The organism is Ruegeria sp. HKCCA5839 (assembly GCF_013035585.1).
Lineage (GTDB): Bacteria > Pseudomonadota > Alphaproteobacteria > Rhodobacterales > Rhodobacteraceae > Ruegeria.
On sequence record NZ_WQIE01000006.1, the window covers coordinates 1 to 111,239 of the forward strand.

Consider the following 111,239-nt stretch of genomic DNA (forward strand, 5'->3'; position numbering starts at 1 on the left):
AACCCGTCGCCGTCGCAGGCATCAGCAAAGACGACATGCGCACACAGGTCGGGGCGTAACCCCGTGGAAGCTCTGCGCGCCATTCTGGGGTCGGCTGCGACTTCTGACAAGATCATCGCTCTTTCCGAGGGCGATGATCCACGCGTTGTCAAAGGTGCCGTTCTTGCCGCCAAAGAAGGGCTGGGCAAAACCATTCTGGTGGGCGATCAGGCCAAGGTTAAGGCCCTGCTGGATACCCATGAAGGATATGATTCAGACCGGATCACCATCCACGACCCAGTTACATCGCCGCTGCGGTCCGAGCTTGCAGAGCTTCTGGTTGAGCTACGCAAACACAAGGGCATGACCCTTGAGGTGGCGCAGGAACAAGTCACCAACCGATTGGTCTATGCCGCGCTTCTGGTGCGGCATGGAGTTGCGGATGGCACCGTTGGTGGTGCGGTGGAAACCACATCTGACACAGTGCGCACGGCGTTGCAGATCATCGGCACCGCGCCGGGAGCAATAATGGTGTCGTCATTCTTTCTGATGCTGTTCTGCCAGGATCATCACCCGGTCAAAGGCGCTTATATCTTTGCTGATTGTGGCCTGGTCGTGGATCCCAACGCGAATGAAATGGCCGAAATCGCGCGCGCCTCGGCCCATTCCTACACGGCATTGACCGGCGATACCGCCCGGGTTGCGATGCTGTCTTTCTCGACCATGGGCAGCGCGAAACATCCCGAGGTGGAAAAGGTCGTCGAAGCGACAAAAATCGCCCGCGCGGCGGACCCATCGCTGCTGATTGACGGTGAAATGCAGTTCGACGCGGCCTTTGTACCCGAAGTTGCCGCGAAAAAGGCACCGGATTCACCGGTCAGCGGCCAGGCGAATGTGTTCGTCTTCCCAAATCTGAATGCCGGCAACCTCGGCTACAAGATCGCGCAACGGATCGGTGGGGCCGAGGCCATTGGGCCCGTCCTGCAAGGGCTTGCCAAGCCTGCAAACGATCTGTCGCGAGGCTGCTCTGCCGAGGATGTCCTGCACATGATTGCGGTGACCATCGTTCAGGCGCAGCAATTGAATTCAGGAAATTAGCCTAGAGCCTTAGAATAACAGACAACAAGCATTCCGGTTTTCCGCAATTTATGGGAATAATTGGGTCACAAGCGACAGGGGCACATATGAACCAGCCAGTAATTGACACCTCTCCCAAAGTTTCCGACGAGGTTCGCAAGACGACCTGCTACATGTGCGCATGCCGCTGTGGCATCAACGTCCACATGAAAGACGGAAAGGTTGCCTATATCGAAGGCAACCGGGACCATCCGGTCAACAAAGGTGTGCTGTGCGCCAAAGGCAGCGCCGGGATCATGCAGGTCAACGCCCCGTCCCGCCTGCGTAAACCGCTGCGCCGGGTCGGCCCTCGCGGATCGGGCGAGTTCCGCGAGATCGAGTGGGAAGAAGCCATCAGCACCGCTGTTGGTTGGATGCATGAACTGCACGAAACCGCACCGCAAAAGCTGGCCTTTTTCACCGGTCGTGACCAAAGTCAAAGCTTCACCAGCTTCTGGGCGCAAAATTTCGGCACCCCGAACTATGCAGCCCATGGTGGCTTCTGCTCGGTCAACATGGCCGCGGGTGGCATCTATACGATGGGCGGCGCGTTTTGGGAGTTTGGTCAGCCTGATTGGGACCACACCAAACTGTTCATGCTGTTCGGCGTGGCCGAAGACCACGACAGCAACCCGATCAAGATGGGCATCGGCAAAATCAAGGCGCGTGGTGCGCGGGTGATTGGCGTGAACCCTATCCGCTCGGGCTATAACGCTGTGGCTGATGACTGGGTCGGTATCACGCCCGGCACGGACGGGTTGTTCATCCTGTCTCTGATCCATGTGCTGATGAAGGCGGGCAAGATCGACCTCGACTATCTCAGCCGCTACACCAACGCTCCGGTTCTGGTGAATGCCGCAGAAGGGCCGGAAAAGGGTCTGTTCCTGCGCGATGCAGACGGCAAACCGCTGGTGATCGACCGCGCCACGGGTGAACCGACCGCATTCGACAAACCCGGTGTGCGCCCTGACCTGTCGGCGACCTATGACAAAGACGGTGTCACCCACCGCCCTGTTTTCCATCTGATGGCCGAGAAATACCTCAGCGACGAGCACGCACCCGAAGCTGTGGCCGAGCGCTGTGGCATCCCTGCCGAGCGCATCCGCGCCATCGCCGCCGAAATCGCCCGCGTCGCCTTTGACGAAGCCATCGAACTGGACCATGAATGGACAGATTTCCGCGGCGAAAAACACAGCAAGATGATCGGGCGTCCGGTCAGCTTCCACTCGATGCGCGGCGTGTCGGCCCATGCCAACGGATTCCAGACCTGCCGCGCTCTGCATGTGTTGCAAATCCTGTTGGGCTCGGTCGAAGTGCCCGGCGGCTTCCGCTTCAAACCGCCCTATCCCAAACCGGTCGAAGCGCACCCCACCCCGCATGGAGACCGCCGTCCCGGCCGCCCGCTGAACGGGCCGCATCTGGGCTTCCCACGCGGTCCCGATGATCTGTTGCTGGACGACGACAACAACCCCATTCGCATCGACAAGGCCTTCACCTGGGAAAACCCGATGTCTGCCCACGGGCTGATGCATATGGTGATCTCGAACGCGGCGGCTGGTGATCCCTACAAGATCGATACGCTGTTCATGTATATGGCGAACATGTCGTGGAACTCGTCGATGAACACCAAGGGCGTGATGGAGATGCTGACCGCCAAGGATGATGACGGCAACTATGTGATCCCGAACATCATCTACTCGGATGCGTATTCGTCGGAAATGGTCGCCTATGCCGACCTGATCCTGCCTGACACCACCTATCTCGAACGGCATGACTGCATCTCGCTGCTCGATCGTCCGATCTGCGAAGCCGACGCGGCTGCTGACGCTATCCGTTGGCCGGTGATCGAACCCGACCGCGACGTGCGCGGGTTCCAATCGGTGCTGATCGAACTGGCCAACCGGATGAGCCTGCCCGGCTTTGTCGACGAAGACGGCAACCCGAAATGGAAAGACTATGCCGACTATATCGTCAACCATGAACGCCGCCCGGGCATCGGCCCGCTGGCAGGGTTCCGGGGTGAAAACGGCGACAAGGAAGGCCGGGGCGAGGTCAATCCCGACCAACTCGACCGCTATATCGAAAATGGCGGCTTCTATGTGGCCCATATTCCCGAAGGCGCGGATTACTACAAACCCTGGAACACGGCCTATCAGGATTGGGCCGTGGGCATGGGCATTTATGACAGCCCGCAGCCCTATTTGTTCCAGCTTTACTCCGAACCGATGCGCAAATTCCAGCTGGCCGCCGAGGGTCATGGCGACCGCCAGCCCCCCGAACATCTGCGCCAGCGGATCAAGGACAAGATGGACCCGCTGCCGATCTGGTATGAAACCGACCAGCAGGGCAACGAAGGCTTCACGGTCAACGCGCTGACCCAACGCCCGATGGCGATGTATCACAGCTGGGGCACCCAGAACGCCTGGCTGCGGCAACTGCACGGACGCAACCCGCTTTATGTGCCGACCAAACTGATGCGCGAACACGGGTTGAAAGATGGCGACTGGGCCAAAGTGACCTCACCGCATGGTGAAATCACCGTCCCGGTCATGGAGATGGCGGCGCTGAACGACAACACAGTCTGGACCTGGAACGCCATCGGCAAGCGCAAAGGTGCCTGGGCTCTGCAAGAAGACGCGCCCGAGGCCACCAAGGGCTTCCTGCTGAACCACCTGATCCACGAGCTTCTGCCGTCCAAGGGCGATGGCATGCGCTGGGCCAATTCCGACCCGATCACCGGCCAGGCCGCCTGGTTCGACCTCAAGGTCAAAATCGAAAAAGCCGCTGCTCCGGCGGATGTGGAAAGCCAACCCGAATTTGGCCCGATCAAGTCCCCGGTCGGTACTGGGCCCAAGGATCTGGCTTGGAAGGTGGGCAAATGACCCTGATCTGCCTTTCTCCTGTTCAAAAATACCTCGGGGAGCGCGAGGGGCTGGCCCCTCGCTCCGGCCCCGCTCACCATAGCGGAGACTTCCTGACATGACCCAACTTCCCCAATCCACCGAGCGCAAGATGGGTCTGGTCATCGACCTGGACACCTGCGTCGGCTGCCATGCTTGTGTGATTTCCTGCAAAGGCTGGAACACTGAAAACTACGGCGCACCACTGTCGGATCAGGATGCTTATGGCGGGAACCCGTCAGGCACCTTCCTCAACCGTGTGCACTCCTACGAAGTGCAGCCCGCCGACGGTCATGCCCAACTGATCCACTTCCCCAAATCCTGCCTGCATTGCGAGGACGCGCCCTGCGTCACCGTCTGCCCCACCGGGGCCAGTTACAAGCGGGTCGAGGACGGGATCGTTCTGGTCAATGAAAGCGACTGCATCGGCTGTGGCCTCTGCGCTTGGTCCTGCCCGTATGGTGCACGCGAACTGGACATGGCCGAAGGGGTGATGAAGAAATGCACCCTTTGTGTCGACCGAATCTACAACGAAAACCTGCCCGAGGTCGACCGTGTGCCGTCCTGCGTGCGCACCTGCCCCGCGGGCGCGCGCCACTTTGGTGATCTGGGCGATCCCGACAGCGATGTCAGCAAGCTGGTGGCTGAACGGGAGGGTATGGACCTGATGCCCGAGATGGGCACCAAACCGGTCAACAAATACCTGCCGCCACGCCCCAAGGACACGGTTGAAGACCAGATCGACATCCTGGCCCCGCTTCTTGCGCCCGTCGCGGAAGAACCCAAAGGCTTCCTGGGCTGGCTCGACAAGACGCTGGAGAAAATCTGATGCATCCCGCACCTTCCGTTATCATCTTCACCACCCTGTCTGGTCTGGGCTTTGGTCTGCTGTTCTTTCTGGGCCTCGGACAGCCCGCCGTGACCGGTTTTGTAGCCTTTGTCTTCTACGTCATCGCCTATGCGCTGGCTGTCGGCGGCCTTCTGGCCTCGACCTTTCACCTCGGCCATCCCGAACGAGCCTGGAAAGCATTCACCCAATGGAAATCCAGCTGGCTCAGCCGCGAAGGCGTCTGTGCCGTGGTGGCATTGGTGGTCATGGGCCTCTATGCGCTGGGCGCCGTGTTCCTGGGCAGTCACTGGACCCTGCTGGGCTGGATCGGTGCGCTTTTCAGCCTGGCTACCGTGTTCACCACCTCGATGATCTACACCCAGCTCAAGACCATTCCGCGTTGGAACATGGAGCTGACGCCCGCGATGTTCCTATCCTTCAGCCTGGCCGGTGGAGCGCTGCTGTCTGGCGCCGAAGCCTTGGCGCCCTGGTTGCTTGCCATCGCCGGAGCGATCCAGCTGGCCTATTGGGCCAAGGGTGACGGCGCCTTCGCACGATCCGGCACCACCTTAGGCACAGCGACCGGACTGGGGCTGCGTGGCGACGTGCGTGCCTTTGAGCCACCTCATACCGGAACCAACTATCTGCTGCGCGAATTTGTTCACGTGGTCGGGCGCAAGCATGCGCAGAAACTGCGCATGATCGCTTTTGCGCTCGCCTTTGTCCTGCCCCTGCTGCTGATCCTGATCCCCGCTTCGGGGGTTGTGATCAAACATGTGCTCGTGCTGCTTGCGGTGGCGTCACATCTGGCCGGGGTCATGGTTTCACGCTGGCTGTTCTTTGCGCAGGCGGAGCATGTTGTTGGCCTCTATTACGGGAAACGCTGAAGGGGGCTCTGCCCCCGCCGCGGCAAGCCGCGCCTCCCCCGGGATATTTTGGGCCAGATGAAGTTTGGATCCTGCCAATGAAAAAGGGCGGCGCTCGGGATCGAGGCCGCCCTAACCTGTTGGATCAGATGGCTTCAGATCAACCCTGCATGCGACATCGCGGCATCAATAGCCGCTTTGGTGCTGCCTTCCAGCTCGGTCAGAGGGGAACGGACTTCGGTGCTGCAGAGACCCAGTTTGCTGAGCGCGTATTTGGCGCCGACCAAGCCGGGTTCGATAAAGATCGCTTCGTGCAGAGGCATCAGTTTGTCCTGATAGTCCAGCGCTTTGGCATAGTCGCCATCCAGCGTGGCCTGCTGGAATTCGGCGCAGAGTTTCGGGGCCACGTTGGCCGTGACCGAGATACAGCCGACGCCGCCATGGGCGTTGAAGCCCAACGCCGTGGCGTCTTCACCCGACAACTGGCAGAAATCAGGACCGCACGTGGCGCGCTGCTGGCTGACGCGGGCCAGATCGCCGGTGGCATCCTTGACGCCAACAATGCGCGGCAGCTTTGCCAATTCACCCATCGTCGCCGGCGTCATGTCAATGACCGAGCGTCCGGGGATGTTGTAGATGATAATCGGAATATCCGCGCAATCATGCAGCGCCTGAAAATGCGCGATCAGGCCTTTCTGCGTCGGCTTGTTGTAATAGGGCGTCACGACGAGGGCCGCAGCGGCACCCGCCTTTTGCGCGAACTGGACGAATCGGATCGCTTCAACAGTGTTGTTCGACCCTGCCCCGGCGATCACCGGAACCCGGCCTGCTGCGGCCTTCACGACCTCGGCGATCACGGTCTCATGCTCATCATGGCTGAGCGTTGGGCTCTCTCCGGTGGTGCCAACAGGAACCAGCCCGGTCGAGCCTTCTTGAATCTGCCATTCCACCAAGTGTTTGAGCGTGTCCAGGTCCAACTCGCCGTTGCTGAACGGGGTGACGAGGGCTGGCATCGAGCCTTTGAACATGGGTCGCGCTCCTTGAGGTGCGGGTTGCAAAATTACGTCTGTGCCGCCGCTGGTCTTGCCATTGTGAGTTGATCCCGGCGGCGCAAGGTCTATCCTGAATGGCTCTATCCTTGGTTGGTTAGGAAATGCAAGGGATGACACGCTTTCTGGCCGTTTTGACGGCAGTGATTATGTTGGCAACCACGCTGTCCCAGCCCGCGCGCGCGGATGCGGTGGGGGATGTGCGGGCCGGGCTGTCCGAGATGCGCAAGGGGGACTGGAACGCAGCCCTACGCGTTTCAGGCAAACGCGGATCGGTTTCGCGTGACATTATTGTCTGGCATTGGCTGCGCGAAGGGTTTGGCAGCTCGGGCGATGTGTTGGTCTTTCTGGAGCGCCGCCCGGATTGGCCCGGGCTCGCCTGGCTGCGCCGGAAAAGCGAACCGGCCTTTACCAATGGCGATCCTGACCGCGTAATCGCATTCTATGCAGACACCCCACCGCAAACGGCAGAAGGCGCGCTGAACTATGCGGTGGCGTTGCTGGCCAAGGGCCGACGCGGCGATGCCGAAGCCGATATCGTTACCGCGTGGCGGACCATGCCCATGGGGGCCGGTTTGCAAAAGAACTATATCGAGAATTTCAGCACGCTCTTGAAACCGCATCACGAGGCGCGCCTGGACCGGATGTTGTGGGATAACCACTTGGTCAGCGCGGGGCAGATGTTGCCCTTGGTCAGTTCCGATCAGCGCAAACTGGCCGAGGCCCGGATTGCCTTGCAGAAACGGCAGCCCGGTGTTGATGGCAAGGTCGCGGCGGTTCCGAAAGCTCTGAAATCCTCTCCGGGCCTGGCGTTTGACCGTTTTGTCTGGCGCGATCGGAAAGAGCTGGATGACAGCGCCATTGATCTGATGCTGGCGCGCTCCACAGGACCGCAAGCACTGGGTGAACCGGACAAATGGGCCGAGGGTCGGCGTCGTTTGGCCCGTCTGGAGATGCGGAGCGGCAAGTACAGTCGTGCCTATGAGGTCGCCGCCAATCACCACATGACCCCGGAAATGGGTTATGCCTATGCGGATCTGGAATGGCTGGCCGGATTCCTGGCACTACGGCGGTTGAATGACCCGGCGACAGCAGTGCGACATTTCCAGAATTTTTCGGATGCGGTAGCTTCACCGATCTCGAAGGGTCGGGGTGGGTATTGGCTGGGCCGTGCCTATGCCGCGCAGGGCGATGCGGAAAAGGCCTATGACGCCTATGCGATGGGCGCGGATTATCAGACGTCGTTCTATGGCCTTCTTGCGGCCGAGGAGATCGGACGCCCCTTTGATCCGGCGCTGGCCAATCCACGCCGTGCACCGCACTGGAAACAGGCCAAGTTCGCCGATTCAAGCGTGTTGGAGGCCGGTCTGTTGCTGCAACGGGCCGGAGAGGACAATCTGGCAGAGCGGTTCCTGACCCATCTGGTTGAAGAGCTTGATCAGATCTCAGCCGAGCAGCTTGGCGACGTGGCTTTGGAACTCAAAGAACCACATTTGGCGGTGATGATTGCCAAGCGCGCGGCACGGACGGGCATTGTTCTGCCCGCAGCCTATTATCCGGTTCACCCTGTGGCCGATCTGGGCCTGCCGATGGCCGAGGAAATGACGCTGGCCATTGCGCGACGCGAAAGCGAGTTTGATCCTGTTGTGATCAGCGGTGCGGGCGCGCGGGGGTTGATGCAAGTCATGCCAGCCACAGCCAAGCTGGTCGCGGGTGAGTTGGGCATCCTCAGCCGTCACAAAACCGGGCGATTGACCTCGGATTGGGAATACAATGCCAAGCTCGGGGCGAATTATCTGGCCAGCCTTGCTGCAGATTTCAACGGGAACGTTGTCATGATGGCCGCCGGTTACAACGCCGGCCCGCGGCGTCCGATCTCGTGGATGCAGCGCTTTGGTGACCCGCGTGCGGGTGCGGTGGATATCGTCGACTGGATCGAGTTCATTCCGTTCTCGGAAACCCGAAACTATGTCATGCGGGTGGCCGAAAGCCTGCCGGTTTATCGCGCGCGTCTGGGCAAACCGGCCCTGCCCGTTCCCTTTTCGCAGGAACTGACCGGCTCAACCCTGGCGGCGTTCGCGCCATAGGGTGAACAGACCGGCGGCGATGACCAAAGCTGCGCCTGCGATCACCGCCGGGCGCAGCACTTCGTGGAAGATGGTGATCCCCAGAATTGCGCTCCAGAGCAGGTGAAAATAGGCAAAGGGTTGAACGGCGCTGGCTTCGGCCATGTCATAGCATTTGATCAGCAGCCAATGCCCCAGAACGCCCAGCACGCTTAACAGACCCATCCACAGCCAATCTGCGGGAACCATCGGCTCCCAAAACCATAGGCCTATTGTGGTCATGGCGATGGCTCCGGCGATGCCTGTCCAGAACAGGCTGGTGGTGGTGCTGTCCTGGCGCGCTGCATAGCGGGTCAGAAGGCCATAGACGGCAAACATCAAGGCCGAGATCAGGGGGATCACCGCCCAGGGGTTAAAGACACCCATGCCGGGTTGAAGGATGATCAGAACGCCAACGCAACCGACACCAATCGCGGCCCAGCGCCGCCAGCCGACCTTTTCGCCCAAAATGGGCCCGCTCAGCGCGGCGACCAAAAGCGGATAGCAGATGAACACCGCCTGGCTTTCGATCAGCCCCAATATGGTAAAGGCATAGACCGCCACACAGACCTCAGCCGCCAGCAACACACCCCGCGTGATTTGCAAACCCAGCTGTCTGGTGCTGGCGGTGGCACGCAGCCCGCCCTGGCGGCGCATGGCCAATGCAATGACAAAAGCCGCAAAGAACCAATAGCGGATCATCACCACCATGTAGGTGTTATAGGTCCCGGCCAGGTGGCGCGAGATACCGTCTTGCAGAGCAAAAACAATGGTTGCCCCGATCATAAGGGCGATACCGGCGCTGACGTTATTTTGCTGCGTCATGGCTTGACCGCCCGGGTCATGTGCCGTTTGCGCCCATAACCCGGGCTGCGCGTAACGGCAAAGCCTGCATCCTGTAATCCCCTGCGCACAAACCCCGCTGCTGTATAGGTGGCCGCCGTCCCTTTGGCCCGCGTGTGATCATAGACCTGCTGCATCAGTTCTTCGCCCCAAAGCTCGGGGTTCTTGGCTGGGGAAAACCCATCCAGAAACCAGGCATCGGCTTGACCTGACCAAGCTGGCAACTGCTGCCGCGCGTCGCCTTCAATGACCGTGAGCCTGAGCGTTCCCAGATCGCAGGTCCCACCTTTCCATGCGCCCAGAAACCTTGCGCTCCAAGGCTGTAATTCGGGAAAGGCCTGCAAAGCGCGGGCCATGTCGACCGGGGCCATCGGGAAGGCCTCGAAACTGGTGAAGTGCAAGGCACCGGTCTGGCCCGATGCCTCCCACGCCGACCAGGCGGTCAGCATGTTCAATCCGGTGCCAAAGCCCAGCTCGGCAATATGGAAACCGGGTTCAAAACGCGCTGGCAGATCATTGCCCACCAGAAAGACGTGCCGCGTTTCCTCCAACCCGTTCTGCAACGAGAAATAGGGGTCGTCGAACCGATCCGATACGGGGATCCGATCCTCTTTCCACGACAATTCGGCATGCTGGTCTGCCATCGGGTAATCCTGTAGCTAAGCGGCGCGACACTGAACAAGGAAAAGGGGTTTGGCAATGGTCGATGTGACGGTGCGGGGCGCGGGTATCTTTGGCCTGTCCATCGCCTGGACCTGTGCCCGGCGCGGGGCCCGGGTTCGAGTGGTCGACCCCTTTGGCCCGGGCGCGGGCTCCAGTGGCGGTTTGGTCGGCGCTTTGGCCCCGCATGTGCCCGAGAACTGGAACGCCAAGAAAGCCTTTCAGTTCGAAAGCCTGATCATGGCCGAATCCTTCTGGCAGCAGGTCGAAGAGACAGGCGGTGTCTCGGCCGGCTACGGGCGTCTTGGGCGGCTTCAACCGATTGCGGATGCGCGCGCGCTTGGGCTTGCGCGGGCACGAGCCGAAACCGCCGCAACCCTGTGGCAGGGCAAGGCCGATTGGCGCGTGGTTGCGGCAGAGGATTTGGGCGTCTGGTCGCCACCCAGCCCGACGGGCTATGTCATCTACGACACGTTGTCGGCCCGCATGCACCCGCGCCGTGCCTGCGCTGCGCTGGTTGCTGCGTTGACCGTGATGGGGGTTGAGGTGGTGGCCGAGGCCCCTGATGCGGGGCACATCGTCCACGCCACTGGCCTTGCCGGGTTGCAAGAGCTGAGCCAGCATTTTGGCAAGACGGTCGGCAACGGAGTCAAAGGTCAGGCGGCGCTTTTGCGCTTTGACGCCGGGTGCGTGCCGCAGATCTTTGCCGACGCGATCCATTTTGTGCCTCATGCGGACGGCAGTTTGGCCATCGGATCAACCTCAGAGCGTGACTATGACGACCCGCAAAGCACCGATGACGCGCTGGACACGGTCATCGAACGCGCCATGCAGGCGGTTCCGTTGCTGCACGGGGCCGAGGTCATCGAGCGTTGGGCGGGAGTACGCCCGCGCAGCAAAAGCCGCGCCCCGATGCTGGGTGCACACCCTTTGTATCCCGGTCAGTTTATCGCAAATGGCGGTTTCAAGATCGGGTTTGGCATGGCCCCCAAGGTGGCCGAGGTGATGGCGCATCTGGTTCTGGACGGCAAAGATGCGATCCCCGAAGATTTCAGGCCCGAAGCCTCACTCTGATTGCGCGATGGCCAACATGCACTGCCGCCCATCCGGGCCACGCACCCAGAACTCATCCCCGTTTCGACACAAGGTCGCGGACTGAAAATGCATAAGCGGTGACGAGGCGCGAAACAGAAACTGCGTCAGAGGCCCCATCAACTCGGTCGCAAACAGCATCAGATGCTGCGCCAATAGCGGGCCATGCACGACCAGACCCTCATAGCCTTCAACATCCTTTGCATAATCGGCGTCATAGTGAATGCGGTGACCGTTGAATGTCAGCGCCGAATAGCGAAAGAGCAGCGTTGTACTGAACTCGACCTGCCGACTGTCTGTCTCGTCCGTTCGCGCAACAGGCGGTTCGGGCGCGGTGCCCGAGGCATCTTCGCGGTAGACCAGATCCTGCCATTCGGTGACACGTACCGCGCCCGCCTGCCAGATGGCATGGCGCAGGATCACGAATCCCAGGGGCCCCGAGCGACCCATCTTGGTTTCGGTGCTGTCGACGAACGAACGCCGCTCGGCCGGAACGCCCGCCAAAAGGGGGGCGTGAAACTGCAATCGACCGCCCGCCCACATCCGCCGTGGTAAGCCCATGTCGGGGATTATCCCCTCGCCCACGCGGGGATGCCCATCCCGACCCAACCGATGCGGTGGCTGTGGAGACCAGAAATACAGCTGGTGGAAAAAGGGCGGCAACGGCGTGCCCTCGGCAACCGTAACCTCCAGCCCAAGCGCGGCCTGCAATGCAGCGGCGCGGGCCGGGTCCATCACGTCATGCTGAATTTCACTGGGTTCAGACTGCGTCATGACCGCAGCCTAGGCCCCATGAGGCGACGCGGCAAGCGTGGATCAGAAACCGGCCTCGGTGCGCAGTTTTTGCATCAAGGCGTGCAGCGCGTTTTCATATCGCTCGCTGGACAAACGCCCCTGGTCATCAAACTCGTTGGAACTGTCGGCCAGATGAATCTCGGGGCCCTGAAGGATACGGGGCTGGAACGGCACCATATAGGACCGCAGAACCATTTGCGCCCGTTCCCCTCCTGCGCGCCCAGCCGCAGCGGACATGACCGCAACCGGCTTGTCTGCCCAGGGCCGCCCTTTGGTGCGGCTGACCCAATCCAACGCATTCTTCAGCACGCCCGACGGGCCCTTGTTGTATTCCGGGGTCGAGATAATAACCGCATCCGCCTGCGCAATCTGGTCTGCAAGCACTTGAACCTTCTCGGGTACACCCTCGCCTTCTTCTAGGTCACCATCATAGAGCGGCAAATTCAGATCAGCCTCGATATAGGTGCCAGGATCGAACAGCCGCGCCGCCTCGCGCAGCAGTTTGCGATTTGTGGCGTTCTGGCGCAACGAGCCCGACAGGGACAGCAAGGTCGGTTCAGACATTCAGAAAATCTCCATCCTTTGGGTCAGACCCAATTTATCCGTCTTGCCACAGAACCATAGTGCTGCCAGCGCGCAGTCAATGTGCAAAAGCAAAGGGCCGCAAATTGCGGCCCCGGAAACGCGTTTTCGGCTGCTGTTTAGGCGTTCGGCACGACCACAATTTCGACGCGACGGTTCTGCGCCTTGCCTTCCGGGGTCAGGTTGGACGCAATCGGGTTGTTTTCACCCTGACCCACGGTGGTTATCCGCGAAAAGCTGACGCCATTGGCCTGCAAAATATCAGCCACGGCGTTGGCACGGCGCTCGGACAGACCAAAGTTGTAAGACGCGTCGCCGTCACTGTCGGTATGGCCGATGATCTGAACGTTCGAGTTGGGATAGTTGACCAGATTCTGCCCCACCTTCACCAGATCCGCGCGCAAAGCCGGGCGTACCGTGGCACTGTCAGTATCAAAGGTGATGTCATTGGGCACGGTCACGATCAGCCGGTCGCCAGCGTTGACGATGGTGATCCCGTCATTGGCCAGCTGCTGACGCAGCTCAGCTGCCTGTCGGTCCAGTTGGTTGCCGATCAGACCGCCGCCCGCAGCGCCGATGGCCCCACCGGCCAAAGCGCCCAACAACGGATCAGAGTCATTGGCGATTGCGCCAACTCCCGCCCCGATCAACCCACCTAAAACTGCCCCTTGCTTGGCGTTCTGGTTCGGATCACCCGGGGCCGTCAACGTGCCCGGGTCGGTACAGGCTGCCAGAAAAAGGGTCGAACACAGACCTGCTGTCAAAATACTCTTGGAAATCGCCATGGTGCACCTTCTGCTCCTGAACCCGTTTTTTCGGGTTTGCTTCGTTGCAGAACGTATAACACGCCTGATGTAACACGGCTCAAGCAACAATTGCTTGAGATCGGCGAAACATTGCCCGTCAGGCCGCACCAGTGATCTGATCCTCCCGATCCTGTTCCTGCCAGATATTGCGCAAAGCCTGGCCCTGACCACAGAAATACGCGTCGATCGGTGTACAGCCCCAAACCCGATCCGTCCGAAAATGCCGAAATCCATTGCGCAATTCGCACCATCCCGCCAGCAAGGTACATTCAATGTGATAGATCAGTGCCACCGGGCGCACGACCCGCTGCGTGCGTTCACCTTCTGCGTTGACATAGGTCAGCTGCAACTTTTGCTCAGCGCGGATAGCCTCACGATAGGTCGCAATCGTCACGCATCCCTTTGCCGGATCATCCAGCGGAGCGCCCCAGGTCGCGACCTGAAGCCAATCTGCCGGGTCCCGCAACGCCTCGATCTTGCGGCAAACGCGATCCGCCGCCTGTTGCAACGTACTGTCACCCGTGCGCGCCAGCATCGACAGACCGACCCACAGCGCCTCAACCTCTTCAGCATCAAAATTCAGCGGCGGCAGATCGTATCCCCGCCGCATCAGATATCCCACACCGGCCTCGCCTTCGATTGGCGTCCGCTGCGCCTGAAGCGCTGCGATGTCACGATAGACAGTCCGCACTGACACTTCGAGTTTCTCCGCCAGTGCTTCTGCGGTGACAGGCCGGTCTGCGGCGCGCAAAATCTGAATGATTTCAAATAGTCGGGTCGAACGGCGCATATCGATCTCCTTACAGACTGCTGACAGTCTAGCACACCCCCCTGACAGGGGGGTGTCAGCAGTGATGCGGCAATCTTTGTTCAAATACAAAGAGGAGACCGCTTATGCCGAGCCGCGACAATCATGTGATGATGACATTGAAACTGGACCGCTGGGCGCAGGATCACACCCTGCGCGCATACGAGGTAGAGCGGGAATTGGCCGCCGCCCGCCAACGCCTTCCGCACCGCCCGCAACAGCGCCGATGGCGCCTGTCGCTGGGGAACCTCAAGATGCTATGGGGTCACTAAAATCAGAACGGCGCAGGAGCGCGGAATTTCATCGCGATCCCGCCTTCCGGGTTCTTCAGACGCAGTTCCTCGGAATGCAGCATCAAGCGTGGGAACGCTCTGGCGGGGCCTTCCGCATAGAACGGATCGCCCAAAATGGGATGCCCGAGCGCCAGCATATGGACGCGCAGCTGATGCGACCGCCCGGTCTTGGGAAACAAGCGCACGCGCGTTGACTCAGGCTCATATTTCGCCACACGCCAATCGGTCACAGCTGTTTTGCCTGTCTCTTGGCACACCATCTGGCGTGGCCGGTTTGGCCAGTCCACGATCAACGGCAGATCGACCGTGCCTGCCTTTGGTTCTAAACGCCCCCAGACCCGCGCAACATAGGTCTTGCGGGTCTGCCGGTTCTCAAACTGCAGTCCCAGATGCCGCTGCGCATGCGGGGTCTGAGCAAAGACCATCACGCCCGACGTGTCGCGATCCAGACGATGTACCAACAAGGCCTGCGGAAATGCCGCTTGCACACGCGTCAGCAAACAATCCGCCAGATGTGCGCCACGCCCCGGCACCGACAGCAAGCCAGAGGGCTTGTTGATAACGATCAGCTGGGCATCTTCATGCAACAAGTCCAGAGGTGTCTGAGGAGGATCATAGGGCTCGTTCATGCGCGCCTGCCTAACCCAGGCTGCTTCCTCCCGCAACGTCGTCCTTGTCTGCAGGCGCGGGTTCAGCAACTCTGACACCAACCAAAGGGAGAGACAAATGCACCCGACCATCGTCCGTATGCAAGAGGTCGTCGCCAAGGGGGACGAAGCCCTGATCCACGCTCTTTTGGCCGAGGATGTCAGGTTTTCACCGCCCACCTATTACAGCACATGGACGGGCCGCGCACCGGTGGCCGCCGTCTTGGGCCATGTGGGTCAGGTGTTTTCCGACTTCCGCTATCGCCGGATCATGGGGGACGGCCTGGATTGGGCGCTGGAATTTCAGTGCAAGGTCGGTGCATTGGATGCCGTTGGTGTCGACCTGATCACACTGAACGACGACGGTTTGATCCAAGAGTTTGAAGTGGTCATGCGTCCCTACAAAACGATTGGCGCCCTGCGCGAGGCGATGATGGCGCGGGTCATGAAAGACGCGCGCTTTTTCAAGTTCAAAGATGCTCTAACCTGACCATGCCGGGCCCAATTGCCGCCGATCAGATCCTGCGCCTTCCGCTGCTACCCGTTCTGCTGGCTCAGGCTCTCTATGTGCGCCGGAATGCCTCCTTACTGCCCGAACCTACTGGAATGCGATCTGGCCGCTCGGGCCGCGGTCCACGTTTGCGCCTACTTGTCGCAGGGGACAGTTCCGCTGCAGGCGTCGGAGCCGGTACTCAGGCGCAGGCACTCTCTGGGCAGTTGGTTGCGGCGCTTGCGCCCCGCTATACGGTTGAATGGAGGGTCGAGGCGACCACGGGCCACACAACCCAGGACACGCTGGCGCGGTTACAAACCCTTGATCACGCATTCGACGTGGCCGTTACGGCCCTGGGTGTGAACGATGTGACCCGTGCTGTCTCACGCCGAGAATTCGAGCGCAATCAGACGCGACTGCTGGCGCATTTGACCAAGAAGATGGCCGTACGACGCATTATTGTCACCGGCGTCCCACAGATGCAGCGCTTTCCCGCCCTGCCGCAGCCTTTGGCTTGGGTGCTGGGAAAACAGGCTGCGCGGCTGGATCGCGGCTTGAAAACTGCCATAGCCAAGTTTCCCCAAGCCTGCCACCTGCAGCTGGATCTACCCGAGGATCCATCACTCGCAGCACCTGATGGTTACCACCCGAGCCCCAGAGCCTACCACTTGTGGGCACAACAGGTCGCGCATCTCATTCAGGTTTGAGCCCGCATTTGCCGGATCATCGGAATGGAATAGACCAGCAAGCCCGCCCAGATCAGCGGAAAGGCAATCATCCGCCCCAGATCGATCTTCTCACCAAACAGGGTAATCGCAGTAATGAAAATCATTGTCGGCGCGATGTACTGAAGAATGCCAATGGTGGACAACCGAACCAGCTTGGCTCCGTTTGCGTAAACAAGCAAAGGCACTGCCGTCACGATACCGGCCGCGGCCAGCAATAGCGTGTCATTTGCACTTGCCCCGAAATGACCCTCGCCTTGCAGGGTCAACCAACTCACATAGGCCAATGCCGGGATCAGAAGGATCAGAACCTCCAGCAAAAAGCCCTGATTTGGGCCGATCGGCAAGGAACGTTTGAAAAAGGCATAAAAACCCCAGCTCAACATCATTCCCAAGGCGGCCCAGGGCAGCTTTCCGGCCTCGACGATCAGAACCAGAACGCCCAGCGCCGCAAGGCCCACTGCAATCACCTGCGTCCGGTTCAGAGTTTCTCCCAAAAGCACCGCGCCAAGTGCGATGCTGAACAAGGGGTTGATGTAATATCCAAGCGCTGCGTCCAATGCATGCCCGCTGGTGACAGCCCAGACATAAATTGCCCAGTTCACCGAGATAAGCGCCGCCGTCAGGCACGCCATCGCCAACATCCTCGGATTACCCAGCGCCGCTTTCAGATCTTTGGTGCGTCCCAAAAGGATAAGCAACATACCTGCCACCGGCACCGACCAGATGATCCGATGCGCCACAACCTCATAGGGTCCGACATGAGACAGTGCTTTCATATACAGAGGTAAAAAGCCCCAAAGCACATACGCTGTCACCGCAAGAGCCAAGCCTTTTGGTGTATCGGCATTTTGTGGCTGCGTCGCAGCGTCGACCATTGCAGATCTCCGATTGATATAACCTGTCTTTAGGCAATCGACGCCTGTTTGAAAACTGCGGAAACCGTGAAGACACCCTTCACAAATCCTGATCAATTCCAGGAAGGGCAGGACAGAAGCTCGATCTTTTGCGAGGCTCTGCCTCGCCCTCCGAGGTATTTGGAAACAGAAGAAATATGGATCCCCTGCTTCTTCTGTTTATAAATACCTCGGGGGAGTCGCGGACTACCGCGACGGGGGCAGAGCCCCCGCCACCGGGTCAAAGTTTCACACGTTCTGATTTTGGGTCATACATCGGCCGCAACGACGCTTCGGCCTGCACCTTCACACCACAAACATCGATCTCATAACCTGAGGCGAGGACATCCGCCGCTGACTCTCCTTCGCAAGGGACATAGCCCAGCCCCATAGCGGCGCCCAGTGTGTGACCGTAATTTCCCGAACTCAGGTAGCCGACATACTCCCCGTCGCGCAGAATCGGTTCGTTGTGGAACAAGAGTGGTTCTGCATCGGTCAGTTTGAACTGAACAAGACGGCTCTTGGGCCCGCGTTCCTTGCGTGCAATCACCGCGTCCCGACCAATAAAATCACAACCTTTATCCACCTTGACCGCAAAGCCCAGCCCGGCATCCACAACGTGATCTTCACATGTGATGTCATGGCCAAAATGGCGAAAGCCTTTCTCGATCCGGCAGCTGTCCATCATGTGCATTCCGCACAGCTTCAGCCCCATGTCCTGCCCTGCCTCATGCAAGGTTTCAAAGACATGTCCCGCCATATCGGATGAGACATAGATTTCCCAACCAAGCTCGCCCACATAGGTCACGCGATGGGCGCGGGCCAGACCCAGGCCAATCTCTATTTCCTGCGCGGTGCCAAACGGGTTGGATGCGTTCGTGAAATCGTTGGGCGACACTTTCTCAAGCAACGCCCGGGCGTTTGGCCCCATGACCGCCAGTACACCTTCACCCGCCGTGACATCCGTGATGACAACGTTGAAGCCATCGGAGTGGCGCCGCATCCAGGTTTGATCTGCCAGCCGGGTCGCTGCGGGGGTGACCACCAGATAAGCGATCTCGGACAAGCGCGTGACCGTGACATCCGCCTCAATCCCGCCGGTGCGATTGAGGAACTGGGTGTAGACGATCTTGCCGATGGGCACCGAGTAGTCGCCACCGCCGATATAGTTCATGAACTTTTCAGCGTCCGGTCCTTCGACACGGATTTTACCAAAGGACGACATGTCGTACATGCCCACGTTCTCGCGCACGGCCCTGTGCTCGGCTGCCGAGTTCTCAAACCAGTTCTGGCGTTTCCAGCTGTAGCTATAGGCGCGCTCCTGCCCCTCATCGGCAAACCAGTTGGCCCGTTCCCAACCCGCCAGCTCACCCATGACCGCGCCATGGTCCAGCAAATGTTGATGGAAGGGTGTGCGTCGCACACCCCGCGCCGTTGCTTTCTGGCGATAGGGGAAGTGATCGGCATAGAGCAGGCCCAGCGTTTCCTTGGACCGCTCGTACAGATACTTTTTGTTGCCCTGAAACGGCTGCATCCGGCTGATATCGACATCGCCCAGATCAAACGGCTTTTCGCCCGTATCCATCCATTCCGCCAGCGCCATACCGGCGCCGCCTGCGGATTGGATGCCAATCGAGTTGAACCCGGCGGCAACCCAGACATTGTCCATCTCGGGCGCCAGGCCCAGATGATAGGCATCATCGGGGGTAAAGCTTTCGGGGCCGTTGAAGAAGGTGTGGATCCCAGCTTCGGCCAATATCGGCATCCGTTCGCAGGCTGCTTCCAGGATCGGTTCGAAATGGTCGAAATCTTCGGGCAGTTGGTCGAACTCGAAACTGTCCGGGATCCCGTTTGCAGCCCAGGGTTTGGCATCGGGCTCAAATGCGCCCAGCAGGATTTTACCAGCGTCTTCCTTATAGTAGGCGCATTCATCCGGCACGCGCAGGACCGGCAATTGGGTCAGGCCATCGATATTTTCAGTGACGATGTAGAAATGCTCACAGGCGTGAAGCGGCACGTTGACACCCGCCATGCGGCCAACTTCATGCCCCCACATGCCCGCGCAGTTGACCACCATATCGCATTCGATATGGCCCGAGGCGCTGCCGTCATCGGCAACCCAATCCACCCCGGTCACCCTACGCCCTTGTTTGACGACCTCTGCGACCTTGACGCGTTCCTTCACCACCGCGCCCCGCTGCCGTGCACCTTTGGCTAGCGCCAGGGCGATATTTGCCGGATCCCCCTGCCCGTCCAGTGGCAGATAAACCGCGCCCTTGACCCCATCGAGATTGAGGTGCGGATAAAGCTCTTGCACGCGTTCGTTCGATATCTCCTCGACCTCGACACCAAAGGCGCGGGCCATGGCGGCCTGACGATAAATCTCTTCTTTGCGCTCTTCGGTCAGGGCCACGGTGATCGAACCCACACGTTTGAAACCGGTCGCAACACCGGTTTCTTCCTCGAGCGAGCCGTAAAGCTCCTGGCTGTATTTCGCCAGTTTGGTCATGTTCGCCGTCGCGCGCAGCTGCGCAATCAGCCCTGCTGCATGCCATGTTGTACCGCTGGTCAGTTGCTTGCGTTCAAGAAGAACGACATCCGTCCAGCCCTTCTTGGTCAGGTGATAGGCGACCGAACAACCGATGACGCCACCGCCGATGATGACCACGCGGGCCTTTGCGGGAAGATCGACCATCCTGAACACTCCACATCATTTGGTTTTTGCCAATCTGCCACGGATAGGCGTCATAAAATCCATCAAAAACGTCAGGGCGTCCGCAATAATCACCGATCTGCGGCGCTGCGACGTTTGCGTCGGTGCGCGAAAGGCGTTGTACCGTAAACAGCTTTGTAGACGCTTGAAAACCCGTTGGGAAAGCCACAGGCCATACCGATCTCGCGCACGCTGAGTGTTGTGTTCACCAACAGGTTATTGGCCTGCGCCAACCGCATTTCGCGGTAAAACCCATTGGGTGTGGTGCCAAGATAGGATTTAAACTTGCGTTCCAAGGACCGGTTGGACAGGCCAAGGGCCGAGACGATCTCGTTTATCGGGATCGGATCTTCAATATTGGCCTGCATGATCCGAATGCATTGATCCAGCGCCGCATCCCCCGTCGAGGTGGATTTCACACCGGAAAATGGCTGCATCGACCCGAAGTCCCGGATGTTTTCGTGCAGCATGATATCCGCAACGGTCAGTTTGGACGCGCCTGAGATGTGCCAGCCGATAACCTCAAGTGCAACGTCAACTGTGGCCCCCATTCCCGCGCAGGTCACCACCGGGCCATGCTGGGTGGCAATGGTAAAATTGGCGTCAAACCCGGCGTTCCGCTCACGCAGGAATGAGGCATTTTCCCAATGGGTTGCGTGGTTTTCTGCACCTTTGTCCTTGATATACCTGCTGGCCGCCTCGGCCAACAGGAACACCCGCGCATTGCGATGGGTATAGTCAGATATCACCCGGGTCAGGGACAGATCGGGATGGTCCGGGTCGGTGTTGCCAATGACAAACAAGTAATCGGCTTTGGGCGATGCGCTGACAGAAACCGTGTCAACCCAAGCCTCGGCGCTGCTGGCAACCGGGCCACCTTTGGTCGAGACGTAACGGAAGGAAAAAGGCGGTTGCGCGCAGACCCGGTTGGCGATGCGCAGAACATCGACAATCCCGGCCAATTCACTCAGAACAAAGCCCGAGGTGACAAGAATGTCGAAATGTGCCTGCCTATCGTCTTGGGATTGCGTCACACCACGCCTTTCCAGTCAGACAATACGATGGCCAGCCGCGCGAAGACGCTTGGCCAGTGTTTCGATGTGATCGGGACCAACTTCGCAGCATCCGCCCACAATCGTCGCCCCTTGCGCAACCCAGGCCATTGCGTGATCGGCATAAGCCTCGGGGCCAAGATCGTGACGCTGCTCCAACGCGTCAACCGTTGGCGCGTCTTCCAGAAAGCCTTGTGAGATTTCCGTAAAGCCATTGGCGTAGGCGCCAAAAGGGCGACCCAAACCTGCAAGGATATCCAGCGCCGCAGGAATCGCTTCGGGGCGGGAACAGTTGACCAACACCACCTCGGGCGCATAGCGGTCCAATACCGGTGCGATCTGAACCAGGGGCTCGCCGGAACGCAGCCGGGTGCCGTCATAATCCTGAACCGACAGGGCCAGCCAAACGGGTTTGCCGTGGTTGGTCGTGCCGCGCAGGGCTCCTTCGGCCTCTTGCACGGATGACACGGTTTCAATCAGGAACAGGTCCACCCGGTCGGCCATCAGCGCCGCCAGTTCGCCAAACTTCACTGCGGCGTCGTCCGGGTCGGGGTTGAGGTCGGGCCGGTAGGTCGCCAGAAGTGGCCCCAACGATCCGGCGACACGCCCACCCGTTCGATCCCGCGCCTGTTCCGCCTGCGACAACGCGGCGTTGATCAGATCGGGCAACTGGTCTTCCATTCCGACCCGCTCAAGGCGCGATCTGTGAACGGCATAAGTGTTTGTGGTTGCGACAGTGGCCCCACGCTTGAAGTATTCCGCATGCACGTCGCCCACCAGATGGGGCATTTCCATCATCACTTGCGTCGACCAAAGCGGCGTAGGCGTCTTGCCGCTGCGTTTGACCAGCTCCTGTCCGATTGAGCCATCCAAGAGAGTGATATCTGCCATGTTCCACGTTCCTTAGGGGATCAATACCAGTTTTCCCGGCATCGCCTTGGATTGGAAGTCTTCCTGCGCTCGGGCAATCTGTTTCAAGTCATAGGTTTTCGAGATCATGGGTCTGATTCGCCCGGCATTCATCATCTCGACCAGTCGGCCAAAGACGTCAAACGCCTGATGTGTGCAGCCATGTATCGTAATATCACGCAGGTATATGTCGCGCAGATCCGCCTGCACAATCGGACCTGCGATTGCGCCCGACACCGCATAGTGACCGCCGGGCTTCAATGCCAGGACCAAGCCGGGCCATGCCGTACCACCGACAACGTCGATCACGACGTCAAACATATCCGCTGGTAACGCGGCGTCGCGCCCAAGGGTTTCAACCGCGCCTTGGCTTTGTACCACTTCAGCTTTGGATGCGCTTGTTACGCCCCAGACCGACGCCCCCCGAAGCGTTGCCAATTGCACCGCCGCCAGGCCAACGCCACCCGACGCGCCGGTGACCAAGACTTTTTGACCCGCGGTTACACAGGCCCGGGTCAGCAGATTCTCGGCAGTGCCAAACGCGCACGGAATGGCGGCGATTTCCACGTCCGAGAGGGGAGAGGCCGAAACATCATAGAGATCCGAGGCCTCGACCAGACAATATTGCGCAAAGGCGCCGTCGATCTCGGACCCAAGCGCAACAAACCCCGTCGGGTTGCCGGGACGCGGGCGCGGCAGGTTGATCGGACAGGTCACGCGCTGGCCGGGTTGAAACCCGGTCTCGGGCCCCGCAACCTCGACGATGCCGCACAGATCGCCACCCTGAATGCGCGGGAATTGCAAGGCACCGCCCCAGCCGCCGGCCTCGACTTCCTGATCCACCGCATCGGTCGCGCCAGTCACATCCGACGAATACCAACCGACCCGCGTGTTGATATCCGTGTTGTTCACTCCCGCAGCCGCAACCCGGACCAGCACCTGGCCATGCCCCGGTTCTGGCACTGGAATATCCTCGCGCCATTCCAAGGCTTCTGGCCCGCCGTGGCGGGTCAGATAGACACCCTGCATGGTGCTTGGCACAGCCATGGTCAGGCCCGCAGACGTTCGTTTGCAGGATCCCACAGCGGTTCGTCCTTCTGGACCACGGCGGGGTATTTCTGGCCGTAGATCTCGACTTCCAACGCGGTGCCAGGATTGGCAAGCTCGGCCTTGATCATGCCCAGCGCAATGGACTTGCCGACGCGGTAACCCCACGCGCCCGAGGTCGTCTCACCCACGATCTGATCACCTTGCCAGATGCAGGACATATAAGGCGCGTCGCAATCGCCAGCCTCAACCGTCAGAGTGACGAAGGCTTTCTTCACTCCCTGCTGTTTTTCGTTCAGGATCGCGGTCTTGCCCGGGAAATCCTGCGGCTTGTCCAGCTTGACGAACCGTTCCAAACCACCTTCCAACAGCGAATAGTCGGTCGACAGATCACCCTTCCAAGCGCGGTAGCCCTTTTCGATGCGCAGCGAGTTCAGCGCGTACATGCCGAAAGGCGTGGCTCCGGCATTCAGGATCGCGTCATAGATCGCAGGCATATCGGCGTTCAGCGCGTGCACTTCCCATCCCAGCTCTCCGGCAAAGGAAACGCGGATCAGATAGGCGGGCTGCCCCGCCACCGTCGCGGCCTGATGGGTCAGCCAGCCCAAGGATAGGTCGGCATCGGTCAGCCCCGACAGGATGTCGCGCGATTTCGGGCCGGTCACGATCAGCGTATCGCGCGTCGTGGTGACATCCTCAACGCTGACGCCTGCGGGCATGGCGGCAACAAGGATATCCCGATCGTGCCATTGCGCGGTGGCGGCGGTGATCATCACAAACTCATCCTCGCCCATACGCAGGCAGGACATCTCGGTCAGGATGCGGCCACGGTCGTCCGCGATATAGACGAGGTTAATTCGACCCACCTTGGGCAGACCGCCCGTGACCAGACCCCGCAGCGCCTCAGCTGCGCCGTCGCCCTTGACCATGAAGCGCGAGAAACCCGGCAGGTCCAACACGCCGCAGTGATCGCGCACGGCCTCGCATTCTTCTTTGATCCGCTGCTCCCACGGGCCCGTGCGGCCCCAGGTGTGGGTTGCCTCCAGCGAGGTATCGTCGCCCGGTTTGGCGAACCAATTGGCGCGTTCCCACCCGTTATAGACGCCCATCACACCGCCCAGTTCCTTGACCTTGTCATGCACCGGCGACAATTTCTTGTCCCGCGCAGCGGGCCATTCGTGATGGGGGAAATGCATGGCATATTCGTTGCCATAGACCTCCATACCCTTTTGGTTGCAATAGTCCTGATCGGTGTAATCTGTATACCGGCGCGGATCGACGGCCCACATATCCCATTCGGTTGCGCCATCGACGATCCATTCGGCCAGCACCTTGCCTGCGCCACCACCTTGCGCGATGCCGAAGGTGAAGCTATGCGCCTCAAACGCATTCTGGACGCCCGGCATTGGCCCGATCAAAGGCAACCCGTCCGGCGCATACGGGATCGGCCCATTGATCACGCGACCCACGCCCGAGGTCGCCATCAGCGGCACCCGCTCCATCGCGTCGGTGACGATATCCTCGATCCGGTCCAGATCGTCATTCCACAGCTGGAACGAGAAATCCTCGGGCATCGGATCGTCTTCTGTCATCCAGTGGCCTTTGCAGTTGGGCTCATAGGGGCCGAGGTTGAACCCATTCTTCTCTTGCCGCAGGTAATAAGAGACATCCACGTCGCGCAGCAGCGGCAGCTTGCCACCATGTTCCTTGGACCAGGCCTCGACCTCAGGGATTTCGTCGGTCAGCAGATACTGGTGGCTCATGACCATCGCTGGCACTGTGCGTCCACCGAAGGGTTTGAACCATTCGCCAACACGCTGCGCATAGTAACCGGCGGCGTTCACAACATAGTCACAAGCGATATCGCCCTTGTCGGTGTGCACGGTCCAGGTGCCGTCGCCATGTTGCGTGACGCCAGTGGCCGGGCAGAAACGGATGATCTTTTGCCCCATATCGCGCGCGCCCTTGGCCAGCGCCTGTGTCAGCTGTGCCGGGTCGATATCGCCATCGGTCGGGTCGTAGAGCACGCCTTCAAGGTCATGGATCTCGAGGAACGGATAGCGTTCCTTGGCCTCTTCCGGGGTCCACATCTCCATCGGGATACCCTGATAACGGCCCATGGACATGGCGCGCTCGAACTCTTGCATGCGTTCCTTGCTATGCGCCAAGCGGATCGAGCCCGAGACATGGTAGTTCATCGGATAATCAACCTCATCCGCCAGCCGCGAATAAAGCTCGGTCGAATAGCGCTGCATGTTCATGATCGCCCAAGAGGTCGAAAAGGTCGGCACATTGCCTGCTGCGTGCCAGGTCGAACCTGCCGTCAGCTCGTTCTTTTCCAAAAGCACGCAGTCGGTCCAGCCCTTCTTGGCCAGATGATACAGGGACGAGGTCCCTACCACGCCTCCGCCGATGATCACCACGCGGGCTTTTGTCGGAAAGTCACTCATGTTTCATGATCCCTATTACTGTGCCTCTTGGGGCAAGTCGTCTTTGATGTCGTAGTAATCGCCTTTGTCGGCGACAAAGATGTGCCGGGCGAGTTTCAGGCCGGTCGGCTCGTCCAGCGATCCCATGGAGACGGCAATCGTGTCCTCGTCATTGTGCTGCCAGAACAGGAACGAGCCACAGGCGCTACAGAACCCGCGCCGCGCAATGTCCGAGGCGCGATACCAGGCTAGCGTGTCGCTGGCGGTAAAGCTGAGCGCGTCCTGATCGGCCACGGCCGAGGCCCAGAGATGCCCCGATTGTTTGCGGCATTGCCCGCAATGGCAGGCCGAAGGGCGCTGAAGCGCGCCGTCGATGGTGAACGCCACCGCACCGCAAAGGCAGGAACCGGTATACATATCGTTACCCCCGTGCTGTGGGCGTGGAGCTGACCCCCAGCAACACGCCATGGATGATAAAACAGGTCGCCATAAAACGGGGGGCCCAGATGTCGGACTTCAGCCCAGAACGGGCAGATATGGCACAGGCTTCAAAGCTCATTAATACACCGGTGGGGCAATGACCCAGATCGCCACGGCGGGCGCGTTGTAGGGGTTTGCCCAGTGATAGGGTTCATGTTTGATCCGAAAACTGTCGCCTGGTCCGACCGTGAATTGCCGCGAACCGATGGTCAGATCCAGCTGGCCCGAGATCATATAGCCCACCTCTTGAGTTGGCCTGTTGGCGGGTGTCTGCATCTTGGAGTGGGGCTCGAAAGTTGAATGCACCATCTCGAAATCGTCGGTCAGATCGGGCGAAAGCAATTCCTCGATCAACCCTTCCTCACCCGACCCCATCGGCCGCCGTGACCCGGCGCGCACGACATAGCCCTGCTCTTCGACCGGAACAGCGGAATGGGCAAACAGCATCGACATCGGCACGCCCAGACATTCAGCAATCTGGCGCAGGTCCGAGATCGATGGCTCGGACATGTCCCGTTCAACCTGGCTGAGCCACCCGACCGAGCGGTCCAGACGCACGGCGATTTCGGTCAGTGTCAGCCCACGCGCTTTGCGTAGGGCGCGGATATCCGCTCCGAGCGTGGCGCCATGGGGGGCTTGAGTGTTCAAAGCTGGCTCCGGCTTTCGTGAAATTTTACCCTCGATTTTCACGATGACTCGAATCAATGAAATTTCCAAGCGTTTTTTCACTTGGGTGTTTGGGTGACCTTGGATAATCAGTCACCATGTGGATCGTCGTGATGTATCTGTGGGCAGTTAACGCCTTGGCTTTGCTGGCCTTTGGCTGGGACAAGCTGCGCGCGGGTCGCCGGAAACGTCGGATCCCCGAGCGTCGGCTTTTGTGGCTTGCAGCGCTTGGTGGCAGCCCAGGTGCGGTTCTGGGTCGCTGGATTTTCAAGCACAAAACCCGCAAATCCCGTTTTGGCTTTGGGCTTTACGCGATTCTATGCGTGCAGGCGGGTTTGGTCTATTTTGTCTTGTCTGGCAACGTTCCGAGCACGTTTTGGTAGCTTAGCGCGCGAATACGCCGTCCAAAATGGCTTGCAACACAGTTGCATCGGATTGCCGGAAAGCATCCGGCTGATCGCTGTCGATGTCAAAGACCGCAATGACCTCACCCTTGGCATCTCGCACCGGCAGAACCAGTTCCGACCGCGTGGAGGAAGCACAGGCGATATGGCCGGGAAAGGCCTCGACATCCGGGACCAGCTGGGTTTCACCGGTGCGCGCGGCGGCGCCACAAACACCCCGATGAAACGGGATCACCAGGCACCCATGGCCACCCTGATAGGGGCCGATTTTCAGCAGCTCAGGTTCGGTCACGCGATAGAACCCGGTCCAGTCGAACCGATCATCAGCGTGATGCACCTCGCATGCGATCGTGGCCATCAGCGCGATCTGATCGGTTTCGCCTTCGGTCAGGGCAGCGATGGTTTTGGACAGCGTTGCGTAGTCGACAGTCATGGTATGGCTTTTTGACGTTTCCGGGGCGCGCGCGGCCCCAACACCTGCCGTATTTGAAACAACAGGAAGGGTCAAACGCGTTCTATTGCAATGGCTGTGCCTTCTCCGCCTCCGATGCAGATTGCAGCGATGCCGCGTTTGAGGTCGCGCTTTTCAAGTGCGTTGAGAAGCGTGACCATGATGCGCGCGCCCGAGGCTCCGATCGGGTGGCCCAGGGCACAGGCGCCACCATTGACGTTCACGATTTCACGCGGCAGGCCCATTTCATGCATAAACGCCATGGGGACGACGGCAAAGGCTTCGTTGACCTCCCACAGGTCCACATCGTTTTTGCTCCAACCCAATCGCTCAAGCAGTTTTTGCGCCGCCGGAACCGGGGCGGTTGTGAAAAGGCCAGGGGCTTGTGCATGGCTTGCGTGGCCCAGAATGCGGGCCCGGACTGTCAGGCCCTGCGCCTCGGCCGCTTGGGTTGACGCCAGAACGAGCGCTGCTGCACCGTCGGAAATTGACGAGGAATTGGCCGCTGTTACGGTTCCGTCCTTGCGGAACGCCGGTTTCAGGGTGGGGATTTTCTCGGGCCGAGCGGATTTTGGTTGTTCGTCAGCCTCAAGGACCACGGCGCCCTTGCGGGTCTCAATCGTGACGGGGGTGATCTCATGGCTGAACGCGTCGCTGTCTTGTGCCTTCAGCGCGTTCGACAAGGACTGTAGCGCATATTCATCCTGCGCTTCGCGGGTGAATTGGAACGCTTCGGCGCAATCTTCAGCAAATGTGCCCATCAGACGACCCTTGTCGTAGGCATCTTCCAGCCCGTCAAGGAACATGTGGTCGACCACCTGACCATGACCAATCCGCGCCCCACCGCGCATTTTCGGCAGCAGATATGGGGCGTTGGTCATGCTTTCCATGCCACCGGCCACGATGGTTTCGGCATGGCCCAGCGCGATCTGATCAAAGGCCATCATGGCTGCCTTCATGCCCGAGCCGCACATCTTGTTGAGCGTGGTTGCAGGCACCTCTTCGCCCAGACCCGCGGCAAACCCGGCTTGACGCGCAGGGGCCTGGCCTTGACCTGCGGGCAGGACGCAGCCCATCAAAACCTCATCTACCGTAGCAGCCCCTGCACCATCCAGCGCGGCCCGAATGGCTGTGCCACCAAGCTGGGCTGCGGGCACCCCGTCGAACATGCCTTGAAAGCCACCCATCGGTGTGCGTGCCGCACCTGCGATCACAACGTCTTTCATCAGAAGCCTCCCATGCCTTTCCAAACTCTGGATACCGAATGGTAAGAATTCCCGTCTAGCGTATTTCTACGATAGATTTCAAAATCCAAGGGGTCGCGGGCATGGGACTCAGCAGTACGACAACAGGTGACACGCAGGTTATCGCCGTCAATTGTGACCGGATTGACGCGGCTATGGCAATTCAATTCAAGGAAGACATGCGCCGTGTCACCGAAGCCAAGGCAAAACGCGTGATTCTGGATCTGTCCGTCGTCGAATTCATCGACTCCAGCGGGCTGGGTGCCATCGTTGCGTCAATGAAACAGCTGGACGACGGTTGCCGGCTAGATCTGGCCGGGCTTCATCCGGTGGTCGAAAAGGTGTTTCGGCTGACCCGGATGGATACGGTGTTCAAGCTTTTTGCTTCTCTTGAGGATGCGGTCGCGGCTGACTGACACACGGGCCGGAGTGAAACATTGTGACGCCAACCCAGAAAGCAGATTGCATGGACCTGACGTTTTCGGCAACTGAGGTTCAGGCCAGTTCGGGAATCGCATATCTGAGTGCATGTCTTGCAGAACAAGGTTTGCAGGCGGATCGCGTCGGTGATGTCAGAATCGCGTTGGCCGAAGCCGTCAACAATATTGTCGAACATGCATATTCCGGCGTTGATGCTGCTGACATTCAGGTCAATTGTCGCCTGCGCAAAAATACACTGGACATCGAAATCATCGATACGGGCCAACCGATGCCCGGCATAAAGATCCCAGAGGCCAAAGCAGTTTCGGTCGAAACCGCGCGGCTCGATCTGCCCGAAGGGGGATTCGGGTGGTTCTTGATCCGACAATTGACCAGCGACGTCGTGTATGAGCGCGAGGCGGGTGTGAATCGGCTGGTTCTGAGCTTTGATTTCGCGGAAATGTCATGACATACGTGAAATGGCCACAATAACGCCCAGATCGGACCATTGAGGCGCCGCAAATGCTAATCATACAGAGAGGGTAGCTCAGATAGCTTCCCTCGGCGCCGGACGTCACAGCCCCCACCCAGTGACCGGCGTCGAGGACTTCCCCCCCAAATCTGTTGGACATTCTCGATCAGCATCTTAGGTTCGCCCTGATCAATGCAAAGGGATCCTGATGCGCGATTTACATATGCCGGGCCGGTCCGAGGTTCTGGCGACCGAAGGAATGTGCGCCACGTCGCATCCGTTGGCGGCAAAGGCAGCTCTCGACATACTTGAACAAGGTGGCAACGCGATGGACGCGGCCATTGCCGGAGCGGTTTTGCTCGGCATATGCGAACCTCAGATGACCGGGATCGGGGGTGACTGTTTCGTTCTTTTCGACCGGCCCGGGGAGAACACGATTCGTGCGCTCAATGGCTCGGGTCGCGCTCCGCAAGCGGCGAACGCCGCTTTGCTACGAGACAAGGGCCTGACGGCCATGCCGTTAAATACCCCTGATGCTGTCACCGTTCCCGGTGCGATTGATGCGTTCTGCCATTTGTCCGAAACCGAAGGAAAGCTGGGGTTAGAGGCCATTCTAAACCCCGCGATACATTATGCTGAGACCGGAGTTCCTGTGGCTCAGCGGGTGGCGTTTGATTGGATAAATGGCGCGAAAACGCTGCAAAGCGCCGCGCGGGATCACTATCTGCACCAAGGCAAGCCCCTGAAAACCGGCGACATCTTTCGCAGCCCCGGACAGGCAGAGGTGTTGCGCCGCATCGCGCGCGACGGGCGCGACGCTTTCTACACTGGCGAGGTTGCCGAAGACATGCTGGCGGCCTTGTCTGAGTTTGGCGGTGTTCATACCGAGCAGGATTTCGCAATCACGCAGTGTAATAAGACCGAACCCGTCTCGGGCGACTATGGTGGTCTCGAGTTGTTGGAGCATCCGCCTAACGGGCAAGGGGCCACTGCGATCTTGCTCCTAAACATTTTGAAGCATTTCGACCTGGCCGGAATGGACCCTTGGGGCGCAGAGCGTGTTCATATTGAAGCTGAGGCAACGAAACTGGCCTATGATGCCCGCAACCGCTTCATAGCGGATCCGGATTACAGCAGTCGGATGGAGCACTTTCTTGCACCCGAGACGGCGGCAAAGCTTGCGGTGCTGATTGATCCCAAACGTGCGATGCCAGCGGCGGCTGAGCTGACCGAGGCCGTACATAAAGACACGATTTATATCACTGTGGTGGATCGTGACCGAATGGCGGTGTCGTTGATCTATTCTATCTATCACGGGTTTGGGTCGGGCATCGCCTCGCCCAAGTTTGGAATTCTTCTGCAAAATCGCGGAGCGGGCTTTACCCTTGAAGCCGGGCACCCAAACGAATTCGGCGGTGGCAAACGACCTATGCACACGATTATTCCGGGTCTGTTGCGCGAAAACGGACGCGTCCTGATGCCGTTTGGCGTGATGGGCGGGGCCTATCAACCGACGGGCCATGCACGGTTTCTGTCGAACATGGTGGATTTCAACATGGGTTTGCAGGACAACCTGACGGGTCCGAGGGCGTTTGCGACTGACGGAGTGTTGAAAATGGAACGCGGCTATTCGGACAGTGTTCGCGAACAATTGTCAGGAATGGGCCACATTATCGAGACTCCGGAAACACCACTAGGCGGTGCCCAAGCCATCCGTATCCACGAAAGCGGTGTATTGGAAGGGGCAAGTGACCCGAGAAAAGATGGTTGCGCCTTGGGCTACTAGCGTTGCGGGTCGGGCAAAAGACCTGACCCGCAAATTCAGTTCAACTGAAAGTGCAAGGGATAGGACCCATCCTGGAATGGCCCGAACATGTTTGGAATATCAGGATGTTCAACCGGCTCGCCTGATTGGTCTTCGATCAAATTTTGTTCTGAAACATAAGCAACATAGAAGGATTGATCGTTTTCGGCCAGCAAGTGATAGAAGGGCTGATCCTTGATAGGCCGGCTGTCTTCAGGAATGGCTTCATACCATTCTTCCGAGTTCGCAAACTCTGGATCAACATCAAAAATCACCCCTCGGAAGGGATGTTTTTTGTGACGGACCACCTGTCCCAGGCGATATTTGGCATGTGTCTTTAGCATTGCTTCAGCCCCCGAAGGCTTTACTACATCTTTCCGGGTCGAAAAGCCAATCATTCGTCGAAAATCAAAGGAAACAGTCTGTGAACCTAATTCTGACAGTGTTCGAAATTGTGGCACCTGTTTTTTTGCTGTCAGCGATTGGGTTTATCTGGGTCAAGCTGGGATTTGAATATCGTTTGCAATTTGTGACCCGGCTTGGGGTGACGTTGGCCGTTCCCAGTCTGATCTTTGTCGCGTTGATGCAAACCGATATTCCCGCAGGGCAATTGACGCTTTTTACACTGGCAGCCATTGCAGGCCATGTGGCGCTGGCGGTGGCATTTGGGGTGTTTGTCCGGATAACCGGGTTGGATCAACGCAGTTATCTGGCACCGCTGATCTTTGGCAATACGGGCAATCTTGGGCTGCCCTTGTGTATCTTTGCATTTGGTCAAGCGGGGCTTGGCTATGCGGTTATCTTTCTTGCGGTAACGGCTTTGTTCTCGTTTACCTACGGAATCTATTTGGTGGCGGGGCGCGGCGCGTTTGGGAAAGCTTTGCAAGAACCCATGGTCTGGGCCACGCTTTTGGGTGCGCTGTTTCTGTGGCAAGGTTGGGAAACGCCGGTCTTCCTGACCAACACGCTGGATCTGCTGGGCCAGATGGCGGTGCCCCTGATGCTGATTACAGTCGGTGTGGCGATCGCCCGCCTGACAACACAAAAGCTGCGGCAAGCTGTTTGGTTGTCGCTATTGAAACTCCTGGTTTGCTTTGTTCTGGGCTGGGTATTGGCCGAAGTATTCCAACTGGACCGCATCGCCTTTGGCGTGATGGTGTTGCAGATGTGTACACCCGTTGCGGTGACGTCTTACCTGCTGGCCGAGCGGTTCAACGCCGACTCTGACGCCGTTGCGGGCATGGTCATGGTGTCGACGCTACTATCAGTAGCGGCATTGCCGATAATTCTAGCAATTATTCTGTAGCGATTGTGATTTCCTAAAGGCTCAATCTGCGCTAGAATAAAGAAAAAAGGCACGAGGCACATGAGCAGAATTCTTTTCGTACTCTTCGGGGTGCTGCTTTTGGCATCCTGTGGTGGTGGCTCTAAGCAACCACCGAGCAGATTGAATGACGCGTGCAGTATTGCTCGCGAAAAGCCTGAATATATCAAGGCCTTCAAAAACACCGAGCGGAAATGGGGCGTCCCTGTTCACGTTCAGATGGCCACGATCTATCAGGAAAGCCGGTATCGCCATGACGCGCGCACCCCGCACCAATATGTTCTCGGCGTGATCCCCATGGGACGTCAAAGCAGCGCCTATGGCTATGGTCAGGCGCTGGATGGAACGTGGGAGCAATATCAGCGCGAAACCGGCAAGCGGCGCGCCAAGCGGGATCGGATCCGCGACGCATCCGATTTTATCGGCTGGTATATGAATAAAAGCTTTGAGAAAAACGGCATTCATCCCAGCGACACGCGCAACCAGTATCTGGCCTATCACGAAGGTCATGCTGGCTTTGCCCGAGGCAGCTATAACCGCAAGTCATGGCTTCTGAATGTGGCTGATGATGTGGATGCCCGCGCGCAACTGTATCAAGCCCAGCTTGCAAGCTGCCGTATCTAATCGGCTTGGGTCAGCGATTGGCTGACCCGACCCGTTTACCGCTGGAAAACAGGCTGGAATCAAAGCTTTCGCCTTCGGTCAGCGCCCCAAGCAGTACCGTGGTCTGGGTACCTGCGCTGTCATAGATCACCCATTTGCGCAGTTCGACCGGATCGCTGGTAAACATCAGTTCAATCCGCCCGTTTTCCGGATTCTTTGGGTCCTGCGCGGTGACGATCGTCGCCGTGCCGTCAAAGTCATGACCAACCACCATATTGGCCTGCCCCAAATTCACGTTGCGGGCCAGCACCAATGACAGGGGCGTGCGGCGCAGCGGATATTGCTCGGGCGGCTGATTGGATTTGGGATCAAAAATCTGAACCGTACCGGCACGCGCCAGCACAACGGCGCTGTTGGGCGGATCATATTCGAACCGCATCTTGCCGGGCCGGTCCAGCCAGAGCTGCCCGGTGCTGAGCGACCCATCATCGTTTACTTGCGTAAACGTGGTTTGAACCGTCGTCAGGTCATTGAGGTAGTTCGATATCTGTGACAGTTGCAGCTTCTCAGCCGCCCAAGAGGCAGGGGCGATCAGCGCAACGGCAAGGGCAAAAGCGATCTGTTTCATAGAACCCAGATAAGCGTTTTGCCCTTGTTATTAAATATCCTACTGCTCGGGCACCAGGATTTCGCGTTTGCCCACGTGATTTGCCCCGGAAACAACACCTTCTTCTTCCATTTGCTCAACCAGCCGTGCGGCTTTGTTGTACCCAATGGCAAGTTTCCGCTGAATATATGAGGTCGAGCATTTGCGATCCTTGATCACAATCGCCACCGCCTGATCATAAAGCGCGTCTTCTCCGTTGGTGTTGCCACCGGTATTCAGGCCCAGAACCGCGTCGATATTATCGGCCTTTTCTTCAGCCGGGCCATCCACCACGCCGCTCATGTAATCCGGCGGGCCGAACTGTTTCAGGTGGTTGACGATCTCTTCAACCTCTTCATCCGACACGAACGGCCCGTGACAACGGGTGATCTTGGCCCCACCCGCCATATAAAGCATGTCGCCCTGCCCCAGCAATTGTTCGGCACCCATCTCGCCCAGAATGGTACGGCTGTCGACTTTCGAGGTCACCTGGAACGAAATCCGTGTGGGGAAGTTGGCCTTAATTGTCCCGGTGATCACATCCACCGAAGGACGCTGGGTGGCCATGATCAGATGAATGCCCGAGGCCCGCGCCATCTGCGCCAGACGCTGAATGCAGGCTTCGATCTCTTTGCCCGCGACCATCATCAGATCGGCCATCTCGTCCACGATGACCACGATATAAGGCATCGACTCGGGCGCGAATTCTTCCGTCTCGAACACGGGTTCGCCGGTTTCATCATCAAATCCGGTCTGCACCGTGCGGCTGAACATTTCGCCTTTGGACAGCGCGTCTTTGACGCGTCCGTTATAGCCCGCGATATTGCGGACGCCCATTTTGGACATCTTGCGATAGCGATCCTCCATCTCGCCCACGACCCATTTCAGAGCGACCACCGCCTTTTTCGGGTCGGTAACAACCGGTGAGAGCAGATGCGGGATACCGTCATAGACAGACAGTTCCAGCATCTTGGGGTCGATCATGATCAAGCGGCATTCATCCGGTGTCAGCCGGTACAGCAGCGACAGGATCATCGTATTGATCGCCACCGATTTACCTGACCCAGTGGTACCCGCGATCAGCAGGTGAGGCATCTTGGCCAGGTTCGCCACAACGGATTCACCGCCGATATCCTTACCCAAGGCCAAAGGCAGCGCCTGGTTGCCATCGCCGAAATCACGGCTGGCAAGGATTTCGCGCAGTACCACCATTTCGCGGTTCTCATTGGGCAGTTCGATACCGATCACCGAACGACCTGGCAGGGTCGAGACCCGCGCCGACAGGGCCGACATCGAACGCGCGATATCGTCGGCCAGCCCGATCACGCGGCTGGCTTTCAGGCCTGGCGCCGGTTCAAGCTCATACATGGTCACAACGGGGCCGGGGCGGACGCTGACGATCTCGCCTTTGACGCCGTAGTCATCCAGCACGTTTTCCAGCATCCGCGCGTTTTCTTCCAACGCTTCGTCACTCAGATGGTGGCGTTGGATATTGGCCGGGTTTGACAACAGACCCAAAGGTGGCAACTCGAAATCGGAATGCCGTTCTTCGAAAGACAGCGTTGGTTGCGCTTCGGCCTGTGCCCGTCGCGAGGGCGGGGGCGTACGGCGCACCGGTTGCGCCACAACCGGTTTGCGCGGCTCTGCTGCCGGGATCTTCATCGCCGGGCGCTGTTGCAACGCGGGTTCGATATCGTCCTCAAAGACCGGATCATCATCCAGATCGGCTGTGGAGGCGTCCAAGTCGGGCTCGGGTGCAAAGCTTGACGGGTCCTGCCACTGCGTCTCGGCCGAAGTAACCGGTGGTTCGGGCGGCAATCCGGCAGCTGTAATCGGCGGTTCAGGCGGCAATTCATCACCTTGGCCCGCGTTCAGGATCAAAGGATCGGGGCGACGACCGCGCCCTTTGGTCAGCGGCAGGTTCGGATCCGGCTCGGGCGTCATCTCACCCGTAGCCACTTTGCGATTGCGCACGGCGGCCGAGATTTTCGAACGAATGCGATCTTCGCCGGGCATGTCGTCGAAATCAGCGATAGGCTCGGGATCGATCAGTTCAGGCTCGGGCATCGGATCGGGGCGGCGGATCAGGCCAGGCATCCGGGCCAACAGCCCCTGTTTGGGTGCGTCAGTCAAGTCCGGTTCATCAAAGATCGGATCGGCATACGCGAACTCATCGTCAAACTCTGCGGCTTCGGCCTGCAACGCTTTGCGCTCGTCCCATTTGGCACGGCGATCACGCGCCGCCTGCGCAGTAGCCGCAGCCCCGCGACCCAACAGGTTCATCAGGATGTCATAGGACATGACAAGCCCCAAAAGGAACGCCCGGAACCCCCGGCGAACGTCATCCTTTGAAAAGCCCAGTACAAAGGCACCCATCGCCAACATGCCCAGCGCCATCGCCAGCGACATCAGTTTGACCAGGAAGTGCGAAGAAATCGGCAGCAATGTCAGCAAGGCACCCATGACGGTGTCACCAAACAAACCTCCCAGACCATAGCTGTGAGTGGCGCGCCATTCCGCGCCCGGAACAAGCGTGGCGGCATAGACCGAGGCTACGGCGATCCAGATCGGCGCAAAGATCAGGCGGGCGATGGCGCGGTCTTCGTTGAAATGCCCGGCAAAACGCACGCCCCATGTGATCAGGACCAAAGCGATCCCCCAACTGCCCCAGCCCACAATCATGAACAGGGGGGCTGCAATCGACGCTCCGATCCGGCCCATCCAGTTCTGAACTGGTGCGTCCGTCGAGACCATCCAATTGGGATCTTCGGGAGAATAGGACCAGATCATTGCAGCTGCGGCCAGGCCAAGCAAAATCAATGCAATACCAACCAGTTCCTTGCTGCGCCGTTCCAGCGCGGCCTGAGTGGTGCTGTCCAGCAATGGATCGCGATTACGCGCGTTATAAGATGCCATGTTCGCCCTCGTACCTCACGAATAGATGCAGTCGCGCAGCGTAATCAGCCCGCGCTGCAACTCTGTTTTTGGGGCCACCAAAGCAGCCCGGATAAAGCCTTCGCCCGGGTTTTGCCCCGGATCCCCTTGAGACAGATATGCGCCTGGCAGAACCCGAACTCCGGTTTCTTTCCAGACTTTCAATGCGGTTTCCTCACCATTTTCGACCGGTAGCCAGAGGAAAAAGCCAGCCTGCGGGGACATATATCCCTGCACGCCACCAAAGACTTCATCGGCGATGGCGTATTTCTCTTGATAGAGCGCGCGGTTTTCCCGCACATGCACCTCATCCGCCCACACCTTGGCCGCAGCGGCCTGCAGTGGCAGCGGCAGGGGTGAACCCGCATAGGTGCGCAGGGTTTTGACGTGGTCGATTGTCTTTGGCCCACCTGCAATCAAACCTGACCGCAAACCGGCCAGGTTCGACCGTTTTGACAGCGAATTGAACAGGGTAATGCGTTCAGGATCAGCCCCCAATTCTTGCGCCACAGTCAGTATGCCAACTGGTGCCTCATCCCGGTAGATCTCGGAGTAGCACTCATCTGCGAAGATCCGGAAATCATAGGTCTCGGCCAAGCGGATCAGCTCGGCCCAATAATCGCGCGACGCCACTGCGCCCTGCGGATTGGCCGGTGAACAGATATAGGCAATCGCCGTGCGGTTCAGAATGTCTTCGGGCAGGCCCGCGTAGTCCGGCAAATGCCCTGTCGCAGCGGTGGCGGGCACAAAATAGGGCTGCGCTGCAACCGAAAGCGAGGCGACCATATAGACCTGATAGAACGGGTTCGGACACAAAATTACGGGTTGCTGACCATTCTTTTGCTCGGGGCAAAGTGCCATCGCGGCGTTATAAAGCCCCTCTCGCGTGCCGTTCAGCGCCATCACATTGGCATCGGGGTCCATCTCGACACCATAGCGGCGCTGAATCCAGTCGGTGATTGCCTCTCGCAGCTCAGCCGAGCCTTCATTCGGAGGATATCCCTGAAACCCGGCCGCGTTTTCAATGATGACATCTGTCACCCAAGCCGGGAAATCATGCGTCGGCGCGCCGATTGTCATGTGCACTACTTCGCCGCCGGGCTGATGGTGATCCAACAGGGCGCGCAGGCGCGGAAATGCATATGCCGGAAGGTTCGAAAACCGCTCGGGGAAATTCATAGTACTGCCTCAATATCGGGATCATTTACGCCCCGTTTGAAAGGCAGGTTACAGCCCACGCGCCTTCTCGTCCAGACAAAGAGGTTCCGAATCAGGGGATTGTGGCATTCAGGCCAAAGCCGATTCCATGGCTGCGCCAATGCGCAAAAGCGCCTCTTCCGAGTTGGGATAGCTGAGAACCATAAGCCCGCAACTTGGTGTTCCGGTTGGCAAAGTCAGGGACGCCAACCCCATCAGGTTCCCGATCCGGGTATTGCGCAGAGCTAAGAGGTTTTCGGTAACGTAATAGTCGTGATCATTCATCAACCGCTCCAGATTGGGCGGCAGAATTGGGGCCGTAGGCGCTAGGACCGCATCAAACCCGGCGGTGGCAGCGTCCCAGGCGTTGCGGCACGCCTTCAGCTTGGCCCAGGCCGCCACATAGTCGGGGCCGGAATAGCCCAACCCGATGCGGAACCGTTCCAGAATTTCTGGATACATCGCCTCAGGGTTGGCTTCGATCACATCACGCCACAGCCCATAGGCTTCGGCGGTATAGATCACGCTGGTCAGACCCATGGCGTCGTTCAGCTCGGGCACTTCCAGCGGTACGATCTCGGCACCCGCTTCGGACAGTTTCGCCAGTGCGTTTTCATAAGCTTGACCCGGTGCGGTGCGCAGGTCGTCCTTGGCGACGTTTTGCAGATCGGCAAAGCGGCGGCCTTTCAGCGTGGCGCTACGCAAGTCCGCTGGTGTTCCGCCTTCCAATGCGGCCAGCACATGGGCGGCGTCCTCGACTGAACGAGTCAACGGGCCAACGGTGTCAAAGCGCAGGCACAAGGGCACAATGCCCTCAAGGCTCAACCGCCCTGCGGTGGTCTTCAGCCCCACCAGATCGTTCCACGCAGACGGGATCCGAACCGACCCGCCCGTGTCCGAACCGATGCCACAGGCCGCCAACCCCCAAGCAACCGAGGCCGCAGCCCCCGACGAGGATCCGCCCGGAACAGCCGCCTCGTCATTCACGCAGGGAGGTGTTTCCGTGATCGGGTTAAGGCCAAGGCCAGAAAAGGCCAGCTCGCTCATATGGGTTTTGCCCAGACAGACCGTGCCCATCTGCGTCGCGTTGCGCAAAACCAAAGCGTCGGCATCCGGAATACGACCTTTGAGCAAGGCCGAGCCCGCTTCGGTTCCTATGCCTGCGGTGTCGAACAGGTCTTTCCAGCTGATCGGCACGCCGTCCAGCAATGACCGGCGCAACCCTGTCTTGGCGCGTTCCGCAGCGGCTGCGGCCTCGGCCCGGGCCCGGTCGTGGGTCACGCGGGCATAGATGCGGTCGCGATGCGGATGGTCATCAATGGCCGACAGGTAGGTTTCGGTCAGCTCGACCGGATCAATCTGACCCATGCCAATCCCACGACCCAAATCACACGCTGTCATGGTCAACCAGTCCTGCATCCCAACGCCTCCTGCTTTTTGACTTTTCGCGACGGTAGCGACAGGACTGCACATGGACAATCCCGAAAGGGCGCGCATATTGCAGGGCATGACATTTGGTTCTGATATTCTGATCGTAGGCGGTGGGTTGAACGGTCCTGCTCTGGCCCTGGCTTTGGCGCAAACCGGGCATTCAGTCGCGGTGATCGATGCATTGTCCGAGATGGTGCGCAAGAACGCTGCCTTTGACGGGCGTGCTTATGCCTTGGCGCTCGCCTCTCAGCGTTTGCTGGACGCAATCGGCATCTGGGAGCGCGTCGAGGATCACGCACAGCCCATGCTTGAGATCAAGGTCACCGATGGTCATGCAGGCGCGGGCCCTTCGCCCTTTTTCATGCATTTCGACCATGCCGAGATCGAAGAGGGCCCGATGGGCTATATGGTCGAAGACCGTCACCTGCGCCGCGCCTTTCTGGATGCGATGGCAGTCGAGCCGCGGATTACTCTGGTGAACGGCACATCTGTAATCGCGCAGCAGATCGACACCAATGGCGCAAGTGTGACGCTGGAGGATGGGCAGACACTAACGGGCCGTGTGCTGGTGGGCTGTGACGGGCGCAATAGCGGGACGGCTGTGCGGGCGGGGATCAAACGGACAGGCTGGGATTATGGCCAGACCGCGCTGGTCTGCGCTATCGAGCACGATTTGCCGCATCATGGTATCGCGCATCAGTTCTTTATGCCCCCGGGGCCGCTGGCCATTCTGCCCCTGACGGGCAACCGCAGCTCGATTGTCTGGAGCGAGACCCGAGAAGCCGCGCAACAGATCAACGCGCTGTCTGATGACGCATATCTTGAAGTTCTGCGCCCGCGTTTCGGGGATTTCCTGGGCGATATCCGGCTGGCCGGCGACCGCTTTACCTATCCGCTGAACCTGTCCATTGCCAATGCGTTCATTGCCGACCGGCTGGCCCTGGTTGGGGATGCAGCCCATGGAATGCATCCGATAGCGGGCCAAGGCCTGAACGCCGGCTTGCGGGATGTGGGCGCTTTGGCCGAGGTGCTGACCCTCGCCGGGCGACGCGGAGAAGATATCGGATCGGTGTTGGTGCTGGAGCGCTATCAGGAATGGCGACGGTTTGACACGGCGTCACTGGCGATGGCGACGGATGTGTTCAACAAGCTGTTTTCCAACGACAACCCTTTACTGCGCCTTGGGCGCGACATCGGCATGGGGATCGTCGGATCCCTGCCGGGCCTGCGCCGGGGGTTTGTGCGCGAGGCCGCAGGTTTGACCGGCGACCTGCCCAAGTTGCTGCAAGGGCGTGCGATTTAGTCCAGCGTGCGCGCCTCATCCACAAGCATCACCGGGATGCCATTGCGGATCGGAAAGGCCAGCCCGGCGGCTTTTGACACCAGCTCTTGTTTTTCAGCATCGTAATGCAGGGTCGTATGGGTCTGCGGGCAGATCAGCGCCTCAAGCATGTGGCGGTCAAAAGCGTGTTCGGCGTCGGTCATTGCAATTTTTCCTCGTTGGTGCCGCCCCGCATAGCAAATTCGATCAAGGTGACAAGCGTTTCGCGACGCGTCCGCAAACAAGGCGCTTCCAACAGAGCCTGCTTGTCTTCGGGGGCGAAATCCAGAAGCATTGACAACGAGTTGACCAGCAGCTCGTCATCCGCGTGTTTCATGGTTTCCCAGTCGGTGGACAGCTGGCGAGACGTAAAAAACCGCTCGAGCAAACTCATGAAAGAAACGCGGTCAAATCCGGTGTCAGATTCGGGTTTGCCCAAATCCCGATCGAACCCCTCCCAGGTCACGGCGCAGCGCCGATAGGGGGTAAATGTGTCCAACTCGGATTGAATGCGAAACCGCGAAATCCCGGTGAGCGTAATCAGATACCGCCCATCTTCGGTTTCAGAAAACTGCGTGACCCGCCCGGCGCATCCGATCTTGTGCAATCGCTTTTCATCGCTTGCACTTGGGCTTGGCTGCACCATCGCGATCATGCGCTCCGGCGTCTTCAAGGCGTCATCGAACATTTGCAGGTAGCGCGGTTCAAACAGGTTCAGCGGCAGGCGCGCGCGGGGCAAGAGTACGGCCCCGGGCAGCGGAAATACGGAAACTGTGTCCGGCAGATCGGCGGGATGCATCATAGCACCGAACTTAGCCCTGATCACGATTTAGGCAAATATCATCGAGCTGAGTTTTCGACGCCCGTTCAGCACCACCGGATCATTGGGCTTGAGCGCATCAAAGATCGTGAACAGCTGCGCCTTGGCCGCACCATCGTTCCATTCGCGGTCACGCCGGAACAGTTCAAGCAATTGCGCAACCGCCTCTTCTACATCGCCATTGGCGTGTAGCGCCTGCGCCAGATCAAACCGCGCTTGATGATTGTCCGGCTCGGCCTCGACCGCGGCGGTCAGCTCGCCCACAGGGCCCGCGTCCGCAGCCTGTTTGGCAAGCTCCAGTTGCGCATGGGCGGCTTCGATTTCGGGGGCTGCCGAGATCTCTGCGGGTGCTCCGTTCAGGATGGCCTCGGCCTGTTCCAGATCGCCCAAGGCGATATGCGAGCGGACCAGGCCGCCATAAGCACCTGCATGGTTGGGATCTTCGCCCAAAATGGCCGCAAATGTCTGCGCAGCATCCACCGCAGCGCCTTCGGCCAGCATTTCCTCGGCAGCTTGCACCGCATCCTCAAGCTGACCGCCTGGGCTCTCACCACCGGCGGCTTCGATCACACGATCAACAAACGCCTTGATCTCGGACCCCGGTACGGCACCCTGAAAACCATCCACCGGCTGACCTTTGGAGAACGCATAAACGGTCGGGATCGACTGGATGCGCATTTGCGAGGCGATCATCTGCGCCTCGTCCACGTTGATCTTGACCATCTTCACCGCACCTTTGGCGGCAGTTACGGCCTCTTCCAACATGGGGCCCAACGTCTTGCAGGGGCCGCACCACGGCGCCCAGAAGTCCACGATCACCGGCACCTCTTGCGAGGCTTCGACCACGTCGGCCATGAAAGTGGCTTCGGTTCCGTCCTTGATCAAATCACTGGCTGGGGTGCTGTCTGCGCCGTTCAGAAGGTCCATGGCTTTCACTTTCAGGTTCGTCTTTGCGCCTTATATGCAACCGCCTGTCGCGGAAACCAAGGCGCAAATAGGTGTTTTTCTAGGTCTCAGACGTCGAATGTTGCGAAAACAGGTGCATGATCGCTGGGTTTTTCCCATCCGCGCGCGTCCCGCAGGATGCGGCTGGAATGGCCTGCGTTCGAAATATCGGGCGTGGCCCAGACGTGATCCAAGCGGCGCCCCTTATCCGCCGCATCCCAATCGCGCGCGCGGTACGACCACCAGCTATAAAGCTGACCTTCGGGGATGTCCTGCCGCGTTATGTCGACCCAACCGCCAGCATCTTTCGTCTCGGCCAGATGCTCGACCTCAATCGGCGTGTGCGAGACGACTTTCAGCAATTGTTTATGCGACCATACATCATCTTCGCGCGGGGCGATGTTCAGATCGCCCACAAGAATGGATTTTGCAGGCTTCTCGCTGTGGAACCAGTCGCGCATATCGGTGAGGTAGTCGAGTTTCTGACCAAACTTCTCATTCACCTCACGATCCGGCACATCGCCCCCTGCCGGAACATAGAAATTGTGAATGGTCACTCCGTTATCCAACCGTCCGGCAATATGGCGCGCATGGCCAAGGCCGGCGAAATCCTTATCGCCTACTTCCTCAATCGGCAGGCGCGACAGGATGGCGACACCGTTATAGCCCTTCTGTCCGCGCGCAATCATGTGCGTATAGCCCAGCGCGGCAAATCCTTCGGTCGGGATCTTTTCCACCGGCGACTTGCACTCTTGCAGGCACAGAATATCCGGGGCCTCTTCTTCCAGCAATTTCAGCACGATAGGCTCTCGCAAGCGGACCGAGTTGATGTTCCAAGTGGCAAGGGTAAAAGGCATAGCGGAGGATTCCTTTGTCGCAATTGGCCGGAGGTTAACGCGGTGTAGCAGAGGTTGCCATGAGAAAAGACCGTCGGTGACACTGCACCCGGCAGGTCTGCGCAAAGCCGCTTCACTTGCTCAAAATGAACCCCTAAGGCACACTACGAGAAAGGTCGGTCTTTCCACCGGACCAACAGACACATCGTTCAGCGCCATATGGAGGAACGTGTCATGACATCGAAGACAGCAACCCCACCCGAGGACACGGGTGCACGGCGACCGGGTGAATACAAGGTCAATACGTTGACCGCCGCTGATATCACCGCCTCGCTCAAGGCTGGGTTTGCCGACTTTCTGGCGCGCCCTTTTATGAGCGGCTTTTTCGGCCTGTTCTATGCGGTTTTCGGGGTTCTGTTTGTGTGGTGCCTCGTCTGGCTTGGCAAGATCTGGATGATCATTCCCGCTGCTGTCGGTTTTCCACTGGTCGCACCCTTCGCGGCTGCGGGGCTTTATGAAATGTCACGACGATTGCAGACCGGAGAGCCGTTTGGCTGGGCAGAGATCCTGACCGTGATGGCCAAACAGCGCAAGCGCGAGATGGGCTGGATGGCCTTTGTTACCCTGTTCATTTTCTGGGTGTGGACCTACCAGATCCGGCTATGGCTGGCGATTATTCTGCAGGATGCGTCCTTTTCGGACTTTGGCGGGTTTTTGAACACTGTATTCCTTACACCGCAAGGCTGGACCTTCCTTGCCATAGGAACCTGCGTCGGCGCGGCTTTGTCTGCGGTCCTGTTCTCGGTCACCGTAGTTGCCATGCCCATGTTGCTGGATCGAGACACCAATTTCGTGTCCGCCATGCTGACCTCGGTCCGTGTGGTCACCGAAAATCCGGTGGTGATGCTCAGCTGGGCTGCGATCATCTCGGTCACCGTACTGCTCTCACTGGTACCGGCCTTTCTGGGCCTGATCTTCACCCTTCCGATCTTGGGTCACACCACATGGCACCTGTATCAACGCGCCATTCCGGCTGACGAAGGTTAGACTGCCTGTGATACCTGCTTCGGACGCGGGCGCCGTTATTCGGCCACCCAGACAAAAGAGCCAATAGGCTGTTTAGCACGCTACTGTATTGGTGGCTTTCCGGGCCGGTCGAAGATCCGGTTCGCTTTGCTGTTTTGCGGCAGGTACTCGACGAGTTTTCCGTCTTTGGCATCGAAAAATAGCCTGCCGCAGCTATTGCATTCCCAGGCTAAGCGGCTTGGCTCTGCACCGCGCACATTCTCAAGCAGACGTTCTCGATTCTCATCTTTGCTCAAAATGGCTGCATCAACCAAATCAAGAAACTCAAAATAATCTTTGTCACCTATGACATAGGCTTTGTGTGGAAGATAATCGGTCTGGTCTCGTATCACGGTTCCGCATTTGCATAGGATTTTCATTTGATGTCATCGCTATTTCACGCTTTTTCGACTTGGAGCCGAACAGCTTGGCAAGTTCAATCTTTATCTTTGTCGATCTGAAGGGGGAGTTGGCTCTCCACCCTATAACCTCACAAAAAAAGCCGGGCCATCAGGCCCGGCAGTCCAACAGGGAGGTACATGTCATAACCCGGACATGCGCGGGATGGGGTATGTTATCTCACCTATACGGTATCACTTTGATCCACATCATTCTACCTTGGATCAAGACACCAGACGATATCCGCCGGATTCTGTGACCAAAAGGCGCGCATTCGACGGATCAGGCTCGATTTTCTGCCGCAAGCGATAGATATGTGTCTCTAATGTGTGGGTTGTAACCCCCGCATTATAGCCCCAGACCTCGTGCAGCAGCACATCGCGGGCCACCACGCCATCGGTCGAGCGATAGAGGAATTTCAATATATTCGTCTCTTTCTCGGTCAGACGAATCTTGCGGTCATCTTCGGTGATCAGCATTTTCATGGCTGGCTTGAACGTATAGGGGCCCAGAACAAAGACGGCGTCTTCGGATTGCTCATGCTGGCGCAGTTGCGCGCGAATGCGGGCCAAAAGAACCGGGAACTTGAACGGTTTGGTGACATAGTCATTGGCGCCCGCATCCAGACCCAAGATCGTATCCGCATCGCTGTCATGACCTGTCAGCATCAGGACCGGGCTTTTGACGCCTTGCTTGCGCATCAGGCGGCACAGCTCACGACCGTCTGTGTCGGGAAGACCAACATCAAGGATGACCAGGTCATAGATCGCTTCGCGTGCGCGTTCCATTGCGGATGCTCCGTCCGACGCTTCGAAAACGTCGAAATCTTCGGTCATCACAAGTTGCTCGCTAAGCGCCTCGCGCAGATCTTCATCGTCATCCACCAGCAGGATTTTCTTGAGCTGAGCCATGTCCGGTCCTCCTTCGTCCTGTCAATCAATTGCGCGCGCTCGCGTCAATCAACAAGGTTTACTGCAACGGTCTCACGCCCTCGTGTCTGATGTATAGGAAATGTTTCACATTTCTGATCAATCCCGCTAGGAAATGAGCGAAACGTTACAGGGTAACAGGCATGAGTCTTATTCCGGACATCACCGAATTGCTGGCGCGCGCGCGGGCTGATCTGCGTATGGGCGTTCCAGTCGTGCTGGTGGATGATACTGGAAACAGCGTTCTGGCCGTTGCGTGCGAGACACTCAGCCCGCAGCGCCTTGCTGACTTACGCGCCCTCGGGGATAGCCTAGTGGTGGCGATCACAGGAAGGCGGGCCGAAACCCTCAAAGCACGAGCGTATGATGGCGACCTAGCGCGCGTCATGATTCCGGCTGATGCTGATCATGCATGGGTTCAGGCCGTGGCTGATCCGTCTGATGACCTGAACACCCCGATGAAGGGTCCGTTGATGACCGAGCGGCTGGGCAATGCCAATCTGCACCGCATCGCAATTGCTTTGACCAAATCAGCGCGAATCCTGCCAGCGGCGGTCATCGCACCCATCGAGGATGGCCGCAGTTTTGCAGCCGCCCACGGCCTGACTTGCATTGATCATACGCGCGCGGCACCGCATCTGGCAGATCGCAGCCCCCTTCGCGAAGTGGTCGCCGCGCGGCTGCCGATGGAGGTGTCCGAGGCCGGACGATTGCATGTTTATCGTCCAGAAGACGGTGGTGAGGAACATTACGCAATTGAAATCGGCCGCCCCGACCGCAGCAAGCCGGTTTTGGCCCGATTGCACTCGGCCTGTTTTACAGGTGACCTGATGGGCAGCCTGAAATGCGATTGCGGCCCGCAACTGCGCGGCGCACTGGCTCAGATGGGGTCCGAGGGCGAAGGGGTTCTGCTCTATCTGAACCAGGAAGGGCGTGGCATCGGGCTTGCAAACAAGATGCGAGCCTATTTTCTGCAGGATCAGGGGTTCGACACGGTCGAGGCCAACCATCGACTTGGGTTTGAGGATGATGAGCGCGATTTTCGCCTGGGTTCGGATATTCTGAAGTCGCTGGGCTTTGGGGCCGTACGGTTGCTGACCAACAACCCGGCGAAGATTGCGATGATGGAGCGCACAGGGATTGCTGTAACCGAACGCGTCCCGCTGAAAGTTGGCGAAACAGCGCATAATCGTGCGTATCTGGCGACCAAAGCAGCGAAATCCGGGCATCTGTTGTGAGTCCTGCGGATCTGGTTCTGACGCCGAATGGCGTGCGTTTTCTTGGACGGATGTTCCCCTGCTCGATCGGCAAAGGTGGTCTAAGCAACGAAAAGCGTGAAGGTGACGGGGCAACGCCCACTGGCGTATTGCGCATCGTCGGAATGCTCTATCGTCCCGACCGGTTGGCGCAGCCAACATCTTGGGCCAAACCGATTGGCCCCGGCGACCTTTGGTCGGATGATTCTAGGGATGTGGCCTATAACCATTGGGTCCGGGCACCCTATCCGCACAGCCATGAGAAACTGCGCCGTGCGGACCCTCTATATGATCTGGTGTTGCTGACGGATTGGAACTGGCCCAATACGGTTCCAGGGTGCGGATCAGCGATTTTTCTGCATCAATGGCGGCGGCGCGGTTATCCGACCGAAGGGTGCCTGGCCTTTCGTCGTGACCATTTGCGTTGGATCGCGCGACATGTGTCACCCGGCACGCGGGTTATTGTGCCTCGGGCCTGACCCGCGCACCAAAAATGGCCGAGCCGACGCGCACATGGGTCGCACCAAGCGCAATAGCCGATTCAAAATCGCTGCTCATGCCCATCGAAAGTCCGGTCAAACCGTTGCGCTCTGCTATCTTGGCCAGCAAGGCAAAATGCAGCGCAGGTTCTTCATCGACTGGCGGAATACACATCAAACCTCGGATCGGCAGGTCCAGGCTTTGGCATTCAGTGATGAAAGCGTCAGCCTCTGCAGGCAGTATTCCCGCCTTCTGCTCTTCCTCGCCCGTGTTTACCTGAACAAAAAGGTCAGGGCAGGACCCGATCTCTTGCGCCAAGCGCGCCAGAGTTTTGGCCAATTTTGGCCGGTCGACCGAATGGATGGCGTTGCAAAGCTGCATTGCTTGGCGCGCTTTGTTTGTCTGCAAAGGGCCAATCAAGTGTAGATCGATACCGTCAAATCGCTCTTTGAAATCAGGCCACTTGGTCGCGGCTTCCTGAACTCGGTTTTCACCAAAACACCGGTGGCCTTGTTGCAACACGGCTTCGACACGCTCAATTGGCTGCACCTTGGACACTGCGATCAGATCAACAGAGCCCGATGCGCGCCCGGCGGCGGCTTCGGCATTCGAGATTCGTTTGGTGATTTCCTGCAGCGACATTTGCCCCTCGTCCTGTGTTTGCTGCAGAGAAACACGATGCTGGGGCAAAAGAAAAGGGCAGGTCCGAAGACCTGCCCCAGAACTTTGTGTCTAGATCAACTTAGAAGTTGAACTGAACACCGAAGTCCGCACGTGTCGAAGAGTCCGCGCAGATGTCGCAATCGCTTACACCTACACCACCGCGCAGCGATACACCGCCACCCAGGTCGTAGATGGCGCCGATGCCGTACTGCTGGGTATCTGCGTCTGCGTTACCGTCGCCGTAAGCGGCGGTCAGGGTCAGAGCCGAACCAACGTTGAAGGCTGCCGACACACCCCATGCAGTGCCGTCTGTGGCAGCAATTTGAGTTTGGTCGTCAGCTACGAACACTGTACCCGAGAAATCGCCGAATTCGGCACCCAGGGTCAGAACCAGCAAGCTCGGGTTGGAACCGCCGAAACCGGCATCAGTTTCACCATAAGCCAGAGCGGCAGTGACGTTGCTGAAGGTGTAGGTCGCGCTCACGTCCCAACGGTCTGCGTCCTGAGGAACACCACCAACGGCAAATGTTGCCTGGTCGTAAGAAGCACCGAATGCAAAGTCACCAACTGCGTACTGGAAGAACACGGCGTTTGAACCGGCGCCAGTCGACGAGAAGGCCAGGAAGCTGTAGTTAACACCCGAATACTGACCGATGAAGCTTTCCAGACCAGGCTCGTTACCGTAGTAGTTTGCCAAGTTGTCGAAGGCACCCGATACGTTGCCAGCGTCAACACGCAAACCGCCGTAGATGACCGAGAAGCGCGCGCCGCTCAGGCTAGCGGTGTTGGCTTCACCGTTGCCGGCGTTTTCGTCAGCTTGCAGACGAACACGAGCCGAGAATTCAACGCCGCCATCAGTTTCAGCATTCCCGTCGATGTTCAGACGGAAGCGCGAGATCAGGATTGTGTCGTCGGTGTCAACAACAGCTGTTGTACCTTGACCGGTGGTTGTCGGAATGTTCGGAACCGAACCAATGCGGTCTTCTTGGTAGCCAATACCAAAACGGCCCAGGCCGCTGAAGTTGATTTCGGCGGATGCAACGCCGGCGGTGGCAATCAGCGCAGTCGTTGCGAAGAGAACTTTTTTCATCTTGTTTCCCTCGGTTAAAAGTTTTTCTACTCGACGAGCGCACAGCACACGTCTCAGCACGGGAACCGTTTCGCTCTTTTCCCCCCCTTTACGCAAGCTTGGCATATTAGAACTGCCGTCTTTCGGCCTAAATTGGTGCAAGGATGTCACAGTCGGTTTTGACCGCATTCACGCCTTCGGGCGCGCAAGCATTTAAAGAATACACTTGTTGCAGGTCGGGTCCTTCTCTAGGAGTATGGCGAACAAGTTAAAACAAGCGATACAGGACTTTCTGACGATGCGCCTGATGACGATTATGGGTTTGGTGATTGCAAGCGTCACGGTCTCAGCCTGCGGAGCCCCGCCCCCCGGGGATGCCAGTGTTTTAACAGCCGACGGCAGTTCTACCGAAGAGCGTGAGCTGAATGATCCGAATCGTACGTCGATATGGGATGTCTTTGGACCGAACAATAATGAGCAGATCACCAACGTGAACCGGTATCTATGGACGGCATCGTTGGATATTCTCAACTTCCTGCCGATTCAAGAGGTTGATCCGTTCACCGGCGTGATTGTTACCGGCTACGGCACACCGCCCGGTGGCGGGCGCTCATATCGGGCCACGGTACATATCAGCGATCCTGCGCTTGCGGCGCGCTCGCTTTCGGTTGCATTGCAAACCAGCGGTGGCGCACCTGTGAGTGCTGCAACCACGCGTGCGGTTGAAGACGCGATTCTGTCACGTGCCCGCCAGCTACGCATCGCAGACAGTAAGTTCTAGCAACCCGCCGAAAATCACACTATTACCACGCCGGGTTCTCACCCGGCGTTTTCATTCACCAAGGACCGCACAATGTCGCGCTATTCGGCCAACGAAATCGAAGCAAAATGGCAAGAGGCCTGGGAGAAGGCCGGAATCTTTGTCGCCAACCACAAGGCGGACAAGCCGAAATACTATGTGCTTGAGATGTTCCCCTACCCGTCTGGCCGAATCCATATGGGGCATGTGCGCAACTATACGATGGGCGACGTCATCGCCCGCCACAAGCTGGCAACCGGCCACAACGTGCTGCACCCAATGGGATGGGACGCGTTTGGCATGCCTGCCGAAAACGCGGCAATGGCCAGCGGCGGCCACCCGAAAGACTGGACCTACAGCAACATCGCCGACATGCGTGGGCAGATGAAGCCGCTGGGTCTGTCGATCGATTGGTCGCGCGAATTTGCCACCTGCGACCCGGAATATTACGGCCAGCAGCAGGCGTTGTTTCTGGACATGCTCGAGGCCGGGTTGGTCTATCGCAAGAACGCGGTGGTAAACTGGGACCCGGTCGATATGACCGTTCTGGCCAATGAGCAGGTGGAAAACGGCCGTGGCTGGCGCTCGGGCGCTTTGGTGGAGCGTCGCGAGCTGACACAATGGTTCTTCAAGATCTCGGACTACTCCGAGGAATTGCTGAGCGCACTCGACACGCTGGACAACTGGCCTGCCAAGGTGCGGCTGATGCAGGAGAACTGGATCGGTAAATCGCGTGGTCTGCAATTTGGGTTCGAACGCACAGATGGCGGAGATCCGATCACTGTCTACACCACCCGGCCCGACACTCTGATGGGCGCATCTTTCGTCGGGATTTCACCGGATCACCCGATTGCCAAGCAGCTTGAGGCTGAAAGCCCCGAAGTCGCTGAATTTGTTGCCGAATGCCGCAAAGGCGGAACGACAGAAGAGGCAATTGAGACGGCCGAGAAGCTGGGCTATGACACCGGCATCAAGGTCAAGCACCCGCTGGATCCGAATTGGGAGCTGCCGGTCTGGATCGCCAATTTCATCCTGATGGACTATGGCACCGGTGCGATCTTTGCCTGCCCGGCCCATGATCAGCGCGACCTGGATTTCTGCCGGAAATACGACCTGCCGGTGATCGATACTTTCTTTGAGCTCGAGGATGACACACCCGTCGACAAAATCGCTTTTGTTCCACCCAAGACCGAAAAGGTCCGCTGGGTGAACCATTTCGCTGGTTTGACCGAAGCCACCGGAGATGAAGCGATCAACGCAACAGTGGATTTCGCCGAAAAGGCCGGTTGGGGCGAAGGTGTAACCAAATACCGCCTGCGCGATTGGGGCCTCAGCCGTCAGCGTTACTGGGGCTGCCCGATTCCCGTGGTTCATTGCGATACGTGCGGCACGGTGCCCGAGAAGAAAGAAAACCTGCCGATCCAGCTGCCCTACGACAATGGCGATGGCAATCCGATCGACTTTTCGATCCCAGGCAACCCGTTGGACCGCCACCCGAACTGGCGCGATTGTGCCTGCCCGTCCTGCGGAGCGCCTGCCAAGCGCGAAACAGACACGATGGACACGTTTGTGGATTCGTCTTGGTATTTCGCCCGTTTCACCGCGCCCCGCGCCGAAACCCCGACCGTGCTGGCCGAGGCCGAATACTGGATGAATGTCGACCAGTATATCGGCGGCATCGAACACGCGATTTTGCACCTGCTCTATTCGCGGTTCTTTGCGCGGGCCATGAACATAACCGGACATCTGCCGAAAAAGGCCATCGAGCCGTTTGATGCCCTGTTTACGCAGGGCATGGTGACGCATGAGATCTACCAGACTAGGGACAAAAACGACCGCCCTGTCTATCACCTGCCCGAAGAGGTAACGGATGGTAAGCTGGCAGATGGCACCGAGGTCGAGATCATCCCTTCGGCCAAAATGTCGAAATCCAAAAAGAATGTGGTCGACCCCGTCAGCATCATCTCCGCCTTTGGTGCCGACACAGCGCGCTGGTTCGTGCTGTCCGATTCGCCACCCGAGCGCGACGTGGAATGGACCGCGTCGGGCGCTGAAGCCGCTTTCAAGCACCTCAGCCGTGTGCACCGCATCGCCTCCGAGATCGTCGACTCAGACATTCCCGCCAATGCAGAGGACGAAACCCTGCTGCGCGAGATGCACAAGGCCATCCACGACGTGTCGGGCGGCGTCGAATCCTTTGGCTTCAATGCCTCGATCGCCAAGCTCTATGCCTTCACCAACACATTGGCGAAGTCCAAGGCCGGGACCGATGCGAAACGCCAGGCCGCCAAAACCCTGGCGCAACTGATGTCGCCGATGACACCTCACCTGTCCGAAGAGCTTTGGCAGATGCTGGGCGGCGAAGGGCTCGTTGCCACGGCCCCCTGGCCTGTCGCAGATGAGGCGATGCTGGTCGATGACACGGTGACCTTGCCAATTCAGGTCAACGGCAAGCGCCGCGCGGAAATCAGCGTAGCCAAGGATTTGCCCAAGGACGAGGTTGAAAAACTGGCGCTCAGCACCGAAGCTGTGCAAAGGGCGCTGGACGGCGCCACACCCAAGAAAGTGATCGTTGTTCCGGGCCGGATCGTGAATGTCGTCGTTTAACCGCAGATCCCTGTTGCTTATGCCGCTGGTGCTCGCCGCCTGCGGGTTCGAGCCGGTTTATGCGCCGGGCGGCGCGGGTGATACGCTGAACGGACGGGTGAAAGTTTCTGCGCCGAACTCTGTCGAAAGCTTCTTGCTGGTGCAGAGCCTTGAGCGTCGTTTAGGTCGCAGCGCGACTTCGACCAGTGACTTTGCCCTTGCAGTGAACGTTACGACCAACACGCGGGCAGCTTCGATCACAACATCAAACGAGACAGATCGGCTCAATATCGATGGCCGTGCCAATTTCACCCTGACCTCATCCGATACCGGTCAGGTTCTGGCATCGGGCCAAGTGTCGGATTTTGTGTCTTATTCAGCAGCGGGTTCGACCGTATCTGCACTGGCCGATGAACGCGCGGCGCGGGAGCGGCTGATGGTGATTCTGTCAGATCAAATCGTGAATCGCCTCTATGCTACGCCCGGTCTTGCCTCATGAAGTTGAGCCCGCGTGAGGCCGAAGGGTATTTCGCCAAGCCGGACGCAGGCAAAACAGGTCTGCTGATCTACGGCGCAGATGGCATGCGCGTGGCTCTGAAGCGTCAACAGGTGCAGGCCGCGTTGCTCGGCCCCGGGGCTGAAGAAGAGATGCGTCTGACACGGATGCCCGGATCAGATCTGCGCGGCGACCCAACTTTGGTGCTTGATGCGATCAAAGCGGTAGGGTTCTTTCCCGGCCCGCGTGCGGTCTTTGTCGAAGACACGACCGACGCAGCAGCCCAGGCACTGATATCCGCGCTGGAGGATTGGGCCCCCGGCGACGCGCAGATCATCGTGACAGCTGGTCAACTCAAACCCAGCTCGAAGATTCGCAAGGCATTTGAGAGCCACGCGAACGCCTATGCCGTTGGTATCTATGATGATCCCCCGTCGCGCGCCGAAGTTGAGCGAATTGTCAGCACCGCCGGGTTGCAAAATGTACCGCGCGACATGATGGCAGCCCTGAGTGAGCTGGCCGTGAGCCTCAGCCCCGGTGATTTTGCGCAGACTGTCGAAAAGCTTTCGCTCTACAAGCGGGATGACCCAAGTGAGTTGAGCATTGATGACATCGAAGCCTGCGCGCCGCAATCCAACGAGGCAGCCCTGGACGATGTTCTGAACGTGGTGGCCGAAGGGCAACCCGGTCAGATCGGGCCGCTGATCCGCCGGTTGCAGGCGCAAGGGACCAATGGGGTCACGTTGTGTATCGGGGCGACCCGGCATTTTCGCACGCTTTACGCTTGTGCGTCGGACCCGGGCGGTGCGGCCCAGGGAATCGGCAAACTGCGCCCGCCGGTTTATGGCAAGCGGCGGGACCGGATCTTGCGACAGGCGCAGGGGTGGGGGGCACCCAAACTGCAAACCGCGCTGACCGTTCTGACAGATACCGACCTGGCGCTGCGCTCGGCCGGGCAAACCGCTCCGGCCATGGCCTTGGTCGAACGGGCCATGATCCGCCTGGCGATGCTTGCGCGGTCACGCTGAGAAAGGGTTTCGCTTGACCCGGCCCCTAGCGTCAGCACACTGCGCAAAGGCAATCAGCAGGATAGACTCATGTACAAGCTTTACGGCCCCGTCATGACCCGCACATCGCGGGTGATCTGGATGTTGGAAGAGATCGGCGCGCCATATGAGTTAGAGCCCGCTGCGCCTCGGACACCCGAGATATGGGCCCTGAACCCCTCGGGAAAGGTTCCGGTACTGATCGACGGTGACCGCGCCATTTCCGACAGTTCAGCCATTATGACGTATCTGGCGGACAAACATGGGGCCTTGACCTATCCGGCTGGCACTCTTGATCGGGCCGAGCAAGATGCGCTGTTCCACACCATTCTGGATGAGATCGACGCCGTTTTGTGGGTGGCTGCGCGCCACAGTTTCATACTGCCGGAAGACAAGCGGGTCCCGGCCATTCGCGCGTCAGTCGAATGGGAGTTTGATCGCAATTTCCAACGGCTGGAAAAGCGCTTTAAGGGGCCGTTCCTGATGGGCGACAAGATGACCATCGCCGATATCTTGCTGATCCACTGCATGAGCTGGGCCCGAAACTCTGGCTTCCCCCTGAACTCGGATGTTCTGAGCGCCTATGGTAAAGAAATGCGCGCGCGACCGGCCCATATGAGAATGGCCGAGATGGCGGCAAAAGCCTAACCCGGCAAGCGCTGATCAAGCCAATCTGCGGCGGCGCGCCCCGCCCAACGCCCGGTGGCCAAACAGGCCGTCAGCAGATAGCCCCCTGTGGGCGCTTCCCAGTCCAGCATCTCCCCGGCGCAGAACACGCCCGGTATGTCTTTGAGCATCAAAGCGTCGTCCACCGCGTCGCGCGTCACCCCCCCAGCGGTCGAGATCGCCTCATCCATTGGGCGCAGACCGGCGTGGTGGATTGGCAGGTGTTTCAGAAGCTCGGGCACGTCCTGTGCCGTTCCTTGGGTTTTGGACATCTCGTGAAACAAAGCGATTTTCTGAGGCGTCAGCCGCAGCGTGTTCTTAAACCAATGGGTCAGCGTCGCCTTGGGTTTCTTTGCCCGCCAACGATCACGCAGGACGTCCAGCGTGACGTCGGGAAGAAGATCGGCGACTAAGGGCGCACCACTGCGTAACTCTGGCGTCAGCGGGTAGAGCCCCCCACCCTCCAGCCCTTTGGCGGAAATCGTGGCCTCTCCGCGACTGGTTTGATACCCCGCGCTCCAGCGCACTGATTTCAGCGCAGACCCAAAATGGGGATGCATATGGGGGCTCCAATCCATCGACAAGGCCGCGTTTGTTGGGGCAAACGGCTGCAAGGAAACCCCGCGCTGCGCCAAAAGCTCGGCCCAAGCACCGTCCGAACCCAACCGCGCCCAACTGGCCCCGCCCATCGCAAGAACAGTGGCATTCGGCTGAATGTGCTGCACGCCCTCAGGTGTTTCAAACAGAAGGTCTTTGCCGTCCCATCCAGCCCAGCGCCAACGCGTTTTGATCTGCACGCCTGTGTCGGTCAGTTCAGCCAGCCACGCTCGCAAAAGCGGCGAGGCTTTCATCACGGTCGGAAACACCCGGCCTGTTGATCCGGTGAACAGCTCTTGCCCCAAATCTTGGGCCCAGTCTTGGACGCCCCTGGCATCCATTTGACCAATCATCGGTCGCAGCCATTCCGCGGCTGGCCCGTAGGCGTTGATCAGTTTGTCAAAAGGCTCGTCTTTGGTCAGGTTCAGGCCCGATTTCCCTGCCATCAGGAATTTGCGTGCAACCGAAGGCTTGGCTTCGGCCACCAAAACGCTGTGCCCGGCAGCGGCCAGCTGCGTGGCGGCCATCAACCCGGCGGGTCCTGCCCCGATCACCACTGCCTGCGCCATTGCTGCCCTCTTGCCTTCGCCCTGTTTCCACGCGAGTTTCTTGCGATGACCGATGGTACACCGACCTGCCCGCTTTGCGACCGCCCGATCCCCGAGGGCGGTGGCAGCCTGCACCATCTGATCCCAAAACTCAAAGGAGGCAAGGGCGGGCCAACGGTTCTGCTGCACAAGATTTGCCACAAGGAAGTGCACGCAACCCTGACTGAGGCCGAGCTGGCCCGCAGCTACTACACCGTTGAAAGCCTGCGCGGCCACCCCCGGCTTGAGAAATTTCTGACCTGGGTTCGAAAACGCCCGCCCGGGTTTCAATCGAAAGTGCCGGGCAAGCGGCGGGGGCGGTGATTAGTTCCGAAAGATCGGTGTGTCGCGGCCCTCGATTTCAATGCCTTGATAGTCAGGCACCGGCGCAAATTGCGCATCGGTAATATGCTGAAATTCCAAGTTTGTATAAGGGCGCTTCCACAACCATTCGCGGTTCTCCACGGCCCACAGATCGGCATCGGGTGGAATTTCGTCGGTGAAGGCATAGAAATGCAGATCAAAGCCATAATCCGCCACATCCTGCACTGACAGCAGGCGCATTCCCAAACGACGGCATATCGCGTCCTCTGCCGCAATATCACCGGTGCGCAGGGTGATCTGGCCAATCGTGGCCTCTGCGAATGGGGCATCAGGATCGCCGGCACCTTCAGGCCGATTGCCTTCGAAATCCTGTTGCAAAAGTTCGATCTCGAACCCTGCGGGGTCACTCAGGTGGCACATATAGCCGATGTCCTGAAACTGGCGTGGGGCGCTGACCGGAATGCCGATGTCGTTCAAGTGCCGGGCCGCCAGATCGACATTCGGCAAGGTAATTCCGATCTTCCAATACCGTTGACCCCGATCCGCCGTGAAGCCTCCACCACCCGGCAGCAGCAGCAGATCAGCGTCCACACCGGCATAGCCGACGCGCCGGGCCTCACCGTCGGCTTGGATCCGCATGCCCAGCAGATCGCGGTAGAACCTGGCCAATACTTCCGGATCGGCCACGCGCAGCTTTAGGGCCGACATCCTCATCGGCACTGCTCGGCGATCCCTGCCGCGATCTCAGGTTTGGCCGCCAGACTGTCGGCCACTAGAGCGCGCGCCGTTGGCATCAAAGCGTCAGGCTCGACGACGCGGTCGATCAAGCCAAACTCATAGGCCTCGGCGGCGGTGATCTTTTGTCCGGCCATCAGGATCAGCTTGGTCCGCGCCGGGCCAATCAAGGCGGCCATACGCTTTGGATCCGAGGGCTGAGGCAAAAAGCCCAACTTCATCACCGGGTAGAACACCTTGGCCTCGGGTACAGCGATGCGCAGATCGCAGGCCAAGACCATGCCGTTGGCACCTCCGGCCAGCGTGCCGTTCAGGGCAGCGACCGTCAGGCAAGGCAATGCAGCAATCGCGCCCGACAGCTTTTCCCACAGGTCTGATGTGGCAAGCCCTGCGCGTGCCTCATCCAGATCAGCCCCGGCGCTGAATACCCTGCCTTTGCCTGTCAGGATCAAGGCCCGCGCCTCTGTCGCATCTTGGGCAATTTGCAATAGATCGGACAGCATCGCGCCGGTCAGCGCATTGGCCTTATCGGGGTTGTTCAGCGTGACAATCCAAAGCCCGTCTTCCTTGGTCAGGTCGATCACTTAAGACCGACCCGCGCCCGAATGTCTTCGTTGCGCAATGAAATCTCGGTGCCAAGAAACTCATCCGCATCCTCCGTGCACATCCAAAGCAGCGCGCGGGCGGGCCAGTCAGCCGGGATATGGTCATCCCAATCCAGTTGGCTTACGGGATTGATGCCGCTGGCCTTGATCACCCGCTGCATATCGGTCGCGACCGTACCAGGGGAAAGACCCATCGCGCGGATACCATGATGCGCCGCTTCCAGATGCAGGCACTCGGTCAGCATCTTGGCCCCGGCTTTGGACGCGCAATAATGGCTCCAGGCCTCAACAGGGTTCGAGGCCGCACCCGAGGACACGGTCAGCACCGTCCCACCCCCAGCCGCGCGCATGACGGGCAATGCCGCGCGCATTCCGTAGAAGACGCCTTTCAGGTTGATGTCAATCGCCGCGCTCCAAGCCGCCACATCCGCATTGGACATATGAAAAATCGGATCAATGACCCCGGCATTGCCGACCAGAACATCCAGCCCGCCAAACCGGTCAACGCAATCAGCGACCGCCTGTTCGACCTGCGCAAAATCGCTCACGTCGCAGCTGAGCGCCATTGCATTCTCGCCAAGCGCTGCCGCCAAGGCGTTAATTTGATCGCCGCTGCGCGCAACCAGAACCACATTGGCCCCTGCTGCGGCAAATACGCGCCCTGCTTCAGCTCCGATACCGCGGCTGGCGCCCGTAATCAGTACAGTTTTTCCCTGCATCGACATATGCTAATCCCTTGGATCCAAATTCTTCGCCAAGTCGTAACGTGCAAAAGGGGAATAGGTCCACCCCTTGCCCCTTGACGGCGCTAACGGCAGGCACGACGATGCCGTCAAATTTGATTGAGAAGGGTTCTCCTATGTCTGTTTTCCTCCACCGCAGTTGCGGCGCGGTACTGGCCTATGCTGTGGTTGCACAAGGCGCATTTGCTGACGTCACCGCCAAGGATGTTTGGGCCGATTGGCAATCATACATGGCCAGCGTCGGGTACACTGTCACCGGCGACGAGGCCACGTCGGGCAATGTCACGACAATTTCGAACATAGTCATGGCCTTGGATTTGCCAGACACCGATGGGCAGATCGAAATCACCATGCCCGAAATGACCATGACTGAAAATGGCGACGGTACAGTCAGCCTGACCTTCCCTGAAAGCTTTCCGATCATTCTGAGCGGCGCCGGAGAAGGTGAAGAGTTTTCTGCTGAAATTCAGTATACCAATTCCGGTTTGTCGATGGACGTTTCCGGAACACCCGAAGATATCGTCTATGATTATGTCGCGGATAACCTGACCCTGGATTTGACTTCAATCACGGTTGGCGACGAAACCATTCCGCAAGACGCCATGGGCGCGAATATTTCTATCAATAACGTGACGGGCAAGACCCGCATGCTGGTTGGCGAAAAACGCGATGTTGATCAAAGCTTCACCGCAAGTGACGCCACCTACGCATTTGTGTTCGACGATCCTGAAAGCGATGACGCCGGACAGATCCGCGGCCAAATGGGACAATTGGTGATGGAAGGTAAATCGACCATTCCAACCAATGTGGACGCGACCGATGTTCAGGCCTTCTATGACGCTGGTTTCTCGGGCGAAGGCTCTTTCACCTATGGGTCAGGCAGTGCGGAAGTCCAAGGCACTGCCGAAGGCGAAAGCTTTTCTCTGAGCAGTAGTTCCGAGGGTGGTCGCCTTGCCGGCAGCATCGACGCGGGACATCTTGCCTACGATGTTGAACAGAACAGCGCCAAAGTCGCAGTGACCACAGCTGATCTGCCATTCCCGATTGAAGTTGCGATGGAAAAGGCGGGATTCAAATTCGACTTCCCGCTGATGGCCTCGGACGAAGTTCAATCGTTCAGCTTTGGCATGAACCTCACCGATTTCACCATGTCGGATGTCTTGTGGAGCCTGTTTGACCCGGCAGAATCCTTGCCACGCGATCCGGCGACCATTGTCGTTGACACAAGCGGAACCGGGAAGGTTCTGGTTGATTTCATGGACGAGGAAGCGGTCGAAACCTTCGCAACCGGCGACGTAACGCCAGGTGAACTGCATTCGCTGAAAATAAACGAACTGCTTGTTTCGCTGGTTGGCGCCAAACTGACCGGCGATGGCGATTTCACCTTTGACAACACCAACACCCAGGCCTTTGGCGGGATGCCGACGCCTGCGGGTGTCGCCAATCTGCAATTGGTGGGCGCCAACGCACTGATCGACAAGTTGATCGGTATGGGTTTGATCACCGAGAATGACGCGCTTGGGGCGCGTATGATGATGGGTCTGATGGCCGTACCGGGCGAAGAGCCCGACACGTTGAATTCAAAGATCGAATTCACCGAGGATGGCCAGATCCTCGCGAATGGCCAGCGTCTGAAGTAATTTCTTGGGGAAGGCGGAGTGCCTGCCTTCCCCAATCTTTTCCGAACGTCACCCAAGACGACGCAGCGAACAGAACCCTGCAGTGCGATCTTGCGGATATGAATCTTCAGACCAACTTTTTGGATATGCGCCGGGTTCAAACGGTCCCGCAGAATCCATCATGTCGCGGGTAATCGCGAAACCTCTGATCGTTTCGCCTTCAACAGCAGCTAAGCACCGGCGCGGCTATATCTCAACTGTTTGTCAAACCCTGTGGATAGCCCGGCAAAACGCCCGGTAAATTGGCTTCGACCCTTGCGGGCTTGCCCGCGCAAGGCTAGGTCCATTTGAATCAGACCGGAGGCCGCATGACCCGAACACCCGAAGACATCAGCCATCAGTTGTTGGACGCCGCGCGCAAGGCCGGGGCCGAGGCGGCAGACGCCATCGTGATCGACGGCACCTCGGTTTCCGTCGAAGTTCGCGAAGGGGCTTTGGAGCACGCCGAACGGGCCGAGGGCACGGATCTGGGTCTGCGGGTGTTTCTGGGCAAACAGCAGGCGATCGTGTCCAGTTCGGACAGCCGCCCCGAAACTCTGGCCGCAATGGCCGAGCGGGCCGTAGCCATGGCCAAGGAAGCGCCGGAGGATCCGTTTACCGGGCTGGCGGCTGCAGACCAGCTGATTCAGGATTGGGATCTGAACGCGCTAGAGCTTTGTGATCCTTCACCGGAGCCCACAGCCGAAGCGCTGATGCAGGATGCGCTACAAGCCGAGGCTGCGGCCATGGCAGTGGAAGGTGTCAGTCAGGTCTCGGACGCAGCGGCGGGCTACGGCATGCACCGGGTTCACCTGTCTGCGACCAATGGCTTCTCGGGCGGTTATGCGCGGACCAGCAGGTCCACATCCTGCGTTGCCATTTCTGGTGAAGGCACCGGGATGGAACGCGACTATGACGGAGACAGCCGCAGTTTTCAGGCCGATTTGCGTGATCCGTCCGAGATCGGGCAGTCGGCTGGGGAACGCGCAGTTTCGCTGGTGGGCGCACGGCAGCCCGAGACCGGGAGCTTTCCGGTCTTGTTTGACGAACGCATTTCCTCGTCGCTGATCGGCCACTTGCTGGGGGCCAGCAATGGTGCCGCAATTGCGCTAGGCGCGTCGTGGCTGAAGGACAGTCTGGGCGAACAGGTGCTGCCTGAAACGCTGTCGCTGATCGAAGACCCCCACCGCCCGCGTATTTCGGGTTCGCGGCCCTTTGATGCCGAGGGGCTGCCGACCCGTCGCCGCGCCATTGTGGAAAACGGTGTGTTGACCGGGTGGACGCTCGACCTGTCAAGCGCTCGAAAGCTCGAAATGACGTCAACCGGGAATGCAGCAAGGGGTGTTTCTGGCCCACCGTCACCCAGCAATTGGAACCTCGCCCTCACACAAGGCGACCAAAGCCGCGCAGACCTGATCCGCGACATGGGTACGGGGCTTTTGGTGACGTCGATGATCGGTTCGACGATCAACCCCAATACCGGAGATTACTCGCGCGGGGCATCTGGGTTCTGGGTTGAAAACGGTGAGATCACCTATCCCGTCAACGAATGTACAATTGCGGGCAACCTGCGCGATATGCTGATGCGCATCATCCCGGCGAATGACGCGCGGACCTATCTGTCGCGGGTGGTTCCGTCGATCCTGATCGAAGGGATGACACTTGCCGGCAACTGACCTGTCACTGCTGATCGACGCCGCACAGGAAGCGGGGCAAATCGCGACGCGGTATTCGGGCCCACAAGCGCAGCGCTGGGACAAGCCCGACGGTGCAGGGCCAGTGACCGAGGCGGATCTGGCGGTCAACGAAATGCTGGAGCGCAAGCTGCAATCCGCGCGACCCGGCTATGGCTGGCTTAGCGAAGAGACCGAAGACACGGACGACCGACTGGGCAAAGACGCGGTTTTTATCATCGATCCGATTGACGGCACCCGCAGCTTTGCCGAAGGGTCAAAAACCTGGGCCCATTCGCTCGCCATTTCCGAAAATGGCATTGTGACCGCTGCTGTGATTTATCTGCCGATGCGTGATCTTCTTTACGCCGCCGCCGCTGGGCAGGGCGCCACGCTGAACGGAACTCCGATACGAGTTTCGGAGCCTGGGGGTTTGACCGAAGCAGAGGTGCTTGCAGCCAAGCCAAACCTTGCACCCCACCACTGGCAAGCCGGGAATGTACCGGAATTCAAGCGAGTCTATCGCCCTTCACTGGCTTATCGGATGGCGCTTGTTGCGCAGGGCCGGTTTGACGGCATGCTGACATTACGCCCCAGCTGGGAATGGGACATCGCCGCGGGGGATCTGATCCTGCGTGAGGCAGGTGGCTGTTGCACCGACCGCAAAGGCACTGCGCTGCGGTTCAACAATGCACATCCGCGCCTGAACGGCGTATTGGCCGCCGGCGCGCATCTGCATGAAGTGTTGCTTGGGCAACTCGATCAAACCAGCGCCGGGTTGCCTGAATGAGCAAACCCCGCTCTCTCAGCCTTGCGGCGTACCGGATTCTGTCCTGGGGTGTGCCGCAGACAATGGGTCGCGACCTGCCACCGCGACCTGAGGGTGAGCTACTTTGGCTGCATCTGAACAGCCCCGAGAAATTGCCGGTGATCGAAGACTTCGCCAGCAGGCTTCTGGCTGCGCGACCGGATGTTTCGCTTTTACTGACCGCCCCGTCTGACGCAAACATTTCGGATTGGTCCAACAGCCTGTGGCCAGTTGTACCGCTACCGCCTGATCAACCAAGACCGGCACGCGCCTTTCTGGACCATTGGCAGCCAGATCTTTGCATCTGGATCGGCGGTGGCTTGATGCCAAATCTGATCAACCGCGCGGAAGAAAAAGCCATTCCGATGATCTTGCTCGAAGGCGTCGTCGATCTTGTCATGTCGCGCTCGGGGCGCTGGCTGCCGGATATCACGCGCTTTACGCTGGATTGCTTTGACAGGATTGAGACTTGCAACGAAAACACGGCCCGCCAAATTCGAAGGTATGGGATTGCTTCGTCGAAGGTTTCTGTATCCTCACCGCTGCGCATTAGCCCTGATCCCCAACCTTGGCCAGAAGATGAGTTGATCGAAACCAACCATGCTTTGGGCGGTCGCCCCGTCTGGCTGGCTGCTTGGGTTCAGGACACCGAGTTCATTTCCGTGCTAAGCGCACATCGGCAGGCCATGCGGCTGTTGCCAAGGCTTGCCCTGGTTTTGCATGTTGCCGACACTGCAGAAGCCGACCCTTTGAACCGGCGGCTTGAGGCTATGGATTTGCGCTGTTCCAACTGGGACGAAGGGCAGCAAATTGAAGACAATACGCAAGTCATTCTGACGGCATCGGACGAGGATCTGGGCCTGTGGCACCGGGTGGCCCCCGTGACTTTTATGGGAACATCTCTGGAGCGCGGCGCGACCGGGCAGAACCCTTTGCTGTCGACAGCATTGGGGTCCTCGGTGATCCATGGTCCTTATGTCATCCACCACAGCGACAGCTATCACCGACTGGATTCGGCGGGTGCGGCGGTGACGGTGCGTACAGCAACAGAGCTGGGCGACACGGTCGTTGACCTTCTGGCGCCGGATCGCACGGCAGATATGGCACTGGCGGGATGGGAATTGGTGACCGAAGGTGCGCCGCAGACAGATGATCTGATAGAGTTGGTCCAGCACTATCTGGACAAGGGAAGAGCCAACCGTGCGCGCACCTGACTTTTGGAACATGCCGGCTGACAATCCCGGACTGCGCGCGCGGCTGTTGTCGCCATTGGGCAGCCTTTATGCCGCCGCCACAGCGCGCCGGGTCGCGTCTCGACAGGCCTATAGGCCCGGTATTCCCGTAATATGTGTCGGCAACCTGAACGCGGGCGGAACCGGAAAAACCCCAACCGTGATCTGGCTGTTGGAGGTGTTGCGCGACAGTTGGCACCACCCCCATGTGGTCACGCGCGGGCATGGTGGAGCATTGGACGGGCCTGTGAAGGTCGATCCCAACCAACACAGCGCGGCTGAGGTCGGAGACGAACCTCTGTTGCTGGCCGCCTTCGCCGAAGTCTGGGTCGCCAAGGATCGCGCAGCGGGCGCCAAAGCCGCCGTCGAGGCGGGCGCGACGGTCATCGTGTTGGATGACGGGTTTCAGAACCCAACGGTCGCCAAGGATTTTTCGATCATCGTCGTCGATGCGGCCAATGGCTTCGGGAACGGGCGATGCATCCCCGCAGGCCCTTTGCGAGAGCCGGTTAGCGTCGGTCTGAAACGCGCCGACTTGGTGCTGTCTTTGGGCGATTCTGACGCACAAGACCAGTTTACACAAAGCTGGGGGAGCGCGATCACCATCCCCAAGGCCAAAGGCGAGGTCACCGCTCTGCAAACCGGGATGGATTGGTCCACAACGCAGGTTTTGGCCTTTGCCGGAATCGGCCACCCGGAAAAGTTCTTTCGCACATTGCGGCAACAAGGGGCCGAGCTGCTGCGCGCAGAGGCCCTGGATGACCACCAGCCTCTGACACCCGCGTTAATGACACGGCTGGAAAATGAAGCCCGCTTGCTGGGGGCACAAATGGTGACAACGGAAAAGGATGCGGTGCGCCTACCCCGGGCCTTTCAGGCCAAGGTCATCACCTTACCCGTGCGACTGCAAGTGGCAGAGCACGATCGGGTGAAAGAGATGGTCTTGAACGTCGCCCCTTCGCCCAAGTGACGCCCAGGCAGACCTGAACGGCCACCCGGGCGCAAGGGTTAGCTACCCAGTTCGGCTTCGATCAGCGCTTTGAATTCGTCATAAGACTGGTTACTGACCTTCTGGCCGTTCACAACAAAGGACGGCGTGGCGCGTACATCATCGCGTTCGGCGTTTTCCTGATACCAGGCCACCAGCGTCTGTGCCTGGGTGCCGTCCTGGAGGCACGCCTCAAGCTGATCGCTGTCGATGCCAGCCAAACGACCGATCTTGCGCAGCTCGTCCACAACCTCGGTCGGCCCCCCTGCGCTGGTCCATTCCGCTTGCCCTTCATAGATCAGGTCGGTGATGCCAAAGAACTTTTCGGGCCCGCCGCAGCGCGCCACCATCGATGCCCACAGGCCATAGCGGTCGAAATACACCTCGCGATAGATGAACTTGACCTTGCCGGTGTCGATGAAATCTTCCTTCAGCTGCTTATACGCACCTTTGTGGAAATTGGCGCAGTGCGGGCAGGTATAGGATGCGTATTCGATGATCTCGACTGGCGCATCCTCGGCACCTTGTACCATTTCGACAATAGTCGATGTATCCAGCTCGGTTTCCTGTGCCTGAGCGCTGCTGATCAGCGGATAGGCGGTTGGCGACGAGCTTGACGACGACAGCCAATAGCCACCTGCGGCCACGGCAGCAGCCGCACAAATTCCCAATGCAATACGGCTCATTCTCAGCCCTTTCTCAGCGTTTTTGTTTGGATAAAACGTTGCGACCCAATCGTTCAAGGGCCGCACGCAGATCGCCATCGTGAATATCGCGTGACACTTTGTCCGCCTCGGCGGCGATCTCGGGGGATAGTTTGGGTTTCGCCGGTTTCGGCTTGTGATCGAAACTGGCCTGCCCCTCGGCAAATCCGGTCGGAGCGGTCTGGGTGATGCGCACCCGGCTGATGGCGTTGAACCCGTAAACAGCGTTGACCTTGTCGCGCAATTGCTCGCGCTGCATATCCAGCATTGCGGCTTGTGGTCCGGTGGTCAGCACCGTCAGCGTAGCGCCAAAACCGCCTTTGCCATAACCCACTTTCACGGGTTGCGCGACGGCGGCGATATCCTGGCCCACGATCTCGGCCCAATGGGTCAACAGGCGCGACACGGCGAAGCCCCGGCTTTCACCGGCCCGCCTAATCTGGTCGTTCAGCAAAGTCGCGGTGCGTTTGAACCCGCGGGTCGAAGAACGTCTGCGCTGCATCTGGTTTCCATCTCCTGCACACCTATTGTAATGGGCAAAGACCCGGGTGCCAGCAAAACCCGACAGGGAGATGGATAAATCTTGCGTGACAGCACTGAATTTGACGTGAGCAACGCTCTGTTGCAGTGGTACGACCGCCACGCGCGCGAGATGCCCTGGCGCATTGGGCCTGCTGAGCGCGCCGCAGGTGTGCAGCCCGACCCTTACCGCGTCTGGCTGTCCGAGGTCATGCTGCAACAAACCACCGTGGCCGCAGTGCGGGACTATTTCCAACGGTTTACCCAACGCTGGCCGGACGTCACCGCTTTGGCCGCAGCCCCCGATGATCAGGTGATGGCCGAATGGGCCGGGCTGGGATATTACGCGCGAGCGCGGAACCTGCTGAAATGCGCGCGCGTGGTTGCCGATGAACGCGGGGGGCAATTCCCCAACACCTATGACGAATTGCTGAAATTGCCCGGGGTCGGCCCCTATACCGCTGCGGCGATTGCAGCGATTGCCTTTGACCACCCCGAGACGGTTCTGGACGGCAATGTTGAACGCGTAATGGCGCGGCTATACGATATCCACGACCCTCTGCCGGGCTCGAAACCGATCCTCAAAGCCAAAGCCGAGGCCCTGACGCCCAACGCGCGACCCGGGGATTACGCGCAAGCTGTGATGGATATGGGGGCCACGATTTGCACCCCCAAATCCCCGGCCTGCGGGATCTGCGTTCTGCGTGAACCCTGCCGGGCGCGCATCGCCGGTACACAATCGGAGCTGCCGAATAAGACCCCCAAACAGCCCAAACCCACACGGTATGGCCATGTCTATATCGCCCTCCGCGCGGACGGTGCTTTGCTTATGGAACGCCGCCCGGACAAGGGGCTTTTGGGTGGGATGCTGGGCTGGCCGGGTTCTGACTGGTCAGAAGCCCCTGCCGAAGCCCCGCCTTTCACCGCCAACTGGCAGCGTTTGTCAGGTGAGGTTCGACACACCTTCACCCATTTCCACCTGATCCTGCAGGTTTGGAGCGCAGATCTTCCGCACAGTTTTCAAAGCGACGCGTTGCTGGTGATCGAAAAGCATGCCTTCCGTCCGAGCGACCTGCCGACAGTCATGCGCAAGGCCCATGCCCTGTGGCGCGACCACTGACCCCCAGAATTAACCCGTTGTGCCCGGATGAAAGAGATGGCTAGCTGGGATAACTTGATCCGAGTACGCCGATGACAACAACCAGCACCCTCTCCCAATGGAAATCTGCCCTGCCCTTCTGGGTCTCTTACCTGTTGATCCCCCTGATCTGGGCAACAGCCTTGGCTGGCGGATGGTGGGTAGCGCTGGTGCCTCTGTCCACATGGTGGGCCTTTGCGGTGCTCGACCGGTTGACCGGCCTCAATCTTGAAAACGCAGACCCCGAAACGCCCGATAGTGTGTTGCCGCGATATATCTTGCTGACCAAGCTCTGGGTGCCGGTTCAATTTCTCACCCTCTACGGGCTGATCTGGTATGCCACCCGCTCGGATCTGTCGGTTCTTGAAAAGATCGGGCTGTTCTTTGGCATGGGCGTCATCTCGGGTACGATTGGTATCAACTACAGCCACGAACTGATGCATCAGAGAGACCGGCTTGAGCGTTGGTTGGGGGATATCCTGCTTGCAATGGTGCTCTATTCCCATTTCCGGTCCGAGCATCTGCTGGTCCATCACCGCTATGTCGGCACGCCACGCGATCCGGTAACCGCCCGATATAACGAAGGGTTTCACCGGTTTTACCCCAGGGTTCTGAAACAAAGCCTGCTGTCCGCGTTTCAGGCCGAGCGCGCCAAGCTTGCGCGCAACGACCGGCCTTGGACTGACCCCGCAAACCCTTTCTGGCGCTATTGGGCCCTGCAAGCGGGAATGCTGCTCTTGGCCCTGCTGATCGGAGGTTGGAGTGGCCTCGCCTTGTTCCTCATCCAGGCCGGAACCGCGATCTGGCAGCTTGAGTTGGTGAACTATGTTGAACATTACGGCCTGACCCGCAAATATTTGGGCGAGGGGAAATACGAACATGTTCGTCCGCGCCACTCGTGGAACGCATCACAAAAAGCGTCCAATTGGTTGCTGATCAACCTGCAACGCCATTCGGATCACCACTACAAGCCCAACCGTCGTTTTCCCCTGTTGCAACACCATTCACAAGACGCTGCACCACAATTGCCCCATGGCTATCCGGTCATGACCATTGCCGCGATGATACCACCGCTCTGGCGTCGGATCATGAACCCAAGGGTTCGGGCTTGGCGCAGGCAGTATTATCCAGAAATCACTGATTGGCGGCCCTACAACAAAAGCGAAAACCCGCAGCCCCACGCCTGTCCGCAGCGCGCACAAGCGCGCTGCCCGGCCCAACGGGCGGGCCTGCATCTATGATGCAGGCGCTCCGGGCGGGAGCCCCTCTGCTCCGGCCACCCAGACATCCATCGGTGTGGCAATCCCACGAACAGCCTGCGCTTTGAGCGGCGCAAATCCCGCCATCAAGGGCTCGGCCTTGGGATCTTCCTGCATAACCTGCAGACGTACCGCGTCGCTGATGACGATACGAGCATGTACCTCTCGGGTCAGGGCCTCGAGCTTTGCCGCCACATTGACCGCGTCACCGATCACGGCGAATTCCAATCGGTTTGCGCCGATGTCACCCAGAACGACCGCGCCGTAATGCACTCCGATGCCGATGTGAATCTCGGGCTCTCCGGCCCGACGCCGATCCAGGTTCCATTGATCGACGACATCCGCCATCGCGCGGGCGCAGGACAATGCGTTCCGCGCGTCCAAAGGCGTTGTCACGGGGGTGCCAAAGGTCGCCATCAGCCCGTCACCCAGATATTTGTCCAGCGTCCCATGGTGCCGAAAGACTTCGCGTTCCATACGGGCATGAAACCCGCGCAAAACCTCGATCACGTCATACGGATCACGCCCCGCCGCGTATTTGGTAAACCCAACGATATCGATGAACAGCACCGCCACATTCTCTTTGCGGACCTGTTTCAACGGATCGTCATTCTGGCTCAGTTCCTCCACGACGTTCGGCGAAAAATATCGTGACAGGTTGGCTCGTTCCCGTTCCAACCCGGCATTACTCAGTAAAAGCCGATTCAGACGGCGCATCGACAAGCCCAGCGTCACGGCCACCATGACGAATACAATGACCTGTTGAACCCGCTGCGGCACCATAAAGCTGTTGGGGTCTAACATGACCTGCAGATCGGGATATCCCTCAAGCGCCGCGTGAACACGGGCGCCCAGTTCCGGGAAAGGGGTCGACACCCACCAGGCGATGACCCACCCAACGGTCCACATCATGGCCGTCCACGAACCGATGGCCACAACCGTGCGCCAGGAATAGGCCAGCGTTCCGGCCGCCAGGATGATGAAGAAATACTGAAAATTGTCGAACCTGTATTGCGTTGCCAAGGGCCGCACATCATCGCTGAATGGGTTTGGTACGATCATACCCAGCGTCATGATCAGCAGATCGACAAAGATCAGCAAAAGCTCGATCCGAGATTGCCCCACGCGCCCGGCTCTTTGGATCAGCCAGCCATTGGCGCAGATCAGCAAAAGGATAAAGTGATACCAAAGAACCTCCCATTGGGGGTTCAGAAAGATCAGCAGTATCCCCGTTAACCCCATGGCGACCCACCGCGCCCGCACGGCAAGTTCCAGCCCTTCGCGCTTGTGGCGCTCTAACGCGGCCTCGGTGTATTTGTTGTCCAGGTCATATTCGTCCGGTTGCGAAACAAAGAACCTTCTGGCCCGGCTTGGGCTGGCGGCTGAATCGGTCACGACTCGGATCTCCTTTCGAGGAGCTTTGCACTTGCCCTATGCAATCACCGTTGGGGGGAAAACAAAAGACCCCGCCGAAATCGGCGGGGCAGTTGGTCGTGCCTTGTGTCAGGCCACAGGCACGGGCGGTATCGTTGAACTCAGTTGTGCATCTCGGCTCGGATCTGCTGGCGCAGCACGTCGATGGGCACAGTTTTACCGTCGCGTTTGAAGCACCAATAGGTCCAGCCGTTGCAGGACGGCGCGTTTTCCAGATGCGCGCCGACCTGGTGGATCGAGCCTTTGACGTTGTCACCCACAAGCGTGCCATCGGCGCGAACCTTGGCCTTGTGGCGCTGGTTCATGGAATACAGTTCTTCGCCCGGTCGCAACATGCCGCGTTCGACCAGTTGGCCGAAGGGCACGCGCGGTTCTGCCCGTTTGCTGGCGCTGACCTCCAGTGCCTCGCGGTCGAACTTGCGGACCTTGGCGATACGCTTTTCGGCCACTTTGCGATAGCTTTCCTCGCGTTCGATCCCGATAAACTCGCGCCCCAGCATCTTGGCCACGGCCCCGGTTGTTCCAGTGCCAAAGAACGGATCCAGCACCACGTCCCCCGGATTGGTCGAGCCGATCAGCACCCGGTGCAGCAGTGATTCCGGTTTCTGCGTCGGATGCGCCTTGTCACCATTTTCATCCTTGAGCCGCTCGTGCCCGGTGCAAATCGGCAGCACCCAGTCGCTGCGCATTTGAACACCCTCATTCAACGCCTTCAGCGCCTCATAGTTGAAGGTGTATTTCGCACCTTCGCGTTTGCTGGCCCAAATCATCGTCTCATGCGCGTTCGTAAACCGTTTACCGCGGAAATTCGGCATCGGGTTCGACTTGCGCCATACGACATCGTTCAGAATCCAATAGCCTGCGTCTTGCAGTGCGGAGCCCACGCGGAAAATGTTGTGATAGGATCCAATCACCCAGATGGCGCCATTCGGCTTGAGCAGACGATGCGCCGCCTTCAGCCAGGCGCGGGTGAACTGATCATAGACACCAAAGCTGCTGAACTGATCCCAGTGATCATCCACCGCATCCACCTGAGAATTGTCCGGGCGGTGCAGCTGGCCTTTCAGCTGCAAATTATAGGGCGGATCTGCAAAAATCAGGTCAACCGACGCCTCGGGCAGACTGTTCATCGCCTCGATGCAGTCGCCGGAAAGGATCGTGTTTAAAGGGAGCGCAGCTGCGCCCTTTGTCTTGATTTTGGTCATATCACTGCCTCGGTTCCACGGCGCTTTTGCGCTCATTTGGTTGAGACAAGGATGAGTCAAAGATGATTCGTCGTCAAATTCTTTTTTGAATCAGTGACTTACGATTTACTCTTGATACAAGATATTGTGCACCGGCTTGAACGAACGTCTATGATGTGGGGTCACACCAAGATTTTGCAGCGCTTCGCGGTGCTGTTTTGTCGGATATCCCGCGTTGGCATCCCAGCCATAGCCGGGATGCTGTTGCGCTAAATCCACCATCACCTGATCGCGCCAGTTCTTGGCAATTATGGATGCCGCCGCAATCGAAAGTGACTGCGCATCGCCTTTCACCACCGCTCGCGACGGGATTTTCAAACCGCGTGGGATCATGTTGCCGTCGATCAGCAAATAATCCGGGGCCGGGTTCAGCGCTTCGACGGCGCGGATCATCGCGATATGAGACGCGCGCAGGATGTTGTGTTCATCAATCTCGGCAACCGAAGCTTCGCCTATGGCAATTTCGGCCCGTTCGCGCAGCGCCTTGTCCAAAGCCTGTCGACGCTTGGCTGTCAGCTTTTTGGAATCGTTGAGCCCTTCGGGAATATCATCAGGGTTCAGGATCACCGCCGCCGCAGCCACTGGCCCGGCCAGTGGGCCGCGCCCGACCTCATCCACACCGGCAATTCTCAGGTGCCCGCGATCACGCAGGGCGGTCTCAAGATCAAAACTCGGCAACATCATACCTTTGGCAAACCGCGTTTCGGCCTATGAAGCAACCCAAAAAAGAAGAGGGCCGCCAAGGGATGCCCTCTTCCAACGCGGCGCGTTCTGTGGCGCTGCGCCTGCTCGAACGTGAAGTATCAGTACACCACACGATACCCGTATTGGCGCAGGCAAGCGGGTTCATAGCCGCGATTGACGCGCTTGCCATTCCAAAACCCGACCTTGCACTGATACGGAAGGCTACTTGCATGTTTGTAGTGTTTTCCCAGGCAGCGCTCGCCCAACAAGGGGCGGTGATGACCGGCGCCCTTGAAGGTTCGCAAGCAACGCTGCGGCAGGTTGTACTTTGCAACGGATTTGGGCAGCGGGCGCACGTGATGCGGTTTCGCACGTGGCTTGTGGTCATGTGGTTTATGAACCTTGGGCTTGTAAACCGGTGCGGGCTGGCGCGTCACGTTATAGCTCGGTCGGGATGGTTCCTGTTTCGAGAAATGGTTGATCGCCACGCCCAGCAGCGCAATCGCGGCCAATCCACCCAGGATATCCTTGCCGTCGGCAGCCTGGGCCTGCGATGCGGAAATGCCGGTTATGGTCATAGCCGAGGCAACAACAAAGGCGATGAATTTGCGATGCATGATCTTTGTCCTTTCGGGTCGTTTGACGCGGTCAGGGAGCAGACCGCAAATCTGATGTCCCGACCCTGCGACCGCCCCTGTCAGACAGGCAATAACGCGGTGTTGTTATCCGATATCAGCGCCCCGAATCCCGTTATGATATTGAATATCTGCCAAGCCGTGCGCAGGATGCAGCCCATGAAACAGATCCTCTCTTCTCTCGCTGTCCTGGCCCTGATATCGATTGGCTCCGCTGCCTCGGCAGCCGATTGCTATGCTGATTACAAAGCCAAAAAGGATAACCCTCTAAAGCTGCACTATGGCGTCATGCAGGTTTCGGCCTGCAAAAAAGGTCAGGCCAAATCCGAAGTTGCCAAGCGGCTGAAATCGAATGGTTGGACCTTGCTGAATGTCATGTCCGTTTTCGGGCCCGAAGGGTTGGATCAAAGGAAGGCCAATGCCGGATCATTCTATCTCCGTTTCTGACGCGCGGCGGTCTGGCACGCGCTTGGTTGGCTTTGGTATCGCCGCGATTGTCGCTATTCTTGCAACTGCAGCGGTTTTTCTGTTTCTGACCTTGCCCGACGCCAATGCCTTTAACGCCAAGGTCGAACGGCTGTTTGTCGAAACCGATCTGACCTCACAATCCGAAATTCGCCTGCTTGAGATTCTGGCGCAATCAGGCACCGCCTTTGCCGATACACTGACCAGCTATCGGATGGTGATCTTTGTTCTCTTGGTCTTTGCAACAGCCATGCTGGTTGCGGCCCTGGTTTTTCTCGTCATGCTCGTCTTGCTGAATCGCCGAATGGCCCAGATCGAGCGGACGGGGATTCAGGTGACATCCTTGTTGATCAGTCGTGAGGAAAACACCGTTTACCTCAACAACATGGATTTCAAACTCACACCTGCCGCGATGGAAACCCTATCGGTTTTGGCCGAGTCGCGACTGGATGACGAAGTGCTTTCGGGTGTTCAAATCGAAGCGGTGATTTCCGGCAAGGACGCTGCTGATTGCGATGAGGCCGCCGGGGCCACTCGGATCAAACGGTTGCGTGATGCGTTAGGCAACCAGATGGTCAGCGAGTTGCTGGTCAAGAATATCGCGAAAAAGGGCTATATGCTTTCGATCGAAAAAGACGTCATCCAGATGGTTTGATCTGGCAGACGCTGTGAGTTTCAGCAAATCTCCCTCTTGGAAAAGCAGTTCGAAGGCCCCATTCTTATACCGCTCGGGCACGGGAGGTCAGCTATGAACGTCCACGCCACACCAAAGACCAGCGGATATGGCATCTCGATCGAACCCCTGAAGGGACGCGTCGCGGTTTACCGCGGTCAGATTTTGTTGGCCGAAAGCCATAATGCGAAGGTGATGTATGAAACGCGGCTACCGCCCGCGATTTACATCCCACGCGAAGACCTGTGCATCGAACTCGGCCCCGAGACCGATTTGCAAACATTTTGCCCGTTCAAGGGGACGGCAAAATATCACGACATCAGCGTGTCCAACGAACATCTTACCAATTCGATTTGGGTCTATGATGATGCTTTGCCGGAAAGCAAAGACATTCAGGGCCACGTGGGATTTATGCCAGATGCGGTCACCCGGATCGATCTTGGCGAAAACACGCTGCGTGACCCAGATGACAGCAATATCAGCGGTCCGCTGATCGACTGGCTGATGCGTGGCGCATCCGAATTCAAAACGCCCGAGACATTTACAAAGGCTCTGGCTGAAAAGATGTCGGAACACGGCATCGCTATCCAGCGGCTCAGTATTCTGGCCTGGTCGCTCCATCCCTTGATTGCTGGCAAACACTATATCTGGGAAAAGAGCACGGGCGAGATTTCGACAAACGTACCGACCTATGAAATCTATGATCACCCGGCCTTTATCAACAGCCCTCTGCGCCATGTCTCAGAAGGGTTGGGGGGCATTCGTCAACGGATCAGTGACAGCCCTGACAACAGCTTCCCGATTGTCGAGGATCTGCGCGCCAAAGGCGCGACAGACTACGTTGCGATGCCGCTGCCGTTTTCGGATGGTCGTATCAATGTCCTAACGCTGACCAGTGATCATCCTGAAGGATTTACTACCGCCAATCTTGGCCTTGTTTTCGAGTGTTCCACCGTGATCGCGCGATACTATGAGGTTTTCATGCAGCGCGAAAACGCACAGGTCCTGTTGGAAACCTATGTCGGCAAACGCACCGGTGCACGGGTGATGGGCGGAGAAATTCGTCGCGGGGATGGCGACGATATTGATGCCGCGATCATGTTTTGCGACCTACGCAACTCGACCAGCCTGGAAGAGTCGCTGGGCCGCGATGTCTATATCAACCTGCTGAATACGTTCTTCGAAACCGTTTCGGATATTATTGACGAAAACGATGGCGAGGTTCTGAAGTTCATCGGCGATGCTGTTCTAGCAGTGTTCCCTGCTGGCGACAATCCGGAGGCAGCGCGCGGTAACGCTCAGCGCTCGGCCCGTGAAATCGTGGAACGTTTGGCAGAGCTGCGCCAGACCGCGCCGGGCCAACCACTGGACTGTTCGATCGGAATCGCCTTCGGTCAGGTCACTTTTGGCAATATTGGTTCGCGAGAGCGGTTGGATTTCACCGTGATCGGCCACGCAGCCAATGTCGCGGCACGACTTGGTGAATACAGCAAATCGGTCGGGCACTCGATTGTCGTGTCTGGAGATATCGCTCCGGCGTGTCAGGATGCCATACCGCTTGGTGATGTCACTCTGCACAATGTGTCCCAGCCGATCGCCTCGTTCGCCTTGCGCACGGCTGTTGAAGAACAGTTAGGGCATTGACCTTGTCCACTTTTGCGCCGCGCACACCTATGGCTATACCTCGTTCGGCTTCTCAAGCGGCCCGAGGCCATAATGCCCTTTGCTCAGCCAGCGCCCAACAGGATCAGCGCAGTTTGCGCCGGTGAAATGCTGGCCTGTACCTCTGCAATTTGGGCGCGCGCAAGATAGGTATCCGTCAAGTCAGAAATCACTTCAGGGTCCGTGAACTGAGATATCTCGCTGGACCCGGTTGTGCGAGACAAGCGGTCGCGGAACACCTCAAGCTGTTTATCCAAGTCCAGCTGAGCAAATGAGGATGGCAGCCCCAGCGCGGTTTCCATCATCGATCTGATAGCTGGCAAGCCCATGACTGAAAACCATTTCTGATCGTCGCTGCCGGGCTCTGAAGCGAGGTCGGCCAAAGTGTGCTGCGCATAAAGCGCAACCCGCATTGTGTCATTCGATTGCCCGACGGCAACTTCAAAGCGCGTGGTTAGATTGTCTTGTGCAATCTTTTCCATATTGGTGATCAGCCCGGTCTTGGGAATGTCACCAGGCCCAAAGCCAAACGCATCGGCAAAATCGCGATAACGGCTATCGGTCAGCCGATTGGCAAGCGCATCATCTGCGCTGGTGCCATCAGAAAGAATCTTTTGGATGAAAAACCGGTTGTTGAGATCGTCTTGCAGACCAAATGCGCCCAGAGCGACCTGCAACAGCCGTCGATCTGACACCAGATCTTCTGCCGATTGAACCTTGCTAATATTCTCCAGAAAATACTTCGTATCCCGCTGGTTTACCGCAGATGCCGTAAAGCTATCGTACTGCGCATCATAGGTCCGTTGCAGAAAGCGCCAGCCGACAATCCCGCCCGTGGGTATGACCGGTTGAAAGGTCATTGGTGATAGGCCATCAAACGCTCTTCTCGCGGCAAGAGCGACCGCAGAGACTTGAGGCATTTATGGTAGTGCTCGGCCACCAGTGCCTCGGTCGCTTCGCCAAGGACACGACGACTGTCGGCATCCGTGAACACCTGGCTCAGCTCCTCAACCCGGCGCAACAACTGCTGGCGCGCATCTTTGGGATCTGTGTCGCCCGACAGAACCAGCTGAGCCGCATAGCAGACACGGCGCACAGGGGTGTTGACCTCTTCGGGATGGATGGCATCCCTGAGACGCAGCACATTGGCCTGCGGCGTCATGATCGAAAACCGGCTGCGACGATCGCCATTTTCGATGACGACCCCGTTGATCAAAACCCGTTCTTTCGGGGCCAATTTCAAAACCAGTCCACTCATCCCGTTGCTCCTCTTTGACGCAAGCCACGCAGAACCGCCATGTTGATCTCGAGCAGTGGCTCGACCGAGGCCGCGTTCCTCAGGATTTGACTGCTGTGCTGCTCGGTGAATTCGGCCAGAAAAAAATGCGTGCCCGAAGATCGTTTGGCAGCGCATTGCCCGTGTCCATGACCCCGCTTGCCAGCACAGTCCAAAGCCGTCTGTTTTCATGCACAGCCTGAACAAAGGCAGCGTAGTTTTTTTTGTCTGAGCGCGGTCGCAGCCTTCAACCGATGCGTAATTTTCGAAATCGCCTCGTATTCCGTATCACGAGGGGTGCGGGTCGGAGCCGCAGCTTGCGCATAGGCTGTCTGAGCATAGGCGTGCAGAGTCACATGAAATCCTTCCAATCGTCCATCTGGGGGTGTTCAAATCCGGGGCGCGACGGGCGCGCCCCGGTTCAGTTCCAAACTTAGCGGAACAGTGACAGGATGGACTGTGGCGCCTGGTTGGCAATCGACAGCGACTGAGTCGCCAACTGCTGCTGAACCTGCAGGGCCTGCAGACGAGCAGAGGTCTCTTCCATGTCGGCATCAACCAGCGACCCGATACCCGATTTGAACGAGTCGGTCAGTTTGGACACAAATTCCTGCTGCGTCTCAATCCGACCCTGCACCGAACCAAAGGCCGCTGCTGCATCAATCGAGGCGTCGATCAGGGATTCGATTGCACCCAAAGCAGCCGTTGCGCCCGTACCAGTTGACACGTCGATCGAGCTGAGCGCACCGAGGCCACCAGAGCCCGCATTGGTGAACTGCGCTGTGGTCGAAATATCCTGATCTGCGTCAGCGCCAGCAGCCGCAGTACCCGTCGCGAACGCAATAGTATTGGGCGCACCAGGCGAGTCGTAGTCTGCCGCCAGACCGGTGATGCCAAGCGCATCAATCTGGTTTTTCAGCCCCGCAGCAACCAAAGCGTCGGTGTAGTTTTCATCATAAGTACCCGACGGATCCAGATCGCTTGCCTGGATTGTATAGGACACCTCCTGATCACCCACGCGGATCGAAACGCTGTCACCGACCTCGAAATTGTCGGTCGAGCTGTCGATAACAATGTCACCGGTGCCTGTAGCGCGGTTCAATGTGAACCCGGCAACATCGTTGTCGGTTGTTGCGTTATCGGACCCTGCAAGAACGCCCTTGGCGGTATAGCCACCGATGGACAGATCCTGGCTGGCAACCGAGATCGACGACGCATTCACGCCACCGGCCGCGTCACGATCCAGCGAAGACAGAACCGAAACAGTGCCGGCGCTGCCATCAACCAGGTTAAGGCCGTTGAATTGCGCCGCACCGACAACCGATGCAATCTGATCGCGCAACGCGGTCACGTCGGCATTGATCTTGTTGCGATCAACGTTGTCTTCCTGCGCCGCTACGATCTTTTCCTTCATCTGGGTCAGCAGGTCGGTCACGGTTTCGGATGCGTTTCGTGCAACCGCAACGGTCGATTCACCCAGTGCCAGGCTGTCTTTGATGGCGCTGAAGCCTTTGACATCCGATTCCATAACCTTGGAAATCGCCCAGACAGCTGAATTGTCCTTGGCTGTGGCAACTTCTTTACCGGTCGAGATAGCGCTTTGGGTATCAGCCAGGTTCTTGTTGACCGACTTCAGCGTTTGCAGCGCAACCATTGCGCCGTTGTTCGTCAGAATGCTGGACATATTTGTCATCCTTTTTAAGTTCAGGCGCATTTCGCGCCGATGCTAACCCCACCTCAGCGGCAGGCATTCTGTCGTTCTGACCTCTGCGTCGAGCCGATTGGCATGCGCGCCACCTTGTCTTCAGGTGCAGCGACACCATTGCCCTTGATCCCCTAACGGAGTGCTAAGATGCACCCGCCTCAAATCTCGGATTTTATTCAACTCAGCCACTAAGCGCGCTTTTCCAGCTTTGCCTTCTGGCGCAGCGCAAAATCGCTACGCTGGCCGGTGGCATCATAGGTGCTGAATTCCTGACGCACGCGGCGCAATTCGGACATTCGGTTTGCCACTGCGCGAATCCCGTCTGCTGCACTGTTCAACAGAGCCTGATTGCGCGCCACTTTCTTTTGCACCCGGATCAACTCGTCACTATCGAGCACTTGCAACTCATTTATGGCCCGGATCAGTTTCTCTTTTTCGGGCGCCATATTTGCCAGGCGTTCCAAATCACCCTGAACAAGGGCCGAGCGTTCAAGGTCCAACACCTCCTCCAAGGCTTTGATCAGATCATTCGACATCGTGTTTCTCTTTCATTGCTTCAAACAGAACCTCCGACAGACCAATGCCACCAGATTGCGCAAGCTGCCGCGCCTGATGCTGGACCAATAGCGAGGCAAACTGGTCCTCGCCCGCGCCACCACCAAAGCTTTCAGGGGCTGTTCCAAGCCCAGCGGATTTCAACATTTCGGCCAGGAACGTGGCCTCAAGCTCGACCGCGGCCTGCTGAAGAGGGGACTGCGTTGCGGAATGCTGGTGAGCCTGAATGGTCATCGGAATTTTCATCGGGTTCTCCGAAAATTGCTTCGAACTTTCTTGATCAAAGAGGAAAGCGGTTAAAATAAACGTAACTTCCTGCGGTCATCTTCCCCGTCAGACCAACGGAGCCGGAGCAAAATGCCCAACCCTCTGACAGCCATGCTGACTACGCTTTCCGCAGCCTCCAATTCTGGGGGCCCTAAGCATCAGACTGACGATGCGCCTACGCATCCGGCCTTTTCGGATGTGTTGGAAAAAGTCGGTTTGATCGAAGAACGGGATGTCGCGCAAACGATCACGCCAGTTTCGCCCGAAACCGAAGAGGTACCATCCGACGATCTCGCGGCTCTCGAACCTGCTGCAACAGTTACCGATGAACCGCAGATTCAGATCGCAGCCATCGCGACCGGGCCAACAGAACCTTTTGGTGAGCCACATGAACATGATGATCTGACGGGACTGGAAACAGAAAGTTCAGACAAGGCTGCGGTCGCTCAAACCGCCATTACTTTGCGGTCGGAAGACGCACCAATACCGGCTGAGTCACCCCAAACTCGACCAGTCGATCGATCCGAATTCGAAACGACCCCCAACAAACCGCAAAACCCGCAGATCTTCGAATTTGCGTTCGGGCTGAGCAACGCGCAGACTGCGTTGGCCAATAACCACATGGCAAGACCAACCGCGAAGACAACCAAGCCGGTTGAGGCCCCACCCGTCGAGCTTATCCGAAGAAATTCGCAACCGATTGAGCCGATCAAGCCCGAAATGCCGCAAGTTCAAAAACCTGTGGCGCCCACTATGGCACCGTTAGTTGAGATGTTTGAACTCCGCGCGGACCCGATGCAAAGTTCTGAGGGAGAATGGGCCGCCTCGGCCAAAGAGACCTTGAACACCCAAGTTGCGCGCGATCTCTCTGCGTCTCAGATGATGAACACGGCCCGCGCTGATACCGCACGGGCTATCGCAGGGCAAATGGCTGCGGCGATTTCGGCCAAGCCTGGCTCCGGGGCGATCGAGATTGCACTCAACCCAGAAGAACTGGGCCGCGTCTCGATCATACTGAACGGGCGCGAGGACGGATTTCAACTGACAATCGCAGCCGAAAGACGCGAAACACTGGACCTGATGCGCCGACATTTGGCTGTCCTGTCCTCGGAATTTCAAAAGCTGGGCTACAGCGATCCGAGTTTTGATCTTGGCATGTCGAATAACACCGGAAAGGGCGGCGACAGCACTGCTCAGGACGCCGCAACCAGCGAGGCTCTTCAACTTGACGAGGCCGAAACGACTGCGCCTCCCCCTAAAACCGGCCCCGATCGGGGCCTTGATATGAGGCTTTGACCGATGATCTCTGAGACGAGCGCGACGACGCAATCCAACACCGGGCAATCGCAGGCCAACAATGCGCACAGCTCGGCGCTGACCTCGGATTTCGAAACCTTCCTGCTTATGCTGACCACACAAGCCCGAAATCAGGACCCGCTTGAGCCGTTGGATTCGTCGGAATACGCTTCGCAATTGGCGCAGTTCTCGATGGCTGAACAGCAGGTGCAGACCAATGATCTTCTGTCAGAACTGGCCTTGGCTTTGGGCAGCGTCAATCTGGAAGAGCTTGGGAACTGGGTCGGAGTAGATGTCCGCTCGACAGCTGCGTTCCAGTTCACCGATGAACCCATCACCCTGACCGCAGCCGCGGACCCAAATGCAGATCAGGCAAAGCTGGTGATCCGCGACGCATCTGGCGAAGTGGTCGACACGGCGGCCATTGCGCCAGACCAGAACGAATTCCAATGGGCCGGAGTTGATTCCAGCGGCGCGCCCTTCCCGACGGGATCCTACTCCGCAACGCTGGAAAGCTATGAGAACGGTGAGATCATCTCAACCAGCCCGGTGGCCTCATATAGCCGCGTAGTCGAGGCGCAGGTCGAGGGTGGGTCGGTCGTGCTTACCTTGGACAGCGGTGCAACGATTGCCGCCGATTCAATCTCGGGCGTGCGCGCAAGCGCTTGATCTAAAGCGATTGGCAGGTCAGAACGTGGCAAAACAAACGTCGACCCTAGCTGTTGGTGGCCGCCCTGACCGACCCTCTTGCTCCGCCCCCAGGCCTCGTACCCCAACTGCGTGCGCGTGGATTGGTTGACGAGGGCGTCCGCTTTGAGATGTTCTATGGCGGGCGCACCAATCAGGTTTGGAAGGTCCTGGGCAAAGGGTCAGACACCGTTTTGAAACTTTACAAAACGGATTTCCAGAACCCGTTGTTTCGCAATGATGCGCAGCTAGAAGCAGCCTGCCTTCAGGCGTTGAGCACCTCGGGTTTCGTGCCCGAGTTGCGCGCCACAGGGCGGTTCGAAAATGACAATTGGGTCTATTATGATCACGCCGCAGGCACACCATGGGAGCAAGATCCGGAACCTGTGGCCGAGCTTCTGCAAAAGCTGCATAACTTGTCACCAAAGGTCGCCGCCCCCAAGGGCCGCAATGGCAGCGCAGCGCTGGCAGCTCAAACGCGCGCGATCCTTCGTTTGTGTCGGTCTGAGCAGTCCGCGCGCATTGCGCAACAAGAACCAAAGGGCGAAATCGCCCCAACGCCCGTCCCTGTGCTTATCCACGGAGATCCGGTTCCGGGCAACATCCTAGTCGCCCCAGCCGGATTGACACTGATCGACTGGCAATGCCCCAGCCTCGGGGACCCGTCCGAAGATTTGGCCCTGTTTCTGTCCCCGGCGATGCAGCATCTTTATCGTGGCGCAGATTTGACGCAAGTCGAGGTGGCGCGGTTCCTTACGGCCTATGCCGACCCGCACATCGTTGCTCGCTATAAAGCCCTAAAGCCGTGGTATGCGTGGCGTATGGCCGCCTATTGTCTGTGGCGGGTTGAGACCGGGGCACTGGACTACCAACAAGGGTTTGAGCTGGAACTCGAGGCACTGCGCAACTCAGAGGTCGGCTAAGGTAAGCGCCGCATAGGCGATTGGCATCACCGCCCGTCGCCATCGGCCAAGCGGAAACCGTTTGGGTACTTGAGCCAAAGGCGCGGGCAGGTCCGTCTGTTGCCCCAAGGCCAGCCGCGCCAGAGCGCGCCCGCAATAGGTCCCCATCGCCACGCCATTTCCGTGATAGGCAAAGCCTGCGAACATCCCGGATTGGCCGGGCACGGGCCCAACATAAGGGACCAGATCGCGCGACATACAAACAAAGCCTGACCAGCTATGGGTCGCGTCAACCTGAGCCCAATTGGGGAACATGGTTGCGAAGTCTGATCGCAGTTTGCGCATCGTTCCTGCTTCGGCCCTCGGAGACGCCCGAAGACCTCCGCGCATGCCAAACAGAAATCGACGATCTGGCATCAAACGAAAATAGTGCAACAGATGCCGCGTGTCGTAGCACATCTGATCACTTGTCCACCCCTGATCCTGCAACTCTTGATCGGTCAAAGGGCGGGTGACCATGATCGACGATTGCACCGGCATATAACGCCCAGCCATCCATGATGGGATATCCTCGCTGGAATACCCATTGGTGCAGATCAACACCTGCCCAGCGCGCAGTTTGCCTTGTGATGTGGTCAGGTCAAAGCCACCAGGCCGTTTTTGAATGCCAAGCACAGCGCTGTTTTGGTAAAATACAGCGCCTTGGACTTGCGCCGCCCGGGTCAGTCCAAACAGGTATTTCCGTGGGTTCAGGCCAAAGCCAGTCTGAAGAGTATATCCGCCAAAGAACCTGCCGCCGATCCCCAAAGCATCCAGATCCTTTTGTTCATGCAGAGTGCCCCCACTGGTTGCCGCGCGCCGCAGCCGCTCCATCGCGCGGGGGGTGTGCGCCAGCTGTGTCTCACCTTCAGAATGGGTATCGGCCTCAATCTGATGTTGCGCCAACAGATCCGCGACCAGAGTGACCGCTTGCGTTTCGGCATCTGCGTATGCGTACGCCGCCACAGATCCATAGCGTCGGGTCATCGCCGTGTGGCCAAGTTTGGCCCCACCCAAACAACAAAACCCGCCATTGCGTCCCGACGCCCCCCATCCCGGGCTTCCGGCCTCGAGCACCACGACGCGGGCCCCAGCCTGTGCCAAGTGCAACGCAGCCGATACTCCGGTAAACCCGGCCCCGACAATCGCAACATCGGTGTTCAAATCGCCCTCAAGGCACGGCCAGTCCGGGGCAGCAATGGTTTCATCCCACCAACACCCGGCACGTGGTTTCGGGCCATAGGCAAAAGGTGGAAATATCCGTTTCATTCGGTGCGCGCGGCGGCCAATTCATCCTGTTTTTGCCGCATCATGGCGCGTTTGGTGACCAATGAAGCTGTGATCACTCCGATCGTCACTGCTGCGATCATCAAGGTCGACAGCGCATTGATCTCGGGGCTGACCCCAAGGCGCACAGCCGAGAATATCTTGATCGGCAAGGTTGTTGCTGACGGCCCCGAAGTGAAAGACGCGATCACCAGATCGTCCAGCGACAGGGTGAAGGCCAACAACCAGCCCGAAATCACCGCAGGTGCAATGATCGGCAAGGTCACCAGCCGGAATGCCTGTGCCGGTGAACACCCCAAATCCAGCGCGGCCTCTTCCAGTGACCGGTCAAACGTGACCAAACGGGATGAGACCACAACCGAGACAAAGCACATCGAAAAGGTCGTATGGGCCAGAACAATGGTCAGGATGCCGCGATCCAGCCCGATGCCGATGAACAGCAACAGCAGCGACAGGCCAGTGATCACTTCAGGCATCACCAGTGGCGCATAGATCATTCCGGAAAACAGTGTTCGACCGAAGAAGCGCCCACCGCGCACCAGAACATAGGCCGCTGCCGTGCCCAGAATGGTGGCCAGGGTCGAGGAAAAGACCGCCACCCGGATCGTGACCCAGGCCGCATCCAGAAACGCCTCGTTCTGGACCAGTTCACCGTACCATTTGGTCGAGAACCCGGCCCAGACTGTAACCAGTTTGCTTTCGTTGAAGCTGAAGATGATCAGGATGATCATCGGGATATAGAGGAAGGCAAATCCCAGCGTCAGAGAGACAGCGTTGAACCAGCTGAGCCTGTTCATTGATCGGCCTCCGTCTGTTTCTGCTGGTTGCGCTGGAACAGAACGATTGGGATGATCAGGATCAGCAGAAGCACTACTGCCACGGCGCTGGCCACGGGCCAGTCTCGGTTCGAGAAGAACTCCTCCCACAGAACCTTGCCGATCATCAACGTGCCTGAACCACCCAGCAGCGAGGGGATCACGAACTCACCAATCACCGGGATCATCACCAGGAAGCAGCCTGCGATGATTCCCGGGCGCGACAAGGGCACCGTCACCAGCCAAAAGGCTTGCGCACGCGAACAGCCCAGATCTTCGGCGGCTTCGATCAGCGATCCGTCCATGCGTTCCAACGCGGAATAGATCGGCAGGATCATGAACGGCAGATAGGTGTAAACGATGCCGATATAGACCGCAGTTTGCGTGTTCAGAATGGTCAACGGGGTCGAAATAATGCCCGTCCAGAGCAGAAGCTGGTTCAGATAGCCTTCGTTCGACAGAATGCCCATCCACGCATAGACGCGGATCAGGAATGAGGTCCAGAAAGGCAGGATCACCAGCATCATCAGCGTCGGGCGCCATTCCTCGGGCGCGCGCGCCATGCCATAGGCAATCGGATAACCCACCAGCAGCGTAAAGAAGGTCGAGATCACGGCGATCTTGACGCTGGAGAGATAGGCTTTCCAATAGAGGTCGTCCTCGGTCAACCAGACGAAATTTTCAAAATCCAGTTGGCTGAAGAAATCCTTTATCCCGGCCCATCCCTGGGTCAGATCCAGGGTCGGCGTATAAGGCGGAATGGCCAGTTCAGTGTCCGACAGCGAGATTTTCAGGACGATGAGGAACGGCACCAGAAACAGCACCAGCAACCAGACATAGGGCAGCGCGATCAGCAGGGCCCGGCGCATCAGTTGGCCAATAAGACCGCTGCCGTCGCTGTCCAGGACAGCCAGACCGGGTCTTCCCAGGTAAAGGACCGGCGCGAGATGCGGCGGGTGTTGGCCGTCTGCGCCTTGATGATCGTGCCGTCGGCCAGTTGCACATGATAGGTCGACAGATTGCCCAGATACGCGATGTCATGGACCTTACCCTGCACAGCGTTGACGGCATCCGTTGGACGGTCGGCCGAGATCGCCACCTTTTCCGGGCGGATGGCCAAATGACAGGTCTGGCCCGTGTCAAACGCGGTCGCCGACTTGGCCAGCAAAGCCGGCTGGCCCTCGGCCCAGTCGACCTGATAGCTTTCGTCGCCCTGAGCCGTCGCGCGGCCCTGAATGATGTTCACGTCCCCAATAAAATCAGCCACATAAACCGAAGCCGGGGTTTCATATATCCGGTCCGGTGTCGCCACCTGCATCAATTGGCCCAGATCCATAACGGCGACGCGGCTGGCAACGGTCATGGCCTCTTCCTGATCGTGGGTCACGATCACAAAAGTGGTACCAGTCTTTTCCTGAATATCCATCAATTCGAACTGCGTATCCTGTCGCAGTTTCTTGTCCAGCGCCCCAAGGGGTTCGTCCAACAAAAGCAGCTTGGGCGCCTTTGCCAATGAGCGGGCCAAAGCAACCCTCTGCCGTTGACCGCCCGAGATCTGATGCGGTTTGCGGCGGGCAAATTTCTCGAGCCGGGTCAGGCGCAGCATCTCTTCGACGCGCTCTTCCAGATCGTGCTTGGGCATGTTGTCCCGGCGCAGACCAAAGGCAATGTTTTCCCAAATGCTGAGATGCGGAAACAGCGCATACGACTGGAACATCATGTTCACAGCGCGTTTGTTCGGCGGCACCGGGTCGATATCGCGTCCGCCCAGCAGAATGTGGCCATCGGTCGGCTTTTCGAACCCGGCCAGCATCCGCATCATGGTGGTCTTGCCGCAGCCTGATGGGCCAAGCAGGGCAAAGAACTCTCGTTCGAAAATGTCCAGCGACAGGTTGTCGATTGCCGTAAAATCGCCAAAACGCTTGGATACGTTCTGAAACTGGATCAACGGTTCAGCTTGCGGGTCATCCCACGGTGCAAAGACAGTTGCGCTCAAATCAGCCCCCGTTTGTCGATCAGAACGAAAAACGCGCAAGGCGAGCGGATCGCCTTGCGCAGAGAAACCGGATCAGGTGCCCGATTTGATCTTGGTCCACAAACGGGTCACCACACGTTGAGTCTTCTGCGGATAGGGCGTGGTGATATAGAGGTTCTGCATCGTCGCATCATCCGGGTAAATCGCCGGATCGCCGATCACGTCTTCTTCCAGAAACTCTTGCGAGGCCTTGTTGCCGTTGGCGTAGTACACATAGTTCGACGCCGCCGCCATGTTGTTGGCATCCAGAATGAAGTTCAGGAACTTATGCGCCCCTTCCGGGTTCGGAGCATCCACCGGAATGGCCATCTGGTCGAACCACATCAACGAGCCTTCGGCGAAGGGATGGTATTCAATCTCGACACCATTCTCAGCCTCAGCCGCGCGGTCGCGTGCTTGCAGGATATCCCCCGACCAGCCAACAGCCACACAGATGTCACCATTTGCCAGCGCGTTGATGTACTCAGAACTATGGAATTTCTGAATATGCGGGCGAACCGCAGTCAGTACCTCTTCGGTCTTGCCGATCACGTCTGTATCGTGGCTGTCGGGGTCTTCACCCAGATATTGCAGGACCATAGGAATGATCTCGGACGGGGCATCCAGGAAATGCACCCCGCAAGAGGCCAGCTTTTCCATATTCTCAGGATTGAGCACCAGTTCCATGCTGTTCAGCGGGGCATCGGCTCCCAAGACCTCTTGAACCTTGCCAACGTTCACACCGATTCCGGTGGTGCCCCACATATAGTTGATCGAATAAGCGTTGTCCGGGTCATAGCCAGCCGTACGGTCTTGGATCACATCCCAAAGGTTGCCTGCATTCGACAGTTGTGCGTTGTCGAGTGGTTGGAACGCACCGGCCGAGATTTGACGCTGCAAGAATGTGCCCGAGGGAACCACAACATCATAGCCGGATCCACCGGCCAGCATTTTGGTTTCCAATACTTCGTTGCTGTCGAACACATCATAGATCAGGGTCAGGCCCGTCTCTTCTTCGAACTTGGTCAGCAGATCTTCGTCGATATAGTCCGACCAATTGTAAACGCGCACCTCTTCGGCGAAAGCCGCCGAAGTCCCCAATGCAGCGATCGCTGTCAACATCAGCGTAGTCTTCTTCATCTTCTTCTCCCCATTAATTTTGCGGAAACTTGTCACAGTTTGTATGATTTGATCAAGTTTTGCTTTTACCGCCCACGGAAGCTATGCTTTCACGAGGCCGAATTCCTGGCAAGTCAGGACAACATGAATTGGGACACACCCGTTGAATTTGATCAAAAAAAAGGCAGGCGAGGGCACAACGCGTGACGAAAACCTGCCCGCGCACACAATTGTATATGAAGAACTGAAATCGCAGATTCTGTTCGGTGACATTGTGCCCGGTCAGGCCATTACCATTCAAGGTCTAACCGAATCACTTGGCGCCGGGATGACCCCTGTGCGCGAGGCCATTCGCCGTCTGATCTCGGACGGGGCACTGATCTTCAAGGGAAACCGAAGGGTCAGCGTTCCCGAACTGGACGATTCTGCAGTCGAACAGATCATATTTGCAAGAATATCAATAGAATCAGAGATTTCCCGCCGCGCCGCCGTGCAAATCCCAAAGGTCGAGATCGACCGACTGGAGGAAATCGACCAGCAGCTTGATGCCGCGATCACTGCGGGAGATGTCAGCAGCTACTTGCGCCTGAACCACGCGTTCCACGAGTCTTTGTACGCCGCTGCGGATGCGCCGATTCTTGCGGACCTGGCGGGTCGGCTCTGGTTGCGATTTGGCCCGTCCATGCGCGTTGTTTGTGGCCGTTTTGGCACGCAAAGCCTGCCGGACCGGCATAAGGAAATCCTGACGGCCCTGCGCGCACGGGATGTCGAAGCCGCAGCCAAGGCCACGGCTGATGATATACGGCAGGGAATGGAATTGATGGTCGGCACCCTCAGCGGATCGTGACCAAAGCACGATTTGTTTGACACTCAAAAATTTGATCATATTCTTGCGACAAACCTCTTTCGCGGGAACCAAGCCAATGACACCCATCACCAACCACATGCCCACCGCCGAACTGCAGGCCTTGGACGCGGCCCATCACATGCACCCGTTTTCGGCCAATGGCGCGCTGGGGCAAGAAGGCGCCCGCGTCATCACACGGGCCAAAGGTGTCTATCTGACGGACAGCGAAGGCGAAGAGATTCTGGACGCGATGGCTGGTCTGTGGTGCGTCAATATCGGCTATGGCCGAGACGAACTGGCCGAGGTCGCCGCGCGCCAGATGCGCGAGCTGCCCTACTACAACACGTTTTTCAAAACGACCCATGTGCCCGCCATCGCTTTGGCCGCAAAAATCGCCGAGCTGGCTCCGGGTGATTTGAACCACGTTTTCTTCGCGGCGGGCGGGTCCGAGGCAAACGACACCAACATCCGTCTGGTGCGCACCTATTGGGCCGAAAAGGGCCAGCCCGACAAAAACATCATCATCAGCCGCAAAAACGCCTATCACGGTTCCTCCGTGGGTTCGGCCTCATTGGGCGGCATGGTGGGGATGCACGCCCAGGGTGGCATCCCGATCCCAAACATCCACCATATCAACCAACCCAACTGGTGGGCCGAAGGTGGCGACATGTCACCCGAAGACTTCGGCCTGGCCCGCGCGCGCGAGTTGGAAGAGGCGATTTTGGAGCTGGGCGAAGACCGCGTTGCCGCCTTCATCGCCGAGCCTGTGCAGGGTGCAGGCGGTGTAATCGTCGCCCCCGACACCTATTGGCCGGAAATCCAGCGCATTTGCGAAAAGTATGACATCCTGCTGATCGCGGATGAGGTGATCTGCGGATTTGGTCGCACCGGCAACTGGTTCGGGTCACAAACCGTCGGCATCAAGCCCCATATCATGACCATCGCCAAGGGCCTCAGCTCGGGCTATGCGCCTATCGGTGGCTCCATCGTCAATGACGAGATCGCTGAGGTAATCGGCGGCACCGAGTTCAATCACGGCTATACGTATTCCGGTCACCCGGTCGCTGCAGCCGTTGCGTTGGAGAACCTGCGTATCCTCGAAGAGGAAAAGATCGTCGAGCATGTTCGCGACGTGGCCGCGCCCTATTTGAAAGAGAAATGGGAGGCGCTGGCTGACCACCCGCTGGTGGGTGAAGCCAAGATCGTCGGCATGATGGCGTCAATCGCGCTGACACCGGACAAGGCCAGCCGCGCCAAATTCGCATCCGCACCGGGGACTATCGGGTACATCTGCCGCGACCGCTGCTTTGCCAACAACCTGATTATGCGCCATGTGGGCGACCGTATGATCATCTCACCGCCGCTGATCCTGACACCTGCCGATATCGACGAAATGTTCGTCCGCATCCACAAATCGCTGGACGAAGCACAGGCCGAGATCATCGCACAAGGTTTGATGCAGGCGGCGTCTTAATCCGCACAGCTTCATCTGGCCAAAAATTTCCCGGGGGGTTGCGGTCAGGCGACGGGGGCAGTGCCCCCTTCCCCTTATCGCAACCGCTCCAACAGGGTGAACGACGCATAGCCATCGGGTAATAGGCCTTGCGCGAGTTGATATGCCCGTACGGCATCGATGGTGTTCGGACCGGTTCGTCCGTCGACGCCTTTGGTGTCGAAACCAGCTTCCGTTAGACGCTTCTGCAGTTCTTTGCGCTCCGAGAAACTCAGGATCCGATCCCCTTTTGGCCAATCGCCCTGAAACGGGGGCGCTCCGCGTAGACGGTCGGATAGATGGCCGATCCCGATCACATAGGCGTCTGCGCCATTGTACCGCTCAATGACCCCGAAATTGTCAAAGATCATCAGCGCGACCCCGCGTCCACCCGCAGGCAACAAAATCGCGGCCTCGCCGTGATCCGGCACCGGTTGGCCGTTCTTAGCACGCACACCCCGCGCGGCCCAATCGGACGGCAACAAGGTGAAATCCCGCCGCGCCGTGGCATAGTCGAACCCCTGTGGCAGGCGCACTTCAACGGCCCAGGGCTGGCCCTTGCTCCAACCATGCCGGGCCAGGTATGACGCAGCCGAGGCCAGCGCATCAGTGGGATCATCCGACCATATGTCGCGCCGCCCGTCGCGATCAAAGTCAACCGCGTGCTCAAGATATGAGGTCGGCATGAACTGCGTATGCCCCATCGCACCGGCCCAACTGCCGCGCATGTTGGCCGGTGTTGTGTCCCCGGACTGCAAGATCTGAAGGGCAGCCACCAACTGCGTTTCAAAGAAAGACGCCCGCCGGGCTTCGAAAGCCAGCGTTGCCAGGGACTGGATCGTTTGGTTGTTGCCACGGAAACTGCCGAACGAAGTCTCAAGACCCCAGATCGCCGCCACAACCTCTTTCTCAACGCCATATCGGCGTTCAATCTGGTTCAGAACGCGTCGGTGCTGCTCCAACGCCGCGCGGCCATTTGCGATCCGTTGGTCTGACACCGCCGAGCCCAGATAGTCCCAGATCGGCTTCGAGAATTCGGCCTGATTGCGGTCGCGCTCTATGACGTGTTTGTCATAGGTGATACCCGCCAGTGCTGCATCCAGAGTGGCCTGTGATATCCCCTGCGCGCTTGCGCGACCGCGAAAGGCGCTGACCCAGGCCTGAAACCTGGCATTGCTTTCAAGTGACACCCGCCGAACCTCAGCCGAAGGTCGCAATACGGGCCGGATCGACGCGGTCAGATCGGCCGAGGCCAATCGGGCGGTCTCGTCTGTGATCCGCACCTGAGGCCGAAGGGATGAATTGGGAAGATCCGCCTGCACTATGGATGCCCATAATGCAGCGGTCATGACGCCGCTTATGCATTTTCGCATTCCGATTTTCCTGATTACTGCTCATCTCAAGGATAGCGCAAAAGCTGAATCGGACAAAGCGTTCAGACATCCGCCTCGCAGGATCTTGCTTCGCGCTCGGCCCGCAAGCGCGCCAAAGCCTCGCGCAGCAGTGGTATCCGATTGGGCCGAAAGCTTTCATCCAGAACGGACATTGCCTGCATCCGGTCCAAGCGGAAGACACGAAAATCCTGCCGCAAGTGACACCAGGATAACAACACGCTGGCGCGATCCATGTATACGATACTCAGAGGATTGACCTTACGTTCTGTCTCGTCGCCTTTGGCGTCAGCATATGAAAACGCTATGACGCGCTCATCCCAGGTGGCTTGACGTAAAGCGCTGACATCGACGGTCGGTTTCGCGGGGCGGGAAAATCGTGTCGCCGCCAGCACTGCGTGGCTCAAGCGGTGCGACTGTCTTGGTGGCAATCGCCCCTGCAACTTGCGCAAAGCGGCACCAGCTGCGTCGGCCAGGCCCGGATCGCCAATCGCCTGAACTTCACGCAAACCCAGCACCAACGCTTCAAGCTCATCATCTGTGAACCCCAAAGGCGGCAAGGTCGCGTCTTCGATAAGGGTGAAACCAAATCCGGCTTCTCCATCGATCACCGCACCCAGCCCGCGCAACGCGTCGATATCTCGGTGGATGGTCCGGGCCGAGACCCCCAGATCCTGCGAGAGTTGAACCGAGGTTTTCGGCGAGGGCCCAGATCGAAGGGCTTGCATCAATTGGAAGAGACGGGCGGTACGGGACATATCAGAACGTAACTTAGTCTTGATGACACTTTCTGTCATCAGGCAAACATATTCATATCACATCTCAAGATGGAGCGGACGATGTTGACCCTACTTACCTTCCCGTCCGCCTTTGGCCAGTACAGTGCCAGCCCGTTCTGCGTAAAGACCGCGCTGATGCTGCAGTTTGCAGGCCAGCATTGGCGACGCTTTGACATGCTGGATCCCCGCCAGATGCCGCATCAGAAACTCCCGGTGCTGCGCACACCTGAACGCCTGGTGCCCGACAGCGACTCGATCCGTGACTGGCTTGAGGCTCGAGGTGTGGATTTCGATGCGGGGCTCACCGACGTGCAGAAAGCCCAATCGCGCGGGTTGATACGGCTTGCAGAAGAACATCTGTATTTCCACATCGTTCTGGATCGCTGGGGCAATGATGAGGTGTGGCCGATCCTGCGTGAGACCTTTTTCACCGAGATTCCCTCTCTGATCCGCAGGCCTGTTTCGAATGCGATCCGCAGATCGGTTCTGAAAGGCACACGGGCGCAAGGGATCGGGCGGTTTTCCCAGGCCGAAAGGCAAGACCGCTTGGAACATGATCTCGAGGCGATTTCTGCCTATCTGTGGCAATCGCCTTACCTGATGGGCGCCACACCGACCGCCGCCGACATGAGTGTTGGCCCAATGCTGGCTGCAATGCGCGCCACACCCGCAGACACGCCGCTGACGCGACGGATCAAACAGGATAACCTGTTGAACAGTTATGTGGACCGGATGGAGCAGGCGATACCGCTATGACGCCCTTTGACGACCCCAAAGTGGCAAATGCCTTTGAAGCGCTGCCCGAAGACACGCGCGCGGGTGCCATGGCCCTGCGCGCGCTTGTTTTCGAGACAGCCGCGTCCCTGCCCACTGCGCAACCCCTGCAAGAGGCTCTGCGTTGGGGTCAGCCCGCCTATCTTGCGCCCAAAGGATCTACGATCCGGCTGGGCAGCCACAAATCCGCATCATTCGCCCTGTTCGTGCATTGTCAGAGTCGGTTGATGGGGGATTTCACTACAGCCTTTCCCGGCGATGACCGGATCGATGGCAACCGGGCTGTGTTGTTCGACGATCCCGCGCAAATCGACCCGACCCGTCACGGCTGGTTGATTGCACGTGCGCTCACCTATCATCTCTGACGGCGTTTGCGTTCGACCTTGCGTTTGATCTTGTCTTTCTTGCGCTTTGTGCTGACCGCCTTGCGACGCGTAGACCGCCCGGCAGGGCTGCGACCGCGTGGCAGGGCCTTGTCATCGATGGACAACAGCTCCAGTTCCAGCCCGCCGGTCACGGGTGTGGCTTCGGTCAGGCGCACGGTCACACGCTGACCAATGGCGATGATCAGCCCGGTATCAGCACCCATCAAGGTCCCCGCCTCACGATCAAAGTGAAAGAATTCCCGCCCCAGCGACCGCACAGGCACCAGTCCGTCCGCTCCGGTTTCGTCCATCTTCACAAAGGCCCCGAACCGGGCGATGCCGCTGATCCGGCCCGAAAATTCGTTGCCCACCCGCTCGCTGAGATAGGCCGCCAGATAGCGATCCGTTGTATCGCGCTCGGCCATCATCGAGCGGCGTTCCGTGTCCGAGATATGGGTTGCCGTTTCGTCCAGCCGTGTGATTTCATCCTCGGTCAGCCCATCCTTGCCCCAGCCATGGGCCGAGATCAGTGAGCGGTGCACGATCAGGTCAGCATACCGTCGGATCGGCGAGGTAAAATGCGCATAGTTGCGTAGAGCCAAGCCGAAATGGCCAAAATTCTCGGGGTTGTAATAGGCCTGCGCCATGGACCGCAGCGTGGTCAGGTTGATCAGCTCGGCATCTTCGGTTCCGGCAGCGGCGTTCAGCAGCGCGTTCAGGTGGCGGGTTTGCAGCACCTGCCCTTTGGCCAGGTTCAACCCTGCCGCTTGCGCCGTTTCCCGTAAACTTTCCAGCTTTTCAGGCGCGGGTTCTTCATGCACGCGGAACAGTAAAGGGCGGCGCTTGGCGATCAGAGTCTCGGCTGCGGCGACATTGGCGAGGATCATGAACTCTTCGATCAGCTTATGCGCATCCAGCCGGTCGCGGAATGCCACGCTGGTCACTTCGCCCGTTTCGCTCAACACGATCTTGCGTTCCGGCAGGTCCAGTTCCAAGGGCTGCCGCTCTGCCCGCGCCTTTTTCAACGCCGCATAAGCGGCATAAAGCGGCTTCAACACCGTTTCCAGCAACGGCCCGGTGCGGTCATTGGGGGAGCCGTCAATCGCCTCTTGCACCTCGGCATAATTCAACGACGCAACCGAGCGCATCAGACCGCGCACAAACCTGTGACCGATCTTGTTGCCATCCGCGTCGATCTGCATCCGCACCGCGATACAGGCGCGCGGGACACCTTCGTGCAGGGAACACAGATCGCCAGACAGCCGGTCCGGCAGCATCGGCACTACCCGGTCGGGGAAATAGCTGGAATTGCCACGCTTGCGCGCCTCACGATCCAGCGCGGTTCCAGGGGTGACATAGGCGGCAACGTCAGCAATAGCGACCCAGATCACGTGCCCGCCGGGGTTTTTCGGGTCGTCATCGGCATGAGCATAACAAGCGTCATCGTGATCGCGCGCATCTGATGGGTCAATGGTCAGCAGCGGCATGTCGCGCAGATCTTCGCGCCCCTTCAGGCCAGCAGGCTTGGCGGCGTCTGCCTCGGCAATCACCTTGTCGGGGAAATCATCGGGGATACCGTGCTGATGGATCGCAATAAGCGACACAGCCTTGGGGGCTGCCGGATCTCCTAACCGTTCGACAATGCGGGCGCGGGGCAATCCCATGCGATTCTTTGGGCCGGCCTGTTCGGCCTCGACCAATTCGCCGTCCTTCGCACCCAGCACAGCGCCCTCAGGCACCAGCCACTCGGTTGATCCGGCTTTGTCGATGGGCACAATCCGCCCGCCCTCGGCCCCTTTGCGAAAGATGCCGACGATCTTGCGCGGGTTGGTCCCGATACGACGGATCAGCCGGGCCTCGTAATTATGGTCTTCCTCATGCACCACGGTCAGCCGTGCCAGAATCCGGTCGCCTTCGCCCAGCGCAGGATCACTGGCGCGTGCAATGATCAGAACAACGGGCTCAACCCCTTCGCCATGCCATTCCAGCGGGCGTGCAAACAGGTCGCCATCCGCGTTCGGAGCCTTGACCTGCAACACGCTGACCGGTGGCAGGCGATCAGGGTCGCGATAGCTGCGTTTGCGCTTTTCCAGATGGCCTTCGGCCTCGAGCTCTTTCAGGATACGCTTGAGATCAATCCGATCCGCGCCCTTGATGCCAAAGGCCTTGGCGATATCGCGTTTCGAGGTCAGGGTAGGGTTCGCCGAGATCCAGTCGAGGACCTCCTGCTTCGTGGGAATACGACTCATGTCTCCGGCGTATCATGCGTTTGCGACCGCGTCATGACCAAAAACCGTCAGGCTTTCAGATCGGCCACCGTGTCGACATCCCGCAAGTGATCCAGCAAAGCGACGCGGCAACCGGGGACCGAAGCCAACGTGTCCGCCAAAGCATATTCGGTTGACCACCGGACATTATCAAACACACCGCGCGGCAAAGCGGCATAGCGTTGCGCGCCGACCAACCAATAGCCGCCGTCCGGGGCTGGACCAAACACCAACTGCGCCTGCCCCAATGCCTTGAACGCCCGCGCAATATGGCCTGGCGTAATGCCCGGAATATCGGCACCAATCAGGCAAACCGGCCCTTTTGGCATCGCACGCAACATACGCCCCATCCTCTGCCCCAGATCGCCCCGCCCTTGCGCGGCGCGCGGCAACTCAGCGGGCCAGACGCGACTGATCAACCCCTCTCGATCCGGGGACACGGCCAAGACGATCTGCCAACGAGGGTCACGCAACCGGCGGATCAGCGTCCGGGTCTGGTGCCGAAACCACCACGAGGCTCCGACCATGCCGATATCGCGACCCAACCGCGTTTTAACCCGCCCCGGGCGCGGTTCCTTGACCATGATGACAAGAGTGCGCTGCATGGATTAGGCGAAATAATCCGCCAGAATACGCATGTAGATCGCTTTGAGTTGTTCGATCTGAGCAACCTCAACGCATTCATCCACTTGGTGCATGGTGCGCCCGACCAGGCCGAACTCGACCACAGGACAGTGCGACTTGATGAACCGCGCGTCCGAGGTGCCACCGGTGGTCGAAAGCTCGGGGGTCACGCCGGTTTCGGCCTCGACCGCTTTTGCCACCAAATCCGACAGCGCACCGGGCGGGGTCAAGAAGCTCTCGCCCGAGATTTTGATCCTGACATCCGCCTCAACGTCGAACTCTTCTGCCACCCGCGCGGCCTCGGACCGCAACCACTCGCTGAGGCTGGCACCGGTATGAGTGTCGTTGAACCGAATATTGACCGTCGCGCTGCACTGCGCCGGGATCACATTGGTCGCCGGATTGCCTGCGTCGATAGTAACAACCGCAAGGGTCGAAGCATCAAAATGATCGGTGCCCTGATCCAGCTCATGACTGGCCAGCCGATCCATCAGACGCGCCATTGCGGGCAGGGGGTTCTTAGCGCGATGCGGATAGGCCGAATGCCCCTGCACGCCCGTGATCGTGAACCACGCAGTCATTGATCCCCGGCGACCGATCTTGATCATCTCACCCATATGGTTGGGGCAGGTCGGCTCGCCCACCAAACAAACACTCATGCGTTCATTGGTCTGGTCCATATAATCAAGCAGTGCGGTGGTACCATCCAGCGCGTCAGCCTCTTCATCGCCAGTTATGGCCAGAATGACCGCCCCGTCTGGCGGGGTGTCCTGCACAAAATCAATCGCCGCCGCTGCAAAGGCTGCCACACCGGATTTCATATCGGTCGCACCGCGGCCATAGAGAATACCATCATGTATCTCGGCCCCAAACGGAGGCTTTGTCCACGCGGCCGCGTCTCCCACGGGCACCACGTCCGTGTGACCGTTAAAGCCGAAGGTCTGCCCATGACCCTGTTCACCCCAGCGCGCAAACAGGTTTGCGATGCCGCCTCGATCGACGCGGGTGCATTCAAAACCCGCATCCGTCAGTTGCTCTTCCAGCAGGACCAGCGCACCGCCTTCCTCAGGTGTGACGGAAGGGCAACGGACCAGCTCTGCGGTCAACCGGACGGGATCAGTCATCAAACGCCTCGTATTCGTGAATCAGCTTCGAGTTCACGCACAGATTCAATGAATTGTACGGAATGCCAAGCCCAACAGGGGAATTTACGTGTAAGACGCATATTCGCGCATTAGTGGATACATTAGAAAACGCATTAACTTACGCGGCGATGTCCTTGCCGTACCCCGCCAAATTGCGCTACAGCGCCGCCAAACAGATAAGCCTACGATGAAACGACTCTTTTTCGCTTTGGTCAGCCTGACGTTCATGCTTCTCGCCGAGCAAAGCCAGGCCCAGACACTTACGGTTACCACAGTGACCCGACCTCCGTTTTCCTATGTGGAAGACGGGGCCCAAGTTGGTTTTTCGATGGACCTGCTGGCTGCTTTGGCCGAGTCGTTGAGCTGGGACTACGAGATCAACCGGGTCGAAGGGTTCGGTGATATGTTGGAAACCGTTCAGAACGGCACTGCCGATCTGGCGATTGCAAATATTTCGATTACAGCCACGCGCGAAACACAGATGGATTTCAGCCAGCCGATCTTTGAATCCGGGCTGCAAATCATGATCCCGTCCGAAGCCGCTCGCAGCCCGTCACTGCTGCAGGCTTTGCTATCGGTCGAACTCTTTATCGCGATTGGCTTGGCCTTTGCCATTCTGTTGGGTGGCGGGATGCTCATGTGGGGCTTTGAACGGCGTGCTCAGCCCTATTTTGATCGCAAGCTGAACGAAGCCTGGTTTCCTTCGTTCTGGTGGGCGCTCAACCTGGTTGTGAATGGCGGATTTGAAGAGCGCATGCCGCGCACGGCGTTTGGGCGGATGTTGGGTGTCGTGCTTGTGGTATCGTCCTTGTTCATCGTGTCCGTGTTTACCGCGCGCATCACCTCGGTCATGACGGTCGAGGCTATCAGCGGAAGTGTGAACTCGGTCAACGACCTCTATGGCAAGCAAGTAGGCACCATCAATGGGTCGACCGCCGCGAGCTTTCTGAACCGCCGCGAGATCGAGTTCACCGGTTACGAAGGTTTGACTGAACTGATCGCAGCTTTCGAGGCCAAGGACCTGGACGCGGTGATTTTTGATGCGCCAATCCTGTCCTTTTATGCCGCCCATGAAGGTCGACGCATTGCCACCACCACAGGCGGCGTGTTCCTGCGCGAAAACTATGGGATCGCCTTCCCAACCGGCTCGCCCTTGGTCGAAGAGGTCAACCAGGCACTATTGGCCCTGCGAGAAGACGGCACCTACGACGACATCTATAGAAAATGGTTCGGTAGCCGGAACTAGGCTTGCGGCTGGTCGTCGAAGAACGGTGTCATCTGCGCGACAATAACGGCATTCTCGTCCAACGCGCGCTGCATCAAAGCGCGCTCATCAGGTTCGATCTCGTGCCCCTGAGCTTCACGTTCTGCCAAAGTGCCATAGCCCGTAACGTCCAGTGGCGCTGTATCGGCTTGCTTTAGGATCGCCACGGTTTCACGTACCGCTTCGGCCTCGTCCACACCGCTGGCGTAACAGATCAACGCGGCACCCGTCGCGTGATCGGGCAAACCGTCACCGTCCTTGCGACCGATCTGAACCAACAAAGTGTACACCTGCTGGCGCGAAGGCTTCTTTTTCTTTTCCATATCGCTTGCCTTACGTTCGCTGATCTGGGCGGTCAACTTTTCTTTGGGTGTCAGGATCTTTGCGCGTTCCCAAATTGTATATTGTCGGAGTGGTTAAGAGAGATCAGCCACCTCTTAGAATCGACTCGACTCGGGAAACAATTTGGCTCTCTCCAAGAAATTGTCTATTTTGAGGCAGAGAATCCGCGGGGTTGAAAACGGCGGTTTTTCGCCGATCAGGCCAACCTTGTTGTGCAACAAATAGCTCATATCACAGCGAATGCGCGGTGCAGTTACTTCATCTGACCGACTGAAAATTACGCTCAATCTTACTATTAAATAAAACTTTTTTCTGAAGGGACCTTAAGATGACTACTCTCTCTAAATTGCTGACAACCACCGCAAGCCTGATCGCTCTTTCATTGACGCCAGCCGTTGGTGCTTTGTCACTTTTCTCGGCAACAGCTGCCTATGCTGAAGGTGACAGCGAAGAGCGTGAGCAGAGCGAGCGCAGGGAAGAAGCACGCGAAGAAGCTCGGGAAGAAGAGCGTGAGGAAGAGCGCGAAGAAGAGGTAGAAAAAGAGTACGCAGAAGAGCGTGAAGAAGAACGCGAAGAAGAAGTCGAAAAAGAATACGAAGAAGAACGCGAAGAAGCTCCAAAAGAAGAGCGTGATGAAGCTCCGAAGGAAGAACGTGAGGAAGCTCCAAAGGAAGAGCGCGAGGAGGAGCGTGAGGAAGAACGCTCAGAAGAGCGTGAAGAGGAGCGCGCAGAAGAAGTAAGAGAAGAAGCGCCTGAGTCTGAGGAAGAGTCAGAAAGCGAAGAAGAAAGCGAAGAGTCCGAGGAAGAATATGAAGAATACGAGGAAGAAAAAGAAGAAGTAGAACGCCCGGGCGAGGACCGCTAATTCAAACGCTTTCCTGAGAAAACAGTGAGGTACTTACTGTTTTGTGAATGCAAGAAAGAAAGGCCGGTGCAAGAACGCACCGGCCTTTCTGAGTCAGATAGCTGGCTCAGTCGCGCAGCAATTCGTTGATCTCGGTTTTTGAACGCGTCTGCTCATCCACCCGCTTCACGATGACGGCGCAGTACAGGTTGACGTTGTTCTTGGAAGGCATCGAGCCCGCAACCACAACCGAATAGGGCGGAACCTCGCCATACATGACTTCACCGGTTTCGCGATCCACGATCTTTGTGGATTTGCCGATGAACACGCCCATGCCCAGAACCGAGCCTTCGCGGACGATGCAGCCCTCGACCACCTCGGAACGAGCGCCGATAAAGCAGTTGTCTTCAATGATGGTAGGCCCAGCTTGCATCGGCTCCAGCACACCGCCGATACCAACGCCGCCTGACAGGTGCACGTTTTTGCCGATCTGCGCGCAGGAGCCAACGGTGGCCCAGGTATCGACCATTGTACCTTCATCCACGTAGGCGCCCAGATTGACGAAGGATGGCATCAGCACGACGCCCGGCGCGATGTAGGCCGATTTGCGCACAACGCAGTTCGGCACGGCGCGGAACCCGGCAGCGCGCCACTGGTTTTCACCCCAACCAGAGAACTTGCTGTCGACCTTGTCCCACCAGCCGCTGTCCTGTGGACCACCCGTCTGAATTTCCATATCCTTAATGCGAAAGCCCAGCAGTACCGCCTTCTTGGCCCATTGGTTTACGTGCCAATCACCGCTGTCCAGCTTTTCAGCCACCCGCAGCGAGCCGCTGTCCAGCGCATTCAGCGTATCTTCGATGGCTTCGCGCTGCTCGCCCGTGGTTGCGGGCGTGATGGTGTCGCGCGCCTCCCAGGCGGCTTCGATGGCGGCTTCCAGTTGCGCATTCGACATATGCGGGCTCCTTGCAGAATCTGTTCACGTTGGGTGTGCGTATAAGCATGCGGCGAAGCGGCTGCAATGCGACGCAGAGTTCGGCTGATCGCGCGGCTCACGCAGCCAACGGATCCGGTGAGATGTTGCCACCGCAGACCAACACGGCCACACGCTCGCCCGGTTGTGGCTGATACGCACCTGACAAAAGGGCTGCCAAAGAGGCGGCCCCCGCTGGCTCCACCAGAATGCGATGTGCCTGCCATAGCAGCTTTTGCGCCTCGGCAATCGCATCATCTGACACCAAAACAGAGGTCATGCCTTGCGCCAACTCAAAACAGATCGACCCGATCCGCCTTGCACCCAGCGCATTGGCCGCGATGCCCGAGACCGAGACATCCACCGGCGCACCCGACTGCAAGGCCTTATGCAGCGCGCAGGATGTTTCCGGCTCGACCGCGACAACCTTGCGCGCACCTTGCCACCAGGCCAAAGCCCCTGCGATCAGCCCGCCGCCGCCCACGGCGATCAGAACCGTGTCAGCTTGCAGATCCTGCGCGTCCCATTCGGCAAAACAGGTGCCCTGCCCGGCCACGGTTGCTGGTGCATCATAGGCGTGGATCTGCATGGCCCCTGTTTCGGCCTCATGAGCCTGGGCCGCTGTCAGCGCGTTGGCGTATTCCCCGGGCACAACGCTAAGATCGGCACCGGTTTGCTTGATCAGCGCAATCTTGGATGGGCCTGCAAGTTCCGGGACAAAGATCTTGGCCGGATAGCCAAGCGTTTTCGCGGCATAGGCCGCCGCAGCCCCATGGTTTCCACCTGACGCAGCCACAACGCCCGCCTGCGGCACATCCGAACTGAGCAAGGTGTTGAAAGCACCCCGCGCCTTGAAGCTGCCTGTATGCTGCATTTGCTCCAACTTGAGCGCTATGGGATAACCCAACAGGTGGCTCTCCATCACTGGCGTGACCTGTGCATAGCCCGCAATTCGTTCACGCGCCTTCAATATTTCGGTTTTCCAATCCATTCTTGTCTTTCCGTGACTGGCACTCTGCCCGCGAACCCTATAGCTGTTTTGTGAACACGCAAGCAGGGATCGACTACCTATGAAAGAAGACCGTCACAGCCCGTTCCGCGACGCGCAAACCGACCGTTCGACCGCGAGCGAGGTGCCGGACACGCCGCAGACGCGCTCACCCGCCTATCGCCTTGCCTTTGCCGATGATGAGTTCCTGTGCCGCGACGAGCTGCGTCCGGTGCGCCTGCAACTGGAACTGCTCAAGCCCGAAATGATCATGACGGAGCGTGAAATCAGCTCGACCATCGTGATGTTTGGCGGGGCGCGCATTCCCGAACCGTCGCAAAAGCACACGGCGCGGACAGAAACGTTGGCGGCTCTGTCTGAGTATTACGACGAGGCGCGTGAGTTCGCCCGTTTGATGACAGAGAAATCGAATGAAACCGGTGGACGCGAAAACGTCATCGTCACCGGGGGTGGCCCCGGTGTGATGGAGGCCGGAAACCGCGGCGCGCTGGATGCAGGAGGCTCTTCCATCGGGTTGAATATCGTGCTGCCGCATGAACAGGCGCCAAACCTTTATGTGACGCCCGAGCTGAGCTTCAACTTCCATTATTTCGCCATTCGCAAGATGCATTTCCTGATGCGCGCCCGTGCCATCACCATCTTCCCCGGCGGGTTTGGTACGCTGGATGAGCTTTTTGAATCCCTGACCCTGATCCAGACCGGCCGGATGGAACGCGTGCCCTTTCTGCTGTTTGGCCGCGCGTTCTGGGAGAAGGTGATCAACTGGGCCGCGCTGGCAGATGCCGGCACAATCTCGGACGAGGATCTGGACCTGTTCCGCTTTGTCGACACCGCGCAACAAGCGGTCGACATCATCGAGAATTGGGAGCCCGCCCCGCCTCGCGACGCAATACCGGGACGTTAAGCCATGGCCCCCAAGACCGGAGAGATGCTGCACCTGCGCGGCAATGCGCTGAACAAGGGCGAGCCCGTCGCGCTGCCTCTGACCCAAAGCAGCATGTATCACCTACCCGGGTTACCCGAGGGGCAGGCCAGTTATGGCCGGGTCGATAACCCGACCTGGGAGCATCTGGAACATGTCCTATCGCATCTCGAGGATGCACCGTGCCTGACATTCCCCTCTGGTATGGGCGCCATTTCGGCCGCGCTGTTTGCCACCGTCCGGGCCGGGTCGCGCCTGCTGATCCCGTCCGACGGGTACTATGTCACCCGCCTGTTGGCGGATCGGTTCCTCTCAGGCCTGGGGGTTGTGGTCGAAACCCGCCCGACCACCGCTTTTGCAGTTGGTGGATTTGACGGATTCGACGTGGTCTTTGTCGAAAGCCCGTCGAATCCCGGATTGGACATGATCGATCTGAGTGCCGTTGCCGAACAGGTCCGCGCCGCTGGCGGTATGACCATCGCAGACAACACCACGCTGACCCCGCTGGGCCAGCGCCCTCTGGATCTGGGGATCGACATCGTCGTGTCGTCAGACACCAAGGCGATGGGTGGGCATTCCGACCTGTTGATGGGGCACGTCGCCAGCCGCAATGACCAGATCATGCAGCGGGTCGAGGAATGGCGGCGCGTCTCGGGTGCGATCCCCGGCCCGCATGAGGCATGGCTGCTGCATCGCGGACTGGAAACGCTGGATGTTCGCTTCGACCGTATGTGCAACTCGGCCCAGGTTCTGGCGGAACGGCTGGCCGCGCATCCGGCGGTCAAACAGCTCCGCTATCCCGGCCTGCCGGATGATCCGTCCTTTGCGCTGGCACAACGACAAACACAACGGTTCGGGTTTCTTCTGTCACTGACGCTGAACAGCGAGGACCAGGCCGAGAGGTTCATCAACTCCTGCCCCCTGCTGCGCCCGGCCACATCCTTCGGAGGCGTCCACAGTTCCGCCGAACGCCGTGCGCGCTGGGGCGACGATGTGGATCCAGCCTTCATTCGTCTTTCGGTTGGGTGTGAGCCCGTCGAAGAACTGTGGCAAGCGATCGAGGCCAGCCTGAACGCTTTATGACTTTTTCTTAGCTTCGCGCAGTTCTGGGAACAGATAGATCGGCAGCACGATGCTGGCGATCAGCGCCCCCAGCCAGACCAGCAGGGTCGCGGCCAACAGGTTGGAAACGCCACCAACAGTCAGCCCCGCCGTAATCAGATCGGTCACCAGCAGCCCGACAAATGTCACGATCAAAGCGATCCCGCCTTTCAGCGCGGGCGCTTTCTTTTCACCCAGCTTCAGGATCAACGGCTCGGCCACGACCTGAACCACGGTGAAGACAAGCACCACAACGATGAAAGATATCGGCTTGATCGCAAAGCCTGCCAGCAGCAGCGAAGCGAGCAACAACCCGATGGTGTTCCCGGCCAAAAGGGCCAATGCGGATTTAATTCTGCGCGACATGGGGCGATCTCCGTCAGTAGACAATTCGAAATATGCAGATATTAGCAGGGCAATTCCAATTTGCGAGGCAATTCGGTGTCTCTGCCATTTTGACCTGTTGAAATCACATGATAAAACACCTTCATCAAGATCAGCCCCACCCACATAGACGAGAGGTGAGATGAGCGACGATCCCTATTCCGTTCTCGGCGTTGCAAAAGACGCAAGCGCTGCCGAGATCAAGAAAGCCTATCGGCGTATCGCCAAAGACTGTCATCCAGACCTCAAACCCGGCGATGCCGAAGCCGAGGCAAAGTTCAAGGCCGCTGCCGCTGCCTATGACCTGTTGAAGGACCCTGAAACCCGCGCACGGTATGACAACGGCGAGATTGACGCCTCTGGACAGGAACGGGCTCAGCAACAGTATTACCGCGACTATGCCGAAGCCGCCGGAAATCCCTATCGCGGGCGTCAGGCCGACCCAGACGATATGTCCGACATCTTCGCCGAGTTCATGCGCGGGCGCGGCGGGTTTGGTGGCCAGGGCCACCAAGAGTTCCATGCGCCCGGGCACAACCTGAACTATTCGCTGCAGATCAGTTTTCTGGACGCTGTGTTTGGTGCTAGCCAAAAGCTGACCTTGCCAGATGGCGACCGGATCGAAGTGAAAATCCCCGCCGGGATCACAGACGGGCAGACCATCCGCCTGCGCGGCAAGGGCGCTCCGGGTTATGGCAACGGCCCTGCGGGGGATGCTCTGGTCACTGTGTCGGTCGCAAAACACGCTGTGTTTGATCGACAAGGGGACGACATCCACATCACATTGCCGATCACCATTGATGAAGCGATTCTTGGCGGTAAGGTCCAGGCCCCAACTATTGACGGCGGCGTGAATGTCAGCATCCCGGCGGGCACCAGCAGCGGCAAAACCCTGCGGTTGCGCGGCAAAGGGGTCAAGAAACGCGGCATATCTGATCGTGGGGATCAGTTGATTGAACTGACCGTCGCCATGCCCGAAAAGATCGATGACGAGTTGAAGCAGTTCATGGAGAACTGGCGCGAGACGCATCGCTATGATCCACGGAAAGGAATGCCCTCATGACCCTGACCGAGAAGGAACTGATCGAAACCGTCACACGTCTGACCTCGGACCGTCTCAGCGAGTATCTGGCCGCCGAGATTGTGATCCCCGCGCAATCCGATCAAGGGCTGGTCTATCAACGCATCGATGTTGCCCGGCTGGAACTGGCCTGCGAATTGCACGAGCAATATGACATGGAGGCCGATGCCCTATCGATGATGATGTCCCTGATCGATCAAATGCATGGATTGCGCGCCGAGCTGCGCGAGGTATTGAATGCGGTCGAGGCGCAACCGGAACCGGTGCGCAAACAATTGGTTGAAGTTATCGAAACGGCGCGCTTTCGGCGCGGGTGACCACGCTGACGGAATCGGATCGTCCCTAGAGGTCAGTTTCCAACCTGGTACTCTTCGGGCACGTAAAAGGTATAGTCCCGTTCGGCGACCGCTTCGTGGCAATCATGGCAATAGGCCACCGCAGATGCCCGATTGCCCATCGTGTCCCCAAAGAGCGACCCATCGGGCATTACCATGATATAGCGCCAGTCCGCCGTATCCGGGTTTGTGCCTGCGGGCAGTTTCTCCATCACAAAAAGCGCGCCGGGGTGAACATTGCCTTCATCCGTCACGGTCAGGCTGTCCTTGGCCAGGACCGACCCAACCGGCAAAACGTCACCATCCTGCATGGTGCCGTAGTTCTCGGCGACACGGTTGGCATAGCTGTTCACATAGCGCTGACCATGGGTGGCCGAAATATAGGGTGCGTCATTGAACAGCGGCCAGCTTTGGTAATTGCGGATCAGATCCATCTGCGAGGCTGCATAACCCCGGGACAATCTGCGCGACATCGACCGGTAATGCGCGTTCGCCTCGTCCTTGGTCAAATCTGCCGGATTCTCAAGTGTCAAATGCGCGTCTTGTTCAGACGTCTGCGCATCGGCAATGGAAATTCCAATAACCAGCGCGCCAAGCACACCAGCGACGGTCAAGGGTTTTGAATAATCTGCAATCATGTCTGGGCCCATCCGAACAATCGGTTCGCCTGTTTTCAGATCTGCTCGCATCAAGGTTAGGTATGGAATGAGATCTTTCCATGACCTCGTCCATGTGCCTCACCGGGTTGTGCACATTGGTGAACACCCTGTTTCTTGAATGTAAGAAGGTTAACAAAACAGACCGCGCGAAAAAACCTGATTCACATTAAAACAATCGAATTCAATGTTCGGGCTGCTGAGTCAGCCCAATCCCGCCTCGGATTCGATCTGCTTGCGCGACTTGCGGGCGCGTTCGGTGGCCGATTTCAACTGACCGCAGGCCGCCATGATATCCTCGCCCCGCGTCTTGCGGATGGGTGAGGCGTATCCCGCCTGGTAGATAATGTTGGCGAAAGCGCGGATACGGTTGTTCGAGCTGCGCTTGTACGGCGCACCGGGCCATTCGTTGAAGGGGATCAGGTTGATCTTGGCCGGGATCTTGTGGCGCTTGATATGATCGATCAGGCGGTGCGCATCTTCGTCGCTGTCATTCACCCCGTCCAGCATCACATATTCAAAGGTGATGCGCTCGGAATTGGAGGCTTTGGGATAGCTGGCCAGTGCTTGCAACAGCTCTTCAATATTCCAGCGCTTGTTGATCGGCACCAACACATCGCGGGTTTCGTCCGTGGTGGCGTGAAACGAGATCGCAAGCAGGCAGCCGATTTCTTCAGCCGTGCGCGCAATCTCGGGCACCACGCCCGAGGTCGACAGGGTGATCCGACGGCGTGACAGGGAAATCCCCTCGGGGTCCATCGCGATTTTCATCGCGTCGCGGACGTTTTCGAAGTTGTAAAGCGGCTCGCCCATGCCCATCAGCACGATGTTGGACAGCAGGCGCGTTTCGTCTTTGGGCGCGCCAGGGGTCGGCCATTCGTCCAGATCGTCGCGGGCCATCATCACCTGACCCACGATCTCGGCTGCGGTCAGGTTGCGCACCAGTTTCTGCGTGCCGGTGTGGCAGAAGGAACAGGTCAGCGTGCAACCCACCTGAGACGAGATGCACAGCGTTCCGCGATCTTCTTCGGGGATATAGACCACCTCGACCTCATGCCCGCCCGCAATGCGGCAGAGGTATTTGCGGGTGCCATCCTCAGACACCTGACGCGTGACCACTTCGGGGATTTCGATCACAAAGCTCTCGGCCAATTGCGCGCGGTATGCTTTCGCCAGATTGGTCATCTCAGCAAAGTCGCGCACGCCCCATTGGTAAATCCACTGCCAAATCTGGCCTGTGCGCATCTTGGCCTGCTTTTCGGGCGTGCCATGTTCGATCAGCGCCCTGCGCAGTTGATCGCGGGTCAAGCCAACAAGGTTGATCTTCCCCTCAGGCAGTTTGCGGGGGATGGTCATGACATCTTGAGTGATCGGCGCTTTGGGCGACATTGGCGTATCTCGGTGGATTCTGGCTTGGGATGCGCCTCTATATAGGACCGCGCCGAAAGATCAAAAGGAATCGTGCGGCTCAGTTCGCAAACTGCAGCAATTCGTCCACACGGGTGCGGCCAAGTTCTACCCGGCACGCAGTGATCCCGATTCCGGTGCCAGACCCACCTCCGAACGACGCACCCACCGCTTCGCATTGGGCGTCACGATAAGCGTTCCAGGCGGCCTGCGACGCCACCAATGCAGGCAATGCAACCTCTCGCCCGGTCACCTCGTCCAATTCCTGAGCCGAAGATTGCGCAATCCCAAGGGCGGCCTCAACCGCGTCGTTCACAGCAAGCTCCATCTCGCGGACGCAAACTCCTATTTCGACCTGAGAGCTTGCATCTGAGCATTCAAGCGTTGGATCAGCCGATGCCGCGAACGGAACCAATAAAGCGGCCAGAAAAAAGCGCATGTTTAAACCTCCGACTCCCAAAGCCAGGCGCTCTAAGGCGCCTGACTTTGGAACTCTAACGCGGAATCTGATCTCGAACCACTGCGACTGGGTTGCCCGACGGGTGTCGTTAGATCCCAGCTGGCGGGATAAAGCAGTCATCCGCATCCAGCTGTTTCACCGGATCTTCCGGGCCGCATTGCTCACCAGACACCGGATAGGTGTCCGTTTCTTTTTCACATGCGGTCAGAACGAAGGCAGACGCAAACATCAAAGCGATCAGGGTTTTATCAATCATCAGCACAGCTCCTATTCTTTTCTGAACTACTAAGTTCAGAAATTCGACCAGGTCGCCTTGATACGGATCAAGTTTCCTGAATATCTGGAAACTAAGTACGAAATTAGGACCGCAACCGTTTGCGGCCCTGGCTATGCTCGATCAGTTGGCACAGCGCTTTTCGGCATCTTCCAAAGCAGCCGTGAACCCCAGCAGGGAAAACGTGTCTTTAGTCTGTGTGCCGCGCTCGGACCGGGCAGTCAGGACAGCTTCGGTACCGCGTTTCATCGCCGCGATCACATTGGGTTCCTGCCCTTCAGTTGCCGGCCAGGCCCATTCGCCTTCAGTGATGAACTCAAACTGCTCACCGTCAATGCTGACATTGACTGTCGAGCCCGAGGCAAAAGGGTAACCGCCGGTAAATGACACCTGCCCGTTCACGTTTTCACTGGGGCGGAAAACGACAAACAACAGAATATCGCTGCGACGGACCGAAACGACGCGACCACCGCGTGTGTTTACGGTTTCGTCGGGGGTCGCCACGCTCCAGCATTCGGTCGGGTCATCTTCGACAAAAACGCTCCAATCCGTGTTTACCGCAACGCGGTTGGTGCTGTCTGTCTGCTGTGCATTGGCCGTTGTCGCCAAGCCTGCCATCAACAAGCCTGCAATGACGCGGGCGCGTTTCAATCCCATGTGTCCAGCCTCCTAGCTCGACCTATACCTCAATCCCATCGTGAACGGCTGCGAACCCTGCCGGTTCGTCTATGATCATTGCGCATTCCGATGATTGCCGACATACACACACTAACGCAGGTTTCGCCACAGGCGAAAGGGCGGTTGGCAGATTTTTGCGCAAATAATGAGAGGCCAGATGACGCAGCCAGTACCCATGACCGAGCTTTGGCGCGGACCATTGCTTGAAAGCTATCATCTCGGCCACGCCGTGATCTGCGGTGACACCGGACAGATCGTACAAAGCTGGGGCGATCCAAATGCGGTGATCTTTCCCCGGTCATCGGCAAAGATGATCCAGGCACTTCCGCTGATCACCTCTGGGGCGGCGTCGAAATATGGATTGAATTCGGAACACCTGGCCTTGGCCTGTGCGTCGCATAACGGCGCGGCGATACACACCGACCGCGTGACATCATGGCTCGACCATTTGGGGATGGGCGAAACGGATTTGCGCTGCGGTCCGCAAGAGCCTGCCGACAAGGCCGCCCGCGACCGGCTGATCCTGGCGGATGATACGCCCTGCCAGATCCACAACAATTGCTCGGGCAAACACTGCGGGTTTCTGACGCTCGCTCAGCATATGGGGGCCGGGCCGGAATACCTTGAGATCGACCACCCGGTTCAACAGGCCTGCCTGTCCGCTGTCGAAGAGACCACAGGCGAGACAAGCCCAGGCTACGGGATTGACGGCTGTTCGGCCCCCAATTTCGCCACCTCGGTTCTGGGACTGGCACGGTCGATGGCCTGGTTTGCATCGGCCGCTGATCGCTCGGACCGGGCAAGCGATGCGGCACAGCAATTGACCGCGGCCATGGTGAAACACCCCGAGCTTGTGGCCGGTGAGACCCGAGCCTGCACCGAGTTGATGCGCGCCATGGACGGGCGTGCCGCTATCAAGACCGGGGCAGAGGCTGTGTTTGTAGCCATCATCCCGGAAAAGCGGATGGGCGTGGCGCTGAAGATCACCGATGGCACCACCCGCGCCAGCGAATGTGCCATTGCCGCAATATTGGTGAGCCTTGGTGTGCTCGAGGCCGATCACCCGGCCACGAGAAAATTCATGAATGCCACTCAATTCAGCCGCCGCGGCCTGGAAAGCGGGATCATCCGGCCCGCGCCGGGCTTTCCCAACCCGGCCTAGAACTCGTGGATCTCGGCCACCTCAACCGAGCCTGATCCATTAACAACCATGGGGCAGCCTTTCGCCATGTCATTGGCGTCGTCGATCGAGCTGGCCATGACCACGCTGAAACCGGATGCCGGGTTAGCCCCGCCATTGTCTTCGACGCCGTTCGAACTGACAGTATAGGACTGCCCGACCGGGTTACCCGGGATTTTGACCGCGTCGCCCATGCCCTGGAACCAAGCGCCCCATGCGGCCATGGTGGCATCGATCTCGGCTTGGCTCTGTGGCGCCGCGCCGCCGTGGTAGACAAATAAATATTGGGGCATATCGCTCCTCCCTGATGAAATCTATTGGCACTGCGCTTCGAGCTTGCGCAGCGAAGATGTCCAGCCTTTGGTGTGGTTGGCTACTGCGTCGGCATCGGCCAGTTCACGGTGATCCAGAACCAGCCGCGCACCCTCATTGGTGGCTTGGACCGAGAAGGTCACATGGCTTTCCGGACCTCGTTGATCCTGATCGTCATGCCAGGCCCAGGTGAACCCGACCGAGTTGGGCGGGTCTATATGAGTCACTTGGCCCGAAACCTTGTATCTCTGGCCTTCGCTGTTTTGCATGACAGAATACCACGGCCCCAACCGTGCGAAATCCAGATCATGTTCGGGAACATGCATACCTTCGGGACCCCACCACCGCAGCAGTTTGGCCCCATCCGTCACCCAGGCAAAAAGGGTTTCGGGGCTGACCGGGAAATCCCGTTCCAGTTTTAAATCGGCCATGATGTCTCCTGCTCCAAAAGATCGCCCAAACGATCCAGGCTTGTTTCCCAGAATTGCCGTTTCGAAATGGTCCAGTCTGCAATGGCGCGCAGCCCTTCAGGTTGGATCGAATAGATGCGCCGCGTTCCTTGCACCCGTTGCTGCACCAAGCCCGCCTGTCGCAGCACCTTTAGATGTCGTGAGATGGCGGCCCCCGACATCCCTTTGCCTCTGACAAGATCACCGGCAGGCAGTTCGCCATGGTCCATAAGTTGTTCAACAATCGACAAACGGGTTTCGTCGGCCAAGGCGGCAAAGGAGGGTACAAGACTGGTCATGATTCTTATTTAACACATTTGTTAAATTAACGAAAGCTGAAAGAAAGCTGGGTGCGCGTGTCACAATCACAGGCCAAATGTGAGAAAAGTCACATACACACGGCCATTTCACGCTAAAGTCGACGCATTCAAGGTACAAAGGTCAAACTGAACAGACATAATACGCTGGT

Annotated in this window: 119 protein-coding genes; 49 read left to right on the plus strand and 70 right to left on the minus strand. The window is 58.5% G+C overall.

Annotation, left to right across the window (positions count from 1 at the left end; translation table 11 throughout):
• Positions 1-63: 63 nt before the first annotated feature.
• The 4 genes from pta (at position 64) to GOV38_RS15600 (ending at position 5,711) form a co-directional block, all read left to right on the plus strand.
• Positions 64-1,077 carry a phosphate acetyltransferase gene (gene pta / locus GOV38_RS15585; RefSeq protein ID WP_171209056.1) on the plus strand — a complete coding sequence of 338 codons (1,014 nt, stop codon included), beginning with the start codon at positions 64-66 and terminating at the stop codon, positions 1,075-1,077.
• Between the two features lie 86 nt (positions 1,078-1,163).
• Entirely contained in the window at positions 1,164-3,977 is a 2,814-nt protein-coding gene (locus GOV38_RS15590; protein ID WP_171209057.1) for a molybdopterin oxidoreductase family protein, read from the plus strand.
• Between the two features lie 97 nt (positions 3,978-4,074).
• A complete protein-coding gene (locus tag GOV38_RS15595; RefSeq protein ID WP_171209058.1) occupies positions 4,075-4,824 on the plus strand; it encodes a 4Fe-4S dicluster domain-containing protein in 750 nt (249 codons plus the stop codon).
• Positions 4,824-5,711 (plus strand): DmsC/YnfH family molybdoenzyme membrane anchor subunit, encoded by an 888-nt coding sequence (locus GOV38_RS15600; protein WP_171209059.1) that lies wholly within the window; start codon positions 4,824-4,826, stop codon positions 5,709-5,711. Before GOV38_RS15595 ends, GOV38_RS15600 begins: the two co-directional genes overlap by 1 nt.
• Positions 5,712-5,845: 134 nt before the next feature.
• On the opposite strand, the gene dapA is transcribed toward GOV38_RS15600, so the two are convergent.
• The gene (gene dapA, locus GOV38_RS15605) at positions 5,846-6,718 is read right to left on the minus strand and encodes a 4-hydroxy-tetrahydrodipicolinate synthase (protein ID WP_171209060.1); all 873 of its coding nucleotides are present in this window, start codon (positions 6,716-6,718) and stop codon (positions 5,846-5,848) included.
• A 134-nt stretch (positions 6,719-6,852) separates the two neighbouring features.
• On the opposite strand from dapA, the gene GOV38_RS15610 reads away from it, so the two are divergent.
• Positions 6,853-8,826 (plus strand): lytic transglycosylase domain-containing protein, encoded by a 1,974-nt coding sequence (locus GOV38_RS15610; protein WP_171209061.1) that lies wholly within the window; start codon positions 6,853-6,855, stop codon positions 8,824-8,826.
• Here GOV38_RS15610 and GOV38_RS15615 read toward each other — a convergent pair.
• Positions 8,800-9,669: a DMT family transporter gene (locus GOV38_RS15615; RefSeq protein WP_171209062.1), complete on the minus strand. Its 870-nt coding sequence runs from the start codon at positions 9,667-9,669 to the stop codon at positions 8,800-8,802. The genes GOV38_RS15610 and GOV38_RS15615 overlap by 27 nt on opposite strands.
• Positions 9,666-10,331, minus strand: coding sequence for a tRNA (5-methylaminomethyl-2-thiouridine)(34)-methyltransferase MnmD (gene mnmD / locus GOV38_RS15620; RefSeq protein ID WP_171209063.1), 666 nt, complete (start codon positions 10,329-10,331; stop codon positions 9,666-9,668). The genes GOV38_RS15615 and mnmD overlap by 4 nt, the downstream gene beginning before the upstream one ends.
• A gap of 55 nt (positions 10,332-10,386) precedes the next feature.
• On the opposite strand from mnmD, the gene GOV38_RS15625 reads away from it, so the two are divergent.
• Entirely contained in the window at positions 10,387-11,421 is a 1,035-nt protein-coding gene (locus tag GOV38_RS15625; RefSeq protein WP_171209064.1) for an FAD-binding oxidoreductase, read from the plus strand.
• Here the strand turns inward: GOV38_RS15625 and GOV38_RS15630 are convergent.
• The 4 genes from GOV38_RS15630 to GOV38_RS15645 form a co-directional block, all read right to left on the minus strand.
• Positions 11,413-12,213 (minus strand): acyl dehydratase, encoded by an 801-nt coding sequence (locus tag GOV38_RS15630; RefSeq protein ID WP_171209065.1) that lies wholly within the window; start codon positions 12,211-12,213, stop codon positions 11,413-11,415. The two genes, GOV38_RS15625 and GOV38_RS15630, sit on opposite strands and share 9 nt — an antisense overlap.
• Before the next feature lie 42 nt (positions 12,214-12,255).
• Positions 12,256-12,798, minus strand: a complete 543-nt coding sequence (locus GOV38_RS15635) for an NADPH-dependent FMN reductase (RefSeq protein WP_171209066.1) — start codon at positions 12,796-12,798, stop codon at positions 12,256-12,258.
• A 137-nt stretch (positions 12,799-12,935) separates the two neighbouring features.
• Positions 12,936-13,601: an OmpA family protein gene (locus GOV38_RS15640; RefSeq protein WP_171101284.1), complete on the minus strand. Its 666-nt coding sequence runs from the start codon at positions 13,599-13,601 to the stop codon at positions 12,936-12,938.
• A 118-nt stretch (positions 13,602-13,719) separates the two neighbouring features.
• Positions 13,720-14,412, minus strand: a complete 693-nt coding sequence (locus GOV38_RS15645) for a YafY family protein (RefSeq protein WP_171209067.1) — start codon at positions 14,410-14,412, stop codon at positions 13,720-13,722.
• Positions 14,413-14,516: 104 nt separating this feature from the next.
• On the opposite strand from GOV38_RS15645, the gene GOV38_RS15650 reads away from it, so the two are divergent.
• Entirely contained in the window at positions 14,517-14,702 is a 186-nt protein-coding gene (locus GOV38_RS15650; protein ID WP_171209068.1) for a hypothetical protein, read from the plus strand.
• A 2-nt stretch (positions 14,703-14,704) separates the two neighbouring features.
• Here GOV38_RS15650 and GOV38_RS15655 read toward each other — a convergent pair whose 3' ends face one another.
• A complete protein-coding gene (locus GOV38_RS15655; protein WP_171209069.1) occupies positions 14,705-15,352 on the minus strand; it encodes an RluA family pseudouridine synthase in 648 nt (215 codons plus the stop codon).
• Positions 15,353-15,449: 97 nt separating this feature from the next.
• On the opposite strand from GOV38_RS15655, the gene GOV38_RS15660 reads away from it, so the two are divergent.
• Together GOV38_RS15660 and GOV38_RS15665 are read left to right on the plus strand one after the other, a co-directional pair.
• Positions 15,450-15,860 carry a nuclear transport factor 2 family protein gene (locus tag GOV38_RS15660; RefSeq protein ID WP_171209070.1) on the plus strand — a complete coding sequence of 137 codons (411 nt, stop codon included), beginning with the start codon at positions 15,450-15,452 and terminating at the stop codon, positions 15,858-15,860.
• A 2-nt stretch (positions 15,861-15,862) separates the two neighbouring features.
• Positions 15,863-16,570, plus strand: coding sequence for an SGNH/GDSL hydrolase family protein (locus tag GOV38_RS15665; RefSeq protein WP_171209071.1), 708 nt, complete (start codon positions 15,863-15,865; stop codon positions 16,568-16,570).
• On the opposite strand, the gene rarD is transcribed toward GOV38_RS15665, so the two are convergent.
• From rarD to GOV38_RS15705, 8 genes are all read right to left on the minus strand, one after another.
• Positions 16,561-17,466, minus strand: a complete 906-nt coding sequence (gene rarD / locus GOV38_RS15670; protein WP_171209072.1) for an EamA family transporter RarD — start codon at positions 17,464-17,466, stop codon at positions 16,561-16,563. The genes GOV38_RS15665 and rarD overlap by 10 nt on opposite strands.
• 259 nt (positions 17,467-17,725) lie before the next feature.
• Positions 17,726-20,179, minus strand: coding sequence for an FAD-dependent oxidoreductase (locus tag GOV38_RS15675; protein ID WP_171209073.1), 2,454 nt, complete (start codon positions 20,177-20,179; stop codon positions 17,726-17,728).
• 89 nt (positions 20,180-20,268) lie between these two features.
• Positions 20,269-21,231, minus strand: a complete 963-nt coding sequence (locus GOV38_RS15680; RefSeq protein ID WP_371808522.1) for a GlxA family transcriptional regulator — start codon at positions 21,229-21,231, stop codon at positions 20,269-20,271.
• A gap of 15 nt (positions 21,232-21,246) precedes the next feature.
• Positions 21,247-22,140, minus strand: a complete 894-nt coding sequence (locus GOV38_RS15685; protein ID WP_171209074.1) for a homocysteine S-methyltransferase family protein — start codon at positions 22,138-22,140, stop codon at positions 21,247-21,249.
• A gap of 12 nt (positions 22,141-22,152) precedes the next feature.
• The gene (locus GOV38_RS15690; RefSeq protein ID WP_171209367.1) at positions 22,153-23,199 is read right to left on the minus strand and encodes a zinc-binding dehydrogenase; all 1,047 of its coding nucleotides are present in this window, start codon (positions 23,197-23,199) and stop codon (positions 22,153-22,155) included.
• An 8-nt stretch (positions 23,200-23,207) separates the two neighbouring features.
• Entirely contained in the window at positions 23,208-25,655 is a 2,448-nt protein-coding gene (locus GOV38_RS15695; protein WP_171209075.1) for an FAD-dependent oxidoreductase, read from the minus strand.
• A 15-nt stretch (positions 25,656-25,670) separates the two neighbouring features.
• Positions 25,671-26,051 carry a GFA family protein gene (locus GOV38_RS15700; protein WP_171101306.1) on the minus strand — a complete coding sequence of 127 codons (381 nt, stop codon included), beginning with the start codon at positions 26,049-26,051 and terminating at the stop codon, positions 25,671-25,673.
• Between the two features lie 141 nt (positions 26,052-26,192).
• On the minus strand, positions 26,193-26,762 hold the full coding sequence (locus GOV38_RS15705; protein WP_171101308.1) for a helix-turn-helix domain-containing protein: 570 nt from the start codon (positions 26,760-26,762) through the stop codon (positions 26,193-26,195).
• Positions 26,763-26,878: 116 nt separating this feature from the next.
• On the opposite strand from GOV38_RS15705, the gene GOV38_RS15710 reads away from it, so the two are divergent.
• The gene (locus tag GOV38_RS15710) at positions 26,879-27,163 is read left to right on the plus strand and encodes a DUF1294 domain-containing protein (protein ID WP_171101694.1); all 285 of its coding nucleotides are present in this window, start codon (positions 26,879-26,881) and stop codon (positions 27,161-27,163) included.
• 1 nt (position 27,164) lies between these two features.
• Here GOV38_RS15710 and GOV38_RS15715 read toward each other — a convergent pair whose 3' ends face one another.
• Together GOV38_RS15715 and GOV38_RS15720 are read right to left on the minus strand one after the other, a co-directional pair.
• A complete protein-coding gene (locus GOV38_RS15715; protein ID WP_171209076.1) occupies positions 27,165-27,617 on the minus strand; it encodes a GAF domain-containing protein in 453 nt (150 codons plus the stop codon).
• Between the two features lie 71 nt (positions 27,618-27,688).
• A complete protein-coding gene (locus GOV38_RS15720; RefSeq protein WP_171209077.1) occupies positions 27,689-28,861 on the minus strand; it encodes an acetyl-CoA C-acyltransferase in 1,173 nt (390 codons plus the stop codon).
• 101 nt (positions 28,862-28,962) lie between these two features.
• Here GOV38_RS15720 and GOV38_RS15725 point away from each other — a divergent pair, with 101 nt between their 5' ends.
• From GOV38_RS15725 to ggt, 3 genes are all read left to right on the plus strand, one after another.
• A complete protein-coding gene (locus GOV38_RS15725) occupies positions 28,963-29,295 on the plus strand; it encodes an STAS domain-containing protein (protein ID WP_171101312.1) in 333 nt (110 codons plus the stop codon).
• A gap of 50 nt (positions 29,296-29,345) precedes the next feature.
• The gene (locus tag GOV38_RS15730; RefSeq protein WP_171209078.1) at positions 29,346-29,768 is read left to right on the plus strand and encodes an ATP-binding protein; all 423 of its coding nucleotides are present in this window, start codon (positions 29,346-29,348) and stop codon (positions 29,766-29,768) included.
• 211 nt (positions 29,769-29,979) lie between these two features.
• Entirely contained in the window at positions 29,980-31,557 is a 1,578-nt protein-coding gene (ggt, locus tag GOV38_RS15735) for a gamma-glutamyltransferase (RefSeq protein ID WP_171209079.1), read from the plus strand.
• 35 nt (positions 31,558-31,592) lie between these two features.
• On the opposite strand, the gene hspQ is transcribed toward ggt, so the two are convergent.
• Positions 31,593-31,919, minus strand: a complete 327-nt coding sequence (gene hspQ / locus GOV38_RS15740) for a heat shock protein HspQ (protein WP_171101696.1) — start codon at positions 31,917-31,919, stop codon at positions 31,593-31,595.
• Between the two features lie 80 nt (positions 31,920-31,999).
• Here hspQ and GOV38_RS15745 point away from each other — a divergent pair, with 80 nt between their 5' ends.
• Together GOV38_RS15745 and GOV38_RS15750 are read left to right on the plus strand one after the other, a co-directional pair.
• Positions 32,000-32,881, plus strand: a complete 882-nt coding sequence (locus GOV38_RS15745) for an AEC family transporter (protein WP_171209080.1) — start codon at positions 32,000-32,002, stop codon at positions 32,879-32,881.
• Positions 32,882-32,941: 60 nt separating this feature from the next.
• Complete coding sequence (locus GOV38_RS15750; protein WP_171101319.1) at positions 32,942-33,523, plus strand: lytic transglycosylase; 582 nt, start codon at positions 32,942-32,944, stop codon at positions 33,521-33,523.
• Between the two features lie 10 nt (positions 33,524-33,533).
• On the opposite strand, the gene GOV38_RS15755 is transcribed toward GOV38_RS15750, so the two are convergent.
• The 4 genes from GOV38_RS15755 to GOV38_RS15770 all read right to left on the minus strand — a co-directional run bounded on the left by GOV38_RS15755 (position 33,534) and on the right by GOV38_RS15770 (position 39,698).
• On the minus strand, positions 33,534-34,130 hold the full coding sequence (locus tag GOV38_RS15755) for an outer-membrane lipoprotein carrier protein LolA (protein ID WP_171209081.1): 597 nt from the start codon (positions 34,128-34,130) through the stop codon (positions 33,534-33,536).
• Between the two features lie 39 nt (positions 34,131-34,169).
• On the minus strand, positions 34,170-37,064 hold the full coding sequence (locus GOV38_RS15760; RefSeq protein ID WP_171209082.1) for a DNA translocase FtsK: 2,895 nt from the start codon (positions 37,062-37,064) through the stop codon (positions 34,170-34,172).
• A gap of 15 nt (positions 37,065-37,079) precedes the next feature.
• The gene (locus GOV38_RS15765; protein WP_171132240.1) at positions 37,080-38,261 is read right to left on the minus strand and encodes an aminotransferase class I/II-fold pyridoxal phosphate-dependent enzyme; all 1,182 of its coding nucleotides are present in this window, start codon (positions 38,259-38,261) and stop codon (positions 37,080-37,082) included.
• A gap of 108 nt (positions 38,262-38,369) precedes the next feature.
• On the minus strand, positions 38,370-39,698 hold the full coding sequence (locus GOV38_RS15770; RefSeq protein ID WP_171209083.1) for an amidase: 1,329 nt from the start codon (positions 39,696-39,698) through the stop codon (positions 38,370-38,372).
• Positions 39,699-39,750: 52 nt separating this feature from the next.
• Here GOV38_RS15770 and GOV38_RS15775 point away from each other — a divergent pair, with 52 nt between their 5' ends.
• Positions 39,751-41,013, plus strand: coding sequence for an FAD-dependent monooxygenase (locus GOV38_RS15775; RefSeq protein WP_254430567.1), 1,263 nt, complete (start codon positions 39,751-39,753; stop codon positions 41,011-41,013).
• On the opposite strand, the gene GOV38_RS15780 is transcribed toward GOV38_RS15775, so the two are convergent.
• From GOV38_RS15780 to GOV38_RS15795, 4 genes are all read right to left on the minus strand, one after another.
• Entirely contained in the window at positions 41,010-41,195 is a 186-nt protein-coding gene (locus GOV38_RS15780) for a Trm112 family protein (protein WP_171101333.1), read from the minus strand. The two genes, GOV38_RS15775 and GOV38_RS15780, sit on opposite strands and share 4 nt — an antisense overlap.
• Complete coding sequence (locus tag GOV38_RS15785; RefSeq protein WP_171132235.1) at positions 41,192-41,833, minus strand: LON peptidase substrate-binding domain-containing protein; 642 nt, start codon at positions 41,831-41,833, stop codon at positions 41,192-41,194. Before GOV38_RS15785 ends, GOV38_RS15780 begins: the two co-directional genes overlap by 4 nt.
• Before the next feature lie 27 nt (positions 41,834-41,860).
• The gene (gene trxA, locus GOV38_RS15790; RefSeq protein WP_171132233.1) at positions 41,861-42,778 is read right to left on the minus strand and encodes a thioredoxin; all 918 of its coding nucleotides are present in this window, start codon (positions 42,776-42,778) and stop codon (positions 41,861-41,863) included.
• An 86-nt stretch (positions 42,779-42,864) separates the two neighbouring features.
• Complete coding sequence (locus GOV38_RS15795) at positions 42,865-43,653, minus strand: exodeoxyribonuclease III (protein WP_171209084.1); 789 nt, start codon at positions 43,651-43,653, stop codon at positions 42,865-42,867.
• Positions 43,654-43,866: 213 nt separating this feature from the next.
• On the opposite strand from GOV38_RS15795, the gene GOV38_RS15800 reads away from it, so the two are divergent.
• Complete coding sequence (locus GOV38_RS15800; RefSeq protein WP_171209085.1) at positions 43,867-44,679, plus strand: DUF2189 domain-containing protein; 813 nt, start codon at positions 43,867-43,869, stop codon at positions 44,677-44,679.
• 80 nt (positions 44,680-44,759) lie between these two features.
• Here the strand turns inward: GOV38_RS15800 and GOV38_RS15805 are convergent, their stop codons facing one another.
• Positions 44,760-45,077 carry a hypothetical protein gene (locus tag GOV38_RS15805; RefSeq protein WP_171209086.1) on the minus strand — a complete coding sequence of 106 codons (318 nt, stop codon included), beginning with the start codon at positions 45,075-45,077 and terminating at the stop codon, positions 44,760-44,762.
• A 243-nt stretch (positions 45,078-45,320) separates the two neighbouring features.
• Positions 45,321-46,007 (minus strand): response regulator transcription factor, encoded by a 687-nt coding sequence (locus GOV38_RS15810; RefSeq protein WP_171101346.1) that lies wholly within the window; start codon positions 46,005-46,007, stop codon positions 45,321-45,323.
• 161 nt (positions 46,008-46,168) lie between these two features.
• Here GOV38_RS15810 and ribA point away from each other — a divergent pair, with 161 nt between their 5' ends.
• Both ribA and GOV38_RS15820 read left to right on the plus strand, forming a co-directional pair.
• Positions 46,169-47,263: a GTP cyclohydrolase II gene (ribA, locus tag GOV38_RS15815; RefSeq protein WP_171209087.1), complete on the plus strand. Its 1,095-nt coding sequence runs from the start codon at positions 46,169-46,171 to the stop codon at positions 47,261-47,263.
• Entirely contained in the window at positions 47,260-47,760 is a 501-nt protein-coding gene (locus tag GOV38_RS15820; protein ID WP_171209088.1) for a L,D-transpeptidase family protein, read from the plus strand. Before ribA ends, GOV38_RS15820 begins: the two co-directional genes overlap by 4 nt.
• On the opposite strand, the gene GOV38_RS15825 is transcribed toward GOV38_RS15820, so the two are convergent.
• Positions 47,741-48,403 (minus strand): YggS family pyridoxal phosphate-dependent enzyme, encoded by a 663-nt coding sequence (locus GOV38_RS15825; RefSeq protein ID WP_171209089.1) that lies wholly within the window; start codon positions 48,401-48,403, stop codon positions 47,741-47,743. The genes GOV38_RS15820 and GOV38_RS15825 overlap by 20 nt on opposite strands.
• A 100-nt stretch (positions 48,404-48,503) precedes the next feature.
• Positions 48,504-49,514 (minus strand): porin, encoded by a 1,011-nt coding sequence (locus GOV38_RS15830; RefSeq protein ID WP_171101698.1) that lies wholly within the window; start codon positions 49,512-49,514, stop codon positions 48,504-48,506.
• 277 nt (positions 49,515-49,791) lie between these two features.
• Between GOV38_RS15830 and GOV38_RS15835 the strand changes: the two genes are divergently transcribed.
• From GOV38_RS15835 to GOV38_RS15855, 5 genes are all read left to right on the plus strand, one after another.
• Positions 49,792-50,274 carry a DUF3576 domain-containing protein gene (locus GOV38_RS15835; RefSeq protein WP_171101699.1) on the plus strand — a complete coding sequence of 161 codons (483 nt, stop codon included), beginning with the start codon at positions 49,792-49,794 and terminating at the stop codon, positions 50,272-50,274.
• 72 nt (positions 50,275-50,346) lie between these two features.
• Positions 50,347-52,899 (plus strand): leucine--tRNA ligase, encoded by a 2,553-nt coding sequence (leuS, locus tag GOV38_RS15840; RefSeq protein ID WP_171209090.1) that lies wholly within the window; start codon positions 50,347-50,349, stop codon positions 52,897-52,899.
• Positions 52,886-53,377, plus strand: coding sequence for an LPS assembly lipoprotein LptE (gene lptE, locus GOV38_RS15845; protein ID WP_171209091.1), 492 nt, complete (start codon positions 52,886-52,888; stop codon positions 53,375-53,377). Before leuS ends, lptE begins: the two co-directional genes overlap by 14 nt.
• On the plus strand, positions 53,374-54,402 hold the full coding sequence (holA, locus tag GOV38_RS15850; protein WP_171209092.1) for a DNA polymerase III subunit delta: 1,029 nt from the start codon (positions 53,374-53,376) through the stop codon (positions 54,400-54,402). The genes lptE and holA overlap by 4 nt, the downstream gene beginning before the upstream one ends.
• A gap of 69 nt (positions 54,403-54,471) precedes the next feature.
• Positions 54,472-55,068, plus strand: coding sequence for a glutathione S-transferase family protein (locus tag GOV38_RS15855; protein WP_171209093.1), 597 nt, complete (start codon positions 54,472-54,474; stop codon positions 55,066-55,068).
• On the opposite strand, the gene GOV38_RS15860 is transcribed toward GOV38_RS15855, so the two are convergent.
• Complete coding sequence (locus tag GOV38_RS15860; RefSeq protein WP_171209094.1) at positions 55,065-56,252, minus strand: TIGR03862 family flavoprotein; 1,188 nt, start codon at positions 56,250-56,252, stop codon at positions 55,065-55,067. The genes GOV38_RS15855 and GOV38_RS15860 overlap by 4 nt on opposite strands.
• Before the next feature lie 45 nt (positions 56,253-56,297).
• On the opposite strand from GOV38_RS15860, the gene GOV38_RS15865 reads away from it, so the two are divergent.
• Positions 56,298-56,594 carry an HNH endonuclease gene (locus GOV38_RS15865; protein WP_171209095.1) on the plus strand — a complete coding sequence of 99 codons (297 nt, stop codon included), beginning with the start codon at positions 56,298-56,300 and terminating at the stop codon, positions 56,592-56,594.
• Here GOV38_RS15865 and GOV38_RS15870 read toward each other — a convergent pair whose 3' ends face one another.
• From GOV38_RS15870 to GOV38_RS15880, 3 genes are read right to left on the minus strand one after another with little or no spacing between them, the layout of a single operon-like run.
• Positions 56,595-57,308, minus strand: coding sequence for a VOC family protein (locus GOV38_RS15870; protein WP_171209096.1), 714 nt, complete (start codon positions 57,306-57,308; stop codon positions 56,595-56,597).
• Entirely contained in the window at positions 57,305-57,913 is a 609-nt protein-coding gene (locus GOV38_RS15875; protein ID WP_171209097.1) for an enoyl-CoA hydratase/isomerase family protein, read from the minus strand. The genes GOV38_RS15870 and GOV38_RS15875 overlap by 4 nt, the downstream gene beginning before the upstream one ends.
• Positions 57,910-58,659 carry an SDR family oxidoreductase gene (locus GOV38_RS15880; protein WP_171101371.1) on the minus strand — a complete coding sequence of 250 codons (750 nt, stop codon included), beginning with the start codon at positions 58,657-58,659 and terminating at the stop codon, positions 57,910-57,912. The genes GOV38_RS15875 and GOV38_RS15880 overlap by 4 nt, the downstream gene beginning before the upstream one ends.
• 134 nt (positions 58,660-58,793) lie before the next feature.
• Here GOV38_RS15880 and GOV38_RS15885 point away from each other — a divergent pair, with 134 nt between their 5' ends.
• The 5 genes from GOV38_RS15885 to lpxK all read left to right on the plus strand — a co-directional run bounded on the left by GOV38_RS15885 (position 58,794) and on the right by lpxK (position 65,018).
• Positions 58,794-60,317: a DUF2125 domain-containing protein gene (locus tag GOV38_RS15885; RefSeq protein WP_171209098.1), complete on the plus strand. Its 1,524-nt coding sequence runs from the start codon at positions 58,794-58,796 to the stop codon at positions 60,315-60,317.
• Positions 60,318-60,664: 347 nt separating this feature from the next.
• Entirely contained in the window at positions 60,665-62,011 is a 1,347-nt protein-coding gene (locus GOV38_RS15890; protein WP_171209099.1) for a TldD/PmbA family protein, read from the plus strand.
• Positions 61,998-62,798 (plus strand): 3'(2'),5'-bisphosphate nucleotidase CysQ, encoded by an 801-nt coding sequence (locus GOV38_RS15895; RefSeq protein ID WP_171209100.1) that lies wholly within the window; start codon positions 61,998-62,000, stop codon positions 62,796-62,798. Before GOV38_RS15890 ends, GOV38_RS15895 begins: the two co-directional genes overlap by 14 nt.
• Positions 62,795-64,030 carry a 3-deoxy-D-manno-octulosonic acid transferase gene (locus tag GOV38_RS15900; RefSeq protein WP_171209101.1) on the plus strand — a complete coding sequence of 412 codons (1,236 nt, stop codon included), beginning with the start codon at positions 62,795-62,797 and terminating at the stop codon, positions 64,028-64,030. Before GOV38_RS15895 ends, GOV38_RS15900 begins: the two co-directional genes overlap by 4 nt.
• The gene (gene lpxK / locus GOV38_RS15905; RefSeq protein ID WP_171209102.1) at positions 64,017-65,018 is read left to right on the plus strand and encodes a tetraacyldisaccharide 4'-kinase; all 1,002 of its coding nucleotides are present in this window, start codon (positions 64,017-64,019) and stop codon (positions 65,016-65,018) included. Before GOV38_RS15900 ends, lpxK begins: the two co-directional genes overlap by 14 nt.
• 38 nt (positions 65,019-65,056) lie before the next feature.
• On the opposite strand, the gene GOV38_RS15910 is transcribed toward lpxK, so the two are convergent.
• Both GOV38_RS15910 and GOV38_RS15915 read right to left on the minus strand, forming a co-directional pair.
• The gene (locus GOV38_RS15910; RefSeq protein WP_171101384.1) at positions 65,057-65,722 is read right to left on the minus strand and encodes a DsbA family protein; all 666 of its coding nucleotides are present in this window, start codon (positions 65,720-65,722) and stop codon (positions 65,057-65,059) included.
• Between the two features lie 13 nt (positions 65,723-65,735).
• Complete coding sequence (locus GOV38_RS15915) at positions 65,736-66,242, minus strand: DUF721 domain-containing protein (RefSeq protein ID WP_171101386.1); 507 nt, start codon at positions 66,240-66,242, stop codon at positions 65,736-65,738.
• A gap of 81 nt (positions 66,243-66,323) precedes the next feature.
• On the opposite strand from GOV38_RS15915, the gene mutY reads away from it, so the two are divergent.
• On the plus strand, positions 66,324-67,379 hold the full coding sequence (gene mutY / locus GOV38_RS15920) for an A/G-specific adenine glycosylase (protein ID WP_171209103.1): 1,056 nt from the start codon (positions 66,324-66,326) through the stop codon (positions 67,377-67,379).
• A 71-nt stretch (positions 67,380-67,450) separates the two neighbouring features.
• Positions 67,451-68,638: an alkane 1-monooxygenase gene (locus GOV38_RS15925; RefSeq protein WP_171209104.1), complete on the plus strand. Its 1,188-nt coding sequence runs from the start codon at positions 67,451-67,453 to the stop codon at positions 68,636-68,638.
• On the opposite strand, the gene GOV38_RS15930 is transcribed toward GOV38_RS15925, so the two are convergent.
• From GOV38_RS15930 to GOV38_RS15945, 4 genes are all read right to left on the minus strand, one after another.
• The gene (locus GOV38_RS15930) at positions 68,633-70,051 is read right to left on the minus strand and encodes an adenylate/guanylate cyclase domain-containing protein (protein WP_171209105.1); all 1,419 of its coding nucleotides are present in this window, start codon (positions 70,049-70,051) and stop codon (positions 68,633-68,635) included. The two genes, GOV38_RS15925 and GOV38_RS15930, sit on opposite strands and share 6 nt — an antisense overlap.
• 140 nt (positions 70,052-70,191) lie before the next feature.
• Entirely contained in the window at positions 70,192-71,295 is a 1,104-nt protein-coding gene (locus GOV38_RS15935; protein ID WP_171209106.1) for a site-specific DNA-methyltransferase, read from the minus strand.
• Positions 71,296-71,400: 105 nt separating this feature from the next.
• Complete coding sequence (locus tag GOV38_RS15940; RefSeq protein WP_171209107.1) at positions 71,401-72,018, minus strand: ribonuclease HII; 618 nt, start codon at positions 72,016-72,018, stop codon at positions 71,401-71,403.
• A gap of 119 nt (positions 72,019-72,137) precedes the next feature.
• The gene (locus GOV38_RS15945) at positions 72,138-72,635 is read right to left on the minus strand and encodes a hypothetical protein (protein WP_171209108.1); all 498 of its coding nucleotides are present in this window, start codon (positions 72,633-72,635) and stop codon (positions 72,138-72,140) included.
• A 177-nt stretch (positions 72,636-72,812) separates the two neighbouring features.
• Between GOV38_RS15945 and GOV38_RS15950 the strand changes: the two genes are divergently transcribed.
• The 3 genes from GOV38_RS15950 (at position 72,813) to GOV38_RS15960 (ending at position 75,435) form a co-directional block, all read left to right on the plus strand.
• Positions 72,813-73,100: a hypothetical protein gene (locus tag GOV38_RS15950; protein ID WP_171101400.1), complete on the plus strand. Its 288-nt coding sequence runs from the start codon at positions 72,813-72,815 to the stop codon at positions 73,098-73,100.
• Positions 73,072-73,773 carry a helix-turn-helix domain-containing protein gene (locus GOV38_RS15955; RefSeq protein ID WP_171101402.1) on the plus strand — a complete coding sequence of 234 codons (702 nt, stop codon included), beginning with the start codon at positions 73,072-73,074 and terminating at the stop codon, positions 73,771-73,773. The genes GOV38_RS15950 and GOV38_RS15955 overlap by 29 nt, the downstream gene beginning before the upstream one ends.
• A 93-nt stretch (positions 73,774-73,866) precedes the next feature.
• Complete coding sequence (locus GOV38_RS15960; RefSeq protein WP_171209109.1) at positions 73,867-75,435, plus strand: DUF427 domain-containing protein; 1,569 nt, start codon at positions 73,867-73,869, stop codon at positions 75,433-75,435.
• A gap of 83 nt (positions 75,436-75,518) precedes the next feature.
• Here the strand turns inward: GOV38_RS15960 and GOV38_RS15965 are convergent, their stop codons facing one another.
• The 7 genes from GOV38_RS15965 to GOV38_RS15990 form a co-directional block, all read right to left on the minus strand.
• A complete protein-coding gene (locus GOV38_RS15965) occupies positions 75,519-76,313 on the minus strand; it encodes a DUF1217 domain-containing protein (protein WP_171209110.1) in 795 nt (264 codons plus the stop codon).
• A complete protein-coding gene (gene flbT / locus GOV38_RS15970; protein WP_171209111.1) occupies positions 76,310-76,711 on the minus strand; it encodes a flagellar biosynthesis repressor FlbT in 402 nt (133 codons plus the stop codon). The genes GOV38_RS15965 and flbT overlap by 4 nt, the downstream gene beginning before the upstream one ends.
• 79 nt (positions 76,712-76,790) lie before the next feature.
• Positions 76,791-76,925, minus strand: a complete 135-nt coding sequence (locus GOV38_RS22615) for a flagellar biosynthesis regulator FlaF (RefSeq protein ID WP_371808523.1) — start codon at positions 76,923-76,925, stop codon at positions 76,791-76,793.
• Positions 76,918-77,085 carry a flagellar biosynthesis regulator FlaF gene (locus GOV38_RS22620; RefSeq protein ID WP_371808528.1) on the minus strand — a complete coding sequence of 56 codons (168 nt, stop codon included), beginning with the start codon at positions 77,083-77,085 and terminating at the stop codon, positions 76,918-76,920. Before GOV38_RS22620 ends, GOV38_RS22615 begins: the two co-directional genes overlap by 8 nt.
• Positions 77,086-77,162: 77 nt before the next feature.
• The gene (locus GOV38_RS15980; protein WP_171209112.1) at positions 77,163-78,413 is read right to left on the minus strand and encodes a flagellin; all 1,251 of its coding nucleotides are present in this window, start codon (positions 78,411-78,413) and stop codon (positions 77,163-77,165) included.
• A 209-nt stretch (positions 78,414-78,622) separates the two neighbouring features.
• Positions 78,623-78,970: a flagellar biosynthesis protein FlgN gene (locus tag GOV38_RS15985; RefSeq protein WP_171209113.1), complete on the minus strand. Its 348-nt coding sequence runs from the start codon at positions 78,968-78,970 to the stop codon at positions 78,623-78,625.
• Positions 78,960-79,235 (minus strand): rod-binding protein, encoded by a 276-nt coding sequence (locus GOV38_RS15990; protein WP_171209114.1) that lies wholly within the window; start codon positions 79,233-79,235, stop codon positions 78,960-78,962. The genes GOV38_RS15985 and GOV38_RS15990 overlap by 11 nt, the downstream gene beginning before the upstream one ends.
• A gap of 111 nt (positions 79,236-79,346) precedes the next feature.
• On the opposite strand from GOV38_RS15990, the gene GOV38_RS15995 reads away from it, so the two are divergent.
• Genes GOV38_RS15995 through GOV38_RS16005 form a run of 3 tightly spaced genes read left to right on the plus strand, consistent with a single transcriptional unit; the run spans position 79,347 to position 82,162 of the window.
• On the plus strand, positions 79,347-80,552 hold the full coding sequence (locus tag GOV38_RS15995) for a flagellar hook-length control protein FliK (protein WP_171213020.1): 1,206 nt from the start codon (positions 79,347-79,349) through the stop codon (positions 80,550-80,552).
• A gap of 3 nt (positions 80,553-80,555) precedes the next feature.
• The gene (locus GOV38_RS16000; protein ID WP_171209116.1) at positions 80,556-81,221 is read left to right on the plus strand and encodes a flagellar hook capping FlgD N-terminal domain-containing protein; all 666 of its coding nucleotides are present in this window, start codon (positions 80,556-80,558) and stop codon (positions 81,219-81,221) included.
• Positions 81,222-81,277: 56 nt separating this feature from the next.
• Positions 81,278-82,162 (plus strand): phosphotransferase, encoded by an 885-nt coding sequence (locus GOV38_RS16005; RefSeq protein WP_371808524.1) that lies wholly within the window; start codon positions 81,278-81,280, stop codon positions 82,160-82,162.
• Here GOV38_RS16005 and GOV38_RS16010 read toward each other — a convergent pair.
• The 5 genes from GOV38_RS16010 to GOV38_RS16030 all read right to left on the minus strand — a co-directional run bounded on the left by GOV38_RS16010 (position 82,148) and on the right by GOV38_RS16030 (position 87,436).
• Complete coding sequence (locus GOV38_RS16010; RefSeq protein ID WP_171209117.1) at positions 82,148-83,449, minus strand: FAD-binding oxidoreductase; 1,302 nt, start codon at positions 83,447-83,449, stop codon at positions 82,148-82,150. The two genes, GOV38_RS16005 and GOV38_RS16010, sit on opposite strands and share 15 nt — an antisense overlap.
• Positions 83,446-84,264 (minus strand): ABC transporter permease, encoded by an 819-nt coding sequence (locus GOV38_RS16015; protein ID WP_171101422.1) that lies wholly within the window; start codon positions 84,262-84,264, stop codon positions 83,446-83,448. The genes GOV38_RS16010 and GOV38_RS16015 overlap by 4 nt, the downstream gene beginning before the upstream one ends.
• A complete protein-coding gene (locus GOV38_RS16020; RefSeq protein WP_171101424.1) occupies positions 84,261-85,151 on the minus strand; it encodes an ABC transporter permease subunit in 891 nt (296 codons plus the stop codon). Before GOV38_RS16020 ends, GOV38_RS16015 begins: the two co-directional genes overlap by 4 nt.
• Entirely contained in the window at positions 85,151-86,278 is a 1,128-nt protein-coding gene (locus tag GOV38_RS16025; RefSeq protein ID WP_171209118.1) for an ABC transporter ATP-binding protein, read from the minus strand. Before GOV38_RS16025 ends, GOV38_RS16020 begins: the two co-directional genes overlap by 1 nt.
• A gap of 72 nt (positions 86,279-86,350) precedes the next feature.
• Positions 86,351-87,436 (minus strand): polyamine ABC transporter substrate-binding protein, encoded by a 1,086-nt coding sequence (locus GOV38_RS16030; protein ID WP_171132148.1) that lies wholly within the window; start codon positions 87,434-87,436, stop codon positions 86,351-86,353.
• A gap of 142 nt (positions 87,437-87,578) precedes the next feature.
• Here GOV38_RS16030 and GOV38_RS16035 point away from each other — a divergent pair, with 142 nt between their 5' ends.
• Positions 87,579-88,262 carry a GntR family transcriptional regulator gene (locus GOV38_RS16035; protein WP_171209119.1) on the plus strand — a complete coding sequence of 228 codons (684 nt, stop codon included), beginning with the start codon at positions 87,579-87,581 and terminating at the stop codon, positions 88,260-88,262.
• Between the two features lie 76 nt (positions 88,263-88,338).
• Positions 88,339-89,736, plus strand: coding sequence for an aspartate aminotransferase family protein (locus GOV38_RS16040; RefSeq protein WP_171209120.1), 1,398 nt, complete (start codon positions 88,339-88,341; stop codon positions 89,734-89,736).
• A gap of 74 nt (positions 89,737-89,810) precedes the next feature.
• On the opposite strand, the gene GOV38_RS16045 is transcribed toward GOV38_RS16040, so the two are convergent.
• Positions 89,811-91,127, minus strand: coding sequence for a lytic murein transglycosylase (locus GOV38_RS16045; protein WP_171209121.1), 1,317 nt, complete (start codon positions 91,125-91,127; stop codon positions 89,811-89,813).
• A 62-nt stretch (positions 91,128-91,189) separates the two neighbouring features.
• The gene (locus GOV38_RS16050) at positions 91,190-91,903 is read right to left on the minus strand and encodes a YafY family protein (protein ID WP_171132140.1); all 714 of its coding nucleotides are present in this window, start codon (positions 91,901-91,903) and stop codon (positions 91,190-91,192) included.
• Positions 91,904-91,984: 81 nt separating this feature from the next.
• Between GOV38_RS16050 and GOV38_RS16055 the strand changes: the two genes are divergently transcribed.
• On the plus strand, positions 91,985-92,680 hold the full coding sequence (locus tag GOV38_RS16055; protein ID WP_254430568.1) for a glutathione S-transferase family protein: 696 nt from the start codon (positions 91,985-91,987) through the stop codon (positions 92,678-92,680).
• The gene (locus GOV38_RS16060) at positions 92,677-93,063 is read left to right on the plus strand and encodes a DUF1801 domain-containing protein (protein ID WP_171209123.1); all 387 of its coding nucleotides are present in this window, start codon (positions 92,677-92,679) and stop codon (positions 93,061-93,063) included. Before GOV38_RS16055 ends, GOV38_RS16060 begins: the two co-directional genes overlap by 4 nt.
• Here GOV38_RS16060 and rnr read toward each other — a convergent pair.
• The 3 genes from rnr to dapE are packed head-to-tail and all read right to left on the minus strand — an operon-like array spanning position 93,054 to position 97,078.
• Positions 93,054-95,312, minus strand: a complete 2,259-nt coding sequence (gene rnr / locus GOV38_RS16065; RefSeq protein ID WP_171209124.1) for a ribonuclease R — start codon at positions 95,310-95,312, stop codon at positions 93,054-93,056. The genes GOV38_RS16060 and rnr overlap by 10 nt on opposite strands.
• A 47-nt stretch (positions 95,313-95,359) precedes the next feature.
• Positions 95,360-95,935 carry a TIGR04282 family arsenosugar biosynthesis glycosyltransferase gene (locus tag GOV38_RS16070; protein WP_171209125.1) on the minus strand — a complete coding sequence of 192 codons (576 nt, stop codon included), beginning with the start codon at positions 95,933-95,935 and terminating at the stop codon, positions 95,360-95,362.
• A 3-nt stretch (positions 95,936-95,938) separates the two neighbouring features.
• Positions 95,939-97,078, minus strand: a complete 1,140-nt coding sequence (gene dapE, locus GOV38_RS16075; RefSeq protein WP_171209126.1) for a succinyl-diaminopimelate desuccinylase — start codon at positions 97,076-97,078, stop codon at positions 95,939-95,941.
• Positions 97,079-97,286: 208 nt separating this feature from the next.
• Here dapE and GOV38_RS16080 point away from each other — a divergent pair, with 208 nt between their 5' ends.
• A complete protein-coding gene (locus GOV38_RS16080; RefSeq protein WP_171209127.1) occupies positions 97,287-98,345 on the plus strand; it encodes a transporter substrate-binding domain-containing protein in 1,059 nt (352 codons plus the stop codon).
• Here GOV38_RS16080 and GOV38_RS16085 read toward each other — a convergent pair.
• Positions 98,342-98,686 carry a hypothetical protein gene (locus GOV38_RS16085; RefSeq protein WP_171101448.1) on the minus strand — a complete coding sequence of 115 codons (345 nt, stop codon included), beginning with the start codon at positions 98,684-98,686 and terminating at the stop codon, positions 98,342-98,344. The two genes, GOV38_RS16080 and GOV38_RS16085, sit on opposite strands and share 4 nt — an antisense overlap.
• A gap of 347 nt (positions 98,687-99,033) precedes the next feature.
• Between GOV38_RS16085 and GOV38_RS16090 the strand changes: the two genes are divergently transcribed.
• On the plus strand, positions 99,034-99,570 hold the full coding sequence (locus tag GOV38_RS16090) for a hypothetical protein (protein ID WP_171209128.1): 537 nt from the start codon (positions 99,034-99,036) through the stop codon (positions 99,568-99,570).
• A 106-nt stretch (positions 99,571-99,676) separates the two neighbouring features.
• On the opposite strand, the gene dapD is transcribed toward GOV38_RS16090, so the two are convergent.
• The gene (gene dapD / locus GOV38_RS16095) at positions 99,677-100,504 is read right to left on the minus strand and encodes a 2,3,4,5-tetrahydropyridine-2,6-dicarboxylate N-succinyltransferase (protein ID WP_171209129.1); all 828 of its coding nucleotides are present in this window, start codon (positions 100,502-100,504) and stop codon (positions 99,677-99,679) included.
• A 97-nt stretch (positions 100,505-100,601) separates the two neighbouring features.
• The gene (locus GOV38_RS16100; RefSeq protein ID WP_171209130.1) at positions 100,602-101,513 is read right to left on the minus strand and encodes a threonine/serine dehydratase; all 912 of its coding nucleotides are present in this window, start codon (positions 101,511-101,513) and stop codon (positions 100,602-100,604) included.
• Between the two features lie 79 nt (positions 101,514-101,592).
• Between GOV38_RS16100 and GOV38_RS16105 the strand changes: the two genes are divergently transcribed.
• Together GOV38_RS16105 and GOV38_RS16110 are read left to right on the plus strand one after the other, a co-directional pair.
• A complete protein-coding gene (locus tag GOV38_RS16105; protein ID WP_171101455.1) occupies positions 101,593-102,435 on the plus strand; it encodes a TIGR00730 family Rossman fold protein in 843 nt (280 codons plus the stop codon).
• Positions 102,436-102,438: 3 nt separating this feature from the next.
• Positions 102,439-103,536 (plus strand): cystathionine gamma-lyase, encoded by a 1,098-nt coding sequence (locus GOV38_RS16110; protein WP_171209131.1) that lies wholly within the window; start codon positions 102,439-102,441, stop codon positions 103,534-103,536.
• Here the strand turns inward: GOV38_RS16110 and GOV38_RS16115 are convergent.
• Entirely contained in the window at positions 103,531-103,920 is a 390-nt protein-coding gene (locus tag GOV38_RS16115; protein WP_171209132.1) for a hypothetical protein, read from the minus strand. The genes GOV38_RS16110 and GOV38_RS16115 overlap by 6 nt on opposite strands.
• Before the next feature lie 160 nt (positions 103,921-104,080).
• Between GOV38_RS16115 and GOV38_RS16120 the strand changes: the two genes are divergently transcribed.
• Positions 104,081-105,001, plus strand: a complete 921-nt coding sequence (locus tag GOV38_RS16120) for a DnaJ C-terminal domain-containing protein (RefSeq protein WP_171209133.1) — start codon at positions 104,081-104,083, stop codon at positions 104,999-105,001.
• On the plus strand, positions 104,998-105,336 hold the full coding sequence (locus GOV38_RS16125; RefSeq protein ID WP_171101464.1) for a hypothetical protein: 339 nt from the start codon (positions 104,998-105,000) through the stop codon (positions 105,334-105,336). Before GOV38_RS16120 ends, GOV38_RS16125 begins: the two co-directional genes overlap by 4 nt.
• Positions 105,337-105,368: 32 nt before the next feature.
• On the opposite strand, the gene GOV38_RS16130 is transcribed toward GOV38_RS16125, so the two are convergent.
• From GOV38_RS16130 to GOV38_RS16150, 5 genes are all read right to left on the minus strand, one after another.
• Positions 105,369-105,992 (minus strand): cytochrome P460 family protein, encoded by a 624-nt coding sequence (locus GOV38_RS16130; RefSeq protein ID WP_171101703.1) that lies wholly within the window; start codon positions 105,990-105,992, stop codon positions 105,369-105,371.
• Positions 105,993-106,214: 222 nt separating this feature from the next.
• Complete coding sequence (gene rlmN, locus GOV38_RS16135; RefSeq protein ID WP_171209134.1) at positions 106,215-107,399, minus strand: 23S rRNA (adenine(2503)-C(2))-methyltransferase RlmN; 1,185 nt, start codon at positions 107,397-107,399, stop codon at positions 106,215-106,217.
• 79 nt (positions 107,400-107,478) lie between these two features.
• Entirely contained in the window at positions 107,479-107,856 is a 378-nt protein-coding gene (locus GOV38_RS16140; RefSeq protein WP_171209135.1) for a lysozyme inhibitor LprI family protein, read from the minus strand.
• A gap of 109 nt (positions 107,857-107,965) precedes the next feature.
• Positions 107,966-108,133, minus strand: coding sequence for a hypothetical protein (locus GOV38_RS16145; RefSeq protein WP_171209136.1), 168 nt, complete (start codon positions 108,131-108,133; stop codon positions 107,966-107,968).
• 141 nt (positions 108,134-108,274) lie between these two features.
• On the minus strand, positions 108,275-108,808 hold the full coding sequence (locus GOV38_RS16150; protein ID WP_171101471.1) for an invasion associated locus B family protein: 534 nt from the start codon (positions 108,806-108,808) through the stop codon (positions 108,275-108,277).
• Between the two features lie 178 nt (positions 108,809-108,986).
• Here GOV38_RS16150 and GOV38_RS16155 point away from each other — a divergent pair, with 178 nt between their 5' ends.
• Entirely contained in the window at positions 108,987-109,991 is a 1,005-nt protein-coding gene (locus GOV38_RS16155) for an asparaginase (RefSeq protein WP_171209137.1), read from the plus strand.
• Here the strand turns inward: GOV38_RS16155 and GOV38_RS16160 are convergent.
• Genes GOV38_RS16160 through GOV38_RS16170 form a run of 3 tightly spaced genes read right to left on the minus strand, consistent with a single transcriptional unit; the run spans position 109,988 to position 111,069 of the window.
• Positions 109,988-110,302 (minus strand): YciI family protein, encoded by a 315-nt coding sequence (locus GOV38_RS16160; protein WP_171209138.1) that lies wholly within the window; start codon positions 110,300-110,302, stop codon positions 109,988-109,990. The two genes, GOV38_RS16155 and GOV38_RS16160, sit on opposite strands and share 4 nt — an antisense overlap.
• A gap of 21 nt (positions 110,303-110,323) precedes the next feature.
• Positions 110,324-110,752, minus strand: coding sequence for an SRPBCC domain-containing protein (locus GOV38_RS16165; RefSeq protein ID WP_171209139.1), 429 nt, complete (start codon positions 110,750-110,752; stop codon positions 110,324-110,326).
• Complete coding sequence (locus tag GOV38_RS16170; RefSeq protein WP_171101479.1) at positions 110,740-111,069, minus strand: helix-turn-helix transcriptional regulator; 330 nt, start codon at positions 111,067-111,069, stop codon at positions 110,740-110,742. Before GOV38_RS16170 ends, GOV38_RS16165 begins: the two co-directional genes overlap by 13 nt.
• Between the last annotated feature and the right edge of the window lie 170 nt (positions 111,070-111,239).

Coding starts and splice junctions, on each gene's coding strand:
- GOV38_RS15590 (WP_171209057.1), top strand. CDS start 1,164: ATGAACCAGCCAGTAATTGACACCTCTCCCAAAGTTTCCGACGAGGTT.
- GOV38_RS15595 (WP_171209058.1), top strand. CDS start 4,075: ATGACCCAACTTCCCCAATCCACCGAGCGCAAGATGGGTCTGGTCATC.
- GOV38_RS15600 (WP_171209059.1), top strand. CDS start 4,824: ATGCATCCCGCACCTTCCGTTATCATCTTCACCACCCTGTCTGGTCTG.
- dapA (WP_171209060.1), bottom strand. CDS start 6,718: ATGTTCAAAGGCTCGATGCCAGCCCTCGTCACCCCGTTCAGCAACGGC.
- GOV38_RS15610 (WP_171209061.1), top strand. CDS start 6,853: ATGACACGCTTTCTGGCCGTTTTGACGGCAGTGATTATGTTGGCAACC.
- GOV38_RS15615 (WP_171209062.1), bottom strand. CDS start 9,669: ATGACGCAGCAAAATAACGTCAGCGCCGGTATCGCCCTTATGATCGGG.
- mnmD (WP_171209063.1), bottom strand. CDS start 10,331: ATGGCAGACCAGCATGCCGAATTGTCGTGGAAAGAGGATCGGATCCCC.
- GOV38_RS15625 (WP_171209064.1), top strand. CDS start 10,387: ATGGTCGATGTGACGGTGCGGGGCGCGGGTATCTTTGGCCTGTCCATC.
- GOV38_RS15630 (WP_171209065.1), bottom strand. CDS start 12,213: ATGACGCAGTCTGAACCCAGTGAAATTCAGCATGACGTGATGGACCCG.
- GOV38_RS15635 (WP_171209066.1), bottom strand. CDS start 12,798: ATGTCTGAACCGACCTTGCTGTCCCTGTCGGGCTCGTTGCGCCAGAAC.
- GOV38_RS15640 (WP_171101284.1), bottom strand. CDS start 13,601: ATGGCGATTTCCAAGAGTATTTTGACAGCAGGTCTGTGTTCGACCCTT.
- GOV38_RS15645 (WP_171209067.1), bottom strand. CDS start 14,412: ATGCGCCGTTCGACCCGACTATTTGAAATCATTCAGATTTTGCGCGCC.
- GOV38_RS15650 (WP_171209068.1), top strand. CDS start 14,517: ATGCCGAGCCGCGACAATCATGTGATGATGACATTGAAACTGGACCGC.
- GOV38_RS15655 (WP_171209069.1), bottom strand. CDS start 15,352: ATGAACGAGCCCTATGATCCTCCTCAGACACCTCTGGACTTGTTGCAT.
- GOV38_RS15660 (WP_171209070.1), top strand. CDS start 15,450: ATGCACCCGACCATCGTCCGTATGCAAGAGGTCGTCGCCAAGGGGGAC.
- GOV38_RS15665 (WP_171209071.1), top strand. CDS start 15,863: ATGCCGGGCCCAATTGCCGCCGATCAGATCCTGCGCCTTCCGCTGCTA.
- rarD (WP_171209072.1), bottom strand. CDS start 17,466: ATGGTCGACGCTGCGACGCAGCCACAAAATGCCGATACACCAAAAGGC.
- GOV38_RS15675 (WP_171209073.1), bottom strand. CDS start 20,179: ATGGTCGATCTTCCCGCAAAGGCCCGCGTGGTCATCATCGGCGGTGGC.
- GOV38_RS15685 (WP_171209074.1), bottom strand. CDS start 22,140: ATGGCAGATATCACTCTCTTGGATGGCTCAATCGGACAGGAGCTGGTC.
- GOV38_RS15695 (WP_171209075.1), bottom strand. CDS start 25,655: ATGAGTGACTTTCCGACAAAAGCCCGCGTGGTGATCATCGGCGGAGGC.
- GOV38_RS15700 (WP_171101306.1), bottom strand. CDS start 26,051: ATGTATACCGGTTCCTGCCTTTGCGGTGCGGTGGCGTTCACCATCGAC.
- GOV38_RS15710 (WP_171101694.1), top strand. CDS start 26,879: ATGTGGATCGTCGTGATGTATCTGTGGGCAGTTAACGCCTTGGCTTTG.
- GOV38_RS15715 (WP_171209076.1), bottom strand. CDS start 27,617: ATGACTGTCGACTACGCAACGCTGTCCAAAACCATCGCTGCCCTGACC.
- GOV38_RS15720 (WP_171209077.1), bottom strand. CDS start 28,861: ATGAAAGACGTTGTGATCGCAGGTGCGGCACGCACACCGATGGGTGGC.
- GOV38_RS15725 (WP_171101312.1), top strand. CDS start 28,963: ATGGGACTCAGCAGTACGACAACAGGTGACACGCAGGTTATCGCCGTC.
- GOV38_RS15730 (WP_171209078.1), top strand. CDS start 29,346: ATGGACCTGACGTTTTCGGCAACTGAGGTTCAGGCCAGTTCGGGAATC.
- ggt (WP_171209079.1), top strand. CDS start 29,980: ATGCGCGATTTACATATGCCGGGCCGGTCCGAGGTTCTGGCGACCGAA.
- hspQ (WP_171101696.1), bottom strand. CDS start 31,919: ATGCTAAAGACACATGCCAAATATCGCCTGGGACAGGTGGTCCGTCAC.
- GOV38_RS15750 (WP_171101319.1), top strand. CDS start 32,942: ATGAGCAGAATTCTTTTCGTACTCTTCGGGGTGCTGCTTTTGGCATCC.
- GOV38_RS15755 (WP_171209081.1), bottom strand. CDS start 34,130: ATGAAACAGATCGCTTTTGCCCTTGCCGTTGCGCTGATCGCCCCTGCC.
- GOV38_RS15760 (WP_171209082.1), bottom strand. CDS start 37,064: ATGGCATCTTATAACGCGCGTAATCGCGATCCATTGCTGGACAGCACC.
- GOV38_RS15765 (WP_171132240.1), bottom strand. CDS start 38,261: ATGAATTTCCCCGAGCGGTTTTCGAACCTTCCGGCATATGCATTTCCG.
- GOV38_RS15770 (WP_171209083.1), bottom strand. CDS start 39,698: ATGCAGGACTGGTTGACCATGACAGCGTGTGATTTGGGTCGTGGGATT.
- GOV38_RS15775 (WP_254430567.1), top strand. CDS start 39,751: ATGGACAATCCCGAAAGGGCGCGCATATTGCAGGGCATGACATTTGGT.
- GOV38_RS15780 (WP_171101333.1), bottom strand. CDS start 41,195: ATGACCGACGCCGAACACGCTTTTGACCGCCACATGCTTGAGGCGCTG.
- GOV38_RS15785 (WP_171132235.1), bottom strand. CDS start 41,833: ATGATGCATCCCGCCGATCTGCCGGACACAGTTTCCGTATTTCCGCTG.
- trxA (WP_171132233.1), bottom strand. CDS start 42,778: ATGGACCTTCTGAACGGCGCAGACAGCACCCCAGCCAGTGATTTGATC.
- GOV38_RS15795 (WP_171209084.1), bottom strand. CDS start 43,653: ATGCCTTTTACCCTTGCCACTTGGAACATCAACTCGGTCCGCTTGCGA.
- GOV38_RS15800 (WP_171209085.1), top strand. CDS start 43,867: ATGACATCGAAGACAGCAACCCCACCCGAGGACACGGGTGCACGGCGA.
- GOV38_RS15805 (WP_171209086.1), bottom strand. CDS start 45,077: ATGAAAATCCTATGCAAATGCGGAACCGTGATACGAGACCAGACCGAT.
- GOV38_RS15810 (WP_171101346.1), bottom strand. CDS start 46,007: ATGGCTCAGCTCAAGAAAATCCTGCTGGTGGATGACGATGAAGATCTG.
- ribA (WP_171209087.1), top strand. CDS start 46,169: ATGAGTCTTATTCCGGACATCACCGAATTGCTGGCGCGCGCGCGGGCT.
- GOV38_RS15825 (WP_171209089.1), bottom strand. CDS start 48,403: ATGTCGCTGCAGGAAATCACCAAACGAATCTCGAATGCCGAAGCCGCC.
- GOV38_RS15830 (WP_171101698.1), bottom strand. CDS start 49,514: ATGAAAAAAGTTCTCTTCGCAACGACTGCGCTGATTGCCACCGCCGGC.
- GOV38_RS15835 (WP_171101699.1), top strand. CDS start 49,792: ATGCGCCTGATGACGATTATGGGTTTGGTGATTGCAAGCGTCACGGTC.
- leuS (WP_171209090.1), top strand. CDS start 50,347: ATGTCGCGCTATTCGGCCAACGAAATCGAAGCAAAATGGCAAGAGGCC.
- lptE (WP_171209091.1), top strand. CDS start 52,886: ATGTCGTCGTTTAACCGCAGATCCCTGTTGCTTATGCCGCTGGTGCTC.
- holA (WP_171209092.1), top strand. CDS start 53,374: ATGAAGTTGAGCCCGCGTGAGGCCGAAGGGTATTTCGCCAAGCCGGAC.
- GOV38_RS15855 (WP_171209093.1), top strand. CDS start 54,472: ATGTACAAGCTTTACGGCCCCGTCATGACCCGCACATCGCGGGTGATC.
- GOV38_RS15860 (WP_171209094.1), bottom strand. CDS start 56,252: ATGGCGCAGGCAGTGGTGATCGGGGCAGGACCCGCCGGGTTGATGGCC.
- GOV38_RS15865 (WP_171209095.1), top strand. CDS start 56,298: ATGACCGATGGTACACCGACCTGCCCGCTTTGCGACCGCCCGATCCCC.
- GOV38_RS15870 (WP_171209096.1), bottom strand. CDS start 57,308: ATGAGGATGTCGGCCCTAAAGCTGCGCGTGGCCGATCCGGAAGTATTG.
- GOV38_RS15880 (WP_171101371.1), bottom strand. CDS start 58,659: ATGTCGATGCAGGGAAAAACTGTACTGATTACGGGCGCCAGCCGCGGT.
- GOV38_RS15885 (WP_171209098.1), top strand. CDS start 58,794: ATGTCTGTTTTCCTCCACCGCAGTTGCGGCGCGGTACTGGCCTATGCT.
- GOV38_RS15890 (WP_171209099.1), top strand. CDS start 60,665: ATGACCCGAACACCCGAAGACATCAGCCATCAGTTGTTGGACGCCGCG.
- GOV38_RS15900 (WP_171209101.1), top strand. CDS start 62,795: ATGAGCAAACCCCGCTCTCTCAGCCTTGCGGCGTACCGGATTCTGTCC.
- GOV38_RS15910 (WP_171101384.1), bottom strand. CDS start 65,722: ATGAGCCGTATTGCATTGGGAATTTGTGCGGCTGCTGCCGTGGCCGCA.
- GOV38_RS15915 (WP_171101386.1), bottom strand. CDS start 66,242: ATGCAGCGCAGACGTTCTTCGACCCGCGGGTTCAAACGCACCGCGACT.
- GOV38_RS15925 (WP_171209104.1), top strand. CDS start 67,451: ATGACAACAACCAGCACCCTCTCCCAATGGAAATCTGCCCTGCCCTTC.
- GOV38_RS15935 (WP_171209106.1), bottom strand. CDS start 71,295: ATGACCAAAATCAAGACAAAGGGCGCAGCTGCGCTCCCTTTAAACACG.
- GOV38_RS15940 (WP_171209107.1), bottom strand. CDS start 72,018: ATGATGTTGCCGAGTTTTGATCTTGAGACCGCCCTGCGTGATCGCGGG.
- GOV38_RS15945 (WP_171209108.1), bottom strand. CDS start 72,635: ATGCATCGCAAATTCATCGCCTTTGTTGTTGCCTCGGCTATGACCATA.
- GOV38_RS15950 (WP_171101400.1), top strand. CDS start 72,813: ATGAAACAGATCCTCTCTTCTCTCGCTGTCCTGGCCCTGATATCGATT.
- GOV38_RS15955 (WP_171101402.1), top strand. CDS start 73,072: ATGCCGGATCATTCTATCTCCGTTTCTGACGCGCGGCGGTCTGGCACG.
- GOV38_RS15960 (WP_171209109.1), top strand. CDS start 73,867: ATGAACGTCCACGCCACACCAAAGACCAGCGGATATGGCATCTCGATC.
- GOV38_RS15965 (WP_171209110.1), bottom strand. CDS start 76,313: ATGACCTTTCAACCGGTCATACCCACGGGCGGGATTGTCGGCTGGCGC.
- flbT (WP_171209111.1), bottom strand. CDS start 76,711: ATGAGTGGACTGGTTTTGAAATTGGCCCCGAAAGAACGGGTTTTGATC.
- GOV38_RS15980 (WP_171209112.1), bottom strand. CDS start 78,413: ATGTCCAGCATTCTGACGAACAACGGCGCAATGGTTGCGCTGCAAACG.
- GOV38_RS15985 (WP_171209113.1), bottom strand. CDS start 78,970: ATGTCGAATGATCTGATCAAAGCCTTGGAGGAGGTGTTGGACCTTGAA.
- GOV38_RS15990 (WP_171209114.1), bottom strand. CDS start 79,235: ATGAAAATTCCGATGACCATTCAGGCTCACCAGCATTCCGCAACGCAG.
- GOV38_RS15995 (WP_171213020.1), top strand. CDS start 79,347: ATGCCCAACCCTCTGACAGCCATGCTGACTACGCTTTCCGCAGCCTCC.
- GOV38_RS16000 (WP_171209116.1), top strand. CDS start 80,556: ATGATCTCTGAGACGAGCGCGACGACGCAATCCAACACCGGGCAATCG.
- GOV38_RS16010 (WP_171209117.1), bottom strand. CDS start 83,449: ATGAAACGGATATTTCCACCTTTTGCCTATGGCCCGAAACCACGTGCC.
- GOV38_RS16015 (WP_171101422.1), bottom strand. CDS start 84,264: ATGAACAGGCTCAGCTGGTTCAACGCTGTCTCTCTGACGCTGGGATTT.
- GOV38_RS16020 (WP_171101424.1), bottom strand. CDS start 85,151: ATGCGCCGGGCCCTGCTGATCGCGCTGCCCTATGTCTGGTTGCTGGTG.
- GOV38_RS16030 (WP_171132148.1), bottom strand. CDS start 87,436: ATGAAGAAGACTACGCTGATGTTGACAGCGATCGCTGCATTGGGGACT.
- GOV38_RS16040 (WP_171209120.1), top strand. CDS start 88,339: ATGACACCCATCACCAACCACATGCCCACCGCCGAACTGCAGGCCTTG.
- GOV38_RS16045 (WP_171209121.1), bottom strand. CDS start 91,127: ATGCGAAAATGCATAAGCGGCGTCATGACCGCTGCATTATGGGCATCC.
- GOV38_RS16050 (WP_171132140.1), bottom strand. CDS start 91,903: ATGTCCCGTACCGCCCGTCTCTTCCAATTGATGCAAGCCCTTCGATCT.
- GOV38_RS16055 (WP_254430568.1), top strand. CDS start 91,985: ATGTTGACCCTACTTACCTTCCCGTCCGCCTTTGGCCAGTACAGTGCC.
- GOV38_RS16060 (WP_171209123.1), top strand. CDS start 92,677: ATGACGCCCTTTGACGACCCCAAAGTGGCAAATGCCTTTGAAGCGCTG.
- rnr (WP_171209124.1), bottom strand. CDS start 95,312: ATGAGTCGTATTCCCACGAAGCAGGAGGTCCTCGACTGGATCTCGGCG.
- GOV38_RS16070 (WP_171209125.1), bottom strand. CDS start 95,935: ATGCAGCGCACTCTTGTCATCATGGTCAAGGAACCGCGCCCGGGGCGG.
- dapE (WP_171209126.1), bottom strand. CDS start 97,078: ATGACTGATCCCGTCCGGTTGACCGCAGAGCTGGTCCGTTGCCCTTCC.
- GOV38_RS16080 (WP_171209127.1), top strand. CDS start 97,287: ATGAAACGACTCTTTTTCGCTTTGGTCAGCCTGACGTTCATGCTTCTC.
- GOV38_RS16085 (WP_171101448.1), bottom strand. CDS start 98,686: ATGGAAAAGAAAAAGAAGCCTTCGCGCCAGCAGGTGTACACTTTGTTG.
- GOV38_RS16090 (WP_171209128.1), top strand. CDS start 99,034: ATGACTACTCTCTCTAAATTGCTGACAACCACCGCAAGCCTGATCGCT.
- dapD (WP_171209129.1), bottom strand. CDS start 100,504: ATGTCGAATGCGCAACTGGAAGCCGCCATCGAAGCCGCCTGGGAGGCG.
- GOV38_RS16100 (WP_171209130.1), bottom strand. CDS start 101,513: ATGGATTGGAAAACCGAAATATTGAAGGCGCGTGAACGAATTGCGGGC.
- GOV38_RS16105 (WP_171101455.1), top strand. CDS start 101,593: ATGAAAGAAGACCGTCACAGCCCGTTCCGCGACGCGCAAACCGACCGT.
- GOV38_RS16110 (WP_171209131.1), top strand. CDS start 102,439: ATGGCCCCCAAGACCGGAGAGATGCTGCACCTGCGCGGCAATGCGCTG.
- GOV38_RS16115 (WP_171209132.1), bottom strand. CDS start 103,920: ATGTCGCGCAGAATTAAATCCGCATTGGCCCTTTTGGCCGGGAACACC.
- GOV38_RS16120 (WP_171209133.1), top strand. CDS start 104,081: ATGAGCGACGATCCCTATTCCGTTCTCGGCGTTGCAAAAGACGCAAGC.
- GOV38_RS16125 (WP_171101464.1), top strand. CDS start 104,998: ATGACCCTGACCGAGAAGGAACTGATCGAAACCGTCACACGTCTGACC.
- GOV38_RS16130 (WP_171101703.1), bottom strand. CDS start 105,992: ATGATTGCAGATTATTCAAAACCCTTGACCGTCGCTGGTGTGCTTGGC.
- rlmN (WP_171209134.1), bottom strand. CDS start 107,399: ATGTCGCCCAAAGCGCCGATCACTCAAGATGTCATGACCATCCCCCGC.
- GOV38_RS16140 (WP_171209135.1), bottom strand. CDS start 107,856: ATGCGCTTTTTTCTGGCCGCTTTATTGGTTCCGTTCGCGGCATCGGCT.
- GOV38_RS16145 (WP_171209136.1), bottom strand. CDS start 108,133: ATGATTGATAAAACCCTGATCGCTTTGATGTTTGCGTCTGCCTTCGTT.
- GOV38_RS16150 (WP_171101471.1), bottom strand. CDS start 108,808: ATGGGATTGAAACGCGCCCGCGTCATTGCAGGCTTGTTGATGGCAGGC.
- GOV38_RS16155 (WP_171209137.1), top strand. CDS start 108,987: ATGACGCAGCCAGTACCCATGACCGAGCTTTGGCGCGGACCATTGCTT.
- GOV38_RS16160 (WP_171209138.1), bottom strand. CDS start 110,302: ATGCCCCAATATTTATTTGTCTACCACGGCGGCGCGGCGCCACAGAGC.
- GOV38_RS16165 (WP_171209139.1), bottom strand. CDS start 110,752: ATGGCCGATTTAAAACTGGAACGGGATTTCCCGGTCAGCCCCGAAACC.
- GOV38_RS16170 (WP_171101479.1), bottom strand. CDS start 111,069: ATGACCAGTCTTGTACCCTCCTTTGCCGCCTTGGCCGACGAAACCCGT.